At 43.2% G+C, this 115,343-nt stretch carries 94 protein-coding genes and 1 tRNA gene (1 of these 95 only partly in view); 35 read left to right on the top strand and 60 right to left on the bottom strand.

The annotated features are described in order from the left end of the window. Positions 1-1,747, top strand: partial view of a GAF domain-containing protein gene (locus RBB12_RS00940; RefSeq protein ID WP_306012437.1) — the 3' portion only. The gene continues 629 nt to the left of window position 1, outside the view; the window shows 1,747 of its 2,376 coding nt (coding positions 630-2,376); its start codon lies off the left edge, out of view; it ends in the stop codon at positions 1,745-1,747. Between the two features lies 1 nt (position 1,748). On the opposite strand, the gene RBB12_RS00935 is transcribed toward RBB12_RS00940, so the two are convergent. Then, positions 1,749-2,939 (bottom strand): Pycsar system effector family protein, encoded by a 1,191-nt coding sequence (locus RBB12_RS00935; protein ID WP_306012436.1) that lies wholly within the window; start codon positions 2,937-2,939, stop codon positions 1,749-1,751. Positions 2,940-2,992: 53 nt separating this feature from the next. Between RBB12_RS00935 and RBB12_RS00930 the strand changes: the two genes are divergently transcribed. Then, positions 2,993-6,700, top strand: coding sequence for a metallophosphoesterase (locus RBB12_RS00930; protein ID WP_306012435.1), 3,708 nt, complete (start codon positions 2,993-2,995; stop codon positions 6,698-6,700). Here RBB12_RS00930 and RBB12_RS00925 read toward each other — a convergent pair. The 8 genes from RBB12_RS00925 to RBB12_RS00890 form a co-directional block, all read right to left on the bottom strand. Continuing rightward, positions 6,697-7,554, bottom strand: coding sequence for a hypothetical protein (locus tag RBB12_RS00925; RefSeq protein WP_306012434.1), 858 nt, complete (start codon positions 7,552-7,554; stop codon positions 6,697-6,699). The two genes, RBB12_RS00930 and RBB12_RS00925, sit on opposite strands and share 4 nt — an antisense overlap. Next, positions 7,547-8,446 carry an AraC family transcriptional regulator gene (locus RBB12_RS00920; protein WP_293280548.1) on the bottom strand — a complete coding sequence of 300 codons (900 nt, stop codon included), beginning with the start codon at positions 8,444-8,446 and terminating at the stop codon, positions 7,547-7,549. Before RBB12_RS00920 ends, RBB12_RS00925 begins: the two co-directional genes overlap by 8 nt. Positions 8,447-8,468: 22 nt before the next feature. After that, a complete protein-coding gene (locus RBB12_RS00915; RefSeq protein WP_306012433.1) occupies positions 8,469-9,803 on the bottom strand; it encodes a vanadium-dependent haloperoxidase in 1,335 nt (444 codons plus the stop codon). Positions 9,804-9,813: 10 nt separating this feature from the next. Then, positions 9,814-13,053, bottom strand: a complete 3,240-nt coding sequence (locus RBB12_RS00910; RefSeq protein ID WP_306012432.1) for a VCBS repeat-containing protein — start codon at positions 13,051-13,053, stop codon at positions 9,814-9,816. After that, a complete protein-coding gene (locus tag RBB12_RS00905; protein WP_306012431.1) occupies positions 13,046-16,393 on the bottom strand; it encodes a CRTAC1 family protein in 3,348 nt (1,115 codons plus the stop codon). Before RBB12_RS00905 ends, RBB12_RS00910 begins: the two co-directional genes overlap by 8 nt. Next, entirely contained in the window at positions 16,390-19,701 is a 3,312-nt protein-coding gene (locus RBB12_RS00900; protein WP_313882839.1) for a VCBS repeat-containing protein, read from the bottom strand. Before RBB12_RS00900 ends, RBB12_RS00905 begins: the two co-directional genes overlap by 4 nt. A 162-nt stretch (positions 19,702-19,863) precedes the next feature. After that, positions 19,864-21,495, bottom strand: coding sequence for a RagB/SusD family nutrient uptake outer membrane protein (locus tag RBB12_RS00895; RefSeq protein ID WP_293280537.1), 1,632 nt, complete (start codon positions 21,493-21,495; stop codon positions 19,864-19,866). A gap of 12 nt (positions 21,496-21,507) precedes the next feature. After that, positions 21,508-24,591, bottom strand: coding sequence for a SusC/RagA family TonB-linked outer membrane protein (locus RBB12_RS00890; protein ID WP_306012430.1), 3,084 nt, complete (start codon positions 24,589-24,591; stop codon positions 21,508-21,510). A 375-nt stretch (positions 24,592-24,966) separates the two neighbouring features. Between RBB12_RS00890 and RBB12_RS00885 the strand changes: the two genes are divergently transcribed. The 4 genes from RBB12_RS00885 (at position 24,967) to RBB12_RS00870 (ending at position 29,997) form a co-directional block, all read left to right on the top strand. Beyond that, positions 24,967-25,986: a LacI family DNA-binding transcriptional regulator gene (locus tag RBB12_RS00885; RefSeq protein WP_306012429.1), complete on the top strand. Its 1,020-nt coding sequence runs from the start codon at positions 24,967-24,969 to the stop codon at positions 25,984-25,986. A gap of 25 nt (positions 25,987-26,011) precedes the next feature. Beyond that, on the top strand, positions 26,012-27,880 hold the full coding sequence (locus tag RBB12_RS00880; protein ID WP_306012428.1) for an alpha-amylase family protein: 1,869 nt from the start codon (positions 26,012-26,014) through the stop codon (positions 27,878-27,880). A gap of 102 nt (positions 27,881-27,982) precedes the next feature. Continuing rightward, a complete protein-coding gene (locus RBB12_RS00875) occupies positions 27,983-28,732 on the top strand; it encodes a glycerophosphodiester phosphodiesterase (protein WP_306012427.1) in 750 nt (249 codons plus the stop codon). Further along, positions 28,732-29,997: an NAD(P)/FAD-dependent oxidoreductase gene (locus tag RBB12_RS00870; RefSeq protein WP_306026742.1), complete on the top strand. Its 1,266-nt coding sequence runs from the start codon at positions 28,732-28,734 to the stop codon at positions 29,995-29,997. The genes RBB12_RS00875 and RBB12_RS00870 overlap by 1 nt, the downstream gene beginning before the upstream one ends. A 2-nt stretch (positions 29,998-29,999) precedes the next feature. Here the strand turns inward: RBB12_RS00870 and RBB12_RS00865 are convergent, their stop codons facing one another. Continuing rightward, a complete protein-coding gene (locus RBB12_RS00865; protein ID WP_179382923.1) occupies positions 30,000-30,728 on the bottom strand; it encodes an MIP/aquaporin family protein in 729 nt (242 codons plus the stop codon). A gap of 38 nt (positions 30,729-30,766) precedes the next feature. Continuing rightward, entirely contained in the window at positions 30,767-32,263 is a 1,497-nt protein-coding gene (gene glpK, locus RBB12_RS00860) for a glycerol kinase GlpK (protein ID WP_306012425.1), read from the bottom strand. 61 nt (positions 32,264-32,324) lie between these two features. Here glpK and RBB12_RS00855 point away from each other — a divergent pair, with 61 nt between their 5' ends. Then, positions 32,325-32,864 carry a DUF1697 domain-containing protein gene (locus RBB12_RS00855; RefSeq protein ID WP_306012424.1) on the top strand — a complete coding sequence of 180 codons (540 nt, stop codon included), beginning with the start codon at positions 32,325-32,327 and terminating at the stop codon, positions 32,862-32,864. Here the strand turns inward: RBB12_RS00855 and RBB12_RS00850 are convergent. After that, entirely contained in the window at positions 32,861-33,334 is a 474-nt protein-coding gene (locus RBB12_RS00850; protein ID WP_306012423.1) for a TspO/MBR family protein, read from the bottom strand. The two genes, RBB12_RS00855 and RBB12_RS00850, sit on opposite strands and share 4 nt — an antisense overlap. 91 nt (positions 33,335-33,425) lie before the next feature. Here RBB12_RS00850 and mvaD point away from each other — a divergent pair, with 91 nt between their 5' ends. The 4 genes from mvaD (at position 33,426) to RBB12_RS00830 (ending at position 37,444) form a co-directional block, all read left to right on the top strand. Further along, positions 33,426-34,511, top strand: a complete 1,086-nt coding sequence (mvaD, locus tag RBB12_RS00845) for a diphosphomevalonate decarboxylase (protein WP_306012422.1) — start codon at positions 33,426-33,428, stop codon at positions 34,509-34,511. A gap of 141 nt (positions 34,512-34,652) precedes the next feature. After that, a complete protein-coding gene (locus tag RBB12_RS00840; protein WP_179382918.1) occupies positions 34,653-35,591 on the top strand; it encodes a mevalonate kinase in 939 nt (312 codons plus the stop codon). A gap of 10 nt (positions 35,592-35,601) precedes the next feature. Beyond that, a complete protein-coding gene (locus RBB12_RS00835) occupies positions 35,602-36,507 on the top strand; it encodes a geranylgeranylglycerol-phosphate geranylgeranyltransferase (protein ID WP_293288462.1) in 906 nt (301 codons plus the stop codon). A gap of 94 nt (positions 36,508-36,601) precedes the next feature. Further along, a complete protein-coding gene (locus RBB12_RS00830; protein WP_306012421.1) occupies positions 36,602-37,444 on the top strand; it encodes a pseudouridine synthase in 843 nt (280 codons plus the stop codon). Between the two features lie 155 nt (positions 37,445-37,599). Here RBB12_RS00830 and RBB12_RS00825 read toward each other — a convergent pair whose 3' ends face one another. From RBB12_RS00825 to RBB12_RS00690, 28 genes are all read right to left on the bottom strand, one after another. Next, positions 37,600-38,166: a hypothetical protein gene (locus RBB12_RS00825; protein ID WP_306012420.1), complete on the bottom strand. Its 567-nt coding sequence runs from the start codon at positions 38,164-38,166 to the stop codon at positions 37,600-37,602. A gap of 508 nt (positions 38,167-38,674) precedes the next feature. Continuing rightward, positions 38,675-39,883 carry a hypothetical protein gene (locus RBB12_RS00820; protein ID WP_306012419.1) on the bottom strand — a complete coding sequence of 403 codons (1,209 nt, stop codon included), beginning with the start codon at positions 39,881-39,883 and terminating at the stop codon, positions 38,675-38,677. A 403-nt stretch (positions 39,884-40,286) separates the two neighbouring features. Further along, a complete protein-coding gene (locus tag RBB12_RS00815) occupies positions 40,287-40,679 on the bottom strand; it encodes a helix-turn-helix transcriptional regulator (protein WP_306012418.1) in 393 nt (130 codons plus the stop codon). A gap of 4 nt (positions 40,680-40,683) precedes the next feature. Then, positions 40,684-40,872 (bottom strand): type II toxin-antitoxin system HicA family toxin, encoded by a 189-nt coding sequence (locus RBB12_RS00810; protein ID WP_293280509.1) that lies wholly within the window; start codon positions 40,870-40,872, stop codon positions 40,684-40,686. Positions 40,873-41,180: 308 nt separating this feature from the next. Continuing rightward, positions 41,181-42,056 (bottom strand): hypothetical protein, encoded by an 876-nt coding sequence (locus tag RBB12_RS00805; RefSeq protein ID WP_306012417.1) that lies wholly within the window; start codon positions 42,054-42,056, stop codon positions 41,181-41,183. 145 nt (positions 42,057-42,201) lie between these two features. Further along, positions 42,202-42,627, bottom strand: coding sequence for a hypothetical protein (locus RBB12_RS00800; RefSeq protein ID WP_306012416.1), 426 nt, complete (start codon positions 42,625-42,627; stop codon positions 42,202-42,204). Positions 42,628-42,764: 137 nt separating this feature from the next. Beyond that, positions 42,765-43,298 (bottom strand): dihydrofolate reductase family protein, encoded by a 534-nt coding sequence (locus tag RBB12_RS00795; RefSeq protein WP_306012415.1) that lies wholly within the window; start codon positions 43,296-43,298, stop codon positions 42,765-42,767. A gap of 371 nt (positions 43,299-43,669) precedes the next feature. Beyond that, positions 43,670-45,010 carry a hypothetical protein gene (locus RBB12_RS00790; RefSeq protein ID WP_306012414.1) on the bottom strand — a complete coding sequence of 447 codons (1,341 nt, stop codon included), beginning with the start codon at positions 45,008-45,010 and terminating at the stop codon, positions 43,670-43,672. 99 nt (positions 45,011-45,109) lie between these two features. Continuing rightward, on the bottom strand, positions 45,110-47,299 hold the full coding sequence (locus tag RBB12_RS00785; RefSeq protein ID WP_306029981.1) for a DUF5916 domain-containing protein: 2,190 nt from the start codon (positions 47,297-47,299) through the stop codon (positions 45,110-45,112). Positions 47,300-47,347: 48 nt separating this feature from the next. After that, the gene (locus RBB12_RS00780) at positions 47,348-47,524 is read right to left on the bottom strand and encodes a hypothetical protein (RefSeq protein WP_306012412.1); all 177 of its coding nucleotides are present in this window, start codon (positions 47,522-47,524) and stop codon (positions 47,348-47,350) included. A 34-nt stretch (positions 47,525-47,558) separates the two neighbouring features. Continuing rightward, positions 47,559-49,241, bottom strand: a complete 1,683-nt coding sequence (locus RBB12_RS00775) for an AlwI family type II restriction endonuclease (protein WP_306012411.1) — start codon at positions 49,239-49,241, stop codon at positions 47,559-47,561. 1 nt (position 49,242) lies between these two features. After that, a complete protein-coding gene (locus RBB12_RS00770) occupies positions 49,243-50,202 on the bottom strand; it encodes a DNA-methyltransferase (protein ID WP_306012410.1) in 960 nt (319 codons plus the stop codon). Between the two features lie 211 nt (positions 50,203-50,413). Further along, entirely contained in the window at positions 50,414-52,006 is a 1,593-nt protein-coding gene (locus tag RBB12_RS00765) for a M1 family metallopeptidase (RefSeq protein WP_306012409.1), read from the bottom strand. A 50-nt stretch (positions 52,007-52,056) separates the two neighbouring features. After that, positions 52,057-53,340, bottom strand: a complete 1,284-nt coding sequence (argH, locus tag RBB12_RS00760) for an argininosuccinate lyase (RefSeq protein ID WP_306012408.1) — start codon at positions 53,338-53,340, stop codon at positions 52,057-52,059. A 93-nt stretch (positions 53,341-53,433) separates the two neighbouring features. Further along, complete coding sequence (locus RBB12_RS00755) at positions 53,434-54,504, bottom strand: M20 family metallo-hydrolase (protein ID WP_306012407.1); 1,071 nt, start codon at positions 54,502-54,504, stop codon at positions 53,434-53,436. Continuing rightward, entirely contained in the window at positions 54,501-55,280 is a 780-nt protein-coding gene (gene argB / locus RBB12_RS00750) for an acetylglutamate kinase (protein WP_306012406.1), read from the bottom strand. The genes RBB12_RS00755 and argB overlap by 4 nt, the downstream gene beginning before the upstream one ends. 1 nt (position 55,281) lies before the next feature. Continuing rightward, positions 55,282-56,028: an SDR family NAD(P)-dependent oxidoreductase gene (locus RBB12_RS00745; protein ID WP_293280495.1), complete on the bottom strand. Its 747-nt coding sequence runs from the start codon at positions 56,026-56,028 to the stop codon at positions 55,282-55,284. Then, positions 56,025-56,963, bottom strand: coding sequence for an acetylornithine carbamoyltransferase (locus tag RBB12_RS00740; RefSeq protein ID WP_306012405.1), 939 nt, complete (start codon positions 56,961-56,963; stop codon positions 56,025-56,027). Before RBB12_RS00740 ends, RBB12_RS00745 begins: the two co-directional genes overlap by 4 nt. After that, a complete protein-coding gene (locus RBB12_RS00735; protein WP_306012404.1) occupies positions 56,960-58,108 on the bottom strand; it encodes an aspartate aminotransferase family protein in 1,149 nt (382 codons plus the stop codon). Before RBB12_RS00735 ends, RBB12_RS00740 begins: the two co-directional genes overlap by 4 nt. Before the next feature lie 128 nt (positions 58,109-58,236). Beyond that, positions 58,237-59,031 carry a pyrroline-5-carboxylate reductase gene (gene proC, locus RBB12_RS00730; RefSeq protein WP_306012403.1) on the bottom strand — a complete coding sequence of 265 codons (795 nt, stop codon included), beginning with the start codon at positions 59,029-59,031 and terminating at the stop codon, positions 58,237-58,239. 78 nt (positions 59,032-59,109) lie between these two features. After that, positions 59,110-60,084: an N-acetyl-gamma-glutamyl-phosphate reductase gene (gene argC / locus RBB12_RS00725; protein WP_306012402.1), complete on the bottom strand. Its 975-nt coding sequence runs from the start codon at positions 60,082-60,084 to the stop codon at positions 59,110-59,112. Positions 60,085-60,167: 83 nt separating this feature from the next. After that, positions 60,168-61,355, bottom strand: a complete 1,188-nt coding sequence (gene argG / locus RBB12_RS00720; protein WP_306012401.1) for an argininosuccinate synthase — start codon at positions 61,353-61,355, stop codon at positions 60,168-60,170. 121 nt (positions 61,356-61,476) lie between these two features. After that, on the bottom strand, positions 61,477-62,091 hold the full coding sequence (locus RBB12_RS00715; protein ID WP_293280484.1) for a GNAT family N-acetyltransferase: 615 nt from the start codon (positions 62,089-62,091) through the stop codon (positions 61,477-61,479). A 220-nt stretch (positions 62,092-62,311) separates the two neighbouring features. Continuing rightward, positions 62,312-63,664 (bottom strand): polyprenol phosphomannose-dependent alpha 1,6 mannosyltransferase MptB, encoded by a 1,353-nt coding sequence (gene mptB, locus RBB12_RS00710; protein ID WP_306012400.1) that lies wholly within the window; start codon positions 63,662-63,664, stop codon positions 62,312-62,314. A 9-nt stretch (positions 63,665-63,673) separates the two neighbouring features. After that, positions 63,674-65,158, bottom strand: coding sequence for a cellulose synthase family protein (locus tag RBB12_RS00705; RefSeq protein ID WP_179382899.1), 1,485 nt, complete (start codon positions 65,156-65,158; stop codon positions 63,674-63,676). Next, positions 65,158-65,847 carry a glycosyltransferase family 2 protein gene (locus tag RBB12_RS00700; RefSeq protein ID WP_306012399.1) on the bottom strand — a complete coding sequence of 230 codons (690 nt, stop codon included), beginning with the start codon at positions 65,845-65,847 and terminating at the stop codon, positions 65,158-65,160. The genes RBB12_RS00705 and RBB12_RS00700 overlap by 1 nt, the downstream gene beginning before the upstream one ends. A gap of 91 nt (positions 65,848-65,938) precedes the next feature. Next, positions 65,939-67,549: a 4Fe-4S dicluster domain-containing protein gene (locus RBB12_RS00695; protein WP_306012398.1), complete on the bottom strand. Its 1,611-nt coding sequence runs from the start codon at positions 67,547-67,549 to the stop codon at positions 65,939-65,941. Between the two features lie 48 nt (positions 67,550-67,597). Next, on the bottom strand, positions 67,598-68,947 hold the full coding sequence (locus RBB12_RS00690) for an NAD(P)/FAD-dependent oxidoreductase (RefSeq protein WP_306012397.1): 1,350 nt from the start codon (positions 68,945-68,947) through the stop codon (positions 67,598-67,600). A 127-nt stretch (positions 68,948-69,074) separates the two neighbouring features. Here RBB12_RS00690 and RBB12_RS00685 point away from each other — a divergent pair, with 127 nt between their 5' ends. Both RBB12_RS00685 and RBB12_RS00680 read left to right on the top strand, forming a co-directional pair. Further along, a complete protein-coding gene (locus tag RBB12_RS00685) occupies positions 69,075-70,094 on the top strand; it encodes a glycoside hydrolase family 113 (RefSeq protein ID WP_179382895.1) in 1,020 nt (339 codons plus the stop codon). Positions 70,095-70,187: 93 nt separating this feature from the next. After that, complete coding sequence (locus RBB12_RS00680) at positions 70,188-71,102, top strand: hypothetical protein (protein ID WP_306012396.1); 915 nt, start codon at positions 70,188-70,190, stop codon at positions 71,100-71,102. A 52-nt stretch (positions 71,103-71,154) separates the two neighbouring features. Here RBB12_RS00680 and RBB12_RS00675 read toward each other — a convergent pair whose 3' ends face one another. The 4 genes from RBB12_RS00675 to RBB12_RS00660 form a co-directional block, all read right to left on the bottom strand. Further along, positions 71,155-71,970: a hypothetical protein gene (locus tag RBB12_RS00675; RefSeq protein WP_306012395.1), complete on the bottom strand. Its 816-nt coding sequence runs from the start codon at positions 71,968-71,970 to the stop codon at positions 71,155-71,157. Positions 71,971-72,067: 97 nt separating this feature from the next. After that, positions 72,068-73,033: an arsenosugar biosynthesis arsenite methyltransferase ArsM gene (arsM, locus tag RBB12_RS00670; RefSeq protein ID WP_306012394.1), complete on the bottom strand. Its 966-nt coding sequence runs from the start codon at positions 73,031-73,033 to the stop codon at positions 72,068-72,070. Continuing rightward, positions 73,030-73,845: a purine-nucleoside phosphorylase gene (locus tag RBB12_RS00665; RefSeq protein ID WP_306012393.1), complete on the bottom strand. Its 816-nt coding sequence runs from the start codon at positions 73,843-73,845 to the stop codon at positions 73,030-73,032. The genes arsM and RBB12_RS00665 overlap by 4 nt, the downstream gene beginning before the upstream one ends. Further along, a complete protein-coding gene (locus tag RBB12_RS00660; protein WP_306012392.1) occupies positions 73,842-74,456 on the bottom strand; it encodes a TIGR04282 family arsenosugar biosynthesis glycosyltransferase in 615 nt (204 codons plus the stop codon). The genes RBB12_RS00665 and RBB12_RS00660 overlap by 4 nt, the downstream gene beginning before the upstream one ends. 198 nt (positions 74,457-74,654) lie before the next feature. Between RBB12_RS00660 and RBB12_RS00655 the strand changes: the two genes are divergently transcribed. Beyond that, positions 74,655-76,202 (top strand): glycoside hydrolase family 32 protein, encoded by a 1,548-nt coding sequence (locus tag RBB12_RS00655; RefSeq protein ID WP_306012390.1) that lies wholly within the window; start codon positions 74,655-74,657, stop codon positions 76,200-76,202. Positions 76,203-76,269: 67 nt separating this feature from the next. Continuing rightward, entirely contained in the window at positions 76,270-77,790 is a 1,521-nt protein-coding gene (locus RBB12_RS00650) for a pyruvate kinase (RefSeq protein ID WP_306012389.1), read from the top strand. 483 nt (positions 77,791-78,273) lie between these two features. Here RBB12_RS00650 and RBB12_RS00645 read toward each other — a convergent pair whose 3' ends face one another. After that, on the bottom strand, positions 78,274-78,501 hold the full coding sequence (locus RBB12_RS00645; protein WP_179382887.1) for a hypothetical protein: 228 nt from the start codon (positions 78,499-78,501) through the stop codon (positions 78,274-78,276). Positions 78,502-78,794: 293 nt separating this feature from the next. On the opposite strand from RBB12_RS00645, the gene RBB12_RS00640 reads away from it, so the two are divergent. Together RBB12_RS00640 and RBB12_RS00635 are read left to right on the top strand one after the other, a co-directional pair. Continuing rightward, positions 78,795-79,091, top strand: a complete 297-nt coding sequence (locus RBB12_RS00640) for a hypothetical protein (RefSeq protein WP_306012388.1) — start codon at positions 78,795-78,797, stop codon at positions 79,089-79,091. Between the two features lie 82 nt (positions 79,092-79,173). Continuing rightward, positions 79,174-80,697: a GH3 auxin-responsive promoter family protein gene (locus RBB12_RS00635; RefSeq protein ID WP_306012387.1), complete on the top strand. Its 1,524-nt coding sequence runs from the start codon at positions 79,174-79,176 to the stop codon at positions 80,695-80,697. Here the strand turns inward: RBB12_RS00635 and RBB12_RS00630 are convergent. The 6 genes from RBB12_RS00630 to RBB12_RS00605 form a co-directional block, all read right to left on the bottom strand. After that, a complete protein-coding gene (locus tag RBB12_RS00630) occupies positions 80,692-81,324 on the bottom strand; it encodes a hypothetical protein (RefSeq protein WP_306012386.1) in 633 nt (210 codons plus the stop codon). The genes RBB12_RS00635 and RBB12_RS00630 overlap by 6 nt on opposite strands. A gap of 171 nt (positions 81,325-81,495) precedes the next feature. Beyond that, positions 81,496-81,960 carry a hypothetical protein gene (locus tag RBB12_RS00625; protein ID WP_179382882.1) on the bottom strand — a complete coding sequence of 155 codons (465 nt, stop codon included), beginning with the start codon at positions 81,958-81,960 and terminating at the stop codon, positions 81,496-81,498. A gap of 90 nt (positions 81,961-82,050) precedes the next feature. Further along, positions 82,051-83,472 (bottom strand): cardiolipin synthase, encoded by a 1,422-nt coding sequence (cls, locus tag RBB12_RS00620; protein ID WP_306012385.1) that lies wholly within the window; start codon positions 83,470-83,472, stop codon positions 82,051-82,053. A 136-nt stretch (positions 83,473-83,608) separates the two neighbouring features. Further along, complete coding sequence (locus tag RBB12_RS00615; RefSeq protein WP_179382880.1) at positions 83,609-83,848, bottom strand: hypothetical protein; 240 nt, start codon at positions 83,846-83,848, stop codon at positions 83,609-83,611. Between the two features lie 39 nt (positions 83,849-83,887). Further along, positions 83,888-84,049: a DUF1328 family protein gene (locus RBB12_RS00610; RefSeq protein WP_179382879.1), complete on the bottom strand. Its 162-nt coding sequence runs from the start codon at positions 84,047-84,049 to the stop codon at positions 83,888-83,890. 172 nt (positions 84,050-84,221) lie between these two features. Then, entirely contained in the window at positions 84,222-84,917 is a 696-nt protein-coding gene (locus RBB12_RS00605; protein ID WP_306012384.1) for an SOS response-associated peptidase family protein, read from the bottom strand. A 191-nt stretch (positions 84,918-85,108) separates the two neighbouring features. On the opposite strand from RBB12_RS00605, the gene RBB12_RS00600 reads away from it, so the two are divergent. Further along, positions 85,109-86,146: an AraC family transcriptional regulator gene (locus tag RBB12_RS00600; RefSeq protein ID WP_306012383.1), complete on the top strand. Its 1,038-nt coding sequence runs from the start codon at positions 85,109-85,111 to the stop codon at positions 86,144-86,146. Between the two features lie 18 nt (positions 86,147-86,164). Here the strand turns inward: RBB12_RS00600 and RBB12_RS00595 are convergent, their stop codons facing one another. Continuing rightward, a complete protein-coding gene (locus RBB12_RS00595; protein WP_306012382.1) occupies positions 86,165-87,073 on the bottom strand; it encodes an AraC family transcriptional regulator in 909 nt (302 codons plus the stop codon). Positions 87,074-87,111: 38 nt separating this feature from the next. On the opposite strand from RBB12_RS00595, the gene RBB12_RS00590 reads away from it, so the two are divergent. Both RBB12_RS00590 and RBB12_RS00585 read left to right on the top strand, forming a co-directional pair. After that, complete coding sequence (locus RBB12_RS00590; protein ID WP_306012381.1) at positions 87,112-89,442, top strand: DUF5916 domain-containing protein; 2,331 nt, start codon at positions 87,112-87,114, stop codon at positions 89,440-89,442. Positions 89,443-89,496: 54 nt separating this feature from the next. Beyond that, entirely contained in the window at positions 89,497-89,946 is a 450-nt protein-coding gene (locus RBB12_RS00585) for a cupin domain-containing protein (protein WP_306012380.1), read from the top strand. Here the strand turns inward: RBB12_RS00585 and RBB12_RS00580 are convergent, their stop codons facing one another. Next, a complete protein-coding gene (locus RBB12_RS00580; RefSeq protein WP_306012379.1) occupies positions 89,947-90,432 on the bottom strand; it encodes a hypothetical protein in 486 nt (161 codons plus the stop codon). 62 nt (positions 90,433-90,494) lie between these two features. Here RBB12_RS00580 and RBB12_RS00575 point away from each other — a divergent pair, with 62 nt between their 5' ends. The 8 genes from RBB12_RS00575 (at position 90,495) to RBB12_RS00540 (ending at position 95,150) form a co-directional block, all read left to right on the top strand. Then, positions 90,495-90,731 (top strand): helix-turn-helix domain-containing protein, encoded by a 237-nt coding sequence (locus RBB12_RS00575; protein WP_306012378.1) that lies wholly within the window; start codon positions 90,495-90,497, stop codon positions 90,729-90,731. A 111-nt stretch (positions 90,732-90,842) separates the two neighbouring features. Further along, positions 90,843-92,234, top strand: coding sequence for a serine/threonine-protein kinase (locus RBB12_RS00570; RefSeq protein WP_306012377.1), 1,392 nt, complete (start codon positions 90,843-90,845; stop codon positions 92,232-92,234). 177 nt (positions 92,235-92,411) lie between these two features. Beyond that, positions 92,412-92,963 (top strand): SRPBCC domain-containing protein, encoded by a 552-nt coding sequence (locus RBB12_RS00565; RefSeq protein ID WP_306012376.1) that lies wholly within the window; start codon positions 92,412-92,414, stop codon positions 92,961-92,963. Between the two features lie 208 nt (positions 92,964-93,171). Then, complete coding sequence (locus RBB12_RS00560) at positions 93,172-93,516, top strand: type II toxin-antitoxin system RelE/ParE family toxin (RefSeq protein WP_306012375.1); 345 nt, start codon at positions 93,172-93,174, stop codon at positions 93,514-93,516. A gap of 1 nt (position 93,517) precedes the next feature. Further along, the gene (locus RBB12_RS00555) at positions 93,518-93,808 is read left to right on the top strand and encodes a helix-turn-helix domain-containing protein (RefSeq protein WP_179385736.1); all 291 of its coding nucleotides are present in this window, start codon (positions 93,518-93,520) and stop codon (positions 93,806-93,808) included. Positions 93,809-93,957: 149 nt separating this feature from the next. Continuing rightward, positions 93,958-94,326: a hypothetical protein gene (locus RBB12_RS00550; RefSeq protein ID WP_306012374.1), complete on the top strand. Its 369-nt coding sequence runs from the start codon at positions 93,958-93,960 to the stop codon at positions 94,324-94,326. Positions 94,327-94,516: 190 nt separating this feature from the next. Further along, positions 94,517-94,858: a type II toxin-antitoxin system RelE/ParE family toxin gene (locus RBB12_RS00545; RefSeq protein WP_306012373.1), complete on the top strand. Its 342-nt coding sequence runs from the start codon at positions 94,517-94,519 to the stop codon at positions 94,856-94,858. Next, positions 94,842-95,150 carry a helix-turn-helix domain-containing protein gene (locus tag RBB12_RS00540; RefSeq protein WP_306012372.1) on the top strand — a complete coding sequence of 103 codons (309 nt, stop codon included), beginning with the start codon at positions 94,842-94,844 and terminating at the stop codon, positions 95,148-95,150. Before RBB12_RS00545 ends, RBB12_RS00540 begins: the two co-directional genes overlap by 17 nt. Before the next feature lie 178 nt (positions 95,151-95,328). On the opposite strand, the gene RBB12_RS00535 is transcribed toward RBB12_RS00540, so the two are convergent. After that, positions 95,329-95,401 (bottom strand) — tRNA-Phe (locus tag RBB12_RS00535). A gap of 102 nt (positions 95,402-95,503) precedes the next feature. Here RBB12_RS00535 and RBB12_RS00530 point away from each other — a divergent pair. The 7 genes from RBB12_RS00530 (at position 95,504) to RBB12_RS00500 (ending at position 103,276) form a co-directional block, all read left to right on the top strand. Then, positions 95,504-96,232, top strand: coding sequence for a type III pantothenate kinase (locus RBB12_RS00530; RefSeq protein ID WP_306012371.1), 729 nt, complete (start codon positions 95,504-95,506; stop codon positions 96,230-96,232). After that, positions 96,233-97,498 carry a hypothetical protein gene (locus RBB12_RS00525; RefSeq protein WP_306012370.1) on the top strand — a complete coding sequence of 422 codons (1,266 nt, stop codon included), beginning with the start codon at positions 96,233-96,235 and terminating at the stop codon, positions 97,496-97,498. A 103-nt stretch (positions 97,499-97,601) separates the two neighbouring features. Beyond that, complete coding sequence (locus tag RBB12_RS00520; RefSeq protein WP_293290405.1) at positions 97,602-98,972, top strand: hypothetical protein; 1,371 nt, start codon at positions 97,602-97,604, stop codon at positions 98,970-98,972. A gap of 26 nt (positions 98,973-98,998) precedes the next feature. Beyond that, positions 98,999-99,583 carry an LPS export ABC transporter periplasmic protein LptC gene (gene lptC, locus RBB12_RS00515; protein WP_306012369.1) on the top strand — a complete coding sequence of 195 codons (585 nt, stop codon included), beginning with the start codon at positions 98,999-99,001 and terminating at the stop codon, positions 99,581-99,583. Continuing rightward, the gene (locus RBB12_RS00510; protein WP_293280412.1) at positions 99,576-99,779 is read left to right on the top strand and encodes a hypothetical protein; all 204 of its coding nucleotides are present in this window, start codon (positions 99,576-99,578) and stop codon (positions 99,777-99,779) included. Before lptC ends, RBB12_RS00510 begins: the two co-directional genes overlap by 8 nt. A 2-nt stretch (positions 99,780-99,781) precedes the next feature. Next, positions 99,782-101,071, top strand: coding sequence for a hemolysin family protein (locus RBB12_RS00505; protein WP_306012368.1), 1,290 nt, complete (start codon positions 99,782-99,784; stop codon positions 101,069-101,071). An 84-nt stretch (positions 101,072-101,155) separates the two neighbouring features. After that, positions 101,156-103,276 carry a peptidylprolyl isomerase gene (locus RBB12_RS00500; protein ID WP_306012367.1) on the top strand — a complete coding sequence of 707 codons (2,121 nt, stop codon included), beginning with the start codon at positions 101,156-101,158 and terminating at the stop codon, positions 103,274-103,276. 49 nt (positions 103,277-103,325) lie between these two features. Here the strand turns inward: RBB12_RS00500 and RBB12_RS00495 are convergent, their stop codons facing one another. The 6 genes from RBB12_RS00495 to RBB12_RS00470 all read right to left on the bottom strand — a co-directional run bounded on the left by RBB12_RS00495 (position 103,326) and on the right by RBB12_RS00470 (position 115,196). Beyond that, a complete protein-coding gene (locus tag RBB12_RS00495; protein ID WP_306012366.1) occupies positions 103,326-103,883 on the bottom strand; it encodes a hypothetical protein in 558 nt (185 codons plus the stop codon). A gap of 297 nt (positions 103,884-104,180) precedes the next feature. Beyond that, entirely contained in the window at positions 104,181-105,164 is a 984-nt protein-coding gene (locus tag RBB12_RS00490; protein ID WP_306012365.1) for a hypothetical protein, read from the bottom strand. Between the two features lie 17 nt (positions 105,165-105,181). Next, entirely contained in the window at positions 105,182-106,885 is a 1,704-nt protein-coding gene (locus RBB12_RS00485; protein ID WP_306012364.1) for a SusD/RagB family nutrient-binding outer membrane lipoprotein, read from the bottom strand. A 26-nt stretch (positions 106,886-106,911) separates the two neighbouring features. Further along, positions 106,912-110,148 carry a SusC/RagA family TonB-linked outer membrane protein gene (locus RBB12_RS00480; protein WP_306012363.1) on the bottom strand — a complete coding sequence of 1,079 codons (3,237 nt, stop codon included), beginning with the start codon at positions 110,146-110,148 and terminating at the stop codon, positions 106,912-106,914. 642 nt (positions 110,149-110,790) lie between these two features. After that, positions 110,791-112,212: a RagB/SusD family nutrient uptake outer membrane protein gene (locus tag RBB12_RS00475; RefSeq protein ID WP_306012362.1), complete on the bottom strand. Its 1,422-nt coding sequence runs from the start codon at positions 112,210-112,212 to the stop codon at positions 110,791-110,793. 11 nt (positions 112,213-112,223) lie between these two features. Continuing rightward, positions 112,224-115,196, bottom strand: coding sequence for a TonB-dependent receptor (locus RBB12_RS00470; protein ID WP_306012361.1), 2,973 nt, complete (start codon positions 115,194-115,196; stop codon positions 112,224-112,226). Positions 115,197-115,343 lie beyond the last annotated feature (147 nt).

Here is a 115,343-nt window from a genome sequence, read left to right as displayed (position 1 = left end):
TTTTTTGGCGAGGGGTTTTGTTATATCCAATATGTTCGATGTTACCGCCGAGCATTCCGTTTCGGAAATCAAGTCGACCTTGATTGGAAAGACCCAACGTGGAAACGACTCCTTTATGGAAAATTTCGAGGATACCTTTAGATCTTTCTTTAGGTTGAACGATATTAAGGTCGGATTTGCGGGCTACGATTCCGGTGCAGACCGCTTTTTTAAGATTTATGGAAAGGGAATGGATAGTTATATCCTGAATGGGAAGGAAACCGAAGACTGTAATTCCACGTTTTGTAGTTATTCCCATGGAAAGCTTTTTAAGGAGAACAAGTATTTTGCCATTTCCAATGTGGAGAAGTATTACAATAAAACTGAAGGCAAAGTACAGCCCTATAAAAATTTGATGGACCAGGGCATTCGAAGTGCCATTTTGGCCCCTATTGCTGTTAACGGCGAGCTTTTGGGGGTTTTGGAACTGGTTTCCGGCAAAGTAAACGAACTCAACAGCGTTAATGCCAACAAGTTGGACGATGTGATGCCTTACATCGTGGCGGCAGTGATGCGCACCATCGAAGAAGAGGAGAATCTGATTGATGCAGTAATCCAGCACGAATGCACCTCGGTTCACCCATCTGTATATTGGAAGTTTCAAGAGGAGGCCAAGCGCTTTATGGCCGATGAACTTTCGGGCAACGAAGCCGTTTTTAAAGAAATCGTCTTTAAGGATGTTTACCCGCTATATGGTCAAATCGATATCAAGGATTCCGCGAAGGAACGCAATCTGGCCATCCAACGTGATTTGATGATTCAGCTGTCAGAAATCAATGATATCCTCCAAATTGCTTTCTCCAAATATGAACTTCCCATTTATGAGGAACTGATGTTCAGGGTCAATAATTACCTGAACGAAGTTAAGGAGGCCTTGTTTACCCACACCGAACAAGCGGTTTTCGATTTTGTAAAAGAGGAAGTAGACCCTGTATTTGACCATTTACAAAAAGAAGATGAAGAAATCGCAGGATTACTTGAAGCGTACAAACAAAAAATAGACAAGACCACCGAAAGCTACTACGACCATCGTAGAAACTACGATGATAGCGTGATGGAGGCCAACATGAAATTGGCGGCCCTATTGGATAAAAAGCAGGAAGAGGCCCAAAAAATGTTCCCGCACTATTTTGAACGGTACAAAACCGACGGTGTGGAACACAATATGTACATCGGCAGTTCCATTGCAAAGGACAGAGAGTTCAATGAACTGTTTTTGAGCAACTTGAGATTGTGGCAGTTGCAGGTAATGGTGGAGATGGAGAACAAGTATTACGCACTTAAACCTCATTTGCCCGTTAAGTTGGATGTAGCTTCATTGGTCTTGGTGTACAGTACGTCCTTGGCCATACGGTTTAGGATGGACGAAAAGCGGTTTGATGTTGATGGCACCTACAATGCCAGATACGAGGTCATTAAAAAGCGAATCGATAAATCCTTTGTGAAGGGAACCAATGAGCGCCTTACCCAAAAGGGGAAATTGGCCATTGTGTACTCCCAGCGCAAGGACGAAAAGGAATATTTGAGATACATCAGTTTCCTAAAAGCCAAAGGATACTTTACCAATAATATCGAAATCGTGGAACTTGAAGGTGTACAAGGAGTTTCGGGGTTGAAAGCCATTCGTGCTGAAATCCTTTATCAAAAGGATAAAAAATCCGAGCGTACCTATACCTACGATGATCTAATGGAGGAACTCAACAGCTAGATCAGAAAATCAACCGGTCTGGGCCAAAAAATCGGAAGGCAATCCCAAAAGAAATTACCGAAATGATCATCCCTATCATGAATATGTTATAGGTAATCCGAAGTATCTTGTACTTTCTGTTCAAAACAACACCTAAATAATAGAGGTCTTTGGTAAGGGAAGAATACACATAATCCTTGTCTTTCACCATTTCCTGCAGGGCCCATTCGTACTCTTTTAGGTCCATTTGATGGAAGTTTCCAAAAAAGAGAAGGTTTACCCGACGCTTTTCCACATCCTCTTTGGTGAATTTTCCCGTGGTGATGTTGGGTCTTGTTGCCAATACGGATAGCACCATGGAAACGACACTGAACATGATCAAGATCATGGTGGGATAGATCATATAGGTATTGGAAGGATTGTCCAGTTTGGTAAGCAAATTGGCCAATACCAACGAAATAACAATGGCATTCACCGATAACAGGATGTTCGCCTTGGTGTCGGCGATATCGCTCAGTTTCAAGTGGTTTTTTAGTGTTACCCGATACAGCGTTTGTACACTTCGGTCGGGACTTTCGCTCTTGTATTTGGCTTTGAGGGCTTCTTTTTTGGCAATCTTTTTTTCGGCCTTTTTCTCTTTGAGGAGCTGCTTCAAGTTTTTCTGCTTTCCATCTTCCCAGTTTTCCTTTGCGTAATCCGTGTAAAACTGGTGCTTGCGGAACATTTTGATGTTCTTGTCCCGCCACTTTCTGGAGGAATAGTCCGCAATCCCCAATTGCTTGAATTCTTCCTTTAAAAAATCGGTGGTTTCCCAATAACTCCTTTTGGCGAAATGGGACATATCGGCATCGCGGATAATTTCTTCCGGCAAGGTTTGGGGTTCGCTGTACATCTTGGTGGCCATGATGAGGGTGCACACCTGATGGATTGCCTTTTGGTCGTAGCCCTGTTCCCTAAGAAAATCGGAAGCAAGCTTACAACTACTTTCTTCATGGTCCTCATGTCCATTAATGTGACCTACATCATGAAACCAAGCTGCCAATAGCAGTTGTTCGTTCTCCGTATCGCCCAAGTTATAATAGTTGAGCAATTCTTTAGTACTTTTGACTACTCGTTCGGTATGTCGCAAGTTGTGGTACAAGAACTTGGGGTCAAGTTCCTCCGTTAAAAGTTTAGAAACGAAGTGTTTAGTTTTATCAACAATTTCCGACATATATTCTGATTGGAATTCCAAATTACGAAATTTTGGTATTAACGTCGTGCAATATGAAGAAACATTACTTGCTAGCCCTGCTCATTGGCGTATTGCATGGTTGCGCCACCTACCAAACCAAGTATGCGGATTCTTACCCGGGTACCACTGGCCAATTTCAAAAGGAAGTGGAGCATACCTTCTACCTGATTGGTGACGCGGGAAAATCTCCCATGGGAGAGCTCAACCCCACCTTAAAAAAGTTCAAGAAAGAACTGGAGAGCGCCCAGCCCAACAGTACCGCTATTTTTTTGGGAGATAATATTTATCCCGCCGGTTTTGTGGATAAAGATGACGACCCAGAGGCCTATCGGCAATCCAAACATTATTTGGATGCTCAGTTGGCCACCTTGGAAGACTTTAAAGGCAGACCACTATTTATACCGGGAAACCATGATTGGTATAGCGACGGTTTGAAAGGCCTGAAACGCGAAGAGGAGTATGTAGAGGATGTATTGGATGATAATGAGGCCTTTCAGCCCGAAAACGGCTGTCCCATTGAGGATATAGAGATCAGTGACAAAGTTATGGTCATTGCCATTGATACAGAGTGGTACTTGGTCAATTGGGACAAGCATCCCACCATGAACGATGAATGCGAAATCAAAAGTAGGGGACGGTTTTTTGAGGAACTGGAAAGTTTGATCAAAAAGAACAGGGACAAAACGGTGATCATTGCCATGCACCACCCCCTGTTGTCCTATGGAGTGCACGGAGGGCAATTCTCATTTAAGCAGGGGCTTTATCCCAGTGGCGGTAAGGTGCCCATGCCATTTTTGGGTGCAGCCATCAATCTGCTACGGAAGACATCGGGCGCATCCGCAGAAGACCTTTCCAATCAGTTGTACAACGAGTTAAAGAAGCGAATCCTGACACTATCACAATATTCTGACAAGATTATTTTCGCATCAGGACACGAACATACGCTCCAATATATTGAAGAATTTAGCAAGCCTCAGATCGTTAGTGGTTCTGGAGCTAAAACCGGAGCAACCCGATTGCTGAATGGCAGTAAATTTTCTACAGGGATGAATGGCTACGCGGTTTTGACCGTGTACAAAGATGGTTCTTCGGATGTGGTGTTCCACGGAACGGAAACAGATACCGTATTGTTCCATACACCGGTTCTTCCTCCCGATCGGCCAACCAAGAAAATCGAGATGGATGATGATTTTCCGGCGTATCAAATGGCTTCGGTCTACGCTCAAGAGGATATTGAAAAAAGCAAATTCCATAAATGGCTTTGGGGAGAGCGGTATCGAAAATATTACGGGACCCAAATCAAGGCACCTACGGTGCGATTGGATACACTTTTTGGGGGACTCACCGTGGTACGGAAAGGTGGCGGCAATCAATCCAATTCCCTGCGATTGGCAGATAAGCAAGGTCGGGAGTACGTTATGCGGGATTTAAGGAAGAGCGCTGAAAGATACCTGCAGGCCATTGCATTCCAAGAGCAATATATCATTGGGGAATTTCAGGACACCTATACCCAAGAATTGTTGCTGGACCTGTATACCGGAGCACATCCCTATGCCCCATTTACCATAGGTAAACTTTCCGATGCCTTAGGGATGTTCCACACCAATCCCAAATTATATTATGTGCCCAAACAATCGGTTTTGGGAGATTACAATAAAGATTTCGGAAACAGCCTTTATATGATCGAGGAGCATGTTTCCGATGATCATGATAATCTCAAGAGCTTCGGATATACCAAAAAAATCGAAAGCACCTACGACCTGATGGACAAGCTCCGGGAAGATGAAGAGTATAGCATTGACCAGAAGGAGTACGCCAAGGCCCGGCTTTTTGATATTATGATCGGGGATTGGGATAGACACGTGGATCAATGGAGATGGGCAGAGTTTGAAACCGAAGAGGGCAACAAAGTCTACAAACCGATTGCTCGGGACAGGGACCAAGTATTTTCCCGCTGGGGAGACGGATTGATCATTGGCTTTGGTTCCAGAACCGTACCTGGATTACGGATTTTTGAAGGTTTCCACGAAGAAATACGAAGTGTGGAAGGATTCACCTCTTCCCCCCGCACTTTTGCCTTGGATATGGCCCTGTTATCAGAAACCGATTTGGACACATGGGTAGAACAGGCCGAATTCATTCAGCAAAATCTGAACGAAGAAATCATCGATGAAGCATTTTTGGCATTTCCAGAAGAGGTCAGGGACGAAACTTTGACCGAAATCAAAAGGATACTATTGGCCAGAAAAGCTAATCTGGTTCAGACGGCGAAGGACTATTTCGCTGTTTTGAATCGCTACAGTGTGGTCACCGGAACGGATAAGGATGATTATTTCAATATCGTATCATTGCCCAACGGTCATGTTGAGGTTCGAGCATATCGCATCAAGGGAGGGGAAATGACCGATTTGTTCTTCAACAAGGTTTATGATCCAGCCTATACCAAGGAGATATGGGTGTACGGTCTGGACGATGATGATATATTCGATGCCCGCACCGAAACCTCACAAATAAAGGTTCGCATTGTGGGGGGGCAAAACAACGATGTGTACAAAATTTCCGAAGGCTCCAAGAAATTATCGGTCTACGATTTTAAAGACAAAAAAAATACGCTGGACGAAGCCTATGGTGGAAAGATTCGCCTTGTAAGGGATTATGACACCAACACTTATGAGTTTTTGAACATCAAGGCCAGTAACAACCAAATATTGCCTACCATTGGCTTTAATCCTGACGATGGCGTACGCATTGGGCTTACCGATACCTATACCTTCAACGGTTTTAGGAAAAACCCATTTACGCAGCAACATACCTTTAATGCGGCCTATTATTTCGCCACGGATGGGTTTGATTTGGGCTATCGTGGAGAGTTTGCCCATGTGTTTAACAAAGTGAACCTTGAGGTGTATGCCAAGTTTACGAGTCCCAACTTTACCCGTAACTTTTTTGGCTTTGGAAACGAAACGGTCAATAATGATGATACGGAACCCTTAGGATTGGATTACAATCGGGTACGCATCCGTACTTTACAGCTTGCACCGTCCTTGGTATGGCGTGGTTTTCTGGGGTCCAAAGTGCGATTTGGTCTAGCCTACGAAAACATCGAAATCGAAGAGACCGAAAACAGGTTTATCAATGAATTTTATGTGGCCAACGGCGAAGAAAACCACCTTAGCTTTTTTGGGTTGGATGGCGAATACAGCTATTCGAATACGGATAACGAAGCGTTCCCGACTGTGGGCATGGCCTTTTCTTTGGAAGGTGGATTTCGTAAAAATTTGGACGATGGTTCACGGTCTTTTGGCTATGTGATACCGTCATTTTCCATGGACCATAAACTTTCGGCGGACGGTAGGTTGGTTTTGGCCACGCAACTCAAGGGTCACTTTACCATTGGTAATGGATATGAATTTTATCAAGCGGCAAGCATAGGCGGCAACAATGGATTGCGCGGTTTTAGATTCCAACGGTTTACGGGTAAAACAGCTTATTTTCAAAATACGGATATCCGTTACAGTTTTCGAAGGACCAAAACGGGAATTCTTCCTGTAACACCCGGAATTTATGGAGGTTTTGACTATGGCAGGGTATGGTTCCCAGGAGATTCCTCACGAATCTGGCACAATTCGTACGGAGGTGGGTTTTTCGTGAACGGAGCAGATATACTCTCCGCCAATTTCGGACTTTTCAATAGCTCCGATGGGCTTCGATTCGCTTTCGGACTTGGTTTTGGATTTTAATCAATAGTGTATTTGTACAAATGCTGTCCACCAAACGGATTCTTTTCGTCGGCAATGATAAGGGTTTTGTCGTCTGCAAAACAAACCGATTCAATCTGCGTGTTGGTTTTTAAATCCACTATTTTAATGGTGGCTTGGGAGAAGTCCGGTGCTGTATAGTCGGTAAGCAAAAAAACGAGTCCATAGCTCAAAAGAGCAATGGTTTTCCCATCCGGTGAGATGTCGGCACTGGTCACCGAACAGCGATTTTGGTCCCCACAGAGGAAAAGAGAACCCAAAAATTCGGCTTCGTAAGACCCTTCTTCGTCAGGTACACGATACATCAATGTTTTTCCGGAGTAAGGCCGTGTTCGATTTTTGGTGAAAATGTAAAGATGCCCGTTCAGGTGAAAAAATCCCTCTGTGTCATAATAGAGACTGTCCTTTTTGGGTGGAAAATCGTTCTGTTGGGGATACCGAAACTTAATTTTGTCGGCGTTTGGCTTTTTTCTGTCCAGTTCGTCTTTTGGAACTTTATATATGACCAGATCATCCCGTTCGTTTTGATTGTTCCCGAAGTCTCCGATATACAGGTTGCCCTCCTTATCCTTGGCCAAATCCTCCCAATCCTCGTTTTTGGCATGGTCAATTTCCAAGGATTCCTTTAAGTTTCCCTTGTCGTCAATTTTATAAATTTCGTCTTGGTTGCCACTGTCTTCTATCACCCAATAATGGCCGTCATCCGCAAGCTCAAGACCCGATACTTCCTTTAGTTTGGAAGGAAGATCGCCCATGGGTTCCAATTCGCGCAGAAAATTTTGCTGAGCACAGGTTTGCGCAACCATGACGAGCAATAAAAGGGATAATTTATTCATCACTTTCCTTTATGGGCATAAAAACTTCCGTGGTCCACTCCAGTTCATTCCCTCCCATATTGGGGTTATTGTAGAAAACCTCTATCGGTGTGCGCTCAACAGGGATGTTCTTTTCCTCGGCATAATCCAACAATGCGAACCATGCTCTGTCAGACGTGATATAATTGCCATGATAGATGGCTTTAATTGCGTTTTGGGAGAATATCCGTTTGTATACGATATCTGGATGGTCTGGAAGTTTCTCCGAACGTATTATGGGATTACAGAAGTTATAGGACAGGCGGTTGTTCTTCAAATCCCAATCCACTACTTGAACAAAAGGAGGGCCGTTCAATTGCACTTGGTTTTGAAGCAGGATACCATTTAAAAAATTGTGGTTCTTCATCATGCCCAAAGCTTTGCCTTCCGTGGTGGTCGTAAGCGGTATACAGGCACAAAAGGATGAAAATATTTCCTCTTCACCTTCAATCGATACCGTAAAACGTTGGATATGATCGTTCAAAAAATCATTGAAATCCAAAAGTAACTTTCTGGAGCCTTTTTCAAAATCGGTATCGGAAAAAGGGACGGCCAAACGATTATTGAAGGAATGATCCAAGTCTGTTATGTTTACTTGAACTTCGCTCAATGAGTCATGCACTTTTTGGATGTCCCACTCAAATACCTGCAGGGAATCGTTTACCAAAATGGTTTGCCTAAAATGTCTAGGACTTTCGTAATCCAGCGGTATAACGGAATCAAAACCTTGGTTCCAAGCCTTTACCGATTCAAATATGGTCCCAGGAATGGCCTTGGCCTTAAAATTGACCTGATAATCCTGGGGTTTTAATACAAAGTACCATAAAATCACTCCTACCACAAGGGCAAGGATTATTGAACTGATCTTCCTCATAACTAAGGAGCAAAAATACGGATTAGCCTTTTGTCATGTCCAATTTATCGACCACAAATTTCCCTAGGTCCCTACCTTGCTTTATCCCAACATCGATAGCCGCCCTATAATGGATACCACCGTACATTCGGCTCAATGCCGCCTCGTCGGATGCTTGGTTGAACGAGGAAAAAGAACGTACCGGAAGGCCGTAGGCTACTTCTGTATCATCATCAAAGGCAAAGTTATCGCCAAAAATACTGGTCAGTGCAATAGCCGCAGCTCCTGAGACCACACTATGTCCGCTTGTGTATTCTGGGAATGGCGGGGTTTGCAACACTGGCTCCCAACTGTCGTCGATGTACTCGTTGATGACGGTTTCCGGGCGGATGAGATTGCTTCGGTACTTTTCGTCCCAACAGCTGATAAAGGCATCGGCAATGGCAATGGAGGTCTTGGTATAGGCATAAAGGGTTTTGGCAAAATCGGAATTTGTTTTCCGGGATGCAATTTTGGTAATGCCGATCCAATGCGCTCCAGGGGTAATCTTTTTGGTGGCGAACATCAAATGTCCACGTGTTACGGAAACGTAAGGATTACAGTCCCAAAATTGCGCAATGGCAATCTCTTCTGATTTATCGCCTTTACCGATCATGTTCTTGCGAACCTCGTAAACCTCCATCACTTCTTTGTAAAACTGGGAATCTTCTTCCATGGAAAATTCTGGCGGGGGTATGGGCTTGAATTGCTGAGCTGAATCGATGGCAAAAGGACGGATTTTTTCCCAGTGGGGCTCAATACCGTTCATATAGGCGGGGGGAGTAGGCTGCCAACGCGAAGGATCGTCCGAATTCACGGAGAACTTGGGCATGGTGCGGGTTTCCTTATAATTGTCCTTGTTCATCCATTCCCCTATAAAATCGGCCACTTCCAATCCATAAGCCTTGGAGGCATTAAACACGGGTTCATTTTTCTCCATCCAAATGGTGTACAAGCTGTCCCGGAAAGTCTCCATCCGCTCTTCCGAAAAAATGAGACGCTTGCTCAAATCCATGTGGGCCACCAAAGCGGCCATTTCAAAATTGATGTTTTCCTCATTTTTAGGAGCGGGAATGTTTCCTAAATCGGTTACTTGGCCCGCCAACGACTTGTATTTGTCATTTTTTAAGGCAACAATTTCGTAAGCGGCAATGTTGGGGTACGCAAAAATTCTGCTGGCTACGGGCGGGGAAAATATATCATGGATCATGATCTCAATGACTTTGTCCACCGAAGCGTGCAATTCCTCCGGAGAAATTTCAATGGGTTCCTCTTTTTTCTGGCAAGATGCCAAAACCAACAAAATGGCTGTGATCAGTAGTATTCCTTTTTTTATCATGGCCTAACGATTACTTATTGATTTTATATACTTGTGCTGCATCATCATTGAAGACGGCCAACACATATTTTTGATTTTGTACTGTAAAAGTTTGTAGATGACGAACCGATTTTTTGGTAAAATCCAACCCAAGTTGGTTTCCTAAAACGATATCATCTTCATTTTTGATCAGGGCGCCGGGAAACGAATCCAATCTGCCGTGGTAGGGTTTTACCCCAAAATAATTACCTCCCAAAAGTGCTTCTTTTTTGCCATCCCCATCGAAATCGTCCACTAGAATGGACATGATAGGAGATACCTGAAGCGCATTGTTGAACGGGACAAAGGTAAATGTGCCACCGTCGTTTCTGGCATAGCCCGATTGTAAGGTGTTTACTTCCAAAAGCGTCGATGCATCCAAAGCATCTTCCCCAAAAATTTCTTCGATGGTTTGTCCGGCAAAGGATTTGTAGGTGGTATATTTCTTTTTGAGATAGACCAATTGCGATGCCAGTCCGTCCAAAGTTTCCAAGGCATAGTAGTTCCCGTTCTTTTCCATGGCTGTGATGGTCTCGGTCTGACCATTTTCATCAAAATCGTTGAAATAAAGCCTCATGGGGTGTTCTTTGGATGCCTTAAACTTGGAATTGGTGCCCCAGTTGCCCAAAAGGTAGTCCATGTCCCCGTCACCATCCATATCAAAGGGTTCAATGGTCTGCCAAAGCCCGGTCAAATCGAATTGTGCCACTTCGGTGAAGGTTCCATTCTGGTATTTTAAGAATTTTGGGGCCATCCATTCCCCGACCAAAATAAGGTCGGTGATGGAATCCCCATCAAAATCGCTCCAAATGGCGTCGGTAACCATCCCTTTGCCCAAGGATTCAAACTCTTTTCTGGCCTTAAACTTGCCTCCTTGGTTCTCGAGCAAAACCGAGGTGGCCAGGGTTCCAAATTTACCGGTTAGTGTATGTCCACCAATAAACACGTCCAAATCACCATCATCATCAAAGTCGAAAGGCTTGACGACCGAGGAGTTTTGGTAGATTTCTGGTAGTGCAACGGCTTCAAATATAGTGTCCTTTTGTACGTAAAAAGCATCTAAAAGAGCCTCCGAAGTTCCATAAAAGTCACCACCACCAGAGCTGGTGATGATATCATTCTTGCCATCATTGTCAAAGTCTGCAATACTCGCGGAAACTATCTCTTTGATGGAGTCCTTTTGAAGGCTATCAAAACGTTTGGGCACAAAAATGGAATCCTGTTGCACAAAAATTCGGGAGGAAATGTACTTGGACCCTCCAAAAAAGACATCTTCTTTTCCATCGCCTGTTAAATCCCCAATGGCAAGGGCGGGACCTCTATCGGAAATCTGATAGGGAATCAGTTTTTCACGGTTAAAATCGGTATAATTGTCTTCCACATGCGTAAAGTCCAAGCCCAACCTATTGTTCACGGGAGTAAACATCGGTTGTTTCTTTGCACTAAGGCTGCCGTAATCAAACGGTCGGGTATTGGATGGACTTGTGGTCAATGTTTGGTTCAAGTTGACGTTCGTCAGCACTTGATAGGTTTTATTGGGCCAAATAATCTTTAAGGAATCCAAAGGTTGGTTCGAGGCATATCCAAAATGAACCATAGGTTCGGAAGAGGCCTGAAACCCGCGAGTGGTAAACAGTTCCTTAAACTGAAGTCCTTCCTTGTTGTAAGCATACACCTTGGTGCCAATACCGAATCTATTATTCTTGGTATAGTCGAACTTTACCTTTAGGTAATTGCCCTTTCCGTTGGTTTTGTTGATGTAGAGCGATGCAGGATGGTCGATATTGTTGGTAACCAAATCCAGATCACCGTCACCATCCAAATCGCCCATTGCGGTGGCACCGGAAATCAGGGTATCCTTGGTCACCCATGTTTCGGACATATCCTGAAATTGCAGGTCTTTGCTTCCTTTAAATACGTAGTTATGAACATTGCCCGAGGGCATCAGCTCCAGTACTTTTTGGTCCACCAGTTTGGTGTTGTCGATTTTCTGTTTGATTTGTTCCGTGGACACAAATTTGATAAAATCAAGGTCGTTCGGTCTTTTGGGAATCCCGTTCGAAATAAAGACGTCTTGTTGGCCATCCAGATCGTAATCACCAAAGAGAGCGCTCCAACTCCAATCCGTAGCAGCGATGCCGCTCATTAGGGCGGTTTCCATGAAGTTGCCGTCGGGTTGGTTCACAAAAAGCATGTTGCGGGTAAACTGATAGTGGTAACCAAAACGGTCGATGCGCATTTTTTGGGTTTGGACATTGTCGTCCCCTTCCGATGATTTTAACGCCACTTCGTCTTCGGGAAGCATATCCAAGGAAAGAAAATCTGGGCGGCCATCGTTGTTGATGTCAGCCACGTCGTTCCCCATGGAAAATCGGGAGGTGTGACCAAAATATTTTTTAAGGCTTTCGGTAAAGGTTCCGTCGCCATTGTTGAGGTAGTAGTAATCGTCCTCGTGGAAGTCGTTGCCCACATAGATATCGGGGTAGCCATCTTGATTAAAATCGGCAATGGCCAATCCAAGTCCGTATCCGTTGATTCCACCGTAGATGCCGGCTTCTTCACTTACATCGGTAAACTTTCCGTTGTCGTTGCGGAGCAGTTTGTCCCCAGTTTCGTACCGACGTTCGTACCGTAGGTCAAAACGTCCAAAGGAGTTTTGGGTATGTACGGCATGGTTGAGAAGATAGAGGTCCAAATCGCCATCAAGGTCATAATCGAAAAAAGAGGCGTTGGAACTATACGAGTCGAAATCCAGCCCATATTGCGCGGCACTTTCGGTAAAGGTATTGTCCCCATTGTTGATGTACAGCTCGTTGAAGCCATTAAAACCGTTTATGCCAACTACGGCACAAATGTAGATGTCCAATAAGCCATCCCCGTTAACATCGGCCATGGTGGTGCCGGTATTCCAACTGCTATTGCCTTCTATTCCTGCGGAGGTCGAGATGTCCTCAAACTGTAGGTTTCCCTTGTTGAGGTACAATTTGTTCTTGACTTGGTTTCCACTGAAGAAGATGTCCGGCAAGCCATCATTGTTGATGTCGCCGATGGATACGCCTCCTCCGTTGTAGAAGTACAGGTAATCCAATATGCTCAAATCATCAGTAGGGGTGAGGGTATTCGTAAACTCAACTCCTGTTTTTTGGGGTTCGGGGTTTTCAAAAAGACTCCCTTCCTTTTTGCAGGAGACAACACCAAGGGTAATCAATACTATGATGAGAAACCTATTCATTGATGGCAAAAATCTTTGGTTTGTTATTGTTTACGGCCGCAATAACGTAAGTTTTTCCGTTTTTGTCCTTGAATTGCTTCAGGTATTTTACTTCATCCCGAACTTTGAATCCACTGGTTTCATAATCTTGCCACGTAAAGCCAAGCTGCCCATCGCCCAGAAGGAGATTACCTTGGCTGGCATCCAATCGGGAAAATTGCGGTTTGAATTCGTAGTTGTTCCCGGCCATGATCAAATCCAAATTGCCATCGTTGTTGACATCGGTACAAGTGATATCACAAACGCAGGACAACTGTACCCGAGCGGGAAGATTTTTGATCGTAAACTTACCGTTACCTTCATTTATGGCGATTACCGATGCTGAGGTTTCCGCTTTTTTCACTATCGATTTGGCCATTACCTCCTCAGGGAATAGTTGGTGAATGGTCCGGTGGGCATAATCAGAAGCCTTGAGGTTTTGCTTTTTGAGGTTGGGCAATTGTTCGGTAAGTTCCCTTTTTTGGTGAATGGGATAATCCCCTCCATTTTCCTGAAGGGTCATAATCTGCTCTATGGTCCCGTTGTTGTCATAATCGTTGATGTAGAGTTTCATCGGGGCATATTCCGTGGGCTTGTAATGTAGGTTTAGACCTTGGTTGCCCAGAATCAAGTCTTGGTCACCATCACCATCCAAGTCTGCGGTCTCCACGGTATTCCACCATCCGTAGAGGCTGTCCAGGGAGCTGTCCATTTTGGTCAATCTCCTTCCCGTGTTTTTATAGATTTTTGGGGTGTCCCATTCTGCGGTGACGATCAAATCTTTTTTACCGTCCCCGTCCATATCCTGCCATTGGGAATCGGTCACCATTCCGGCATCTTTTAAATCGTACCCCAAACGTTCGGTAACATCGGTAAAGGTACCATCACCCATATTTTCCAATAAGAGGTGGTCTGGAGAGATCCCGTACACGCCAACTACGCTTCGGGAGCCTATAAATAAATCTATGTCGCCGTCATCGTCATAGTCATGCGGTGCTATGGTCGCGATGTTTTTATAGGTGGATGGCAGTTCATTCCCTGATTTTGAAAAGTTCCCATTGCCATCATTGAGGTAAAGTCGGGCAACGTATGTACGCTCCATGCCCACATTGTTGCCTCCGGAGCCAACGACCAAATCGAGGTCCCCATCGCCATCAGCATCAAAAAATGCTGCGGCCACGTCCTCAAAATTCTTGTCCGCTTCAAGGGAAGCACTGTTTTTTGCAGATATTCTACCATTACCTCGATGCAGGTATACGATTCCAGGTTGACCTTTGGCGCCTCCAATAAAGAAGTCTTCGTTGCCATCGCCGTCAACATCGGCAACCGCAAGGGAGGGTCCCTCTTGGGAAAGTTTGTGGGAAATCAGTCCTTCGTAATCAAAATCATTATAGCTATCCTCCTGATGTGTAGCCGCAAAATTGGCATCCATTTCCTTGAGATAGGATTTTTTCACCTCTTTTTTTGGAAGGACGTAGGTTTCGGTTGCATTGGCATGTTCTACATTCAGGACTTGATTGGCTTGTACGTTTTCAAATTTCTGGGTGCGTTCATCGGGCCAAACGACGCGGATGGAATCCAATTGAGGGGTTTTTCCCAGTCCAATGGTCATATCGTACTGGATGGAGGATTGAAATCCTCTTGAGGGAATCAATTCTTGGTTGACAATATTTCCATCGAAATAAAGCTTGGCCAAAGTGCCCACGCCAAAAGGGTTGCCTTGAGGTCCTTTGAACTTGAGCTGTATGTAGTTATTGTTCAACTGGGATTCCGTATTGTTTTTATAAATGTAAGCGGGAGTGTTCACGTTATTGATGACTAGGTCCAAATCCCCATCGTTATCCAAATCGCCATAGGCGGCACCATTGGAGCGGGAGGGGAGCTCAAAACCCCATTCCTCATTTGCATTGGTAAAGGAAATATCGCCGTTGTTCTTGTACGCATAGTTGGGCTGTGGCTTTATGGGCATTTTGTTGATGATGGAGTCTATGGACTCCTTTTTTCCGGTCAGCGCCATTTTTTGCACAATCTCGTTGGCGAAGAAATCCACAAAATCCAGATCCGTCAGGTCGTGGTTGATACCGTTGGTGATAAAAATGTCCTTAAGACCATCATTGTCCATATCGAACATAAGGCCGGCCCAGCTCCAATCGGTGGCGTGTATGCCGCTGTAGTAGGCAACTTCGGAAAAAGTGCCGTTGCCATTGTTGAGCTGTAAGGTGTTTTGAATGTACTGCTGTCCGAAATCCTTATTCTGTTTCAGGTTAAATACGTTGTACCCTTCAAACTCCATCACCGATTTAACCCGATGCTCTTTCTCCGGAAGCATATCGGTGATAAAAATATCGTTATGTCCATCATTGTTGATGTCGGCCACGTCGATTCCCATGGCGGATAGGCTCAAATGGGAGGTCCAGTCGTTGATTTCCTCACTAAAAGTGCCATCTTTTTGGTTGATATAGAGGTAGTCCCTTTCATAAAAATCATTGGACACGTAGATGTCTGGGTAAAGGTCTCCATTAAAATCGGTGACCAAAACACCAAGACCAAATCCGATAAGGCTTCCGTAAATGCCGGCTTCTTCGCTGACATCCACAAATTTGCCGTTGTCATTGCGCAGCAGCATATCGCCCACACCCTTAAAAATATCTGGAACACCTTCCCAGTCTTGCGCCCTTACGTCTCGTTGTTCCGCATAACCAAGGCTGCTAACGGGGATGTTGCTATTGTTGAGGATATAGGCGTCCAAATCCCCATCCTTGTCATAATCAAAAAAGGAGGCATGTGTGGTAAAGCCTGTTTTGGCCAAGTTGTATTCTTCGGCTTTTTCGGTAAATGTCAAATCCCCATTGTTGATGTAGAGGTCGTTATCGTGGTTATTGCCTTCCATGTTTCCGGCATTGCAGACATAGATATCCAATAGGCCATCGTGGTTGATGTCCACCATAACCACCCCGGTGGACCATGGTTTGTTCCCAAGTACCCCGGCCTGCTCGGAAATATCCTCGAACTTCATGTTACCCTTGTTGAGATAAAGTCTGTTGGGTTCCATGTTTCCGGTAAGGTAAATATCCTGAAGCCCATCGTTGTTCACGTCGCCGATGGCCACGCCACCTCCGTTGTAAAAGTTTCGGTATTTAAAAATGTTGAAATCCTTTCTGTTCTCTACTTTGTTGATGAAGGTAACGCCACTTTCCTCAGGTGAGAGCAAGGTAAAAAGGGTCTCTTTTTTCACTTCTTGTGCGGTTTGGTCTTCTTTTTTGCTGTTGCAGGCAGATAGACCTAGGAATACAAGCGATAGGGTGATATATTTCAGTTTCATCTAACGTTCTTTTTTTTAACCAAAAAAATGGGAGCAGCATTGTTCATCGTAATGATGAATTCTTCGTTCCCATTGTTGTTTATTTTTGCAATTTTTCTGGCTGCACCGGAAATGCCCAGACTTCGCTCCCAGCTAATGTTTCCGCTGTCGTCATTCTGCAACAAAAATCCGTGTGAAGCATCCAATCTACCAAGTTGAGTGCTTATCTCAAAATTATTGCCCACCATTAATATTTCATTAATCTTTCCTTGATCGTTTTTTACCAACTGTATATCGTTTACCGAAGATGACTGTACCAAATGGGGCAATGTTCTTAGGGTAAAGTTGTTATTGCCATCGTTCTCAAAATAGGAAGTGCCTAGCAGATATACTTTTCTTTGGGTGGCTTCATTCAATTTGTCTTTTCCAAAAAGTTCATCCAAGGATGCTTTGGCAAAGTCTTCGTAAAACAGGAATTTTTTGTTCAAAAAGGGCATTTGTTTGGCCAACTCATCCTTTGAGGCAAAGGCAGTCTCCCGGTCGCCATGAAAATGGGTCACAATAGTTTCAATAGACCCATTGTCATCAAAATCGTTGATGTACAAGGTAATCGGTTTTTCAACGGAAGCTTCAAATTTGGTGTTTAGGCCCCAGTTTCCGGCCAGTATGTCCAGATCGCCATCGTTGTCCAAATCTGCAAGCTCTAAAGTGTTCCACCAACCATGGGTGTTGTCGAGTCCATTGTTTTTTTGGAGGGATAGTGTTTTGCCATCGTTCAAAAAGATGGATATAGGATTCCAATGTCCTGCGGCAATAAGATCTACATAGCCATTTCCGTCCAAATCTTGCCAAACAAAGTCTTTTATGTTGCCCAAGTGTTGAAATTCCGGAGCGAATGAAGCGATGATGTTTTGGAATTTGCCCTTACCGTCATTTTCGAGAAGGTATTGTTGGCTTTTCTCTCCAAATTTGGTCGAAACCGCATTGGATGAAATCATGAGGTCCATGTCGCCATCATTGTCTATATCCACAGCATCGACCTTAGCGGCGTTGATTTCTATTTGATGGAAGGCGTTGTTGTCTTTCTCCAGTATCCCTTCATTGTTGCGATACAATCTCGGCTGTAATGGGTTGCCGCTTGTAAACTCGTTTCCGCCGCTTACCACCACAAGATCGAGGTCCATATCGTTGTCTACGTCCACAAATACTTGGTCAACGTCCTCTGCTATGGCATCTTCTTCAAAGAGTGCTGGTTGATGGTCGTTGTAGTTTCCCTGTTGATCCTGAAGATAGAGTTTAGAACCCTGTTTTTTGCCTCCAGAAATAAAGACGTCGTCCAATCCGTCATTATTGATATCGGCTACGCTTACCGAAGGTCCCTCATTGGAATGGGCAAATGGAACCAATGGATTCCGATCAAAGTCCAAGGTGGGGTATTCCTTGTGCACAAAATTGAGGTTGCGTGAGGACGGATTATAATGTAGTTGCTCTTTTTTAACGGGTTTTTCATAATAATTGCCGCTGGCATTGGAATGGTCAACTTTTAAAAGTTGATTGGCTTTTACGTTTTTGAGCGTTTCAAACTTTCCTGATGGCCAAACCACATGGAGCGAATCAATTATGGAATCGTTGCCAACACCAAAGGTTAAGGTATTGTCCTTGGTGGACATAAAGCCGCGTGTGGGGATGTTTTCTTGAACCGATATTCCCTGCTGTCGAAACATAATAACCTTGGTGCCGATACCAAAGGTATTTTTTTCACTTCCTTTAAAGGCCATTTTGATGAAATTCCCCTCGCTTAGGGTGTTTTCCATTACAAAAGCTTCTTGGTTGACATTGTTCACTACAATATCAAGGTCCCCATCATTGTCCAGATCTGTATATACGCATCCATTGCTATAGGAATCTATCTGAGGTCCCCATGTTTTCGTGACATTATCGAAATGAGCCCCGCCGTTGTTCTTGTAAAAGTAGTTCTGTACTTTCTTTTTGGGCAACCGGTCAATCAGTTCCATGTCCTTGTCCGATAGCCCTGTTTCAATATTTCGTTGGATTTCTTCATTGGATATATAGTTGATATAATCCATGTTATTGGTTACACCCTGTATGCCGTTGGAAATGAATAGGTCCTTGAACCCGTCGTTGTCGTAATCGGCAAATAGGGCGCCCCAGGACCATTCCGTGGCATCGATACCGCTCAGATTGGCAATTTCCCCAAAATTTTCCCCATCCAGATTCAAGTGAAGGGTATTTTGCATGTACTGGGGAGCGAAACCATTCTTTAGGAACTGCTGGTACACTGGATAGGCGTATTCCAACCCAGATGTTTTATAGGTTTCCAGGTCTTCGGGAAGCATATCCAACGAAAGAATATCGGAAAGGCCATCGTTGTTGATATCGGCAATATCGTTCCCCATGGAAAAGTGGGTGGTATGTCCTAGCTTCTGGTCGTTCTCGGAGATGGTTTCCCTAAAGGTGCCATCCTTTTGGTTGATATAGAGGTAGTCATTTTCAAAAAAGTCGTTACCAATATAAATGTCGGGATAACCGTCGTTATTGATGTCGCTTATGGCAAGCCCAAGTCCATACCCAATGGTTCCTTGGAAGATACCGGCTTTTTTGGATACATCGGTAAAAGTTCCATTTTGGTTTTCAAAAAGGATATCGCCCGACATGGAATCGACGATTTTTCTTTTAGCCCCTTTTCCGTAGGAACGATTGGGGTTTACGGAGTGGTTAAGGAGGTACATGTCCAGATCACCGTCCAAGTCGTAATCGAAAAAGGCAGCTTGGGTAGCATAGCCTATAAAGTCCAGACCATATTTTTGGGCTTCTTCCTTAAATGTTGGGATACCTTTTGCATTGTTCCCTTGATTGATGTATAGTAGGTTTTGCCCACGAATAATGCCATGGTCTCCAACTTTGCAGACGTAAATATCCAGCAGACCATCATTGTTGACATCGGCATGGGTTACCCCAGTGGTCCATCCATCATTATTCATTAGGTTGGATTCCTTGGTAACATCCTTGAACTTAAAATTACCTTGATTGAGGTATAGTTTGTCTTCCCCTTGATTGGAGGTGAAGTATAGGTCGGGCAGTCCATCGCTATTGAAATCGCCAGAAGCGACCCCAGCGCCATTATAAAAATAAAGGTAGTTGAGAATATTAAGTTCAGGAGTTTGTTTTAGGCTATTGCTGAAAGTGATACCTGTTTGCTTGGCTTCTTTCAGCACAAAAAGAGTCTCCTGTTGTTGGGTACCGCAGCTTATTAAGGTCGTCAAGACTCCAAAAAGTATCCAGAACTGTCCTTTCATTTCTTTCTTCAATAGCAGGGGGTAATATAAATAATTCCTTTGCATGGCGAACATCAAATACATTAATGTTTTTCTAAGAAAGAATTAATAATTGACTAATGATGTACAATGCAAAAAGAAAAGACCACCAATCGGTGGTCTCTTCCTATATTAAACAGCTTAAACTTTGAATTACTAGTATCCTGGGTTCTGCACCAAGTTAGGATTAAGAATAAGTTGTGCAGATGGAATTGGGAACAATTGACGATCTGGGTTGCCCACAGCGTCAGCTTCTTTGAAGTCCCAATCTTTGGTGTACTGCCCAAAGCGAATCAAATCGTTTCTTCTCCAACCTTCAGTATACAGCTCACGGGCTCTTTCATCCAAAAGATCTTGCTCTGTAACTGTTCCAAGAGGAGCAGCTCCCCTAAGGGTTCTCAACTCATTGATCATAGCGGTTGGGTCACCACCACTTCTCATCATAGCTTCTGCTTTCATCAAATACGCATCTGAATATCTGAAGAAGATGATATGGTTAGCGAAAGCACCATCCCTTGGGTTGTACTTGATCACACGGATACCCGTTACTTCGTTGTTGTCAACCAAGCTTGGTTGTCCGTCTACAGCACTGAAGAAATCTCTGGTGAAGCTCAATGGGCTACCATTTCTATCTTCTAGGGCTGCACCGTTTGGACCATATTGTTGTCCAATCAAGAATCCGAATCCAACGTTGGAACCGTCAACGATGCCATCGCTGTTTTCGTCAGTACCGTAAGATCCATCAAAGGCAATTCCGCTTGGAGGAACAAATCCTCTACGGGTTTCTTGACCATCTTGCAAGGTGCCATCGTTAAGGCCTCTGTTGCTGTTGGCATCTCCTTCGAACAAGTCGTAAAACTCTGCCAAGGTGCTGAATCCATTCCAACCACCACCACCTAACTCGGTAGAGTTATAGTGCAAAGTGTTGAAAATTCTAGCACCTGCGGAAGCCTGTACGTAAAAAATAGTTTCAGTGTCACCTCCTGGTACGAAGATGTCGAAGTAATTGTCAGCCAACTCGTAGCCATCACCTTCAATACCATCTACCAAAGAGATGATTTCGGTCATATCAGCCGAATCAGGAGTTCCTGATCCATTGTAGATATGTCTGTTCAAAAGTACTTTTGCTTTTAAGTATCTAGCGGCAGCCTTGGTAGCTCTTGAATTGTCGTCACCAGCAGATGATGTTGGCAGATTGGAGATAGCAGTATCCAAATCACTCAAAATAAAGGATACAGCGTCCTCACCGGTCAAAACATCTGGATCTCCTAATGGGTCGGCAGACTCAGTGTCCCTGTAAGGTACTTGTCCAAAGTTGTCCAAGATAATGAACATGGACAGTCCTCTGATGAAGGCAGCATGACCAACCGCTTCGGTTGAGGAAGCTGATCTGGAATCCAAAACTTCGCTGGCCTGCAATTGCAACCCGTTCCATTCGTTCCAAACACCTAAAATATATTGGTGCTCGGGAGTCCAGGAATGCTGGTGCAACTGTCTCCAAATTCCATTATCACCCCAGTCGGAACCTCTGGTGGGTACCAAAAGGGCGTCTGTGGTTACTTCGTTCAAGGCATACAGGTTAGCCTGCGTGCCAAAATAGCCATACAAATCGTTGTACATTGCAGTCACCTGGCTGGATGCGGCCTCAGCGGTTTCAATTCCCGTGAAACCCTCCGCCAGTAATGAATCAGTTGGCTCTACTTCCAAATCGGTACAGGAAGTCAGCATGACACCTGCTAGCAAGGGAAGTGCCAAATATCTGTTCGTTTGTTTTAAAATATTTCTCATTGCTCTTTTTTTTTAAAATTTAGCGTTGATTCCCAAAGTTACTGTTCTTGGTCGTGGGAACGCAGTGTAATCTATACTTGCACTGGGGATACCAGTACCGAAGTCTCCTGTGTTGGAGGATACTTCTGGATCCAATCCGCTATAATCGGTAATCAAAAACAAGTTTTGTCCGGTTAGTGAAAATCTAAGGCTTTTCAAGGCTCCTTCTCCGCTCAATGGTACGTTGTATCCGATATTGGCGTTCTGCAATCTCACAAAATCACCTTTTTCCAAATACAGGGTAGAAACCTCTTGGCTTACATTAACGTTCAAACCTCTTGGGTCAACGTTTCTTGTAGTTTCAAAGGTAGGTCTGTTTAAGAAGGCGTTGGCAGTGTTGTTGTACACAGAGAATCCAAACTGACCTGTGAAGAAAGCTGAAGCATCCCAGTTTTTAACCCTAAGGTTAAGGGATAGACCAGCATTTACATCAGGAAGACCATCTTCTCCCACGAAATCTTTTTGATCAGGGTTGAAGTTTGGATTTCCGCTGCTATCTTCAGAATACTCGGCCATGTAGAAGGAGAACAAAGATCTACCTTCTCCCAAACGTTGCGCGAATGCATCGGTAAGACCAGGTCCGTTCAATGCACCGAAGTTAGCGGTAATACCATTCAAACCTTCCACGGTGTTCTTGTTGTAAGCTACGTTGAAGGAAGTGGAGAATGTTACATCCTGTGTTTGAACGAAGTCATAGTTCAACGCGACTTCAACACCTTGGTTGATTACGGTACCGTCCTCTAGGTTTTTAAACACGAATGGGTCGGCAGCAGGGGCTGCAGCACCTTGTCTGAACAATAGGTCTCTTGTTTCTTTACGGTACAAGTCAACAGATCCGCTGAATCTATCCATGTTTATACCGAAATCCAAACCAACGTTCAGATCCAAAGTAGACTCCCATTTCAAATCTGGGTTTTGTACAGCTACGGTCTGTGCACCTGGTCTTATGATGTCACCACTGTCAGTGATGCCAGGTCCTCCAAAACGTACCCTTCTTAAGAAGTTGGCATAACCCAAACCTTCTTGGTTACCAGTGATACCAGCACCCAATCTCAATTTCAAGGTGGAGAAAGCATCACCAATAAAGTCTTCCTCGTTCAATTTCCAAGCAAAAGCACCGGATGGGAAGTAACCATATTGATTGTTTCCACCAAATCTTGAAGAACCGTCCGCTCTTACGGTAGCCGTAAATAAGAATTTGTCCATCAAGCTATAATTCGCCCTTGCAAAATAAGATTGCAATTCGTCTGTATTATCGAAAGTGTCAATCCAAACAGAGGTGTAGTTGCCGGAAGTAATATCCAAAGTTGCTGTATCCTCAAAAGGATTGATACTGTTTACGAAAGTACCGTTAGGAGCAAACCCAGCTTGCTGGTATGGTCCAGTGATGCTGTTACGGATACTGTTCACATCGTCGATTAAAAGCTCACCCATAGCATTCAAGTCTTGGGTAGGTGCTTGCCATCCTTGAGAGTTGAATCCTCTTCTGCGGAAATCCTGGAAGGAATAACCTACAATAACATCCAAAGAAGAATTATCGAAATCTTTTTTGTAGTTAAGGGTGGCCTCCAAGAGTTGGCTGGTGGCGTTCAAGTTGTTGAAAGCGGTTTGGCCATTTCCAGTAACACGGTTAAAGTTGTTGGCTCTTGCGGAAATGGAAGTAATCGCATCCGCATCCGAATCATCGTAACCTACACTTACCTTGGCAGTCAACTCGTCGAGAATATCATATTCTGCAGAAACGTTGATCAATGCACGGTTGGTGTTGGTTACAGATTGCCAGCTAGCTAAATAGTTGGCCGGGTTCAATTGGTTTCCTTCCAAGAAAAAGCCTGGATTTGAAGGCCAAGTTGGGTTAGCCGAGTAGGCAGCACCGATCAAGTTACCACTAGCTCCAGAACCACCACTAATAGGTGGAGCATCATCGTTCACACGGGAAAGCGAAGCTTGAAGGGTCAAACGCAACTTATCGTCCAAGAATCTTTGGCTTGCATTGATTCTTCCTGTGATACGCTCTTGTGCTGATTTTTCAATCACACCAAATTGCTTACTGTAAGAAAAAGTAGCTCTTACGTTACCACTACCGTAATTTCTGGAATAAGAAAGGTTTTGGTTTTGAGAAGCAACAGTTCTTGTGATGATATCTTGCCAATCTGTATTGAAACCGAAGTCGGCAGCGTCGGCAATTTCCTGACTTCTTTCAGTGGCAGTGGCAGACAAGAACTCATCTCTATTGAACAAATCATACTCATTGGCAGGTGTGGAAATACTCAAGTTGGAGTTGAATTCCCAAACCCCACCTGAACCAGCTCTACCACTTTTAGTGGTAATGATTACAACACCGTTTGCACCACGGGAACCGTAAATGGCCGTAGCGGAAGCATCTTTCAAAATGGACATGCTCTCGATATCGTTCGGGTTGATAAAGTTCAATGGGTTTCTTGTAGCGTTGCTACCGTTGATTACGTCACCACCTGAAGGAGTTGTTGACTCCCCTGAAAGTGGAATACCGTCCACTACGAAAAGCGGATTGTTGTTAGAACGAATAGAGTTGGAACCCCTAATCCTAAGATTAACCCCGGCACCAGGTTCACCACTGGCCTGTGTAATCTGAACACCCGCGGTTTTACCTTGAATCAACTGTTCTGGGGATGCGATCACACCTCCGTTGAATTCTTCGGAAGTTACCGCAGCAACCGCACCGGTCGCATCCTTGACCGTGGTTTGGCCGTAACCAATGATTACCACTTCGTCCAAAGCTTGCGCATCTTCGGTCAAGGTCACATTAATGGTAGATTGACCATTTACGGCAATCTCTTGGGTTTGGAAACCAATGTAGCTAAACACTATCGTGGCATCCTCTCCCACATCGTTAAGGGTGTAATTACCGTCAAAATCGGTCTGCGTACCATTGGTAGTCCCTTTTACCAATACGCTTGCCCCTGGCAACGGTCCGTTTGCATCAGAAACGGTACCTGATACTGTTTGAGCCTTCACCAACCCAAAGCATAAAAATGCCCCGAGCATCAAAAAGCTTCGTAGTAGCGTAATCTTCATAAATAATTAGATTTAAGTTTAGTTAATTTTAATTCAAGTGTTAAACATATATAAAAAAAAGGTTAATGTAAATTTAAGCATATCGTAAAAGACAACGAAAACGGTTTCGTGTTCATAACTTTATAATGTGTTAAATCGACAAATTTAAATCAACCTGTTTGCTGCATTCCCAATTAAAGCAGTGGGGATTGTGAATATAGCAATATTGGCCCTAATATAACAATTTTATCCTTTGGTAAGGATTTTAAATGGAATTGAGGTCCTTATTGAATTGTGTCCGTTGTGTTAAAAAAGTACCATTTCTGTACGCTCTTGAAGCATAAATGAGTAATTTTCACGCGCGGATTGTCAAGCACCGTTTAAATAATTAGGTCATTGAAAGCAAAGATTACCCTTAAAGATATAGCCAGAGAACTCGAGGTGTCCATTTCCACGGTGTCCAAAGCATTGAAGAACAGCGAGGAAATCAGCAGGGATACCAAGGAAAAGGTACAGGCCTTTGCCAAACTCTACAATTACAAGCCCAATAACATAGCCATAAGTCTTAAAAACAAGCGTACCAAAAACATTGGTGTGGTTATCCCCGATATTGTGCATCATTTCTTTACCACAGTTATTCGTGGAATCGAAAAATATGCCAATGCACGGGGCTACAACGTGATTGTTTGTTTGTCCGAAGAATCTTTTGATAAGGAGGTCATCAATATGGAAATGTTGGCCAATGGCAGTATCGATGGCTTTATCATGTCGCTCTCTTCCCAAACACAGCAAAAAGGGGATTACAATCACTTAAAGGAAGTCACCGAGCAAGGTATTCCCGTGGTGTTGTTTGATAGGATTACTCACGAAGTGGAATGTGATAAGGTTATTATCGACGATGAGCTAGGGGCTTACCAAGCCACCAACAAATTTATATCCCAAGGCAAAAAACGTATTGCCCTGATTACTACCGACGACTACTTGAGCGTAAGCAAGGCAAGGACCAAAGGCTATTGGAAGGCCTTGCAGGACAGTGAGTTGGAGGCGGATGAATCCATGATCCTAAAAATGCCCTCCATGGAAATGGATGAACAGGCCATCAAAAACTTTTTAAATACCAAAAACCCGGATGCCGTGCTCTGTGTAAACGAGATATTTGCCGTTTACAGTATGCGATTGGTGCAGCAAAAAGGATTGCGTATTCCCGAGGATATCGCCTTTATCGGGTTTACCGATGGCGTTTTGTCCAAATATGCCAACCCTAGCCTAACTGTGGTGGCTCAGCATGGTGAAAAAATGGGAGAGGTTTCTGCCCAAATGTTGATAGATAAGGTAGAAAGCGAAGCGGAGGAAGAGACCTATCAGACCAAAATATTGGAACCCACCTTGGTAATCCGTGATTCCATTGCACATTAAGTTGCACAATTTAGCTTCAGATGGTATGAATGCAAAACAGACCCTTATTTTTCTGACTATCCTGACCATCCTATCTGCCTGCAAAGAAGAACCCAGTCAAAAACCAACAGTCCCGCCCATGAAGAAGAAAGAAGTAGTCTACCAAGTATTTACCCGATTGTTTGGCAATACCAATACCAACAACAAGCCTTGGGGAACCATTGAAGAAAACGGTGTGGGCAAGTTTGCCGACTTTACCACCGAAGCCCTGACCGAAATAAAGGATTTGGGGATTACCCATATCTGGTATACCGGCGTGCCCCATCATGCCGTTATCCGTGATTATACCGCCTACGGCATTTCCAATGATGATCCCGATGTGGTCAAGGGAAGGGCAGGATCCCCTTATGCGGTGAAAGACTATTATAATGTAAATCCCGATCTGGCTATTGATCCTTCAAAAAGACTGGAAGAGTTCAAGGCGCTGGTTCAGCGTACGCACAATGCGGGGATGAAAGTGATCATCGATATCGTGCCCAACCATGTAGCCAGAAACTACGAAGGGTTGACCAATCCCGAAGGTGTGGAAGATTTTGGTGCTTCGGACGATACCTCCAAAGCCTACGATAAAAACAACAATTTTTACTATATCCCTGGCGAAGCTTTCCAAGTGCCCGAATGGCAAGATGGGTACCTGCCATTGGGCGGTGATGCACATCGGTTGGCCGATGCCAAATTTGAAGAGGTTCCTGCCAAATGGACCGGAAACGGCTCGCGCTTGGCCCGGCCCCATTTTAATGATTGGTACGAAACTGTAAAAATCAATTATGGCGTGCGTCCGGACGGAACCAAAGATTTTGAGGAACTGCCCGAAGAATACCGTCAAAAAGAGTATAATGAACATTACGAATTTTGGAAGGATAAGGCCCTGCCCGATTCGTGGTACAAGTTCAATGACATCACCCAATATTGGTTGGATTTTGGTGTAGACGGGTTCCGGTTTGATATGGCCGAGATGGTGCCCGTGGAATTTTGGAGCTATCTGAATTCCAACATCAAAATGAAAAATCCTGATGCCTTTCTCTTGGCCGAAGTCTACAATCCCCAATTGTACCGAGATTATATTCATAAGGGCAAAATGGATTATCTCTACGACAAGGTAGAACTCTACGATAGCATCAAACATATTATGAAAGGCTACGGCTGGACCGACCATATTCCCGTGGTCCAAAAAGGAATGGCAGACATAGAGCACCACATGCTTCATTTTTTGGAAAACCATGATGAGCAACGCATTGCTAGCCCTGAATTTGCGGGGAACGCCCAATTGGGCAAACCTGCCATGGTGGTTTCCGCTACCATCAGTACATCTCCTACCATGATCTATTTTGGTCAGGAAGTGGGAGAGCCCGGGGCGGAAGATGCAGGTTTTGGAAAACCATCACGGACTTCGATATTCGATTATATTGGAGTGCCTCATCACCAACGTTGGGTTAATGATAAAAAGTTTGATGGTGGCCAATTATCCGAAGAAGAAAAAAATTTGCGCGATTTTTATAAGCGACTCTTAAACTTTACCATCAAAAGTGAAGCCCTAATGGGCAACTATCAAGAGATCCATTTTTTCAATAAGGACCATACCGAAGGTTATGATCATCGAGTACTATCTTATGTACGATGGTCCGATAGCGAAAAGCTGATTGTGCTGTCCAATTTTGACGCAGATAAAAGCTATTCCCTAAACTTGAAAATACCGGAAGATGTGATTGCCCAATGGCAATTGACCAATGGAACGTATCCTTTAACAGAAATGCTGTATCAACAAACACAACCGCAATTGGAAGTGAAGAATGGTCAAGGTCAGGTTCAAGTGCAGCTCGAACCCTTGGCATCCTTTATTTTTCAGTTGCCTTGATGCTATTCAAACAAATGATATGCATACAGTAATGTCAAGGGGTCCACTATCAAACAAATTTCCGAAGCAAATTGTATTTTTATCAACCAAAACGAACCAAAAATGAAGAAAACCTGTATTGCAGCTCTCGGAGCTATGTTGCTTTTAACCAGTTGTGAAATGAAGAAAAAACCATTGGTGATAGGTCACCGAGGAGCCATGGGGCATGAGACCGAGAATACATTGGCATCCGTACAAAAAGCCTTGGATTTGGGCGTGGATATGATCGAAATCGACGTCTTCAAAATAAGTAGTGGGGAAGTCGTTGTTTTTCACGATGAAAGAGTGGATAGACTTGCCAATGCCGGGGGAAATATCGAGGAATACAATATTGCCGACCTTCGACGGCTCATTTTGGATGGTGGACACAAGATTCCCATGTTACAGGAGGTTTTGAGATTGATCAACAACCAAGTAGTGCTAAATATCGAATTAAAAGGGGATGACACTGCCGACAAGGTGAACCATATCGTCAACTATTATATCGAAAAAGAAGGATGGAGCCCGGAAAATTTTGTGATTTCCAGCTTCAAGTGGGATGAGCTCCGTACGATGAGGGAAAAGAACAAAGACATTCAAATCGCGGTTTTGACCGAAGATGATCCTATGGAGGCGATGCAAGTCGCCAAGGAACTGAACGCCGTGGCCATAAATCCCTACTTTAAACAATTGACCCAAGAGAATACGGCGGCAATACAAGCTGCGGGATTCAAAGTGTATACTTGGACAGTAAACGAACCTGCGGACATCCAAAAAATGATGGAGTTTGGGGTGGACGGTATTATCACCAACTTCCCGGAACGAGTGAACTGATGTTCGATGTAATCATAGTAGGGGGCGGAGCAGCCGGATTTTATGCCGCAATTCACATTGCGGAACAGGCACCGAACCTGAACATTGCCATTTTTGAACGGGGCAAGACTGTACTTTCCAAAGTAAAGGTGTCAGGCGGCGGGCGTTGCAACGTAACCCATGGCGAATTTTCTCCAAAAGAGCTAACAGCCAATTACCCAAGGGGCGAAAAGGAACTGTTGGGTCCCTTTCATACCTATGCCCCCATGGATGTGATGGCCTTTTTTGAGGAGCGTGGCGTTCCGCTCAAGATCGAGGAAGACGGACGCGTTTTTCCGAAAAGTGATTCTTCCCAAAGTATCATTGATTGTTTGGTGGGGCAAGCGGACCGTTTGGGGGTGCACATCCTCAAAAATAGCTCTGTAAAATCCATCGCTAAAATAGATGATGGTTGGCAGGTCACGACGATGAACAAATCGTACTCTACCAAAAAATTACTATTGGCCACAGGGAGCAACCCAAAAATCTGGAAACTGCTGGAGGACTTGGGACATCATATCGTGGCTCCCGTGCCTTCTTTGTTTACCTTCAATATCAATGATGAACGAATTAAAGGCATACAAGGATTGAGTACCTACGCAACTGTTGAGGTATTGCCCAAAAAAACGTTTCATACCGACACAAAATCGCTCAACCTCAAAAGCGTGGCCAGGGAGGATGCCGTATTGTATGCCGATGGTCCACTATTGATTACCCACTGGGGGATGAGCGGGCCGGCCATTTTAAAACTGTCGGCTTGGGGAGCCAATATCTTGAACGAATACAACTACGCCTTTAGAATTCGGGTCAATTGGTTGCCCGATTACAGCACCGCATCCATGGAAGCGTATTTAAAGGAATTAAAAGGCGTAGAAGCCAAAAAGACCGTGATGCGAACCACCCTCACCGAGTTGCCCAAACGCTTGTGGCAACGTTTGGTAGCTGCCGCCCAAATTTCACCAGAGGAACGTTGGGGCGACATTACGAAGGTGCAGCTTCAGACCTTGGCGGAGCAATTGACTGCATCATCGTTCAAAGTGGAAGGAAAAAGCACCTTCAAAGAAGAGTTCGTGACCGCAGGCGGAGTCGATTTAAAAGAAATCAACTTTAAAACCTTTGAAAGCAAACTACATCCTAACCTCTATTTTGCAGGAGAAATCATCAATGTCGATGCCATAACTGGCGGTTTTAACTTTCAGAACGCATGGACGGGTGCCTACATCGCTGCACAAGGAATATCCTCATGAGATTATTGCAAGAGCATGGCTACCCAAGCGGCTATCACCCCTCCCAGAATAGGTCCCGCTACGGGAATCCATGCATAGCCCCAGCCATTGGAACCTTTATTTTTTAACGGCAAGAGCGCATGTACAATGCGCGGACCCAAATCACGTGCCGGGTTGATGGCATAGCCAGTAGTGCCCCCCAACGACAATCCAATGCCCCATACAATGAGGGATACAGGCAAAGCTCCCAAGGAACCGAGTCCGATGATTTCATTGTTGGTGGAGATGACCGCATCCGTAAAATAGAGAACGGAAAAAACGAGCACAAAGGTGCCCAAGATTTCCGAAAACAGATTGATGCCCGTGTTGGGAATGGCAGGAGCGGTACAAAATACGCCTCTTTTGGTACCGCCATCCTCAGTGGCATCAAAATGGTCCTTGTTGACGAGCCACACGCAAAATGCCGCAAACATGGCACCAATAAATTGGGCCAGGATATAGCTGGGTACTTCGCTCCATGGGAATTCACCGGCTGCAGCAAGTCCAAAACTTACCGCTGGGTTAATGTGCGCTCCGCTGTATGGTCCTGCGACCACAACGCCAGTATACACAGCAAAGGCCCATCCAGTGGTGATTACGATCCAACCGGAGCCATTACCGTAGGTTTTTTGTAGGGAAACGTTGGCATTTACGCCCAATCCCAGTACCATCAATAAAAAAGTACCTACGATCTCAGAAATAAAAGGAGTCATATGCTAGGAATGTTAGTGTTTGTTTGGTTTTGACAAGATTACGGATTTTCTGTCCAATATTCGAGCGCTTTTATGGCCCTGTACCATCCTTTGATGCCTTCATCAATGGCTTTTCGCTCTTTGGTGGGGTTGAAATGTACATCGGTTTCCCAGATATTTTGGATTTGTTCGGGACTTTCCCAATACCCAACAGCCAATCCGGCCAAATAAGCGGCCCCCATTACCGTAGTCTCCACAATTTTGGGACGAACCGTAACCGTATTCAATACATCGGCCTGAAACTGCATCAACATATCGTTTACGGTGGCCCCACCATCCACTCGGAGTTCCTGTATCGAAATGCCGGAATCCGCCTCCATGGCCTTTAGGATATCCATGGTCTGGTAGGCGATGGACTCCAATGCTGCTCTGGCAATATGGGCATCGGTACTACCGCGGGTGAGCCCAAAAATGGTTCCTTGTGCCTTTTGGTTCCAATGGGGAGCTCCCAAACCTGCAAAGGCGGGAACAAAGATGACGCCATCCGAACTTTCCACGGAGCTTGCCAATTTTTCCACCTCCGAAGAGGTTTTGATAATGTTCAAACTATCCCGCAACCACTGCACAACGGCTCCGGCGATAAATATGCTACCTTCAAGCGCGTAGGTGGTTTTCCCATTTATTTTCCATGCGACCGTGGTCAAAAGATTGTTTTCGGAGACAATGGGTTGGTCCCCAATGTTCATCAACATAAAACAACCCGTGCCATATGTGTTTTTGACCATGCCCTGCTGGGTACACATTTGCCCAAAAAGTGCAGCCTGTTGGTCACCGGCAATCCCTGCAATCGGTATTTTAGTAGCGAAAAGGCTGCCACTGGTATGCCCGTACACCTCGCTGGACTGTTTTACTTCGGGAAGCATGCTTTTAGGAATCGTCAACAGTTCCAACAATTCATCGTCCCAGTCCATCGTATTGATATTGAAGAGCATGGAACGACAAGCATTGGTTACATCGGTGATATGTAGTTCGCCATCCGTCATTTTCCAAATGAGCCAAGTGTCGATGGTACCCAAAACCAAGTCCCCAGCTTCGGCTTTTTCCCTGGCTCCTTCCACATTATCCAAAATCCATTTGACCTTGGTGCCCGAAAAATAGGAATCGATCACGAGTCCCGTTTTTTCACGGATGAGTTGTGATTTCCCTGCTTTCTTGAGCTCATCGCAATAATCGGCCGTGCGTTTGTCCTGCCAAACAATGGCATTGTACACCGGCTCTCCGGTAGTTTTGTCCCACACCACCACGGTTTCCCGCTGATTGGTAATGCCAATGGCAGCCAATTGCGAGGCTTTGATGCCCTTTTTGCTCACGGCTTCTGCCGCCATTCCGGCTTGGGTGGACCAAATTTCATCGGGGTCGTGTTCCACCCACCCAGGTTTGGGGAATAGTTGTGTGAATTCTTTTTGTGCTACGGAGATGATGGTTCCCTTTTTATCGAAGACTACGGCACGGGAACTGGTGGTGCCTTGGTCCAAAGCCAGGATATATTGATTCATTTTGTTAATTTAAGTGCGTTTCAATTTACTAAAATAAATTTGGCTATCACATCGGTTTAACATGGCGGACACATTCATAGCATTGCTCAGGGGTATCAACGTAAGCGGTCAAAAAAAGATAAAAATGGCCGAGCTGAGGGCTGTTTTGGAGGATGCGGGACTTCAAAACGTAACAACCTACATCCAAAGCGGGAATCTTGTTTTTGATAGCGAAGAGTCACAAACAAAGACACTTCAAGAGCTTATCAATTCAACAATTTTGAAGCATTTTGGTTTTGAGGTGCCTACGTTAGTGGTTCAGAGAGCTGAAATCCAGCAATTTCTGGAGGACAATCCTTTTTTGGATACGACCGAGAGCAACAAATTGTACTATGTGCTGCTTCAACAACGCCCGAAGGAGGAATTCATAAAGAGATTCCATCAACTCAATTTTGAGCACGAGGATTTCCATATTACCGATAACTGTGTTTATTTGCAATGTAAAAAAGGCTATGGCAAGGCCAAACTCAACAATAATTTGATCGAACGAAAATTGCAGGTGCAGGCCACCACAAGAAATGACCGTACCTTACGAAAGCTGTTGGAGCTCTCCGCTAGTTAATTCAGTTCCCAGATTTTATAGTTCAATGCAGAGGCAAAAGCCACCCACAAGACGTACGGGACGAGCAAGTAGGCCGCTGGTTTGCTGATGACCCTGAACCATTTAATGGTAAGAATGATCATGGTGAGCAGGGCGAGAATCACGATCATGCCCCCAAGCGGATTTTTAAGCCCGAAGAATACAATACTCCACAGGGCATTCAACAAAAGCTGAAACACAAAATGATACAATGCCGTTTTTACCCAGATATGATGATACCCCTTGGACCAAACAATACCCGCAGCTACCCCCATCATAATGTACAATGCGGTCCAAACCGGGGCAAACAGATAATTGGGTGGGGTAAAGGAAGGCTTGTCCAGCGTAAGGTACCAATCGTTTACCGAGCTTTGGGTAGCAATACTCGAAAGGAATCCTATGGCTAGGCAAACCAGAACGCTTATGGTGATATAAAGGACTCTTTTTTTCATGATTGGAGCAACTTCGACTAAAATAAGAATTTATTTCAATCCGATTTACAGTAAGTTTGTGACAATATTGTACATTTAACAAGCATTTCCCATGACGGAACAAGACTTTTTGCCCCATCCGTACCAACAATTCCCGGAAAAGGGCAAAGTAACCTGGAAAGCTCCCAGTAACATTGCCCTAGTGAAATATTGGGGCAAAAAACCGGTGCAATTGCCGGCCAATCCTTCCATAAGTTTTACGTTGGACAACTGCGCTACCACTACCTCGCTCTCGTTTACAAAAAAGGAAAAGGAGGATGCCATTTCCTTTGACCTCTTTTTTGAGGGCAAGCCAAAAGAAGATTTTAAACCCAAAATCCAAACATTTTTAGAGCGAATTGAGAAGTATGTTCCATTTGTAAATGAATATCATTTTACCATAGAAACCTCCAATTCCTTTCCGCACAGTAGTGGTATAGCCTCTTCTGCCAGTGGTATGGCCGCCCTATCGCTCTGCTTGACGGATGTGGAAAAACAATTAAATCCAGATTTGGATGAGGCTGTGTTTTATCAAAAAGCGTCCTATTTGGCCCGTCTGGGCTCAGGGAGTGCTTGTCGCAGCATAAAAGGACATTTGGTGCAATGGGGGGCGCATGCCAACATACCCAATAGTTCCGATTTGTTTGGGGTGGAATATCCGTTTGAGGTACATCCCGATTTTAAAGGGTATTGTGATACCATTTTGTTGGTGCACAAAGGACAAAAACAGGTGAGCAGCACCGTGGGGCATCAATTAATGCACGGTCACCCTTACGCCACAAACCGATTTCAACAGGCATTTGATCATCTGGACCAACTACAACCTATTTTGAAAAATGGGGATGTGGACGATTTCATCAAACTAGTGGAAAGCGAGGCACTCACCTTGCATGCCATGATGATGACCAGTATGCCCTACTTTATGTTGATGAAACCGGATACGTTGGAAATCATCCAGAAAATCTGGCACTACCGCGAAGAGACAAAAACCCCAGTATGCTTCACACTTGATGCTGGGGCCAATGTGCATTTGCTCTACCCTTCATCCGAAAAGGACAAGGTACAGACGTTTATCAAAGACAATTTGGCCCAACATTGTGAAAACGGACAGTACATCCACGATCAAGTGGGCGCGGGGGCCATCAAAATAAACGGTTAAAAATGAACAGCTAAGGCGTTTTTTTACGTTATTTGCCAAAGTTTTAGACCAACGGGAACATGGTTTTATGGATAAAATCGATTTGTTTATCGATATTTATTAAACATTAAACAAAAAATGTTTGTATCTTAGTCGTAGTATATGAAAGGTCCACTATTTTATTCCAAGATACTATTGTTCGGGGAGTACGGCATTATCAAAGACTCCAAAGGACTATCCATACCCTATAATTTTTTTAAGGGTGCCTTAAAATGGGACAAGAACAATTCCCAAATGGCCCAAGAATCGAACAAAAGCCTGAAGGCTTACGCAGAATATCTTAAGGTGTTGGAGATGAAGGAGGAAGGTTTGGTATCGTTCGATATTGAAGCCTTGGAGAAGGATGTGGCCGAAGGGATGTACTTTGACAGTTCCATTCCGCAAGGCTACGGCATTGGAAGTAGTGGTGCTTTAGTGGCTGCCATTTACGACCGCTACGCTACAGACAAAATCACCGTCTTGGAGAACTTGACCCGTGAAAAATTGCTTCAGTTGAAGAAAATTTTTGGGAAGATGGAATCTTTCTTCCACGGCAAATCATCAGGATTGGACCCATTGAACAGTTATTTGAGCCTGCCTATTCTTATTAATTCCAAGGATAACATCGAATCCACCAGTATTCCTTCGCAAAACACCGAGGGAAAAGGTGCAGTGTTCTTGTTGGATAGCGGTATGACTGGCGAAACCGCACCCATGGTGCAACTCTTTATGGAAAACATGAAGCAGGAAGGTTTCCGTAATATGATCAAAAATCAGTTCATCAAACATACTGATGCCTGTGTGGAGGACTTCTTGAACGGCAACATTAAATCGCTGTTCGGAAACCTAAAACAATTGTCGCACGTGGTGTTCGACAACTTCAAACCCATGATTCCCGCCAAGTTCCATCAACTTTGGCAAAAGGGCATCGAAACCAATGATTATTACCTCAAACTCTGTGGTTCTGGCGGTGGTGGTTACATTTTGGGCTTTACCCAAGATCTGGAAAAGGCAAAAAAAGCCCTTGAAGGCCATACTTTGGAAGTAGTGTACAACTTCTAACAGCAAAACCATGCTTAGTAGAAAAAACAAACTCCTGCTTTTTAAGCTGTTGAGTCTGTTTTCCGTGGTCCGAGGCTACAACATCTTGGTGATTACCTTGGCGCAGTACTTGGCTTCCATATATATTCTGGCGCCCGATATTCCGTTGCGGGATGTGGTCCTCGACCTAAATCTGTTCCTTATTGTCACCGCTTCGGCACTCACCATAGCCAGTGGGTACATCATCAATAATTTTTATGATGCGGAAAAGGACCTGATCAACAAGCCTACCAAAAGTATGTTGGACCGTTTGGTGAGCCAGCGTTTTAAACTATCCACCTATTTTGTGCTCAACTTTATGGCCGTTTTTGCGGCCAGTTACATTTCGTTCAAGGCGGTACTGTTTTTTTCTGCCTATATTTTTGGTATTTGGATTTATTCGCACAAGCTCAAGCGGATACCGCTGATCGGTAATTTGGTGTCTTCCACCTTGGCCATAGCTCCGTTTTTTGTTGTGTTTGTGTACTATCAGAACTTTCAGACCGTGATTTTTGTGCACGCGCTTTTCTTGTTTTTACTGATTTTGGCCCGGGAAATGATCAAGGACCTCGAAAATATGGCGGGAGACTTGGCCCAGAACTACAGGACCATTCCCATTATTTACGGACCCAAGGTTTCCAAAGCCATTATCTCCTTTTTGATTGTACTGACCTTGGTGCCTTCGCTACTTTTGATCAATACGTTCGATGTGGGCTATATGTACTTCTATTTTTCAGCCTGTGTAGTGCTGTTGATCTTGTTTTTGGCTTTGCTGTGGAAGGCCAATGGCAAAAAGCATTATGTATGGCTGCACAACATCATCAAGTTGATTATTGTGGTAGGCGTTTTCAGTATTCTGTTGATCGATGTGGATGTGGTGCTGAACCGAATTTTGTAACAAGATTTCAAGTTGGTACGAAAGGTTTCAGAATTGTAACCATAAACCAACTTTGGGCATGTAAAAAGACTACCTTTGCCAAAAATTACGACTGATGGCGAAATCAGACAGCAACAGGGGCAAAAGACCCTCGAAAAACTATAAGGGCGGGGACAACAAGAGACCGCAGGGGAAACCTTTTACGCCCAAACAACGTGCAAGCGCACCTCAGAAAAAATCCAATCCCGACGAGATTCGATTGAACCGATACATTGCCAACGCGGGCATCTGTTCCCGAAGGGAGGCGGACACCTATATCGCGGCCGGAAATGTGACTGTAAATGGCAAACCAGTAACCGAGATGGGGTATAAGGTAAAGCGCTCGGACGATGTTCGTTTTGACGGTAAACGCCTAAGCCTGGAAAAGAAAGAGTACATATTATTGAACAAGCCCAAGAACTTTATCACCACGACCAGTGATGAAAAGGGCCGCCGTACGGTAATGGAACTGATTTCGAGTGCCTCGAACAACCGTTTGTTGCCCGTGGGCCGTTTGGACCGAAATACCACAGGACTGTTGCTCTTTACCAACGATGGTGACCTTACCAAAAAATTGACGCACCCCAAGCACAACGTGCGCAAAATTTACCATGTACATCTGGATAACAACCTGAATTTGGGCGATTTGCACAAAATTGAAGCGGGCTTGGAGTTGGAGGATGGCCCCATCACTGTGGATAGTGTGAGCTACATCCAAGGTGCACCAAAACGCGAAGTGGGGGTGGAGATCCATAGTGGGCGCAACCGCATTGTGCGACGTATTTTTGAACACTTGGGCTACACTGTGACCAAATTGGACCGGGTGGTCTTTGCTGGACTCACCAAAAAGGACTTACCTCGTGGCCATTGGCGTTACCTGACCGAACAGGAGGTGATTAATTTGAAGAATATTAAATAATTGGTTTTTTGAGATTAGGTTTATTATGCTTTTCAGTTTTGGTGTAATATGTCATAGCTAGCCCCGTAGTGAAGCTAGCTATGTACTGTAATCATTGTTCTTGATTCGTTTTGTTCAACACTCCTTGAATGCTAAAACCCAAGGATTGACTTAAATTATCTTGTTGACCCGACAATTCCTGTGGTACCTGACGTTTTATTTGTCCACTGAACCTGAAGAGGTGAAACCTCCTTCACGGTAAACTCTCCCGTAGCTGGATTTACCTCTCCACTAACATCTCCACCGGACACGGTTATATTGTAACCATCTGGCCCCCAGAGAGCAGGTACAGTTGCAGGGTGGACTATAAAGTCATTTATAGTCAATAAAACCTCTGTCTCAAGAGCAGTTACACTTGCAGCAGTAGCAGCAACAGAAGCAACCAATAGAGGAGTTGCACCACCAGCTGTTACTACAGTTAAGGCAGTTGATGCTATAGTACCAAGTGCACCGGCAATGAATACGCCGAAGCCAAGGGCTTTCGACCAATCTTGGGCGTGGCTTATTTCATTGTCTTTAAAACCTGTAACGACCATTAAATCTTGCCAACCAAAATCCGCAGATGGAAGGTCAATAGTAGCCCCAGGCAGGATATTATTTTTAAATTCTTGTACGATGTGATTCCACTGCGTGCCAGCATGGATTGGTAGTTTTGTATTATTGGTAATAGTGATTGTAGACATAATAGTTCTTTTTGATTAATTATTAAGGGTTTAAAATTTCATGATTTCTGAAAATGTTCTCTTTGTTAATGAAAACATGATTTTTTATTAAAAATATTCTGATTTCATACTTCTGTTTTTAAAGACTGTCAATAGTCGGTTAAACATTGTTTTATGGTTTTTAATGCACGTTAAAGTGAAGCTAGTTTTTTTACGGTAGAAATTTCACACCAATTGACGAATGCCCCTTCTGAGTTGATCAATGCCCTGTTTGGATCAACGGATGCAAAAAACAGGGTTTAAAAAATGGAGTAAAATTGGGTTGAAGTTGGATGTTTTTGACACATCATTAGATGGAAGTGAATCATTTTAAATTCAGCTGTACCCCCTCCAGCAAAAAAATAAATTACCAGATAGCTAGGCTTAGGCCGAACCGACAAAATCTGGGCGCACGCAAAGTTCATTGATGGCACAAAATTCATGTGTTGAATCTTGGAACAGGGCTAATTACACACCTTGTAAGCTATTGTTATTTAACTTTTTTGTCGAACTTTAGGGATTCTTTTCCATTGGTCAGCACAATGGTATAATTCCCTTTTGGTAATCCCATAAAGCAGCTTTTGGTTTCGTCCAATACCTCATAAATATCAACGGGTACTGCATGGTTTATATCTTCTCCTTTCTTAAATGCCATGGTCAGTATAGGATACGACATTTTAATTTCAGATAAGTCAATTTTCGTTTTTTGATTATCGTTGCTGAAAATCCACTCAGGTCTATTGTCGATATATTGAGTTGTTGGGTGCAATATGGCAATGTCGGACCATGCTTGCCCTCTTTGATATCTAAAAGGCTCATTTTCATGATTGACCAAAACAGTGGATTCCTTTGGGTTGATGGCTTTCAAAAATGGGTCGTTGAATTGAGGTTCGCTTTTTTCGCTATAAAATACCTGATTGATTGTCAGTGGGTCAATTCCTGTGTATTCCTTTAGTCTACCTGCCATGGCCTTTTCCCAAGAGCCATGAATTCCTTCCAGTGCATGGTCAAATCCGCAATAAATCAAAAATTTCTCGGTTGGCTTTTGGTTAATTATGTTCGAAATGTTTTTGGCTTGCTCAATTTCTCTTGGCTTGCCATTAGAACCAGTAGTTTGTTCGTATGGAAAAACATTAAAACCGATTTCAAGAGCTTCCCTGACCATATTTCCAAACTGTGGATCAATGATATACCAACCTGTTTCTTGATTGGGGTATTTTCTTTTCACAAGAAGAGAGTCCAAATATTCGCCATTGCCTAGTGCCTCAAGTCCCAAATTTTTATACCCGAGATCAAACAATTCCTTCAGCAATGATCGTGTGAAAAACCGATGGAGTGAGCTATGGTGGGCTTCGTTTATTATAATGACCCTTTCATTTTTGGCTTTTTTCAGAATATATTCTTTTGCAGATATTTTTTTGTACAAGGAATTGATTGAATCTGTTTCGGATTCGCTATAAGTTTTCTCAAAAGTTCCCATTCCTAAATCCCAATGGCGCAAGGCATTTTTATAATCACCTTTCGAGGCGAAATCCGCCGCAGAAATTTGATATTTCCATGGGGTGGTATCTTTGGCGACCCTATCTTCAATTTCGGAGGTAAACTTATATTTTGTGGAGAAGTCGATTTGTTCTATCACTTGTTTCTCCTTTCCGCAAGAGATTAGGAGAAGGGTTGTAAGAGCGATCAGTTTTTTCATAAGTCATGAATAGCGTAAAAAATTACGGTTCGTTTTAAGGAACTACAGGCATCTCTATGTGAAATTAGGTTTTTATCTTCAAACTTCCGCTTTCAATTAACGAATGCCCCTTTTGGGTTGATCAATGCCCCGTTTGGATCAACGGATGCAAAAAAGAGGGTTTAAAAATGGAGTAAAATTTGAAGTTTTGGCACATCGTCACACGGAGGTGAATCATTTTAAATTCAGCTGTACGGCCTCCAGCAAAAAAATAAATTACTAGGTAGCTAGGCGTTGCCTCACCGAGCAAGAAGTGATTGATTTGAGGTATATTAGGTAAGTGTTTTTTTTGGGAAGGATATTTTTGTTACACTTATCTCGTTACAAACTATATAGGTGTTGTAGCTAGTGCTTCAACTTTCTGCTATGCAGATTGCAGTAAATTAATACCTGACAATTCCTGTCCTATTTGGTGAATTCCGTTTAATATTTTCTGAGTTTGTTTTGGTGATGGTTTTTTCGTTCCGGAAACATATTGAGAAAGCAATGTAGCGTTCATTCCGATTTTCTCAGCGAGAAATTTTGCATTGATTACTTTATAATATTTAAAAAACTGCTTAAAATCTATTTCGAATCGGATATCAGTCGGATCAACTTTTACCATTTCTTCTTCAAAATAAAATTCGGTCGCTTCATACGCACTATTTATCAGGTCAGGAATTGATTTTCCAGTCGTAAAAATTGGATAATCTACTGCATAAGCAGAAAAGCCGGTATCGGTTTTCTCAACAGTCATTATGATTTTCTTTTTTGCCATCATCTTATAATTTTATTCCAGCATCTTTAAGAATTTTCTTTTCCAATCCTTTACCCATTTCCTGGCTCCCGTGATTCGGAAATATTATTGTTCCTTTTTTCGTTTGGTGATGCATTTTCACGTGTGAACCTTTTTGAGAAACTGGATACCAACCATCCTTGGTCAAAATTTTATAAAGTTTGGAACATTTCATCCAGTTTTCCTTTTCAAGGACAGTTCAAAGGTAAATTATTATTTACTTTTTAGCAAGAGATATTACTTTGAAAACGGCTTTTTTCAGCACTTGCTACAACGTTAGATCATAGGAATCTATATTAATCGATATCAAAACGAGTTCGGCAGGGGCAAGTGAAGCTAGTTTTTTTTACAACAGAAATTTCACACAAATTGACGAAGGCCCTTCCGAGTTGATCAATGCCTCGTTTGGATGGTCAGTAGTACCAGAGTTGTTCTCTTAATCAGGTTCATATTTTGTTTAGACAATGCAAACAAACGATAATTCTAGCTACCACATGCGATATAATAGGTAGGAAGTCCGTTTATTATTTTAGGAACTGTATCGGTCCCCTCAAAAAACACATGGTCGCCAAGCTCTTTATTAGCTTGCTGGTTGTGGGCCTTCATCAAAAACTCCAGGGCCGAAAAGTTCTTGGCATTATCGGCTTTTAGCTTTGCTAGAATTTCTACTTGGTACTCTTCCTCGTCTGGATATTCTTCAAAAACTGATTTGTCTTCATCTATTAGGGTTTCGTTTTCGAGCAAATCGGACGGTTTGGATACCCATGCCATATATTGTATTTGTAGTTCTGGAAAATCGGATACAATTTCCTCTGGTTTCCATTTTTCATCAGTGCCAAAAATGTCTTCTTGATAGGCTTTTACCTCTCGATTAAAAGCTTCGGCGTTTGAGTAGTGCTCGGTAGAAAACTTCCAACCAATTTCGTTCAAGGTGATGTCAGCTTGTTTTATCTCTTCAGGGTGTTCTTTATCATTGGCATGCTGTACGCTTTGGGATTGTCGTTTCCGCTTTTCTTCAATATATTCCATACAATCTTCTATAAATGCTTGAGCATCGTCCTCACCCAATTCCAAACTTCTTTGAAAATAAGGCAAAGCCTTTTCTTCTTCGTCTTTATAATATAAGGCATATCCAACCCTTAAATTCCATAGGGAATCATGAGCTCCCTGGTCGTTTTCTTTCAATAGAATTTCAAGGGCCTTATCATACGCGTTTATATTATTGTAGGCGCGAGCCAATATATTTTTTAGTTCGTAGTCGATTTCATTTGCTGGAAGCTCTTCGATGATTTGGATGATTTCATGATGTTCGTAAGAATCATGCAAATGATTCAACTTTTCAATCAGGTTTTTGTTCATGGGTTTACTTTTAAATAATACTCTGCCAACTGGGTTTAACAATGGGAAGTTGGGATTTTTTCAGGAAAAATTTTAGGCCGATTGACGAATGACCCTTTTGAGTTGATCAATACCCTGTTTGAATTGACGGATGTGTTTTTCACTGCTAATAATACTTGATTTTAATACTGCTATAACCGCCCAAACTATCGTAGCCCGACCAAATGCAGCCCCAATCGAACTCACGTTCGTTCCCGACCTGTTTCTGTAACCAAGCGTTGCACTGCTCTAAGTGTTGAATTTCCGCTTCAAAGCTCCAGTCCTCCCAATCGCTTGTAATTGGAATGGGAAGCGGACTCACCAAAAGTTCCAAAACCAACAGTCGGTTGTAACTAAACCGCATCCGGAAGGTGAAAAAGGAGCGTTCCACTCTCACATTTCTAAAATGTACTTGCTGATTTTCCGCATCCACAAAGCCAATCACCTCGGGTTTGTTGCCCAAGTTCAGTTCTGTCGTTGCCGTAAAATCGATATGGGGGCCAATCTCGATACCTTCGTAAAGACGCAGGGCACCCGTTGTTTTGTCCAACATGATATTCAACTATTACCAATGGAATTTCGGAGGTCTAAAAAAAGTTGCTAGCCCAAGGCGACCAATTGATGAACGCCTGTTTTCAACTTGCGGATGAGTTTGACCAAGAAAAAGCAAAAATTTTATTAAAAGCATCCTTAGTCTTTTCGGTCATACGTTAAAATTTGCATCCCATCCGAAAATGAAAGTTGGGAAGTAGACTCCCAATGCTCACTAGTGGTTGAGGAACCAAATAATTTGGTGCCGCTTCCCAACACAATAGGGTTGACTTTGAGTTTCAATTGGTCAATCAACCGATGGTCCAATAGCCAACCTGCAAACTCACCGCCTCCGCATAGGTAGATATCCGTATCGGCGGTTTCTTTAATTTCCATAATCCTCGCTACACTTGAATTTTCAATGGAAACCCATTCAGAAAGGTTGTCGATTTTCAATGAATTGGAGAAAATATAGTGTTTCATGTTTGGGTAGGCAGGCTGACCTGGCTCCAGGCCATATTGAAATCCGAAATCGTATGTTTTCCGGCCCATGATAACCGTTCCAAAATCTGCAAGATTGGATTGATAGTGGTCCACACCCTCTCCTTGCATAATAAATTGGCTAATATCATTATTGGCTCCGGAAATATATCCATCCAAAGAAACGGCTACGTAATAAATTATTTTTCTCATACATTTTTGATTTTGACGCTTTAGGCCAGTTATTGACGGGTTAATACCACATCAATAGTCACTTGATTTACATTCTTCAAAGTAAATCTCGTAAAAACGAGTGGAAAAATAGTGGCCCAATTGACGGATGCCCCTTTTGAATTGACGGATGGGGGTTTTGAATTGACGAATGATGGAAACGATACTAAAAAGGGGTGGGTCAGGAGAAAATTAGAAATAAAGAATAGGGTTAATCCAAATAATGCGCAAGCTGTTTTTATACTTCTAAGGGTACAATTCAAACAAAGTATAGAATTGATTCAGTAAAGCACCAAAATCATCCAAGGCTTACCAAACAAAGATTAATGAATACCCATGTTTGTATTGAATGATTATTCCGAATCTATCCTATAAAAAAAGTCATTACGAATCAAATCAGGATTTGGTTCCACGAATATGGCATCTATAAATTGTGAATAATCATATTCGTTTACATGGAAAACACTGTTCTGATAGTTTAAACCATCTACATCCATTTGCGGGTAAGTGGTCAAAATCTCCTCGGGTAATTTAAAATTGAAAGTGTAATAGAATTTTCCTTGATGTATTGACCAAGAAGTTTCAACATAGTCAACGTTTCGGGTACCCGAGCTAGCTTTCCAATAATGGAGCTGTCTTGTGAAAAGATTTGGAGATACTCCACTGTAAATAAAATTATCGACAGAATCGTCAGAAATCTCAACATTCCAATCTCCCATGCTTCCCATAGGAATGCCTAGGGGAGGATTACCATATTTTTTGTAGCTAAAGTTAAATCTGTCTTTAGAGTATTTAAAAGTGGTAATATATTTATCGAAAGCATCCAAGTATCCTAGGGTAATGTTATTGGTAACTATTTTATCGTTATAAAATGGATCATAAGCAGCCAAGATATAGCCTCCGCCCTCTTTAAAATCTTGATTTTCTTCAAATCCATATACGAATGCAAAGTATTCGCCTCCTTCGGGTACTGGGGCTAAAATGGTTTTATCGAAATGCTTTAGGTCTGTTCTGTCAAATGTGACATTGCCGCCTTGTTCTAGGTTATCCATAAATAGATATCGAACTTCACCATAGATGTCATAAGTAGAAAATAGATATCGATTCTCTTCAAACAATGGAATATTTTCAAAGAAAATACTGGTCAAATTGTTTCGGGTAACGGTACTTGAACCACCTGAAAGGGTTGCCCCATGTTTGTTGGATATTGACCATGATACAGGAAAAGCCAAATCGTTGGCGTTTATGGTAATTTCGCCAATGATATCACCCCTTGGATTAATATAGTTTTGATGCGTACTTTCAAGTTGCCAAACGACATCTGGTCGCACAAATACAAAACTGGTAATTTGATGATATGTATTTCCGTTATAGTTGGATATTTTTATCAAACTGATATGGTGTTCTGCCATCGTAGAAGATGTTGGCTTTTTAAAGGTTGTTTTAGATCCATTTTCCAAACGGGAATAGTTCAAAATATTCCCATTATTAACATCGTGGCTCACAATCCAGCCTTCACTTTCTGAATTAAAGTAATCTTCGGCAACATTTATGGTAAAATAAACATTTTCTTCTGCTGTGGGTTCTTCGTTATCAGGTTTTTCCGATTCAGTTTCTGGGTTTTCTGTGGAGCTTTTGGAACAAGAAAAAAGAATAAATACAATTGAAATGGAAAAGAGTGTAATTTTTTTCATGGTAGTCTTTATGAGGGCAAAATACATTAAAACCTAAAAAGGTAAGAAAATTCTTAGATTAATGGTTTGTTTAACACGTTGAGAGGAAACTATCTTCAATCACCGATTAAACCAATAGGTAAACTTGAGCGTCAAGGACCACAAATTGCCTTCCAGTGGGGCGAGTTGTTCATTGTTATTGAATACCAAAAAGAGGTCCGAAGCTGGAGCGTATCGCCACTGCAGTCGCGAATTGATGCCAAAATTGTTGTTCTGCTCGTTGTACTGCACTAGGGTAGACCAGAACAATTTATTGGTAAAGGTGATATCTGCCTCCGTGCCCACCAACCAGAAATCCGTGGTGTACCAAGGTGCAGGTAAATCGAGGTTGTTGTAGCTGAGGTTGGCCCCCAAACTCACATAAGGCTGAAACCGATAGCCTAGTCTGGCATTTAAATTGGTGCGGTAACCACTCGCAAAATAGCGGCCCAATCGGGTCGTCATATTATAGGTGAACAAACTTTTTGGACGCGAATTGTATTGCAAATACACCCCATTCCAGTGGTGCCGCGTATTCGTGGCCAACTGCTCTTGGCCGGTGTTGGTGGGGTCAAAGGGGGCCAATAACCGGACATATTCGTTAAAAACATCGGCACTCAGGGAACTACGATCCATAAAATCGACTCGGTAGCCTACGATGGACACATAATCCGTGGCGTTAAAATTGGGGTTGAAATAATAAAAACCGGTGTATTGCGGACCATGGCTCACCACCTTGTCGCTTGCGGGCAAAAATTGATATCCTACGGAACCTTCAAATTTGAGGTAGTTGTTTCGGGGCACAAAACCCACTTCCGAGGTAAAATCCTCCGAAATATATTCCTGCTGTACCCGCCAGTTCCAGTTACGGCTGCTATATTCCAAATGGGCGCCCTGGGCAATACCGTTGTAAGATGCATCGGGACCGAACGATTTCAGCATAAACACCTTTCCATTGTATTTGTTATCGGCCGAGGCCAGATTGTATTCCAGACCCAAATTCCGGTTGAACTTGGTGTACTGCGTCTGCAAGCTATCTGCCAGGGTATTGTAGTCCAAGGATTCCTTGTTCACGAACAATAGACCGATGTTGGAACGGGAGAACACCTTTTGCTGCATGGAAAGCACTGCAAAATTCTGACTTGGCAACCCTGTCTCTTCCAATTTGTCCGTTTGCATGTTCAAAACACCCAAACGGAGGTTCCGGTTGAGGTTGCCGCTGACACGAGCCCCTGCGATAATGGGGACGCCCAATCCAATCCTACGCGAAAAGAAGGGGCGGATTTCATCATACCCAAAGCTGGCAAAGAGGTCGGCGTTTTCAAGGAAAAATTGGCGTCTTTCAGGGAAAAAGAGTTCAAAACGGGTCAAGTTGGCCACTTGGCGGTCCACTTCCACTTGCGAAAAATCAGGGTTGATGGTGAGGTCGAGGTTTAAGGATGACGTCAGCCCCAATTTGATATCGCCCCCAACCTTGAACTCGTTGTCGTAGGTCAGGTTTTCGATACTCGAATTGCCGGTTGTGCCCAGCACGTAGGGGATAATGGAATAGTTGAGGCCCTGTTTGGGTGGCGGATTGTCCCAGACCATGGTGCCCGTGTAGGCCAGCGAGGCGGTAGGGAACTGCCGTGGAATGGGCGTCCAGCTAGATTTTTCGTTGGTGCTCAAATCCAATCGGGAAAAGTTGACCCCCCATTCGGTCACATCCTTTTCGTAACGGATGGATTTAAAGGGAATGGCCATTTCCACGATCCATTTGTCTTCATAACTCTGCACTTCCGAAATCCATTTACTGTCCCAATTCAGGTCGATGCTACCACCGTTGGACATGGTGCCGTCCCACTGTGCGCCATAGGCATTTGCTCCAAAACTAAACCCTGTGGTCTGGTTGTTAAATGGGTCCATGAACAATAAAAAATTGTCGTTTCCCCCAAAGGAGAAGTCCCTGCGAAGTGATTCCACTACGTAGGTATTACCGGGTGTTTTGTAAAAGGTGGCCAATAGGTAGAGTTGCCGGTTATCGTACGCCATTTTCACCTCCGAAGGCTGGGTGGCCTTGCGATCGTCCATCGGTAACACCATAAAAAAGTCCTCGGCGGCCTCTGCTTTTTGCCAAGTAGCTTCATCTCCAATACCGTCAATAGTAATGGTTTCGTCCGTTTGGTACAGATGGATTTTATAGTCGGCATTCTTCTTTTGCGCAAAGGTGAGCGCACAAAAAAGCATAGCAAACGCTATGAAAACGGGGGAGGTTAGGCGGAGGTTGTTCATTGTTTGTTTAGTGCCGCAAAGGTAAGCATTTACTTTTTTCTATAAACCTTATTGACCTTTCAACTCCTCGAACAAAGCCATTCGTTGAGGCGCAAAACTATGGTATTGGGACGTTCTGGATTTTCTTGCGGAAATGAAAAATAGCCTTAACTGAGTGTAAAGTTCCGAGTGGGTTTTGGAGTTGTACTTATCGGTTTTGGCTATGCACAGTATTCCGAAGGGCATTCGTACAGGTTTTGTCAGGCTCAGTATTTATTTTTTAGGCAGCCCATGATTTTATATTTTTTTCAATTCTTTCATTCCACTTTGCTTCATCACCAATAGTCTGATTAATAGTCCATTGCTCTTCAAGCCAAGCCTTTAATTTATTGGGGTCAGAGAATTTATGTTCAACACCAACATTTACGAACTCTATAAATTTTTCAAGCGTCAAAGGGATAATTTTAGTTGCACCTCCATATCGCTTTGTAAATCCTTTGTTTAAATTGAAGAAGAATGCCTTTGTTCCCTCGTCAACTTTTGGTGCAATAAACAGGCAGTAAGATTCTTTATTTGTTCTTTCCTTAAAGTCGCCATAGTGTCTGGGAACAGAATCACCTTCCATCTTAAATTGAGTAGCTCCTGAAGAAAGGGTTACTTCTCCAATAATTCCAAAATCGTCAAATTCAATTTCCAAATCAGGCTTGTTTCCTGGTGCTGTATTCAAAGGCATACCATCAATATCCATTATGAAATTTCCATCAATACGTTTGGCATAGTTGAGCATGACAAATGATCTCCAAACATTCCATTCTAAAAAAAGAGGTGCATCAGGAACGTCTTTTGATTTTATTTGCTCAAATACTTCAAGAATTTCATCAACTTCTTTATAGTCTTTAAGCTCCTTTTTCTTTTCTTCTATGTTTTTTGCTTTGACTTCAATTTGTAACGAATCTAAAATGTCTTTTAACTCTTCCGTTTCAAGTGAACTGTCGACTGCGGTGTTACCAAGTTTTTTGATTTTTCCAACCAATAGATTTTTGTCGTCAGTTAGTAGCTTGATTGAGAAAGGGTTGAACAAATAATCTTTGAATTCTCGTTTACTCTTAAATTCAATAGGTTCTCTAGAAATGGTTTTCAGTAGAAAATCAACTTCTTCTACTTTCTGGGGAGAAATAATTAATCTGAATGTTCTCTTTTGAAAAGTTATAAGCTCGGTGGCACGAATATAGCGAACGAAAGCATCTGCATAGTCTTTCATATTCGCCCTTTTTGTTTTCAAGAACTTCTTCAACGAAGTATCATTGCTTTCTCTTGTTTTTAGGTTTTTACTTTGTACTTCTTCATTAAAAATCTCGAGTATTTCTTTTTCAAAGCATTCATTTACATACATTTTACGACTTCCCGTGTATTTTTTCGAACCTTCCCTAAAGTCCTTTATTTTCTTCACAATTCGGTCATATTCGAAATAGTGAATCAGCTGAGAAAAAAACAACGCAATCTCTGTTTTAGAAAGGCTGCCTAAGTCGTTTATTAACCTTATGAGTTCGAGGTAGGGTTTGACACCAAATTCAACTTTTCGCGATTGTGTGTGATAGGGAGAGGGCAATTGAAACTTAAGCAGTTGTCTTGTAAAGGTCTCATCCAATCTTTTTTCTGATAAAAGCAGCTCCCCTGCCTTGGTCAAACTAATTTTTGGGTCTAAGTCCACAAAGCCAAAAGCTTTAGGGGCTCTGGTTATTCTATCCCGTGCAGCCAATGCAGGGTCAGACGGAAAAGTCTCGCCTTCATAATGTTCAGAATCATAAAGTGTTTGAAAGAAACTTTCTTGTATTTCTTGATTTCCTGACCATACTTCATCGCTAAAATAATCGGTCAGAATCTGTATTTCAGGAATAATCTTTTCAATAGTTCTTGGTGAAGTGAACCCAAAAAGGGCCTTTGATTTACTTAAGTTAGCCATGTTATTCCCAAAAATTATTTTCTTCGACCGCCATTGATTTCTTTTGAAGAATGTCTTTTGAGTTATTAAGAAATTCTTGAATTCGATTGGTAGAAGTTTCAATTGATTTATCAGAAATATCGCAACCAACGAAACGACAATTATTTTTAATTGCAGCAATGGCGCTTGAACCACTTCCTAAAAATGGGTCACATACTGTAAACCCATCTTCAGCACTGGCATGAATCATTGCTTGAAAAACTTCTACAGGTTTCTGCGTAGGATAGGCTGAATTGTGGATTCTTTTAAATCTCCAAACATCAGGGAACTTGCGGTTCCTGATTTTTCTTGTGTTTTCATTTGTAGCGAATATTATGTATTCATGTCTTCTGCGGAAATAGTGTCCCATACCAATATTCACCTTATCCCAAGTGATAAGATTCTTAACGTCAAAGTGATCTCTCACTATGTTACCTAGACTTAGAAGTGAGTAAGAGTCAAACATTATGTAAATGTGTCCTGTCGATTTCTTTAATACGCGTTTGCACTCGCTTAAGAACTTGGTATAGTTCTCTTCACTATCCTCAAATTCGAAAAACCATTTTCCATTTTCTTTTCCTTTGTCTGAATATTTACCTACAATTCTCCCTTTTCCGAGTTGTAATTTATTATTCATGCCCGAATATGCGGGGTCCGTTGCAATAATATCTACGCTATTTGAAGGCAGCTTCTCTAAAAATGAGATTGCGTCATCTTGATATATGGTAATCCTGTTGCCATTATTTTCAAAGTCGGCAACTTCACCTCTCAGCTTATTTTGAATTCTATCTTCTTGGTTTTCTATGAATGAGAGAACGGATTGAAAATATTTTTCTGATATTTCTCCTTCATTAACCATTGGGATAGAATTGTCTCTTAGATAGCGGCTTAAATCATCCTTGGCTATTCCGTATTCTGCAACTATTTCTTCGGCTTTATACATTTATTTTATTTTCTCCAAATTTACTTTATCAGTATGTTTTTTGTGTCCAACGTTAATAGATATGAATCGCTTCCATGAGTTTATATCGACCGATACCGAAACGAGTTCTCCACAAGTAAGTGAAGTTCGGGAAATTATAGGTCTAAATCAAGTATCAATTGATGAATGCCCCTTTTCAATTGACGGATGACCATTTTGCCCTAAAAAACTGCTATTTCACCACCTCCTCGAACAAGGTCCATTCGTTGGGGTCCAGTACTATGGCATCGGGCCGTTCCCTACTTTCCAACGAGAAGCTTTGGTTTTGTTGGGTTATCTCAATGGTTTTTATCGTCATCTTCCCATCCTTTACCACCCCTATTTCCAAAGGAAATTGGAATACATGATGGTCTTGGGTTTGCATGATGTTCAGGTCAATGTTTCCGTTGCTGTACTCCCAGTTCCATTGGATTTGCGGATGACCCTTTACAAATAACCACTGCTCAAAAAAGGGTTCCAAATACTCGCCCGAAACCTCTTCCATCACAGTACGAAAATCGTCCGTAAGCACGTTGCCATTTTGGTAAAGCGCATAATAGGTTCGGATGCCTTCCCAAAAAACACCATCACCCAAGCTATGGCGAAGCATGTTCAATATCCAGCCTCCTTTTTGGTACGTATTGGTGCTCAGTACCTTCATGGGGTCTTTAATGCTGAGGTCCACAATGGGAGATGGATTTTTCTGGTAATACTCAAAAATCTGTTGCTTGTCTATCGCCAATTCTTCCTTACGGCGTTCATCGCCGTACTCACTTTCCAAATACAAAATGGCGAAGTAGGTGGCAAACCCTTCGCTCAGCCAAACATGGTTCCAGCTTTTCTCAGTGGCCGAATTTCCGAACCATTGATGGGCGATTTCATGGGCAATCAATGGCTCCACAGTTTGGTTGCCCGTGACCGAATTCTCAAAATAGGCAATGGTACCCGCATTTTCCAGACCGCCCCACTGCGTTTTGGCCTGCATATTGGCCAATTTGGCATACGAATACGGTCCAATGGTACCGATAAAATAATCGAGTACTTTGCTGGCCACCGCATAATCGGCAAACCCCTCCAAGCGGTTTTGAGGGTACACCCAGGCCGAAACCTCAATACCATCCACCATGTCCAACAATCGCGAAGCGAACTCAGTGACCCCAATGGTCATCACTTTAGTAGCTACGGGAGCCGGTTCGTGATAAATGGTGAGCTTATAGCCATTTTCCAAGTTGCTTTGCTCCACTTTTAGTCCGGTAGCCACCACATCGTACTGGTCGGGCGCAGTAATTTGAAATTCCACGCTGGCCTTGTCGTACGGATGGTCTACCGAAGGCAACCAATGCCTTGCCAAGTTGGGCCAGTTATCCCCAAAAAAGGAACGCTTGCCATATTTGGTGGTGTCGATGACCAAGCCTCTTTCTGGAATACCATGGTAAGAGATGGTGTAGGTTTGAATTGAATTCTCGGTATTTTTTGGAACGATATTGATTTTATCGTTAGCAAAGGTATAGTTGGCTTGTGACCCATGGTCCATGACTTCGGAAACCTGCATGCCGAACTGACCAGATTTTTGGATGAGGTCCAACGAAAATGGAACTGGCTTGTCCTTGAACAGCACGGTGACTTGGGTTTCCCCTTTGATTTCGTTGGAAGTATCGTTCAAGTAAAGCGCAAAAACATAGTTTTGGATATCGACCGATTCATTCTTTTGATAAACATCCTGCGCTAGAGTGGATTGTAACATCCCAATACAGAGAAAAAGGCAAAGTATATTTTTGACGGACATAGGTTTGATTTGAAAGCCGAGGGCTAAATTTTCAACCTAATGTATCCATTTTAAGCCAAAACTTTTTCCATTTTCTCTTTTATCTGCTCCAAACATAGATTGCCCAAACTACCTTCGTGGGTGTGCTCGATGTCCCGTTTGGGTTTAAAGTTCCCGTTTTCTATGGCCTTGCCCATGGTTTTGTAGGCATCCCGAAAGGGCATGCCGCTTTTAACGAGTTCGTTCAAGGTGTCCACACTAAATAGGTAATCATACTTGGGGTCGTTCAGGATACTTTTGTTCACCTTGATTTCTTTCAAGCTGAAGGTCATCATTTCCAGACAGGCATGCATGTCCTGCAAAGCAGGTACAATCACTTCCTTTACCAATTGAAGGTCGCGATGATAGCCACTAGGCAAGTTGTTCATGATCATGATCAATTGATTGGGTACTGCCTGAATCTTGTTGCACTTCGCACGAATCAATTCAAAAACATCCGGATTTTTCTTGTGGGGCATGATACTGCTTCCCGTGGTCAGCTCATTTGGAAAGGAGATAAAATCAAAATTTTGGCTCATGTACAGGCAAATGTCCATCGCCATTTTGGAAAGCGTAGCGGCAACGCTCGATATGCCAAAGGCGGTTGCTTTTTCCACTTTTCCACGTCCCATTTGGGCAGCCACCACATTATATTTTTGCGTGGCAAAGTCCATTTCGGCCGTGGTGAAACTTCTATCAATAGGAAAGGAGCTTCCATAACCTGCTGCACTGCCCAGCGGATTTTGGTCAGCGACTTTGTAAGCCGCTTGTACAAAGTACAAATCGTCTATCAAGCTCTCCGCATAGGCGGAAAACCAAAGTCCAAAAGAGGAGGGCATGGCAATCTGCAAATGGGTGTAACCCGGCAGCAATACTTTTTGATGCTTGTCCGCTAGCTTCATCAACAAATCGAACAGGGTTTTTACTTGCTGTTTGATTTCGGTCAACTCATCTTTCAAGAACAATTGCATGGCCACGAGTACTTGATCGTTTCGGGAACGGGCGGAATGGATTTTTTTACCGGTATCCCCCAATTTTTCGGTCAACATAAACTCGATTTTGGAGTGCATGTCCTCAAAATCATTCTCAATACTGAACTTGCCCTTTTCAATATCCTTAGAGATGGTATCCAATGCTTTTACCAAATCTTTGGCCTCGTCTTGGGTAATCAACCCCACCTTGCCCAACATTTTGGCGTGGGCTTTGGAAGCGATGACATCGTATTTGGCCAAGACCAAATCCAGTTCACGGTCGTTGCCCACCGTAAAGTGGTCTATTTTTTTATCAGTGCTGAATCCTTTGTCCCAGAGTTTCATAGTTTTTCTTTTGTCATTCCCACGAAGGTGGGAATCTTATAATTTCCATATATATGGCCCTTCGACTTCGCTCAGGGCCCAAGTTTCGTTTTTTTACTGTAAAAATCCCGTCAGGATTTTAATGTAAAGATCTATGCCCTCCTCAATTTCCCGAACAAAAATATATTCATTGGCCGAGTGCGAACGGGTACTATCCCCAGGGCCCAATTTCACTGATTGGCAGGTCAATGCCGCTTGGTCTGAAAGTGTGGGCGAACCGTAGGTTTTTCGGCCCAGGGCCAATCCACTCTTTACCAAGTCGTGTTCAGGGTCAATGCAGGAGGAGTTCAATCGCAAAGAACGAGGTGTTAATTTGCAAGGCGCTTCCTTTTGCAGGATATCGGCTATTTCCTGATTGCTGTAACAATCGTTCACACGCACATCAATGACCAAATCCACCTGTGCGGGCACTACATTATGCTGTTTGCCCGCATTGATCTGGGTAACGGTCAGTTTGACTTCTCCCAATGCCTCCGATACCTTTTCAAAGGAGTAATCCCTGAACCATTGCAAGGTTTTAATCGCGTTGTAAATACAGTTGTTATCGTTGGGGTGAGCTGCATGTGATGGGGTTCCTTCCACAACACCGTCAAAAACCACCAATCCCTTTTCTGCAATGGCCAAATCCATTAAAGTGGGCTCGCCCACAATGGCAACATCAATGGTGGGAAGAATGGGGAGCAATGCCCTGATACTTTTTTCGCCTGCATCCTCCTCTTCCGCAGTCGCTGCCATGATGATATTGTGGCTCAAGTTTTCTTTCTCGTAAAAATGAACGAAAGTGGCCAAGAGCGAAACCAGACATCCGCCAGCATCGTTACTGCCAAGCCCATACAATTTTCCGTCTTCGATATGAGCATCAAAAGGGTCCTTGGTATAGGCGCTGTTCGGCTTTACCGTATCGTGATGTGAATTGAGTAATAGGGTTGGTTTACTTTCATCAAAATGCTTGTTGAACGCATAAATATTATTGTATTGGCGATGGGTTTTCACTCCAAAACCCTGTAAAAAACCCTCAATAGCATCACCTGTTTTATCCTCTTCACCTGAGAAGGATGGTGTGCTGATGAGTTTTTTCAGCAGGTCAATGGCTTTTTCCGTTACTATTTCTTGATTGATGTTCATAAGGTCAATGTGGTGTAATCTGAGTTATTGGCTTCCAACATATTGGTGTTGCCTACGCACACCTTGGATACATGGTTGCGAAGGGCGTAAAAGCAGTTGTGCAACTTGGGAAGCATACCATCCGCAATGATGCCGTAGGCCAAGAGTTCGTCATACCCCTTGGAATCGATGTGATGAATCACGGAGTTTTCGTCCTCCACATCTTGCAGTACTCCTTTTTTCTCAAAACAATAGTAAAGGGTGGTCTCAAACTGGTCGGACATGGCAATGGCCAATTCAGCGGCAATGGTATCCGCATTGGTATTGAACAGTTGCCCTTTTCCGTCGTGGGTAAGTGCACAAAAAATAGGGGTGAACCCTGCTTGCAACAATTTAAAGATTCCGTAGGTATTCACCATATCTACATCGCCGACAAAACCGAAATCCACATTTTTTTTAGGCCTTTTGTGGGCGCGAATGGCATTGGCATCTGCACCGCTCATTCCGATGGCGTCAGTTCCAAGGGCTTGTAATTTGGCTACGATTTTTTTACTAACCAATCCGCCATAAACCATAAGGGCAATATCCAAGGTTTCGGCATTGGTAATACGTCTTCCATTGACCATTTTGGATTCTACCCCCAATTGATTGGCCAACTCGGTGGCCTTGTTACCACCCCCGTGAACCAAAATTTTATTGCCGTCCATTTTGGCGAACAGGTCCAATACCTGTTTGCATCCTTCGGCATCTTCTATCAGGTTTCCGCCAATTTTTACTACGGATAATTTTTGTTTCATTTTATGTGTTTATAATCCCTCCATCAATGGTTACTGTGGTTCCAGTGATCCACGAACTGTCATCCGAAACCAAAAAAAGCACAAGTTTAGTAATATCTTGAGGGGTACCCAACCTTTTTAACAATGTAGTCCTTTTCGCATGTTCTACAGCAGTTTCAGGATGTTCAAAAGCCTTGGCCGATTCCCACAGCAAGGGCGTATCCACTGGCCCAGGACAAATGGCGTTTACACGGATGTTTGGAGCGTAGTCCACCGCCATTTGCTTCATTAGCGCTACGGCTCCCGCTTTGGAAGCACAATAGGCGGGATGATTTGGGAAACTTTTGAAGGCCGCTATCGAGGCGTTGATCAAAATATTGCCTTGAGGTTGTTGCTGTAAGATGGGCAGTGCGTACTTACAAAGATAAAAGAGAGCACTCAAATTGGTGTTGATGGCGTTTTGCCACGTTTCGATAGGTAGTTCCATCACATTGCCCAATCCCAGAACACCTGCGTTCAGTGAAAGGATATCCAATTGACCGTAGGTTTCCAAAGCCGTATCCACCAGCTTTTTGTTGTAGGAAGGCTCCGTAACATCGCCTGGAACAAATACAGCATGTTCCAAGCTGTTTTCCAAAGCTTGGCCACTTTCCTTATTCCTACCCGAAAGCACCAAACGCGCTCCTTCGGACGAGAGTCCTTGGGCAATGGCTTTGCCCATTCCACTTGTTGCACCGGTTACAATACAGACCTTGTCCTTTAATTTCATAAGTTCTCCAATATTTTTTTCAAGACTAGCTGTGCTGAAAAGACTCGGTTTTTGGCCTGTTGCACCACTAAGGATTGTTCACCATCCAAAACGGCATCTTCCACAATCATGTTCCGGCGAACGGGTAGGCAGTGCATAAATTTGGCATGACCCAATTTTTGTTGGGTCATGGTCCAGTTGGTGTCCCAGCTGAGTACTTTGCCGTACTCGGAATAACTGCTCCAGTTTTTCACGTAAACGAAATCGGCATCTTCCAATGCTTTATCTTGATCGTATTCGATTTGGCAGCCTTGTATCAATTCCGGATTGAGTTCATACCCCTCGGGATGGGTAATCACAAAATCGGTATCCTGCAATTTCATCATCTGTACAAACGAATTGGCTACGGCATGTGGCAAGGCCTTGGGATGTGGTGCCCACGAAAGGACTACTTTGGGCCTTTTCTTAGTTTCGTTTTCTTTCAAGGTAATGGCATCGGCCAACGCTTGGAGCGGATGTCCCACCGAACTTTCCATATTGACCACGGGGATGGTGGCATATTTGGCAAATCCGGAAATGACTTCTTCGGCTTCGTCTTTTTGTCTGTCCACTAGCCCTGCAAATGCCCTAATGGCCACAATATCGGCATATTGGGAAACCACTTGGGCCGCTTCCTTGATGTGTTCGGAAGTACCTTTATCCATCACGGTACCATCACCATATTCCAAAGCCCAGCCTTCGTTGCCAAAATTCATGATCATCACTTCCATGCCCAAATGCATGGCCGCTTTTTGCGTACTCAAGCGTGTTCTAAGGCTATTGTTGAAAAACAACAGACAAATGGTTTTCCGCTTGCCCAAGGATTCAAATAGGTACGGGTCTTTTTTAAGGGTAATGGCTTCGTCCACCCAGTCGGGGAGGGAATCAATATCGTTAATGGATAAATAGTGCTTCATGATAATGCTTTTTTGAGGGCTTCAAAAAATAAGTCCATATCTTCTTTGGTGATGTTCAACGCAGGCAGGAATCGCAACAATTTCTTGTTTTTGGCACTTCCTGTGAACATGTGTTGCTCCAAAATCATTTTCTTGCGGAGGTCCGCCACCTCAAAATCAAACTCTAATCCAATCATAAGTCCTCTGCCTTTTACTTTTTTGATTTCTGGTATCTCCGCTGCTTTTTCTTTGAAATACGAACCAAGCTTTGCCGCATTGGCCATCAAATTTTCATCTTCTAGCACTTCCAACACGGCCAAGCTCGCCGCACACGCCAAATGGTTGCCACCAAAGGTGGTTCCCAAAAGTCCATAGGAGGGTTTAAAGGATTCTTGGATTAAAATACCACCAACTGGAAAACCATTGCCCATACCCTTGGCAATCGAAATAATGTCGGGTTGTACACTTCGACTCCGCTCAATGTCCAAATGGTGCTGAAAAGCGAAGAACTTACCACTTCGTCCGTAACCGGACTGTACTTCATCGGCAATCAATACGATGTTGTGCTCTTTACATTTTTTGGCAATGAACCGGAAAAATTCGGTAGTCGGTTCATCCAAACCACCAACGCCTTGAATAGCTTCTATGATAACGGCACAGTATGAATCACTTTCAATAGCTTTTTCAAAGGCATCAACATCGTTCAAGGGCAAAAAAGTGACCTCTTGCTGTTTGTTGATGGGCGCATTGATGCTCGGATTGTCCGTTGCAGCAACGGCAGCCGAGGTCCTTCCGTGAAAACTATTGGTAAAGGCGATCACTTTTGACTTTCCAGTGTGGAACGAGGCCATTTTCAGTGCGTTTTCGTTGGCTTCGGCCCCAGAATTGCACATAAAAAGGTCGTAGTCTTCGCATCCTGACATTTGGCCCAACTTTTCGGCCAATGCCTGCTGAAGTGGATTTTGGACCGAATTGCTGTAGAACGCCATCTGTTCCAGTTGCTCCTTGATTCGCTTTACGTAATGTGGATGGGTGTGTCCGATTGAAATTACGGCGTGACCGCCATAAAAATCCAAATATTTTTCCCCTTTGTCGTCCCAGACTTCTATGCCCTTGGCCTTCACTGGAGTGACGTTGTACAGTGGGTATACGTCGAATAGTTTCATAATCTTTTACTTGTCACCCCAAGCGCCCACCTTCAGCAGGCAGGCAGTCGAGAGGTGTTTTTTATGTTTTTCTTTAATAAAGGTCTCGCATCTCGACTCCGCTCAATATGACAGCTCGACCTTTCGTTTTATCCTTTTCTGATTTCACTTATTTTCTCAAACGAGGATACAATTCCCCTGATCAAGGATGAACTCAAACCTTGATGCTCCATTTCGTTCAAACCTTCAATGGTGCATCCCTTTGGTGTGGTCACCCGATCGATTTCTTCTTCAGGATGGCTACCGGATTCAATCAACAAACTGGCAGCCCCATTGCAGGTGTGCATGGCCAGCTCTTGGGCTTCTTTTGCATCAAAACCTAATTGAATGGCTCCTTGTGTTGTGGCTCGAATCAAACGCATCCAAAAAGCGATGCCACTGGCACAGATGACCGTTGCCGCTTGCATTTGGTCTTCCGGAATTTCCATGGTGTGGCCCATTCGGTTAAAAATGGCCTTTGCCAAATCAATCCGTTTTTTGCCCAGTTCGTTGCTGCAAATACAGGTCATGGATTTACCTACTGAAATAGCGGTATTGGGCATGCTTCGGATGATAAATTTATCCGAACCGATGATTTCCTCTATTTTGGGAATACGGAAACCTGTAATGGTGCTTATGATTACGTGTTTTTCGGTCAGAAGGTCCTTGGTCTCATTCAAAATGGAAACAAATTGACCGGGTTGCACCGCAAAAATCAGGATATCTGAATTTTTTACGGCTTCTTGGTTGTCCGAGGTTACGGTTACGATTCCATACTTTTCAAATTCCTGAATGGATTTCGTATTCCGTTTGGTGAGGAACATGGTGGTGGCCCCATTGCTATGCAAAATGCCCTTGGCAATGGCCAATCCCAAATTCCCTGCTCCTATGATGGCTATTTTCATAATTATCCTTTTTACCATTTCCGTGTAGACGGAAATCTAATTTGATTGTGCCCTTCGACTCCGCTCAGGGCACCCATATTAAAATACTCCTGCCTTCAACAACAAACCTGTCGTCTCAGGAAATCCAAACATCAAATTCATGTTTTGTACTGCTTGTCCTGATGCTCCCTTCAATAAATTGTCGATGGCCGATGTCACCAAAAGCAAGTCATCGTGCTTATGCAAGTGGATGTGGCACTGGTTGGTGTTCACGACTTGCTTCAAATGCAATTCTTCATTCGATAGATGTGTAAAAGCAGCATCCTTATAAAAATCGCTGTACAATTGTTTCGCTTCCTCCAAGGTGCCATCAAAATAGGTATAGGCAGTGGCCAAAATCCCTCGGGTGAAGTTGCCGCGATTTGGCAAGAACATCAATTTGCCCACAGACTTCCCGTAGGAATTCAAGCTTTCTCCAATTTCTCCCAAATGTTGATGCGTAAAAGGTTTGTACCACGATACGTTATTGTTCCTCCAGCTAAAATGGGAAGTGTCCGAAAGCCCGACCCCAGCGCCGGTGCTGCCCGTAACAGCGTTGATATGAACATCATTGCCCAACAACCCTGCTTTCGCCAAAGGCAATAGGGCCAATTGAATGGCGGTGGCAAAACAACCGGGATTGGCAATGGCTTCTGCAGCTTGGATCGCGGACTTGTTCAATTCGGGAAGTCCGTAAATGAACCGTTGCCCATTGAACATGGAATCTCCCTGCAATCTAAAATCATTGCTGAGGTCGATGATTTTTGTTGATGCCGAAAATTTGTTCTCGTTCAAAAATGAGGTCGAATTGCCGTGTCCCAAACAAAGAAAGACTACATCCACATCTGGATTTACCTCCCCGGAAAATGTCAGATCTGTTTGTCCCAATAAATCTTGATGTGCAACGGTTATTGGTTTGCCCGCTCGGGTGGTGCTGTACACAAAGTCAATTTCTGCCTCAGGATGGTTGAGCAACAATCTGATCAGTTCCCCGCCGGTGTACCCCGACCCTCCTATGATTCCTACTTTTATCATAATTTTAATTTTGTCATTCCCGCGAAGGCGGGAATCTTATCCAATTAGGTCTCTCCCTTCGACTCCGCTCAAGTTAACGGCTTTTAAATTTCATTGTTTACGTGGTTTGCAATTTTCCCGGAGTTGGACAAAATTTTGATGAAGCCCTTGGCATCGTCGGCGGTCCAGCCCTTGTTCATTTCACCATAGCTTCCAAAGGAAGCGTTCATCAAATCGTGGGGGGAAGTGATGCCGTTCAATTCAAATCGATAGGGATGCAAGGTCACGAAAACATCTCCCGAAACGTGTTTCTGGGTGTCGGTCAAAAAGGCTTCGATGTTTCGCATTACTTCATCCAAGTAATTTCCTTCGTGCAATAGCATTCCATAAAAGTTGCCCATTTGTTCTTTCTGGTATTGCTGCCATTTGCTCAAAGTGTGTTTTTCCAGTAGATGGTGCGCTTTAATGATGATCAATGGTGCGGCTGCTTCAAACCCGACCCTTCCTTTGATCCCAATAATGGTGTCGCCAACGTGGATGTCCCTGCCAACGGCGTATTTGGAGGCGATGGCAGACAATTTCTCGATATTGGCCACAGGAGTGTCTTCCTCCCCATCCAAGGCAACAAGCTCCCCTTTTTTAAAGGTCAGTTTTAGTCCTTTTGGCAGTTCCTTTTCCAATGGGCTCGGATAGGCACTTTCCGGCAGGGATAAGTGGGAGGTAAGGGTTTCATCGCCTCCAACGGATGTCCCCCACAAACCTCGGTTCACGGAGTACTTGGCCTTTTCCCAAGAGTAGTCGATACCATTTTGTTGTAGATAGTTGATTTCTTCCTCTCGTGCCAATTTTTTGTCCCTGATCGGGGTAATGATCTTGATTTCCGGCGCCAGGATTTGAAAGATCATATCAAATCTAACTTGATCATTTCCTGCACCGGTACTTCCATGGGCAATGTATTTGGCACCAAGCTTTTTGGCATGGTTTACAATTTCTATGGCCTGTACGATACGCTCCGCACTCACGGAAAGGGGATAGGTATTGTTTCGGAGTACGTTACCGAAGATAAGGTATTTGACTACTTTTTCGTAGAACGTGGTAACGGCATCTATGGAAGTGTAGCTGGTTGCTCCCAAAGCCAGGGCTTTTTCTTCGATTTCCTTAATTTCTGCTTCACTGAAACCTCCAGTGTTCACGCTTACGGCATGTACTTCAAAGCCTTCTTCTTGCGATAGGTACTTGGCACAGTATGAAGTGTCCAATCCTCCACTGTAGGCTAAAACTAATTTTTCCATTGTTCTTTTAGTTTGTCATTCCTGCGAAGGCAGGAATCCATTTTATGTCTTAGTTCTTGTATTCCTGATGGTTCGACCCCTCACTCAATTCAAGTTCAGTATGGTAGCTCGAACAGACAGTTTAATTATCTTTCTTTTTTAAAAAGAGGTGCTCCTTGATGCTTTTTAATCGCTGGAACGCTTTTTTATTGATTTTTTCAGGTTCTTGTTTTTTTGATTTGGGGTCGTACAACATACCTGTGCAGAGACACATTTTCTTTTCGGTACGGGTCAAAATATCAAAGTTCTTACAGGTTTGGCAACCCTTCCAGAATTCGGGATCATCCGTAAGTTCGGAAAAGGTTACGGGTTTGTAGCCTAGCTCGTAGTTCATTTTCATCACGGCCAGCCCGGTGGTAATACCAAAAATTTTGGCATCGGGAAATTTTTTCCGTGATAGGTCAAAAACGGCTTTTTTAATCTGCTTGGCAAGTCCTTGATTTCTGTAATCGGGATGAACGATTAAACCGGAGTTGGCTACAAAGTCTTTATTTCCCCAGACTTCGATATAGCAAAAGCCGGCAAATTTATCCCCGTCCAAAGCAATGATGGCATTTCCGTTCTGCAAACGCTTTATGATGTACTCGGGCGTACGTCTGGCGATACCCGTTCCGCGAACCTTGGCGGATTCGGTAATGGTATCACTAATGATTTGTGCGTATTTAAAATGTGATTCGTTAGCAACAATAATTTCCATTGCAAGCGATTGATCTATAAAAATTGAAAAAAGTATTTTGGAAGTTGTGCGGAAATGGACTCACCTATTTCCAATAGATATAATTCACCCTTACGGGCGACGACGGCGGGGTGTAAATGGACTAATGGGAGCAGCGATGCTCAACGAAGTTAATATGTACTCTTGTCCTTTCATTACGGGACTAAAGTACAAATTAATTCGAACTGTGCTAGAATTGATGTTATTTTTTAAAGAAATATAACTTTTTAGGGCGACTACCTATCATTTCGTAAATAAAAAAGCCGATTACCAATAGGTATTCAATCGCCAACAACCCTAAATTTTCGGTATAATCTGGGTTGGAGTAGGTGTAATAACTAAGAATTATGGTAAAGGACCAGAGCAGGGGGAATCGATAATCGGTGAAAATGGAGAAGCCCAACAGGAACACCACATACCAAGGGTGTACGGTGGTGGATAGAAAATAATAGCAGGCCAAGGCAAATACCATTGAGGTAATGAGGCTTTCCATTTTATGATTCTTCCGAAGGAAAGCGAGCAACAATACGATAACAATGACCAGTTTTTGAATGAAAGAGCCATAAGCATCGATGAGTTCCCAAGGTTTGGCTTCAAAATAGGTGACTCCTATTTTTTTGACCACATTGTATATGCTGGCATTGAACTCGAAGTTACTGAACCAAAGCCCAACGGTTTCGGAATAATTATCAATAAATACAGAGGAGTAAAACGGAAACAACAATGCAGTACATCCTAAAAGGACTAAGGTGTAAAAGGCGATACTTTTTTTGAATCCGAAGTATTTGATAAATAGTGGCAAAAACAATATCGGCATTAGTTTTACCATAATGGAAATGGCATATACAGGGGTTGCCCATAACCATTTGTTGATGGATATGAGGTAAAGCGCCCATACAAAGAAAAACAGCATTACACCTTCAAAATGCAGATTTCCAGTTAATTCAATAATGACCAAGGGATTCAAAAAGTACCAAAAGGCCAAGTTGTTGGCCTTGTTCAGTTGTTGCAATAGCTTTCTGCCGAAATAAAGTGCGCCCAGGTCAGCAAGTATTATTATCAATCGCATGGCAATGGTTGACCCCAAAATGCTTCCTCCGCCCAAAACCGATGCCAATGCGAACAGTACTTGGTTGACAGGTGGGTAATTGCTGTAGTGCCTTGCGTTGAGGTCGGTCATCCCTTCGCGCAGCTCCTTCATGTTGGCAAAGGTGACATGCCCTTGTTCCATAATTTGGTCGGGGGTGTACAAATAGGGGTTGATGCCATTTTTAATCAGTTCCCCATCCCAGAGGAACCGGTAGAAATCCTGTGAAAGATTCGGTTCGGCCATCAAAAACACCAACCGAAAAAGTATGCCGATAATCAAAAGGAACTTAAAGTTCCATTTTTCGAACTGGATGATTTTATAGGTGAGGTAAAAAAGTGCACCAAAGAGCATAAAGAGCTTTACAAAATCGGTGCGTACCAGTTGGTAAGCAAAGCTCCAGTAAAACAAAACACAGGCGACGGCAAATAGTATCGGATATCTATGCAGTCGCCAATAAGCTTGCATGGTGCAGGATTATGCCTTGGACGTCAAGGATTTAAAGAACACGAATCCAAATCCTAGGAACAACATGAGGTGGAAAGGGAACAATCCGTAGTCGTTCAACGGTATGGCGCTGTACATTCCAAAAAGGAAATAGATCATCAAAGCAAACTCCAAAATCATATTGGGCGACAATTTGTTGGTCAAATATTTGTTGCCCTTCCAGGTGTCGGTTAGGTTGTTGATATTGAATTTAGGAGTTCTCACAAATTCACTTCGTTTCCCCAAATGTCCCTCTAGAACCGCTACGGTGTTGTGCAAAGAGAAGCCCAATGCCACAGAGAAGAACGTAAAAAAGAGTTTGATGTAATCCACGAAATTGTCGAAACTGCTTCCTTGTATGCTTTTATACGTAAACCAATAACATACAAATAGGATGATGGTGCTCAAAATAAAGAAGCTGGTTACCTCAAACACCCAACCCAAATGACCATAAGTGTTTTTGATGTACAGCATGGGAATGCTCAATAGCGCCACAATGAAAACACAAAGGAACATGGAGCTGTTCAACAGGTGCATTACGCCATGGAACTTGGTTTTGAACGGGATGTTTTTGGCTGTGATAACGCTAAGCACCGTTTTTCTAAAGTTTTCGGCCCCTCCTTTGTTCCAACGGAACTGCTGGGAACGGGCGGCACTGATCACTACGGGAAGCTCTGCGGGTGTTTCCACATCTTCCAAATATTTAAACTTCCAGTTTTTCAACTGTGCACGGTAGCTCAAATCCAAATCTTCGGTCAAGGTATCGCCTTCCCAGTTTCCGGCGTCGAGGATACATTGTTTTCTCCAAATACCAGCGGTACCGTTAAAGTTGATAAAGTGTCCTTTGGAATTTCGTCCTACCTGCTCCAAGGTAAAGTGGGCATCCAAAGCAAAGGCTTGGATACGGGTTAGGGTAGAGTAGTCTCTGTTGATGTGTCCCCAACGGGTCTGCACCACACCGATTTCCTCATCCTTAAAGTAAGGAACGGTTTTTTTCAACCAATCGGATTCTGGGAGAAAGTCGGCATCAAAAATGGCGATAAAATCACCTTTTGCGATTTCCAATCCTTCCTTAAGTGCACCGGCCTTAAAACCTTTTCTGTTTTCGCGGCGGATATGCTGTATGTCGAGACCAGTTTCCTGAAGCTCTTGTACCCTTCGGGCTGTTTCGGCCACAGAATCGTCGGTGGAGTCGTCCAAGACCTGGATTTCCAGTTTACTTTTAGGGTATTCTATTTTGGCGATGTTGTCCAACAAACGCTCCATTACATATTCTTCGTTGTAAATAGGAAGCTGAATGGTAACGAATGGAATTTCCTTGGGGTCGAGAAGGTTGAATTTTGGGGCTTCCTCGTTTCGCTTTTTATAGCCGAGATAGTTGATCAAAAGATTCAACTGGGCAAGACTGTAGAAGAAAATCAAAAGTAAGGCCGTACTATAAATAGCAATGATGATGTAAGTAATAGCGAGTCCCATTATTTTAAACTGTATTTAAAGATCCAACCCAAAATTTTTATGCCAGCAAATATAGTACCTTTTACCGTACCAGAAACTTTTGATACGCCAATTCTTCGTTTGTAACGCACTGGTACTTCGATATATGACATTTTTTTTCTTAAAATTTTTAACTGCATTTCCACTGTCCATCCATAAGTGGTGTCCTGCATGTTCAATTCTTTGAGCTTTTCGTACTTTATCGCCCTAAAAGGTCCTAAATCCGTAAATTTTGACCTAAAAAACAAACGCATTAAAAATGTGGCCAATTGGTTCCCAAAAACCTGTTGTGGAGTCATGGAACCCGGTTCGCGAAGTGATTTTTTTCGCGCCCCGACCACAAAATCGATGTCATTTTCCAAAATTGGGGCGACAATCTTATCCAATTCCGCTGGATAATCTGAATAGTCTCCGTCGATAAATACGATAATGTCGGGTGTTTTGGATTGTTCGGAGATATAATTTAATCCCTTTAAACAGGCAAAGCCATATCCCTTGCGGCTTTCGGTGATCACCGTTGCTCCGGCTTTTATGGCATTTGCCATGGTATCGTCTTCGGAACCATTGTCAACCACCACGATTTCCGCTACGTGGTCAGGGATTTCCGAGACCACCAAACCAATGGAATCTCCTTCGTTGATTGCTGGGATAATGACTTTGATATCCGCCATTGGCTGGGAACAATTTAGTTAGTGTTAGCAGTTGCCAAAACTAAAATTTTCCATGGATAACTGATGCGAAACTTTGAAAAAGAAAGTAATCTTACTTTTTGTTTACCAAGGTCATGAGGTCTACATCGTTGCCCAACAACACCTGATTGCTGTCGATTCTTCCCTCCAATGGACCATTCTCCAATTTAAGCACGCCACGTGGACAAACTGCCGAACAGATTCCGCATCCCACACAGCTTGATCGGACGATGTTCTCCCCTTTTTGGGCATAGGCCCGCACATCGATTCCCATTTCACAGTACACCGAACAATTGCCGCAGGAGATGCACTGACCGCCATTGGTGGTAATCCTAAACCGGGAAAACAACCTTTGCTGAAAGCCCAAAATGGCTGCCATGGGACATCCAAACCTGCACCAAACCCTACTGCCAAAAATGGGATAAAAACCCGTTCCGATAACACCAGAGAAAATACTGCCGATCAAAAAAGAGTAGGATTTACGTAGGGTACCTGATTTGAACAAAAACACTTCCCCTTCACCACTGAAAAAGTGGAACCCAATCAATGCCAAGATAATCACGAAGTAACCGATAGCCCCATATTGGGCATCTTTTTGAAGTTGGTCCCGTTTAAAAATCATGGCCCAACCGAAAACCAAGGTCAGCAACACAGCTACGCCAATCAAAAAAGTACTTTTGGTCAACCAATATTTGCTGGTGTCCGTTCCCAAATAGGAGTAGATAACGGCGGTGGTCATCAAGGTTACAAAAACCACGACGCTGTGCACCACCCATCGCTCTACTTTCCAGGCAAAGGTGGATTTATCGCTCAACTGCCTAAAGGAATCGCCAGCTGTTTCGGCCAATCCACCACAGCCACAAACCCAGGAGCAATACCATCTTTTTCCATATTTGTAGGTTAGGATAGGGGTAATCACAAAAATGGAAAGAATACCAAAAATCAATAGTGCAAAACCGATTTCGCCCGAGCTCAAAAACATTTTGATGCGATATCCTTCAAAATTGTAATAGTTCAGTGGCCAAATATTTTTTAAGTCGTAATAAGGTAGGCTTCCTCCGTTCAGAATCTTGTCCCCGTTCAAACGTGCCATCAATTCTGGGATAATGAACGCAAAGGCGGTTTGAAAGAACATCACGCTAATAGTACGCAGCCTTTCATACCGGTTATGGCGGTATTTCCAAAGGAACTTAATGCCAAAGGCCAAAATGGCCACGGTGTAAAGGGTCCCGTACACAAACCATTGACTCGCCGGGTTGCCGTTCAATAATTGGCTGAGTGGATCAAAAAGGGCGATAACACCCTTGTTTTCACCATCGCTCACTAAACCGAGATATTGCGGATAAAAATAGAGTACAATATAAAAGCCTGTCAAAGCCAAGCCAGCAATCCATCCCCAAAGCCCACGACTGGAAATGGATTTGAACCAGACCCCGTCATTTTTAATGCCAGGGAGTTTTTTTGAGTAGGCATCCCATGAAAACCAGATAACCCCGATGGTGATGGCCAAAAGGGATATCGTGAGCCAAAGGGTCTTATTTGGAAAGCTCACATTGAAAACGGCCAACAGTAAAATGCCCAATCCCGATGTTCCTAGAAAAACAGCCATCTTTTGGTTGAGGCTCAAGCTTTTTGGTGGTTCCCCGGTCAGGGCCATGCTCGGACTATGTGTTTGGTTGCTCATTGTTTGTTGTTTCTTTGTTTTAACATTTTCCAATCAGGTATAAACCCATCAACCCAATTGGAAGATGCGTTTTAGGTTTCTCTTTTTCAGGCTGATGGATTTTCCGAAATCAGCATTGTATTTTGACACTATTTGCGATTCGAAGTTTTTGTAGAATTCAGGATCAAAATTGGCATCCACCAAATGCTCCATTACAAAATCAATAGATCGTTGCTCGCTGAGCCATTGATCGAATACGTGATGCCGTAGACGAATTCCAAAGGTGTTGATGCCCAATAGTGTTTCGGACTCCTTATCAAACGCTATGGTGATACAGATTTTTTCGTTGGGATGTCTCCAATGAAAATGGACTTCGTTTTCTTTTTTGTTTCTTTCCGAAAACACCCAACCATAGGTTTGGTATTCAATATCCAAGAATTTGGCGGAGTTGAACCAATGTCCGGGGTTGTATGCCATCCGATTGCCGCAAATGGTTTGGGCAAGGGCTTCGCCCATCATCCGTCCCGTGTACCATACTGCCTCAATGGGTCTGCGATTGCCAATGGCCTCATGCTGTTCGGCACAGTCGCCAATGGCGTACACATCTTTCACGTTGGTTTCCAAAAAGCGATTGACTTTTACGCCTCGCCCCAATGCAATCCCAGAATCTTTCAGAAAATCTATGTTTGGAGTAACTCCGGCTGTTAATCCCACCAAGTTGCATTCAATTTCTTCACCCGTTTCTGCAAGGGTGACGGATTTTACCCTTCCATTTTCATCGGGGTGGATTTCTTGAAGTGATGTGCCCAATCGCAAATCTATGTGGTGCTCCCGAATATGTTCGTTGATCATTTCAGATTCCCCAGAGGGCAAAACACTGTTCCAAAAGCTTTTTTCGCGCACCAAAAAGGTAACGGGAATATCTCGCGTTCGTAACATCTCGGCCAATTCGATTCCAATAAGGCCGCCGCCTACGATTACAGCTCGTTTACAAACCTTGTTGTTGGGTGCGTTTTCTTCCAAGAGTTCCAAATCCTGTTTGGAGTAAAGCCCCTGCACACCATCCAAATCCTGCCCGGGCCATCCAAATTTGTTGGGTTTGGATCCCGTGGCAATAACCAACTTATCGTAATGGAGCGACGATTTGTCCGCCAGATAAAGCAGCTTTTGTTCGGTATCTACTTTGGCAACATATCCATGCACCAATTCGATGTTGTTCTTTTTCCAGAAGTGGTTTTCGTAGGGTTGGGTATGCTCAAACTTCATATGACCCATGTACACGTACATCAAGGCTGTCCTCGAAAAAAAGTATTCGGCCTCGGCCGAAATGATAGTGATTTTTTTATCGGAAAGTTTGCGGATATGCCTGGCAGCAGTAACGCCTGCTATTCCATTTCCAATAATGACAACGTGCTCCATGGGTTAGGTTTGATTGTTTGATGTGTCGCTTTTTTTGTTAAGAACTTAACAACAAGATGAAATTTAATAAGAATAATGGAGCTGAATGCTGTTTTAAAATGATTATTTTAGAGGGTTGGCTATCATTATGAAAAAACTGATTTTTTTAGGGGTCCTAGTCCTTTCCTCTTGCGCCAGTAGCAAGTTTCAAAAGGTGAACGGTGTAAGTTTTGTGGCTTCCCGTGAGGAGGTTTCGGAACGGCATATCGCCCCTGTTTTGGATGTCCATGCCAACTATGCGGCCATTATGCCCTTTGGTTTTATCAATGGCGAAAAATCAGCTGAATTGTTTTTTAATTCGGACCGACAATGGTTTGGTGAACGAAGGGATGGTGCAAAACAGTATATCGAACAACTGCACCGGAATGGGGTAATGGTGATGGTGAAGCCCCAAATTTGGATTACCAATGGTGCTTTTACCGGAAACTTGGATATGAAGAGCGAAGCGGATTGGGAAACGTTTGAGGCTTCCTATGAAAAATTTATACTGCTGTTCGCCGAAATGGCCGAAGAAACCCAAAGCGATATTTTTTGCGTGGGCACGGAATTGAAGACCTTCATTGATGAACGTCCCGAGTTTTGGGGTCAACTCATCCAAAAAATCAAAGAGGTATATCATGGAAAGCTCACTTATGCAGCCAATTGGGATGAATATGCCAAAACACCTTTTTGGTCGGAACTGGATTATATAGGGGTGAATGCTTATTTTCCATTATGTGAAAGGCAAAATCCTACAAGAGAAACACTTACCGAAGGTTGGAAGCCTTGGAAGGATAAGATGAAGGCATTGGCCCAAGAACAGGACCGTCCTATTTTGTTTACGGAATTTGGCTATCGGAGCATGGATTTTACCGGTAAAAAGCCCTGGTTGGTGGACCGAAACCAAGAGAATGTGAACTTGGAGGCCCAAGCAAGGGCGACCCAAGTGCTTTTTGACGAATTTTGGAACGAGGACTGGTTTGCTGGTGGCTTTGTGTGGAAATGGTTTATGGAACACGAAAAGGTGGGTGGAGCCGATGACAATCGCTTTACACCCCAGAACAAACCTGCAGAGTCCGTGATACGGGAACAATACGCACAAGTAAAAACATCGCGAAGTCGGGATTAGAAAATGAAGCCCCAAAATTTTTAATGGGATAACGACATGTTGTCTCATAATTTTCGCCATATTTGTAGCACATCCCACCCAAAACATGTTATAATGAAATTAAGATTATCCCTTCTTTTTTGGGTCGGGGCCTGTACACTCATTTTTGCTCAAGACAATAATTTTTACCAAGTGGTAGCGGAGCAGGGCGACGGTATTTTTTCCTTGCTACGGAAACAGGGCTTAGATCCCGCCAAGCACTATGGCACATTTCTGGAACTGAATTCCGATAAAATCAAAGAAGGGAGCGCCTTGAAATTAGGTGAAGAATATAAGGTGCCCTATGCCAGTGATTCCTTTAAAAAGAAAGGTGTTTTGGTCGAAGCGGTCGCCGATGCCGAAGCCCCTATTTTTGATTCCGAACTTTCCCAGATGTCGGTCAAAAGTGACAAATTGAAGGATGCCGTGTACTATCTGATCGTTGAAAATAAGGTTGAAAGCGATGGCAGCTTTACCAAAGATATCGCCAAACGTCTCGCTGCTGAATTGATGGAAAATGGTGCACAGGTATATGTAATGGGGGAGCCCAGCAATGCAAATGCTTCCAAAGGAATCATGGGGGAGTATGTGAAAGTCATCAACAAGCGATACCTTCAAAACATGGGCAAATACCAACGTGTCCTCTTATTGCGTGCCGGCGAACTTTCCCAAGGAAGCGCGCTGGATGTAGCCGTTTACCATTACAACAAAAGTGAGCAAGGGCAACGGTTTGCACACCATATTCAAAATGTATTCAAGCAGCACAGCATCTCCAATACCAATGTGGACGAGGCCAGTTTGATTTTTGAAGATGAAAACAGTCTTTATCTTGCAAGAAACATACTACCTGCCATAAGCCTGTTGTCCTTGGAAAGTTCCTCCAAAACAGCCCAAAGTAAAATTTCGCTCAAAACCAATAAAACAAAGTTCGCCAATATGATCAGCAACGGTATCATGAACGACTACGCGGACCTTGAATTTGAGAATTGAAGCAATATATTTTTAAATTAGGATGTTACCGGCCTTTATGTAAACATCCTAGCTATTCCGCGAAAGTATAGGGATTACCTTGAAGCATTGGAATACTGTGTTTGGTAAAATCCCAGCATTTGTTCAGTGAGAGTTCTTCAGCACTGCATAAATAAGGGTTTCCTAAAGCTTTTTTTAAAAGAGAATCTATTGTTTTTGTTCTATTCGATTGGCTATCAAACTCACCATAAATTTCATTTCGGCAAATTGCATTTCCCCAACAGAATGAATTTTGGAATTTTTCGGAAGGATTTCTTTCCATAAGACATTTGGAGGTGATTTGATCAATTGGTGAAAGAACAGCCATTTTATCGATGGTTTTGTGTAACCAAGTATGGAAAGTAAATGCCATTTCTTTTCCTGTTGAAGATTCAAATTTATTTTTTTTGTTTTTGAACATCCCGGTTTCCAAGACATTATAGCACCAATTTGATAGGTCATGAAAATGATCATATCCAATCATCCCCTCTATGATCTTCCTAAAATGATACTGGACACTAAAGAAGGCCTTGCTTGGAGGCGAATCCCATAAAGGGTCGGAAGGTTTGGGCCAATGTTCGAGTTGGAAAGGAGCCAGATAAGATGGGTGGACGGAGCACACCCATATTGCTTCTACCAAGGGCTCACTTTCAAAACCATGATGTTTATCAATACGCCAGATTACCCACTCCGACATGGCAGCGGCCAGGGCGATTAAACCTCTTGGTGATAACTTCATTAGTTTTTCGCCAAAAACGGGATCAATCGGTAATCTTCTTAGGGGGAGGTCCTTAAAGTGAAGGGGGAGTTCAGCTAGATTTAATTTTTTGATACGGTCAGGAACTATCATACAATCAATTTTTAAAAATAATTTTTAAAGTATTGAGGTATGATTTTCTGTCACCCTGGTTTAGGGTAGCATCAAATGTAATATAAATTCCCGGTATTTAACAACAACCCCCACCATTGTAGTGGTAGGTGCTCTCACTGATAAAAATTTCATCCGATGCATCGGCCAAGGCCGCTGCCGTTTTATCGCAAACCGCTAAAGGCTGGTTCTGTTGCAATACGTGTCCCTTTTGGTCATCAAAATAGGGTTCGTTGCCAAAATAAATAGCTGTTTTTCCGGTAAACACGCAAGGTCCGTCCTCGGGCATTGGGTCTTTTATGGCCGCTATTTCTATGGATTCGATATGGATTAGCTCATCAGTGGGATAGTGGTTGGGCGATAAAACCCTGTACGAACGTTTACCCCGGATTTCGATGGTACCAAAGCCTGCATCGGTCAATACTTTTATGTAATCCTTTAAGGGGATGCTTCCGCTGAGACATTGTGCTCTCAATCGGTCATCGTTGCGGAGTTCATCGCTCATGGGTTGCTCGCAAATGGGGTCGCTCATCACCAAACGGCCATGCGGTTTCAAGACACGGTACATTTCGGAAACGGCTTTTTTCAAATCTTCGATTTTAAAGATATTGAACAAGCAATTCTGTGCGGCCACGTCCATACTTGCATCTTCAACGGGCAAATGTAGGGCGTCTCCTTTGACCAAGTTGACATAGTCGCTTTTGAACCAATCGTTTTCCGCTTCGGCCAATTTGAAATTTTTCCGGGAAGCTTCCAGCATTTCATCCACGGAATCCACTCCGGTAACCCCTCCTTTTTGCCTAGAAAAGTAAGCGAATTGCAGCAGTTCCATACCACCGCCAACCCCCACATAAAGAATTTTGGGTTCGTTCACCAAATCCTGCGCGGAAACGGTACTTCCGCAACCATAGTTCATTTCTTGCATGATCTTGGGAATGGAAAGTCCGGGAAATTGCCAAATGGGGTTGGTGGTGCAACAGAGTCCAACATCTGGTGTCAGGGCTGCTTCCTTATATAAATCCTGGGTGGCATCTAAATAGCTCATAGTTCTTTGATAAGTTCTTTGAATAGTTTGATCATTTTGGGTTCCGTTTGCCCCGCGACCCTCAAAATTTCCTGTACTTCAACAGGTTGCAAATTATCAGGGTCACATTCATCCGTTAAAACGGAAACCGCTACAATGGGTAGTCGTAAATGATTGGCAACAATTACTTCGGGAACCGTACTCATTCCAACCGCATCTGCACCCAAGGTTTTGAGCATGCGATATTCGGCTTTGGTTTCCAGTTGCGGGCCCACCACCGATGCATATACCCCTTTTTGCAACGAAATGTTTTCGCGCTTGGCTATGGCCTCCACTTTTCGGCGCATATCCAAATCGTAAGGTTCGCTCATGTCCACAAAACGGTTCCCGAATTCTGATACGTTCTTAAAGGCCAATGGAGAACCTCCCTGAAGGTTGATATGATCTTCGATGAGCATGATATCCCCTTTCTTAAAGTTGAGGTTGATGGCTCCCGCGGCATTGGACACAAACAATTGCTGAATACCCAGACTGTGCATTACCCGGATAGGGTAGGTAATATCCAAAAAATCGTATCCTTCATACAAATGGAAACGGCCTTGCATCACCACTGCTTTTTTGCCCTCGATAGTGCCATAGATGAGTTTCCCAGTATGAAATTCCACCGTTGCCAACGGAAAATAGGGGATATGGTTGTAATGGGCCTCGATGGGATGCTCGATGCTCTCAATGAGCTGACCAAGTCCCGTTCCCAGTACAATCCCAATTTCTGGGGTTTCGAAACCACGTTTTTTCAAGTAATCAACGGATTCGTCAATCTGTTTCTGTGTCATTCTTGTATATGTTTTAAAAATGGCGCAAAGGCCTCAATATCTTTAATGTCTTCGTAATAATCGACATCGTTTTTTTCCTGTAAAAGATGTACGTCGGCGTCTTTGATATCGGAAAGCGTATCGGACAACACCGTATTTGTGCCCCACGCCTTGTTTTGGAACAGCTCCCTTTGTAAGGATTTCATGCCCAATAGGTAATAGCCGCCATCCTCTGCCGGGCCCACGACAAAATCATGTTGGTCAAGTTTGGAAAATGCTTCTTCCAGATCTTTTTGGTTTAAATGGAACATATCACTTCCAATAATGATGATGTTCTCAAACCCGGCTCGGAATCCCTCTTCAAAGGCATGCATCATGCGTTCGCCCAAATCCTTTCCAACTTGGAGTTTTTTTTGGTAGATGGAACTGTCCCAGATATCATGTTCCAAAATCTGTTCGGAATAGTACACCCATTTCTCTACATTTAGATTCTTGGTGAAGGCGACCGTTTGGTCCAATAAAAATTTGTAGATATCCAAAGCCGCTTTATCACCCACCTTCGCTGCCAATCGGGTCTTGCACTTGCCAAGTTCGGGGTTTCGGGTAAGGGTCAAAAGAAGGTTTTTGCTCAACTTTTATGGATTTAGTTGGGGTTTGCAAAACGCTGTTTAAAGATAGGTAGATTTTTGCGTTCGTTCCTTTCGGAAAAAGGGAAATATTTTTTGGTTACAGTTGGTTTTCCGTCCAATTGCTCTGCCTCAATGTAGATAAAACCCATACAGTGAGCGCTAAAATTTGTTTAACTTGAGCGGGTTAATTTATTTGAGAAAATGCACAGACAAGTCATAAGTTGCTTTTTGGTACTCGCCCTGGTGGCATGCAAGCAGGAACAAAAGAAGGCATCGACCTCGACAGATAAGGATGCGAAATATCAAGAAGCATATCGACCACAATTTCATTTTTCACCACCGGAAAAATGGATGAATGACCCTAACGGCTTGGTATACAATGACGGTTGGTACCATCTATTCTACCAATACTACCCAGATGATATCGTCTGGGGACCCATGCATTGGGGGCATGCGATGAGCAGGGACTTGGTGCATTGGGAGCATAAACCGATTGCGCTATATCCCGATGAGCATGGACTTATTTTTTCGGGTAGCGCTGTGGTGGACAAAAATAACACGACGGGTTTCGGTAAAAATGGGGAAACACCTTTGGTGGCCATATTCACCTACCATTCCATGGAGGGTGAAAAAGAGGGTAGAACAGACTACCAAACACAGGGCATTGCCTACAGTTTGGATAATGGTGTCACTTGGACCAAGTATGAAGGCAATCCGGTAATACTGAATCAAGGCATCAAGGATTTTAGGGATCCCAAGGTGTTTTGGCACGAAGCTTCTTCATCTTGGATTATGGCATTGGTGGCGGGCGACCATGCGCAATTCTATACTTCCAAAGACCTGAAGGATTGGAAGTACATGAGCGATTTTGGAAAAACACAGGGCGCCCATGGAGGTGTTTGGGAATGCCCCGATCTTTTTCCCTTACCAGTACAGGGTTCAGAGGAAGAAAAATGGGTGTTGTTGATCAGCATCAATCCCGGAGCTCCGAATGGTGGTAGCGGAACCCAATATTTTGTTGGGGATTTTGACGGAACAACCTTTACTTCCCATCAGCAAGAGCCTAAATGGCTGGATTATGGAACCGATAATTATGCTGGGGTCACCTACAACAATGTGCCAAGCGAGGACCGAATTTTTATCGGTTGGATGAGCAATTGGGACTATGCACGGGATACCCCTACCCAGAAATGGCGAAGTGCCATGACCGTCCCACGCAAACTTAGCTTACATCAGGTTGAAGACGACTATGTTTTGGCAAATTATCCCATTGCGTCCGTTGGAAAATTAACTTCCGATATGTTGCTGTCCTCAACGGAAGTCCCAGCGGCCACTTCGGACACTTTAGATGTTGATGGGCTGCATCAATCCGAAATACAATTGAAAACAGCTTCAAAAAATATGAAACTTCTGTTCAAAAACGATAGGGATGAAGCGCTTCAGGTCCAGATGGGTCTGGATACCTTACAAGTGGATAGGAGATTTTCGGGTCAAGTTGATTTTCAAAAGGATTTTGGGGCAAGGGTCCATAAAGCCCCTATAGTGCTTCCGAAGGGGGAGCTCAGGAATTTGAGGGTTTTGATGGATTGGTCGTCTATGGAGCTGTTTGTGAATGAAGGGTTATTGGCCATTACCGAGCAAATATTTCCCGCCAAACCTTACGATACATTGATTATTGTGAATGAGGATAGCCAACATCCCATCATTATCGAATCCATCAAAAAGATGGAATCCGTTTGGCAAAACTAGGATTGTCTGACCGATATCAGCTTTTTTGACAAGTTTCTCGATCATCTTTGTGGTCAATCATGGCGTTATGGGCATTACTCGGGAACTACTGGAAAAAATGGCAGAGCAAATTGATGCCGTCATTGACAGGATCCATCAGCATGAAATGGATGGCCATGGATTGACCAAGGGTGTATGCGATATGTATAGCTCCAGTGCCAGAAATCTGCTCCATTATACTTCCTTTCGGAGTTTTGATGCGCGAAAAATGCAAAAGGGCCTCAAACAACTGGGCCTGACCCGGCTTGCCAATGCAGAGGGCAATATACTGGGCAGTCTTCTCAACTTAAAAATCATTGTGAATAGCTTGTTGGGCAGGAGCCCCGACCTTACCAAAAATGAGTTTTTGAACATTGGCGATGGGGCCTTGTTGCTACAGAAGCATACGGAAGCACTATTCGGGCTGAACACTAGGGAACGCAGGGTGCGTATTATGGTGACACAACCAACCGAAGCGGCAACAGACTATGATTTGGTGCTCCAAATGGTGAAAAATGGGATGGATTGTGCCCGCATCAATTGCGCCCACGATGGCCCCGACGTATGGAAAGCCATAATTGACCACGTCCGAAGGGCTGCCAATGAGAATTCCAGCCATGTAACGATAGCCATGGATTTGGCCGGTCCAAAAATAAGGACTGGGCCGATGGTTATTCGCGACCATAAACAGGGCAATATCCCGAAAGAACCCTATATCCGGGTGCACTCTGGCGATGAACTCATCGTGACCGGAAACGAAAAAGAGGTTGCCCTACCCACCTTCGATGGAAATGGAAAACAGCTTCAACCTGCCAGCATCGGATGCATCCCCGCCATAATCGTAGATCGGGTAGAAACTGGAGCCCCCATTTTATTCGATGACGGAAAAATTGAAGGAGAAGTTATCCAAAAACATGTGGATTCCTTTGTGGTAAAAATTACGCGTACCAAGCCAGGTGGAGCAAAACTGAAAGGGGAGAAAGGAATCAATTTGCCCACATTGGATTTGGGGATTTCGGGACTCACGGAAAAAGATCGTGAAGATTTAAGGTTTGTGACACAATATGCGGATATGGTCAACTATTCCTTTGTAAACGACGAAAAAGATGTGAATGATCTGCTTTTGGAACTCAAAAAGTTGGGTGCAAATGATGAGTTGGGACTTATTTTGAAAATAGAGACCCATTTGGCCTATAAAAACCTGATCAATATCCTTATTGCCGCAATGCAGCGCAAACGTTTGGGCATTATGATAGCTCGTGGCGACCTGGCCCTTGAAGTAGGATGGAAAAATATGGGTGCCGTACAGGAAGGTATTTTATCGTTCTGCGGCGCGGCACATATTCCTGTGGTATGGGCCACACAAGTATTGGAGGGTTTGGCCAAAAAAGGAATGCCGTCGAGATCTGAGATTACCGATTTAGCTTCTTCCGTACAAGCCGAATGTGTTATGTTGAACAAAGGCCCGCATATTATTGAGGCCATCTCTTTTTTGGATGAGGTGATGCAGACCATGGAGAGCTCCCATGATAAGAAAGAGGTTATGCTGCCCAAAATGGAGTGGAAATAAAAAAAGGGCACCTGGACAGGAGCCCCAAGACACATTACTAACTAACTGCAGATGAATTTTAAGGGATGCGTTAGTGTTTAGTATAGTTAACTAATGTAAAAGTAGATACTTCTTAAAAGGGAGTAGACGGATAGTGCAATTACGGCGTACCAAAAAAGGTATCCCAACTTTGCTTCTATAGTGTTCATTTTTCAGCGTGTTTGTTTATTTAGTTGAGTTAAAACTACACCTCTAAATTATTCAAAACTAAGCCAATTCCCATGTAGAATTATATCGGTTGCCCTAATATCACCATAACTGGTGGTAAAAGTTATGTAAATGGAAAAGTGATGGATTTTGACATGAAGATAGTTGGGCGAAAGCTGGATTTTTCCGCTGAAAAACAAACTGTTATGTCAATTGGAAGAAGAAGGTTGGAATCTTGGGAAGGATGTTTATCGCAGGATGGAGAAACATCCTTCCGTATACTTTTGAAAGTAGATGTTAAGCCAAGGGCGAACCTTTAAGTCGTTTTTCGATTTTACGCTTCTTGGCCGTAATATTCTTCATGATTTCCATTAATTTGGAATCCTTAGTCTTTTTGTAGATCTCGTTAATGGAAAGAATCAAGCTTTTTGCTTCCCTTGAGGCCTTAACCCTATCGCTGGTGGACATGTGGCTCATGGGCCTTTTCTCAAATTCTTCCGCCTGTTGTAATAAATCCTGGGTCATTTTTTGTTTTTAAAATTATTCGCAATCGGCTAAATATAAGAGTTAGTTTTATACTTTTTGCCTATGCAACCATTTGATTTCCATATTTATGAAAACATTAAGAAGATGGGTGGGGGAAGTGTTGAAAAATTCTAAAAATGGTCTGGAAGCGACCTGTTTTCCTGATACTGGAGATAAAGGAGGATGTGTAAAAAATCAGGTTTTCTCCACTAAAGCCCCGTTGTATGTTAATTTAACGTTTCGTAATTGTAAACTACATATTATTTGGGCTATTTTTGCATCAAAAGAAGTAATTGGAAATTATCTGGAAACATACGGAAAACAAAACTTTCCTCAACCACGAAAGTAGGATCAATTTGGAATATGCGGTCCGCCTTCAGGTGGTAAAGATACTCATCAAAGAGGCAGAACACCTGATGAATTACCTTTCTTTGGTCGGGATTCAAATTGATGCTTCCAATGGAAAGGTTTCCGTTCACCCAGAAACTCCCGAACCGCTCTATTCCAAAATTTCGGATAAGCTCGTTCAGCCCAAAGCGCCAAATGTGCAAGAACCTTTGCCATCCCTTTTGGCGACAGCTCATTTCTAAGATCTTTCCAGTCAATCAAAAAACGGATTGAGAACACCCCAATGCAGGTATATCGGTAATTTTACATAAAGAAATTACCCATATGGCAATCATAGGAAACATTATCAAAGGTGTTATTGAGGCAAAGGATGCCCTCAGTAGGGAAACAGACCCTGTTGAAGACCAAAAAAAAGTACTCCGGGATTTGCTGGAAAAAGCTAAGGATACCGATTTTGGAAGGCAGTACGATTTTGCAACCATCCTTACCTCCGATGACATCCAAAAGACCTTTTCAGAGAAAATTCCTTACCACGACTACAACAAAATTACTAAGGAATGGTGGAGCAAGACCATTGAGGGCGAGCCCAATGTGACTTGGCCCGGAAGTCCCGATTTTTTTGCGCTGTCTTCGGGCACCACAGGTAAGACTTCCAAGCGAATTCCAGTAACCAAAGATATGTTGGACTCCATTACACGGGCAGGACGGCAACAGGTTTTCGCCATGAGCAATTTTGATATGCCAGCGGATTTTTTCGAGAAGGAAATCATGATGTTGGGCAGCTCCACCAACCTGCAGGAACGCAATGGTAAAAAAGAAGGGGAAATTAGCGGCATAAGTGCCAGCAACATTCCATTTTGGTTTAAAAAATACTACAAGCCCGGGGACAAGATTGCCCAAATTGATGATTGGGACGAACGGGTGCTTTCCATTGCCAAAAACGCGAAAAATTGGGACATTGGCGCCCTTAGTGGCATTCCCTCTTGGATGGAATTGATGCTCAAAAAAGTCATTGATTACCACAATGCGGAGCATATTCATGAGATTTGGCCCAATTTACAGGCCTATACTTCCGGAGGAGTGGCTTTTGAGCCCTACGAAAAAAGTTTCAACGCCCTATTGGGCCATCCTATTCAGATTATCGATACCTATTTGGCTTCCGAAGGGTTCTTTGCCTGCCAGAACCGTCCGGAGACTACGGCCATGAAATTGATTACTGACAATGGGGTCTATTTTGAATTTGTCCCATTTGAACCGGAATACGTTAATCAGGATGGATCATTGACCGATAATGCCCCTTCCATTACCCTTGATAAAGTGGTAAAGGAGGTAGATTATGTATTGATCATTTCCACGGTATCGGGCGCATGGAGGTACATTATTGGCGATACCATAGCCTTTACGGATGTGGAAAGAGCCGAAATCAAAATTACGGGTCGAACTAAATTCTTCCTGAATACCGTGGGTTCCCAGCTTTCGGTGAACAAGTTGAACGATGCTGTGAAACATTTGGAAGAGGAACTCAATATCAAGGTGCCAGAGTACACACTTTGCGCCAAACGCTTTGACGATGGATTTTACCATTCCTGGTATTTGGGGTCCAATAAAAATCTGGATGAGGAAAAAACTGCGGCCGTGTTGGACGCTTACTTAAAGGAAGCCAATAAAAACTACAAGGTAGCCCGAAGCAAAGCTTTGGAAGGCGTTAAGGTCACCTTTGTGCCCCAACAAATGTTTGCCGAATGGAACGGGGCCAACAAAAAGAAAGGTGGTCAGGTAAAAATGGAGCGCGTAATGGGAGAGGAGCGCTTTAAGGAATGGGAGGAATTTGTCGCTAATCAATCATAATAGGCCATTGTCGACAGAATCCTGTTGTTTGACCATTTCCATAATTTCATCCGGGGATAGATAATATTGTTTGATTCGGGTCTTGTACGTTTCATCGATGTCGGAATTGTTGAGTATAAAACGTTTCGTCTTGAGGATGTATTCGGACATTCCCCTAGCTACGGCAAAAGAATCTGCGGCACGCTCTGCTTGCTTCACAAACTCTTTTAAAAGCACATAGCGAATGCCAAAACCAATGAGGTTGAGATTGCCCCGCTCTTGATAATCCATCACATGGCCGAGCTCATGGCCCAACCAACCGATCAAAACATCTTTGGGCACATCCACTGTTTTATATTCTTCACCGGAAATCTTGAACCGTTCGCTGATCAGAATCACATAGCTTCGTTTGCTTCTCGGTTTTACAAGTCCGCTCCACGTAGGCTGTGCCTGCATCACCGATTTTTTGATGTTTTTTTTAAACTTAAAGGTTATGGGAATGCCTTCAAGCTCTGGAAAATGTTCCAAGGCGATGTTTACTTCATCTTTTATGTTGTCGGGTATACTGTTTTTGGGTTCCTTCAAAATAATGATTACAAAAAATAGTACGATGAATACAAGAAAAATGGAAAGGAATTTTCTCTTCAAAATGAACTGGGCTTAAAAAGATGCTGTCTAAAGAGCGGTAATATTTGAACTTTGTCAGGTTGAGCGCAGTCGAAACCTTATGACAATCCATGTCTGTTAAGTTCTCGACTGCGCTCGAACTGACAGGTAGCAGGCTCTTTAGACAGCTTTTTATTTAGATTCTTTTTTTACCTAAAACTGGTATCGCAGACCAAGGGCGATATCAAGGTCAAGGTCATCGGAATAATTGTCGTTGAATCCAAGTTCCGGTCTCATATCGAGTGAGATGAGCAGTGGTATTTCAAAATTATACTCTATACCGATGTCACCGGCCACAAGGGCAAAAGTTCCATCGTTCTCACCGGCATCAAAGGAACCAAGACCACCACCGGCACCTACGTACCAGTTAAAACCGCCATCTATGGGCATCACCCATTGATAGAGACCTACCAATTTAAAGGCTTCCACATTGTTGGAGTCTCTCCAACCGAGGTCAAATTCCAGTCTGTTGTTTGCTTTTAGGTAACGCTGATAGGAGATTTCACCTCCAAAACCGTCGTTATCGCCCAATCGGACACCCAAGGCGTTCTTTGAGATGCTCTGGGCACTCATGGCTGTTGTTCCTGCTAAAAATAAAAGTAAGATTAAATTTTTCATCATTGTTTATTTTGACACAAAGGTAGATTTGTCCCTGTTTTGGCTTGCCGTAAACCATTTAATGTTTGCTCCAAATACCTATTGGGCCTATTAAATGAGGGGTTTAAAGAACTTGAAGAGTCCTTCGAGGAACCTTAGCCATATGCCCCTGTTCTTGAAGCGCTCCAAGGTGACCAACTCAGCCTTATCGCAGAGTTTTTGGAACTCTTGGGTCATTTCGGCGTTGATGCGCTCGTCGTACAGGAGCACATTGGTTTCATAATTGAGCTCAAAGCTGCGTATGTCGAAATTTCCAGAACCGATGGATACCAAGTCGTCGTCTACGATCATGATCTTGCTATGCGAAAAGTCGTCCCGCAAATAAATATCGATGCCCACTTGCAGCAGTTCCTCAAAATGGGAGAACATCGCAAATTTTGCTGCCTGGGAATCGGATTTTTTGGGTACCAGCAAACGGATTTTTACACCTTCCAAGGCCACAATCTTCAAACTTTCCAAGAAAGCCTCTCCAGGAACAAAATAGGGATTGGCAATGCAAATGGATTTTTGGGCTTGGTTCATCATGCCGATGTACTGGTGCATGATGGTGGGATACATGGAATCCGGTCCTCCGGCCACCACTTGGGCATCCGCTCCGTCCATTTGTTCCTGTTCGAACAGATAATCGGAGATATGAAAATTTTCCTTGTTGCTGGCAAAAAAGTAGTCCTTTAGAAACACCATGTGCAGGTCGTTGACCACTGGCCCTTCCAATTGCAAGTGGACGTCCTTCCATTTGCCCAGTCCATCCTCCCGTTTGATGTATTTGTCTGATACATTCACGCCTCCCGTAAAGGCCACTTGGTTGTCGATGATGACAATTTTCCTATGGTTCCTAAAGTTGAGCGAGAACAGCAGGTTGGTTATTCGGATGGGCATGATGGGGTAGATCTTTACCCCGATATCCTGAAATTTTTTTCTGGGACGGCCCCGTAATTGATAGCTTCCCAAGGAATCGTAAATGATGCGTACCTCTACCCCCTGATCAATTTTCCGCTTCAACAAATCCAACATTTTGTCCAAGAGCTGGCCCTGTTCCAAAATATAATATTGAATGTGGATGAACCTTTTGGCCTTTTCCATGGCATTGAACAGCACATTAAAGGTTTCGCCGCCATCCTGCAACACGGAAACTTTGTTTCCAGAGGTCGCCGTGGTATTGCAACTGGAATGGATAAGCCGACTGAGGCGCTGTTTTCTGATGTCGTTCTCGAAATGGGTGCGATGGTCTTCTTTTAAGGGAGATTCCGGTAATCCATATTTTTTGCGTTTTTCAAATTCCTTGGGATTAAAAAAGCGGAACTTTCGGCGGTTCACACCAAAAAGGTAATAGAGGAGTGCCCCAAGAAAGGGCAAGGTAATAATGGCCAATGCCCAACTAATGGAACGCGAAGGCCTTCTTCCGTGGTAAATGATGGCGCCAATGGCCCAAACGGAAGTTACGATATAGAGGATGGTGAGGACAGTCTTCAAAAAAAATGGTAGTGTTTAGATGTTCTAAGGTAGCAACGTTTTATGGTAAAGCCATGCCATCCCTATAATAAAATAGGTGCCAACAAAAAACTCTGGCAAATCTTTGCCAGAGTTTGTACTTTTTAATTTGTGAAGTCTATTGGGAATCGTCAGTGGCGTCCTCAATGGAGTCTTCCACTTCTTCGGCAGCATCTTCAATGTCGTCTCCAACATCTTCCGCTGCGTCTTCCACCTCTTCGGCGGCATCCTCAACGCCTTCCTTCACATCTTCTACGGCCTCTTCGGCCTTATCTTCTTTTGTTTCCCTGCAGCTGGTCATACTCAAAGTAAGCACGGTAGCTAGCATCAGGGCAAATACACTTATCGTCTTTTTCATGGGTTCTCTGTTTTAAGGTTAATGATTATTGTGGGTGTTCTATAGTCTTTTTCTTCCGGTTATCAGTGAAATGATAAACAGGACAATAAAAATGAAAAATAATATTTTGGCGATGCTTGCAGCTCCGGCGGCGATTCCGCCAAATCCGAAAATACCCGCTATGATGGCCAAAATAACAAAAGTGACTGTCCAACGTAACATAATAATAGTAGTGTTTAAATTATAGCCTGATCAACTCTTAATCAGTACATTACAAATATCGCTTGCCTTTTGTCCGTAGCTTGTCGTTTTCGGTGTTTATGTTAACTCAAAAGCAAAATAGGAATCACATCATCTTTAAAAAAAGAGGTGGTAATGCTTTCAAATGACCGTGTTAGTCCTGCGAATTTGTGATAAGGGGTAGGTGTTGGGTGTCGGAAGTGATATGGTTCAAAAAAAACTCATTGGATAGCCGTTTGGCTTTCAGTTTCACATCTTTTGGCTTTTGGATGATTTCTTCCAGCTCCGATGGGGTAGCCTTTTGGTTTAGCCAGTCCATCGCCATGGCTTTGGGGATGATGACGGGGCACAGATTGCTAATGTTGTGGTATTTGGTGAGGAAGGTATCCGTTTTGTCCACCATAAGAGCGGTGCACAAAAAGCCATCGTTCAAGGTATTATAGGTGCCTGCAAGGTAGAAAGGCCTGTTGTTGGCTTGATGTATGTAAAAACTACAGGTATTTCCGTTTTCCAAAAGGTGGGTATAAAAACCCGTCACTATGATCAAGCAGCGGCGCTGTTCAAAGGATTCCTGCATCCAGTCGATGTCTTCCAGTTCGCTCACCTTTACGTTGAGGGTATTGGCATTGTCCTGAAATATATGCCAGTCTTCTTTGAAATCCTGAGGCATCAGCCCCCAAATGGCCAATGAGATGCGGTTGGGCTCCTCTATGGTCACCACACTGAGGTTGATTTCGTGAAATCCGTTAATAATGGGGTTTGGGGTGTATAGGTTTGGATATCGGAAAGGAATTCCAAACTCCTGTTCTATCTCCTCTTTTCCTGCGTCATTTGAAAGCTTGTAAATCATAGTCTCCAGTAATAGGTTATCAAGTAAATTTAAAAAGCAGGCAATGGTTAACTCAAATCAAATTATTTGTATTGCTTTTCATTTTTTTATTAAAACTATGATAAAGCCAAGCGGCCATGGCTGACCAACGGACAACAAACCCTATATTTATAGTCTTAGACCAAGAATAAACAAATTAGTAGGAGATTTTAATGATCAAAATCAAAGTGGATGCTCAGGACACCGCGGAATCGGTGGAGCAGATAAGAGATGTCATCGGAGGCGAAATCAAGGAGCGCTGGGGACAGTATGTTTTGGAGGTTTCCAACGATAAGGCCGAAGGGAGCATACGTTTTATTACCTTCGATTGGGGGGTAAGCCTGTTGGAACTGGACATTACCTTTGCCGAAGAGGTGATCATTGAGGTGGACACCTCCAACTTCAATCCCATCAGTTTTTACTATTGTTTGGAAGGTTATTGCGGACACAAATTCGGGTACCAGCCCGATGATGAGATCAAAATCATGGAGCAGTTCCAGTCCGTGATTTTGACCAACAGGGATGGTGGCATCACCGACAGGTACTTCCCGAAGGACATCAAAATTTCCCAAACCGTCATCCAAGTGCGCCGGAAGCCATTTTTGCGCAAAAGGCTCAACCAGGGCGAGGAGCTCAACCAACAGCTGTACAAGGTGTTTTTGGATAGCGACCAGGAAAAGGTGTTTGCCTACTACGGCTCGTACAACCTAAAAATGGCGGAGGTGGTCACCAAGATGCGCGCAATCAAGGCCAAGGGCATGATCCGCATTATGATGATCGAGGGCTACGTGTATCAGATATTGTCCATGCACATGATCCAGCACAACAAGGAGGTACTGAACAAACGACCGCAGACCAGTCTGCTAAAGCGGGAGCTGAAGACCATTCGCAACTACGTCAAAAAAATAGAGAAGAACATTTCCCAAGATTTTTCGTTGGAAGACATTTCTGCGGAAACGGGACTAACGCAGGCCAAACTGCAAGAAGGCTTTAAGTTGCTCTACAACAAAACGGTGACGGAGTATATTCGCCATGCGCGATTGGAACTGGCCCGCGACTACATTGCCACCACCGAAATGAACATCTCCGAAGTGGTCTACTCCATCGGGTTTACCAGTAGGAGCTATTTTTCCAAGATTTTTAAGGAAAAGTACGGCCTAAGCCCAAGCGAATTCAAAAATAGTAAAAAGAGCGCACAGACTGTAGGTTGATGCAGCTCTGAAGGTCTGTTAATTTAAGTTGCGGAACGCTTTGGGTGAATGCCCAACCTGCTGCTTGAACATGCGACTAAAATGTTGGGGGTATTTAAAGCCGAGCTCATACGCGATTTCGCTTACCGATTTGTTCGGGTCGAAGACCTTCTCTTTGGCTACATCGATAAGTTTGGTCTGGATGTATTCCTGGGCGGATTTTCCGGTCTCTTTTTTGATCAAGTCACCAAAATAATTGCTGGACAAATGCAATTGGTCGGCAAAGTACCCTACCGTGGGCAATCCGTATTTTAAAGGTTTTCCCGAAGTAAAATAGTCGCTCAACAAAGATTCAAACTTGTTTAGGGAATTTTGATGTGGAATTTCACGGGTCAAGAACTGGCGATCATAAAACCTGAGGCAATAATCCAACAGCAGCTCAATATTGGAAACAATGAGCTTTTTACTGTGTTTGTCCAGGTTTTGTTCCAGTTCAAATTGAATCTTATCCAACAGGCTCAAAATAATTCTACGCTCTTTAGTGGATAAATGGAGCGCCTCGTTTACGGCATAGGAAAAATAGGAGTAGGACGACATTTTGTTGGCAAGGTCCGAGCCCAGAAAAAGGTCGGGATGGAACACCAGCGCATACCCTTTGGGCACGTAATTGGCATCTTGGGTGAGCTGTACGGTTTGGTCGGCACCCACAAACACCAAGGTTCCCTCGTCATAGTCATAGTCCCTACCGCCATATTTGATCTTACAATGCTTGCTATCCTTTAAAAAAACGCCGTAGCAGCCCCAATGGATGCCCTCATAGCCCTTGTAGGAATACTGGTCCAGATTTAGCGTGGAATAATCCAAAATACTGACCAAGGGGTGCAATAATTCGGCATCGCGCCACTTGAAGTAATCGTTAACAGTCCGTATGTGTAAAATCTTTTCCATGGTTCTAACCCTATCAATTACGCATTAAATATAAGCTATTGATTACCAGTATTTCAAATGGGCGTGAACAATCTGTAATATTGGTAGGAACATCTGTAATTCTGGTACGATTTTTCACTGGGTCGGAGCGTATTTTTGGTCACATCAATGGAAAAACGATGATGATGAAGCACTGTCACCCCGTATTATGGTTGATTTTTGGCCTTTTTATGCTCGTTCCGTATTCGGGCTTTGCCCAAAATACCACCAAACAGATCGGCGCCAAATTCATCACCGAAGAAGTGGTGTTGGATGGCAAATTGGACGAAGCTTTTTGGGAAATGGCCGAAACCGGTTCCGATTTTGTGCAGTACTTCCCAACCGATTCGTTACCCGCTAAACACGCCACATCCTTTAAAGTGGTCTTTTCCGAAACTACCCTGTATTTGGGCGTTCGGGCCGAGGCAGCCAATGGCGACTACGTCGTATCGTCCCTTCGCCGGGATTTTGGAGGAACCACCAACGATAACATCTCCTTCCTCTTCGATACCTTCAGCGATGCGACCACGGCCTTCTTTTTTGGTGTGACCCCCTACGGTGTGCGCCGTGAGGGGCTAGTGGCCGAAGGTGGGGAAAATTTCAACAATACCTGGGACATCAAGTGGCAGGCCGAAGCCCAACGGTACAACGACCATTACACCGTGGAAATCGCGATACCTTTCACCTCCTTAAAATTTATCGAGGGTTCCACTTCTTGGCGTTTTCGGGCCTACCGCTGGAATATCCAAAGCAACGAACAGACCACATGGACCCAGATTCCGCAAAACCAGACCCTATCCAGTTTGGCCTACATGGGGCAGTTGAACTTTGAACGACCCTTGGGACGCTCGCGGAGCCCATTTTTCTTGATTCCCTACATCAATACGCTGGCGCAGCAGGATTATGCCGCCGATACCGAACAACAGGATTTTAAGACAGGGGTGGATGCGAAAGTGGCCGTTAGCGACGGGATGAATTTGGATGTCACCATTAACCCCGATTTTAGTAATGTGGAGGTCGATGATGTGTTTACCAACCTGACGCGCTTTGAAATACGATTGCCGGAACGGCGCCAGTTCTTTATCGACAATAACGACCTTTTTGCGAACTACGGGAACACCTTGGACAATATTCCTTTTTTCTCAAGACGTATCGGCTTGGTGCGCGATACCTTGGGCAATCTCATTGAAAACAGATTGCTGGGCGGGGTACGTTTGAGCGGAAAACTCAATTCCACATGGCGACTGGGCTTTTTGAACCTGCAATCGGCCGCAGATGATGCCAACAGGATTCCTTCATACAACAATATGATGTTGGCGTTTCAAAAGAAAGTGTTCTCCCGCTCCAATTTGGGCTTCTTTTGGGTGAACCGCCAAACGTTGGACACCGATGAATCCCTCAACCCGAACGAACGCTACAATCGGGTCATTGGGCTGGACTATGATTTGGCTTCGGCAGATAACATTTGGACCGGGAATTTCTTTGTGCACAAATCCTTTCAACCGGGGGACAGCGAAGGCAACTTTTCGGCTCAGGCCCGGGTGAACTACGACGATAGGGACTGGCGGTTTGTAACCGATTTTGTGTATGTGGATGAAGAGTACCGAGCCGATTTGGGCTTTGTGCCACGAACCGATATTTTTAAAAATGGCCTTTCGGCCACACGACGGTTTTATCCGAGGGATTCCAAGATCAGTAACCACAGTTTCCAACTGTTGGGCGTCAACTTTTGGAGGGTGAACCTCGATTTTAAGAACACCGATTATTTCTACCGCGCTACGTGGGAAGTCAATTTTACCAACCAGTCCACCTTTTCCAATAACGTACAGCACGATTATATTTTTCTTACCAACGACTTTGACCCGACCCGAACGCCGGGCGCTACCCCACTATCCGGAAACCGGGGGTACAGCTTTACGCAGTACAACGCCGAATACGCATCCAACCCGTCCAAACTGTTCACATTTTCGGGCAATACCTCGATCGGACAGTTTTTTAACGGGGAGCAGTACTCCTTTGGCGGACAAGTGGGCTATCGCTTTCAGCCGTGGGCCAACATTAGCGTGGGCGTCAATTACGATGGTATTCGACTGCCAGAACCCTATAACGATGCCGATATTTGGTTGGGCATTGCCCGTACCGAAATCACTTTTAGCAAGTCCATATTTTGGAACACTTTGATCCAATACAGCAATCAGCGGGACAATTTTGGCATCAATTCGCGCTTGCAATGGCGTTTTGCTCCCTTATCGGACCTGTTTTTGGTGTACAACGACAATTATTTTACGGGAACCTTTGCGCCCCGGTTCCGTTCCATTAACTTAAAGCTCACCTATTGGTTGAACCTATAAGTTGGGCCAAGGGTGGTTTGAATGAGATAAAACAACAACTAAAACACGATAGCAATGAAAAAAATGACCTTGATAGCGCTTTTGGGCGCACTGTGCTTCGCCACAACCGGAAACGCCCAAGATGCCATTTTCCCGAAGGGGCAAAAGGGCCCAGCTGAATTTTTTACCGGCAACGCCTATCCGTATGGTTTGGTACAGGCCGATTCTATCTACACCACCTTGGCGGGCAATGTGTATTTTGAAGCTGGGGCGAGGAGCCATTGGCATTCCCACCCGGCGGGGCAACTATTGATCGTGATCGATGGTACCGGCTATCATCAGATCGAGGGGCAGCCGAAGGAAATCATTACAAAGGGCGATGTGGTAAAATGTCCGCCAAATACCAAGCATTGGCACGGGGCATCCAAGGATGAGGGCATGTCGCACATTTATGTGATTCCCAACACCGAAAAAGGAATCGTGGAATGGATGGAGCCCGTTTCCGATGCCCAATACAACAACTAACTACACCTTAGTGGCATGCCCGCAAAGCGGGGTGCAAAACTTCTCCAGGCGGTGTATGCCTTGGTAGGTATGCGTAACCTGTATCCGGAGCTGCGGGTCGGGGGCATCTATCCTAAAGGATAGCACCAGTTTTTCTTCATCCACATATAGGCTGCCTTGGTCCAAGGGGCGGGGCAGGGAGAGCGGCCCCATATCGTTGAGGTTGGTGGTTTGGGGTATGTGGCACTGAACGGAAAACCGGAACACCAGACTGTCCATAATATCCAATTGGAGCAGCTGCGGGGACAATTTTTGAAACCCGATACGGCCCTGCCGGCTAGGCAGGCGCTGCAGCAGTTTTCCGTGTTGCGAATTGCAGATGTTGAGCGATGCAAAGGTAATCTGCAATTGGGTGTGGGTGCTGTGGTGGAGGAAATCCGTGATGGTTTGTGAGGGGTTGGGATTTGGTTTATCCACTTTATTTGATGTTGTAGGTGAATTTTTCATCGCTATACAGTTGACATATATGTTTACTCAATCTGTGAATATAGAAACTAATATTGACATAAATGTCAATCAACAACGAAATATTACTCACCTACCAAAAAAAGTTAGGTCACCGCATTAAGGAGGTCAGGGAGAGCAAAGAGTTATCCCAATTGGATGTTGCCTCTATATGCGATTACGATAAGACCACCATATCCAGAATCGAGAATGGAAGAACCAATATAACTTTAAAAACACTGGTCACTTTAGCTATGGCCATGGAAGTGAATATTTCCCAACTTTTTGATTTTAAGGATTGAGCTTTAAAAAGTAAAAACAACTGCCAATCATCTATTTTATGCTTAATTTGGTGTATATAGATGTATTTTACATCCATATAAACAAGTTGGCGGTAATATAAAACACACAAAATGAACGTTGGAGACAAAATAGACCACTACCTAATTGAAGATGAAATTGGAGAAGGTGGAATGGGATGTGTTCTAAGAGCAAGAGACACCACAACAGGTAATCTAGTCGCACTAAAATATTGTAAGGACACAAATGAAAAAGCTATTAAACGATTTAAACGTGAAGTAAGAATAGCCTCAGAAACTAAACACCAAAATGTTATTGAAATAATTGATACCAATCTTGAAAACCTCCCGCCTTACTTCGTGATGCCTTTAGCAAGGGCTAGCGTCCATGACGTAATTGGAAATATTCAAGGAGACTTCAGTAAAGTAATAAAGCTATTTGAGCCAATTTGCAAGGGAGTTTCGGCATTACACAATTCAGGTAAATTCCATAGAGATATTAAGCCTAGAAATGCGCTTATTATGTCTGACGGTAATATAAAAATTGCAGATTTTGGATTAGCAAAATTTGAGAAACGAGACAGCTCAACTCATACTTCTTCAAATGACTTTTTGGGAACTTTTGGATATCATGCTCCTGAACAATTTGAAGCCAAAAATTCAGATGCAAGAACGGACGTATTTCAACTCGGAAAGTGTTTTTATGAGATGTTCACTTCTGATTACCCTTATCTAATCAATTCTAAAAAGATCCCATCAGGTCTTGCCTATATAATTCAGAAAGCAACATCGCCAGATCCTGATGATAGATTTCAAACCGTAAGCGATTTTCTGCAAGCAATTAAAAGTTATGAAAAGTCACTCAACCCGAAACAGAACCCAAAGGATGCTCTGGAGAATAAGATTTTAGAAATAAAGAAACTACTCGACAGCGGTCTATATCGTGAAGACCTTTGTGCCGAGTTACTTGATTTACTTGGTAATAATAAGGAAGACACAGATTTATTCATTGACTACTTTGATAAAATCCCAAATCAAATCGTAAAAGTCTTATCCAAGGAATACTCGGAAAGGTTCGAACCAATACTTAATCTGTACACAGAAAAACTATCTGAATATTTCAAGAATAATTTTGTGGACTTCTCGTATGCCGAAACGGTAGCATCAAAAATGTCTGCTGTTTTTGAAAGTACTGAGAGAATTGACTTTATGGCAATCGCAATAAGAAATACCCTCCGTGCGGCTGTTTGGTGTAATAGGTTCAATGCCATGGATACCTTTAATCACCTATTAAGAAAAATCAAGAATGACGAAGTAGCTGGTCATATTGCACAAGTTTTGAATGAAGAAATTGAACTATACAGTGAAATAGCTGACCAGTCCGCTGACAATGACTTACATCCTACTCTTGTTGATGCAAAGAAAGCAGCACTTGACCATAAGCAAGCAGAAAAAGAACGGAGAGACAAAGAAAATGAAGACTGGTTGAATGACCTTTTAAAATAAAAATACTACCGCCAACAATGGGTATAAAACATAGGGCGGACAGTGGTTTCCGCAAGTTTTCGGCTCTTAACAAAGTCTTTCTCGGTGGACAAGTACGCAGCTCCGAAATGCCCTACGTTTCATACCCGTAACCGTTACCTGCAATTTGAAAAACACCTACTAAATAAATTGACTGATATGAAAAACGTGTTATTCATCCTTTGCTTGATATTTCTGACCACACTCACATTTGGACAAGAGAAAAGAGTTATATCGAAAATTGATTCAACAAAAACACCAGAATTGGTACTAATACAAGAATTGACGGTAAAGGCTTCTATTGATTCGGTGTGGAATGCATACACAACAAAAAGAGGATGGGAAAACTGGGCTGTACCTCTTGCAGAAGTTGACCTAAAAGTTGGCGGATACATTAAAACAAATTACAACGAACAAGGAAAAATTGGTGACAGCACGACCATTGTTACACACATTATCAATTACGTACCGAAAAGACTGTTGACCCTACAATCGGAAATAGCCGACAACTTCCCTGAATTTATGAAAGATGATGCGAAGGATTTTTACAATGTGATATATTTTGACGAGTTGGAAAATGGACATACCAATATTAAGTCATTCGGTATTGGATATAAAAACAACCCGAAATATCTGTCATTAATGGACTATTTCATTCCTGCTAATGAAAAGACCTTAATGAATTTAATTGCTTATTTGGAAAACGAATAAAAACAACGGAGCCAACAAAGAATTGACTTAAAAAGCAAGTCGGTTTACCCCATATTTCCCCATGGTTTGGGACTGGCTTCGGCCGCGCTAAACGAAGAAGAAAATGAGGTAACGAAATTATTTTCGAGGCCTTTTTAATCTATACCCTTGCAACCACCAAATCCGAAGAAAATTTTATAATATGTAACTTTTAAGTTACATTTGTTTTGTGGAAAAGGTCCGGGAGGTAATCCAGTACAAAAACTATTTCGAAGAGTTCCTTTTACAGCAGCCAACCAAGGTGCAGGACAAAATATTCAAGGTCATCGAAATAATTGAAACCTATGAGAGGGTTCCCTCCAATTACCTAAAGGCCATAACGGGCACTAAAGGACTGTACGAAGCCCGAATTAAACTCGGCTCGAATATTTGGAGAGTATTCTGCTTTTTTGACAAAGGAAAATTGGTAATCCTCTTAAACGGATTTGCCAAAAAGTCGCAGAAAACCCCGCAAAAGGAAATCGACAAAGCAGTAGGACTAATGCACTCATACTATGAAGACAAAAGAAAATAAAATGGATACAAAAAGTTGGAAGGATATTAAGGATACCGTGTACGGAGAAAGGGGAACTGAACGCAGGGATGAACTGGAAAGGGACTTTGAGTCCTTTAAAATCGGACTTTTGTTGCGTAAGGCACGTGAGGAAAAAAACCTTACCCAAGAACAATTGGGGGAACTTGTGGACAAAAAGCGGACCTACATTTCGCGTGTGGAAAACAACGGAAGCAATCTTACGCTAAAAACACTCTACGATATAGTGGAGAAAGGACTAGGGGGAAAGGTGAAAATATCAATTGAAATCTAAAAGAGCAGTTTTGTAATACGCTCCACAACCAATGATTCCTGCCTGCTGATAGGCAGGTTTAATCTTAGATGTGGATATTTCTGGCTTCAGCTAGGCTGAACGAAGAAGAAAGTGAGGCGACAAATTATATCTAGACCTTTTTACACACTATGAAAAAACTGATTACCATACTGGTATTGCTGATGATAAGTTCCTGCCATTTGGGTAAAAACGGAATACTTGTGGAAATCAAAAACACCTCTGGCGAAGCCATCCATAACGTAACTTTCTCTTCTGACGATAAAACGAAACTGGAAATCGAAAAAATCAAACCCAACGAATCCGTTGTAGAATTTCTTGATATGACGAACAACCAGAAAGGTGATGGTGCTTATGGATTAATTTTTGAGCGGGAAAATGGCAAAAAGGAACAGACAGGCGGCGGATATTATACCAACGGTGGTTCTTTAGACAGAAAGGTAATTTGTGAAATAAAGAAGGATACGGTTTTAATGCAGTTTACGGGGCCAGTGTATTAAGAAAACCATAGTAAAGAACTGAGTTAAAAAGCAAGTCGGGTTAACCCTCAACTCCCAATAGGACAATACTGGTTTCAGCTGCGCTTCGCGAAAATAAAATTCACTTAGGGAAATTAAGTTGGGCCACTGAACTGGTTCTTAAAAAATGCAAAAGTTGTCCAATTGGACAACTTTTTTGTACTTTTGTTGAATGAACAAAAAACGGGAACTGTATTTCTTCAAGGATTATTTTGAGGAATTTTATGAGAGCCAAACCTATAAGGTAAAAAAGAAAATAATTTGGACCTTAAAGGTTATTGAGGAACTGGACCGCATTCCCGAAGTTTATTTAAAACACCTAAAAAATACGACTGGACTTTACGAAATAAGAGTTCAAGTGGGAAATAATATTTTTAGGATTTTTTGCTTTTTCGACTTGGACAATCTAGTGGTCATCGGTAACGGATTCCAAAAGAAGACCCAAAAGACCCCTAAACAACAGATCGAAAAAGCCGAACAAATAAAAAAAGAGTACTATGAAAGCAAAGAATAAGAATCTTAAAAGTCTTGACCAATTTGTCGATGAAAAAATTGGCAAGAGAGGAACCGAAAAACGTGAGGAATTTGAAACGGAATATGACGCTTTCAAATTGGGAGTTTTAATTCAACAAGCAAGAGAGGACAAGGGGCTTACCCAAGAACAATTGGCTGAATTGGCTGGAACAAACAAGTCCTACATATCAAAATTGGAAAGAAATTTAAAGGACATCCGATTTTCGACATTACAACGAATAATCAACGATGGATTGGGAGGGCATTTGGACATTTCAATCCGGTTTGAATAAATCACTTTGCCAAAAAACAACCGGTTTAATAAACAAGTCGGGTTTAACCCTCAACTCCCAATAGAGCAGCATTTCGGGCAAAAACCGTTGTTTTTTGCTCAGTATAAACTTCGATTCCGTTTTGTGCCAAAACAAAAGCCCATCCAAATAGGACGGGCTTTTCGTAGCTTCCACTTTGTGGTACCTCCAGGAATCGAACCAGGGACACACGGATTTTCAGTCCGTTGCTCTACCAACTGAGCTAAGGTACCATGCTGTATTAAGCGGGTGCAAATATAATTTCAAAATTAGGATATACAAACAAAAACCCGAAAAAAAGGTGTTCATTTTTTCCAATTCCCGATCTTTGCAATATGAATTTGGTGATCGACATAGGCAACACCCTTATCAAATATGCTGTTTTTAAAAACGATAGCATCGTGCACGATCAGTCTTCCGAGTCGGGGCTGTTCCTTTCCAAGATCAAGGAATTGTTTGAGCAATATCCACAGATCAACAATGCCATACTTTCGTCGGTAGGCAAACTGGACCGTAAGGAGCGCGATGTGGTCGCCCTGTTCTGCAAGGTGCACGTGCTTACCAGTGCCTCAAAGGTTCCCTTTAAAAATAGCTACGCTACCCCACATACCTTGGGCGTGGACCGATTGGCCCTGGCCGCGGCCGCCTATCATCAAAACCCGCGCGGCAATACCTTGGTGATCGATGCCGGTACCTGCATCACCTACGATATGGTGAACAATGCCGGGGAATATGTGGGAGGTGCCATTTCGCCGGGAATCCGTATGCGCTACAACGCCATGCACAACCAAACTGCCGGCCTACCGCTGCTCCAGCCCGGGGAGCTGCTGGACTTTGTGGGCAATTCCACCGAATCTTGCATGCACAGCGGGGTGATCAATGGTGTGGCGCAGGAAGTGGATGGGGTGATCGGGCAATATCGGTCTCGTTTTCAAGATTTAACAGTTATTTTAACAGGCGGGGACTACCATTTTTTTGCCAAAAGGCTAAAAAACACCATATTTGCCAACTCCAAATTTCTCTTGGAGGGGCTCAACTGCCTACTGGAATACAATACAAACTGAATGATTAAAAGAATTCTGATCGCTTTTTTCTGCGTGGCTGCCCATGGTCTGTTCGCACAAAATGGAACCATTTCGCCCTATTCGTACTTCGGTATTGGCGACCAACGCGACAACGGGGCAGTGGATACCCAAATGATGGGTGGATTGAGCTTGTACGGGGACAGTATCCATATCAATCTGGGCAATCCCGCGGCCTATTCCAAATTGCGATTGACCGCCTACACCGCGGGACTTTCCCATAAAGAATACCGCCTAAAAACCTTTACGGAAGAACAGAACACCTCGGTGACCAATTTGGATTACCTATCCATAGGATTTCCCATAGCGCGGAATGCAGGCTTCGGTTTTGGAATTATGCCATACTCCTCTGTGGGCTACACCTTAAACTCCATAGCCCAGAACAGCAACGAAGCGGAAGTCACCAATTTTTATGAGGGCTCGGGCGGATTGAATCGTTTGTATGCCTCCATTGGTTTTGAGCCGATCAAAAATGTAAGCTTGGGCGCTACCATCAACTACAATTTCGGAACGCTGGAATACCAAAGGATCCAAAGCGTGGAAGGAGTACAGTTTGGCACCTTGGACGATCGGGAATCCAGAATAAACGGCTACGACTTTAAATACGCTCTTAATTATACCCCTACCATAAAGGATAAATACACCTTATATACTTCGGTTCTGGTCAATACCCAAGGGAACTTGGTGTCAAAGAATACGGAGACACTTGGCTCGTTTTCCATTGCCAACGGAAACAACGTAGAGGTTGTGGATGTCAACCTTGATGCATCCAACCTCAGAAATACCGAAATCAAGATACCTACTCGGACCACTTTGGGATTGGGGTATGGAGAAGATAAAAAATGGTTTGTGGGGGCAGAGTACAGCTTTCAGCAAATGAGCAAGTTCGAGAACGCTTTCTTGGGCTTGGACAACGTAACCTATAATGACGCGAGCAGCTACGCCTTGGGAGGTTACTGGGTGCCCGAATACAGGGCGCTCAACGGTTACTTTAATCGGGTGACCTACCGTGCTGGACTTCGGTACGATGTGACCGGGATGACCGTCAATAACAAAGAGATAAACAATTTTGGCATAACTTTTGGACTTGGTTTACCGTTGGGTGGAAGTTTCTCCAATTTGAACCTTGGGTTTGAGTTGGGAAGACGAGGCACCACGGATCAGAACTTGGTGGAAGAAAGTTATTTCAAAATCAATTTGGGCTTATCCTTAAATGATAGATGGTTCTTGAGAAGAAAAATAGATTGATAGGCCGTTTTTTTGAAAAATTAATAAATAACCACCCATAAAAGGTCCCATAAAAGGATTTTTTAATGAAAATTTGTACTTTAACAGCTTTAAAATTAGAAAGATGAAAAAGAGACACTACTTAACAATGATAGCGGTCACCATGTTGACGGGATTAAGTATGGCCCAAGCACAGAACCCCGAGTGTATGACCAATCTGTCGATTTACGCAGAACACGTAAAGGTTAAAAATTATGATGCAGCTTACGAACCATGGAAAATGGTGTATGAAAGCTGTCCAGATATCAACAAGGCAAACTTTTCCTATGGGGAAAGAATCCTAAAAGCCAAGATCGAAAGCTCTACTGGAGCCGAGAAGGATGCTTATATCAAAGATCTTTTAGCGTTGTACGATAACAGTCTTAAGTACTTCCCTACCAACTACACCAAGGCGGGAGTTGCTATTGATAAGGTATTGTTGATGTACGAAAACAAAATGGCTTCCGATGAAGAATTGTTCAATATGTTGGACAAGGCATTCCAAGAAGATCAAGCCAACTTTAAGAACCCAAGGGCATTGTACCTGTACTTCTCCAGTTTGGTAGACTTGCACGATGCAGGTAAAAAAGATCTTCAAGATGTATTCAACACCTATGATGATGTAACAGGAAAAATCGAGGAAGAAAATAAGCAGTTGACCGATGTTGTAACCAAGCTTCTTCCTAAGGATTCTTTGGGAACTTTGACCTCCAAAGAAAAGAGAATGCTGCGTGCAGCTACCGTGAACTCAGAATCTTACGGTAAAGTGGCCAGCAGTGTAGATTCCAAATTGGGTGCACTTGCAGATTGTGATAACCTAATTCCTCTTTACGAAAAAAGCTTTGATGAAAAGAAAGGCGATGTAAAGTGGGTTAAGCGTGCGGTAGGAAGAATGTTCTCCAAAGAATGTACGGACGACCCTATGTTTAGAAAATTGTTCGAGGCCCAGTTGGCTTTGGATCCTTCTGCAGATGCCTACATGTACGGTGGTGTATTGAAGCAGAAATCCGGTGATATGAACGGAGCCCTTGCCGACTTTAACAAGGCGGTAGAGTTGGAGACCGATTCATACAAAAAATCGGAAATCCTATACAAGATTGCAACTACGGTTAGAAGGAGCAGTTCTTCACAAGCCAGAAGCTATGCTTTAAAATCCATAGATGCCAATCCAGCAAACGGTAAAGCCTATTTGTTGATTGCCAACCTCTATGGAAACAGTGCCAACGATTGCGGAAGCACTCCGTTCGAGAAAAGAGCTATCTACTGGAAAGCTGCAAGCATGGCCAGAAAAGCGGCCACTGTGGATCCTGCATTGAGCGGACGCGCAAGCCAAGCAGCCGCAAGTTATGAGGCCAAGGCCCCATCCAAAGAGATGATCTTTAGCTCCGGTATGGCTGGTAAGACCATTTCCTTTAGCTGTTGGGTAGGCGGTAGTGTTACGGTACCGAATTTGTAGTGAAACGAACATTACAACATATATTAATGAGCTTTGCCACGGTTTTCACCGTGGCAATCCTTTTTATGTCCTGTGGTGACGATTACGAACGAGTGGGCGAGGAGGCCGTAAAACCCCTCTTTCCCCAAGGTGTTGCCCAAAACTTTACCTTGACCTATACCGAAACCGTAGAGGCCATGAGCACCCAGGATTCCGCAAATTCGCGGGTCATCGCCGTGCTCACCAGTCCTTTGTCCGAAGATTTCGATAATCAACGGTTTAAATTCCGTACTTTCCCAGAAGGGTTACGAGTGGATTTTTTCAATGAAAAGAATCAGAAAAGCGTCATCATAGCCGATTATGGCATCGTATATTCCCAAACCAATTTAATAGATTTGCGGGGCAATGTGGTGCTGGAAAGTCACGATGGCAAAAAGCTGGAAACCGACCAGTTGTATTTTGACAGAAAAAATAACTGGATCTTTACAGAAGCCTCATTTACATATACCAATCCGGAAGACAGAACTGTAATGGACGGTGAAGGGATGGATTTTAATAAGGATTTTACATTTTTCAAGGCCCATAAAACTTATGGGATGATGACGATTAAAGAAGAAGAACAGGATGATTAAGATTTTACGATACACCGAATACCTATACTTGGCCGTAGCTGCCATATCCATCTATAAGATTGCAACACTTTGGAGCGTGGACCCAAAGGAAACCTACATCTTTATCTTTTTCGCCGTAGTATCCGTTGCTATGTTTGTGTTTAGAAGAAGATATCGGAAACGTTTTGAACAGCGAAAAAAGGATAATCAACAATAACCTTGGACTCCTCCCTAATCATTATCATTGTTTCCCTGCTGTTATCGGCATTTTTCTCCGGCATGGAAATCGCCTTCGTTTCCGCCAATAAGATCCATATTGAAATAGAGAAAAAGCAAGAAGGCTTTTTGGCCAAGGTGCTAACCCTGCTCACCGACAAACCATCCAAATTTATAGCCACCATGCTTATAGGCAACAATATTGCCTTGGTGATCTATGGTCTTTTTATGGGGGATGTGCTCATGGAGTGGTTCCAAAGCTTGTTGCCTGCCAAATATGAGTTTGTCAATGTGCTATTGACGGATTTTAGTCTGCTTTCGCAGACCGTAATTTCAACCATACTTATCCTGTTGACGGCGGAGTTTTTGCCTAAGGTATTCTTTCAAATCTATGCCAATGTACTGATCAAGGTGTTCGCCGTGCCGGCCTATATGTTTTACCTGTTGTTTTCGGTGATCTCGACCTTTGTCATCAAGGTATCCGATTTTGTTCTGAGAACCCTTTTCAAGACCGAAGGAGACGAGGTGCAACTTACATTTACCAAATTGGAGCTGGGCGATTACATCAACGAGCAAATGGAAACCGTGGAAGAGGAGGACGATGTGGATTCCGAGATCCAGATATTCCAGAATGCCTTGGAATTTTCAACCGTAAAAGCAAGGGAAGTAATGGTGCCGCGTACCGAGATTACGGCAGTGGAAATTGGTGAAACACCAAAAAACCTGACCAAACTTTTTTCGGAAACCGGATATTCAAAAATATTGGTGTACAAGGACAGTATCGACGAGATTATTGGGTATGTGCATTCGTATGAGTTGTTCAAAAAGCCCAAAACCATAAAAAGTATCCTGCTACCGGTTGAATTTGTTCCGGAGACCATGCTCATCCAGGACATTCTGAACGTATTGACCAAAAAACGAAAGAGTATGGCCGTGGTTTTGGACGAATATGGGGGTACTTCGGGAATTTTGACTGTTGAGGACATTATTGAGGAGCTTTTTGGCGAAATAGAGGATGAGCACGATTCCACGGACCTGCACGAGGAGCAGATTAGCGAAAATGAATATAAGTTCTCCGCCCGCTTGGAGGTGGATTACATTAACGAAAACTACAAACTGGAACTGCCCGAAGGCGAAGAATACGAGACCTTGGGCGGATTGATCGTGCATCAGACCGGAGAAATACCCGAACAGGACAAGGAAGTCATATTAGGTCGATTTAGCTTCAAGATATTGGAGGTATCGAATACCAAAATCGATTTGGTAAAGGTCACCGTTCACACTGAAGATTAATAATTTCCGCACCTTTTTTAGCTTTCCTATTTGAAAAGAAAGTGGTATTTTCGCCCACTGAATTTAAAGAAAACAAGCAGTAAAATGGCAATATTAGAGAATATTAGAAAACGGACAACAGTTCTGATTCTTATCATTGGTTTGGCGTTGTTCGCATTCGTAATATCGGGAGTATTCAGCAGCGATAATTTTGCTGGTGGAAAGGTTGGCTCCACGGTCGCAGAAGTCAATGGAGAAAATATTCCCATCAATGAATTTAGGGCCCAAGTGGAGAATGCCTCCAGAAGATATGGACCTAGCGTTACAGGAACCCAGTTGGTGAACATGGTATACGACCAAGAGGTGCGTAGAACCATCCTGAACCAGCAGTTTGAGGATTTGGGAATTGAAGTGGAGAGCGACCAAATCGTTGACTTTGTGAGGACTTCGGGTTATGCCCAGATTCCAGATTTTCAAGATGAGAACGGTATTTTCAACGAGCAGGTATTCAAAAGCACCATTGCCGATTGGAAAGCCAACGACCCTTTGCGTTACGATGCGTGGTTGCAAGATGAAAAGTCCATTATCCAAGCTGCCAAAGAGCGTATGTACTTCAACTTGGTCAAAGGAGGGGTGACTGCTACCCTTGCCGAAGGAAAACTGGACTACACCATGGCCAACGACAAGGTGGATATCAAATATGTTCGTATTCCTTACACCACCATTCCAGACAGCACCATCACAGTTTCCAAAAGTGAGATCGAAGCATACATCAAAGATCACAAGGCCAAGTTTCAGCAAGAAAACGCCAGGGATATCCGATTTGTGTATTTCGAGGAAAAGCCGTCAGCGGAAGATGATGCCAGTGTAAAGGAGGCCATTACGGCACTATTGGATGATTCAGTAGAGTACTCGGAGGCCAAAGATGCCAACGATACCATTGCCGGATTTAGGAATACGACCGATATGGCTGCCTTTTTGGACAGACATTCAGATGAAAAATTTGACACCATTTACAAAGCCAAAAAAGACCTTCCTTCCGTTGTGGCCGATACCTTGATGGCCATGGAAGTAGGAGAGGTGTATGGTCCGTATAAGGATGGGGACTTCTATAAAGTCTCAAAAGTTATGGACCGAAAGGAAAATGGTACGGTAAAGGCGAGCCATATTCTTATTTCTTGGGAAGGTGCCGAAAGAGCCAATCCTGCGGTTACAAGGACCAAAGAAGAAGCTGAAGCAGAGGCCAAAAGATTATTGGCCGAAGCCAAAAAAGAGGATGTCATGTTCACCACTTTGGCCAGGGAAAATTCCGATGGACCTTCCGCACCACGTGGAGGAGATCTTGGTTATTTCCAAGAAGGTCTAATGGCGGATGAGTTCAACGATTTCTGTTTTGGCAACCCGGTAGGAACCATTGGATTGGTAGAAACCCAGTTTGGATACCATGTTATTAAAGTGGATGACAAGCAGGACGTTATCCAGGTGGCTACCTTGGCCCGTGAAGTGGAGCCTTCCGAGCAGACCATCAACACCTTGTTCACCGATGCGACCAAGTTTGAAATGGCGGTTATCGATGACGAGCCTGAAAACTTTGGGGACATTGCTAGGGAAAGTAGCTACACCGTTCGTCCCGTGAACAAGATAAAGGAAATGGAAGAAAACCTACCAGGTTTGGGTTCACAACGTAGTGTGGTGCAATGGGCGTTTAACGAGGATACCAAGGTAGGTGACGTGAGACGTTTTGATGTGAACAACGGATATGCCGTGGTACAGCTTACCAAAAAATATAGAAAAGGACTTATGGCTCCAGAGGATGCTTCGGCAACTGCACTGCCAGCCATCAGAAAAGAGCGCAAGGCACAGCAAATTATTGCCGCCAACCAAGGAAAAAGCTTGGATGCCATGGCGTCGGACAACAATGTGAGCATTAGTACAGCTTCTGCTTTGACGCTAAAGGCACCTACCTTGCCCGGTGCAGGAAGAGAGCCCATGGTTGTGGGTACGGCATTTGCTTTGGACAAAGACCAGACTTCCGAACTGATCGAGGGAGAGACAGGTGTTTACAAATTGACCGTGACCAACAAAACGGCAGCTCCTGATGTGGAAAACTACAGCACTTATGCCCAAAGCCTGCAGTCCAGTACAGCGGCCAGGGTCAACGGAGCAGTTTATAATGCCTTAAAGGATAAAGCTGAAATTGAAGATAAAAGAGCTACATTCTACTAAGAATTGCTCTTTAAAGGATAAAAAAAAAGCCTCCCGACTGGGAGGCTTTTTATTTGCTTTCCGTTTCGTCCCACTTCATTTTATAGCAGATATGGGTGATTTTGCCTTTAGGGTCAACGGTGATTTCAAACCCCTGTTTGGTTCGGAAGTAGGCATCCCGAAGAAAGTACCATTTCCCATTTGTAAAAAAGAATTCCCGTTTGTCCGGTTTCCATTCCGCAATAGGGTAGATGTAGTCCAAGAGTACCTGAAAATGGGGTGCAGATTCCTGGTTTAAAATAAAATCCTCACGGATATAGTTGGTCAATTTGGGTAATGGGGTGTTCATTTGGATTTTTTCGAAAGGTTGCACCTCTTGGCCATTGTCCACCACAATAAACTCGTGGATTTCGGTCTCTTTATCACCATAAATGTTTTTGGTTTCTTGGGTAATATGGTAAACATCGTGCTTTAAGATGCGTAGTACCGACTCGGAAGTAATTTTGTTGTAGTTGATGGTGCAACTTTGTTTGATGAAGTTTTCCAGTCGATGCGTTGTTTGTGGGTCTTCTTGGCTAAAAGCGTTTGGGATGCCCAAAAGTAAGGCGCTCGCCAAAACGTAGGTCATAGGTGTTTTAAAGATTGGGATCATAATACACTATACTTTGATAAATATATCCCAAACATAAGGGCTATGGATGGATTTTTAGGGTGCCAATTGACGGATGCCCCTTTTGATCTGACGGATGAGGGGTTTGGGTTGATTTGAAGGGTTTTGCTCTACAAAAATTTATTTTGATTTGAAGGGTAGGACAAAGCACATCATATAAATATTTCAACTGTCGAAGACACCATCACTATTTAAGTTTTAACAAAAAAACCCCAGTCTTTTGAGAACTGGGGTCTGAATACAATGTTTTTTTCTTTATAATTTGGTAAGTGTAATTGAAGTTTCATATTCATATTCTTCTCCACATCCACCATCAGGATTGAAGTCTTCGAATATAATGGTAAACTCTGAATCATCTGCCAAATCATATTCGATATTCATAATTCCTTTTTGTCCAATATTTTCATCTTTTTTACACCCAGCTTTACCTTCGGTTATTCTTCCTGAAAAATTCTGTATTTCTCCACAAATAAGATCGAATGTAAAAATATAAGATGCCTCATATTCTCCTCCTGGGTCATAAGTAAATTCAATAGATCTACTTCTCATCGAATTGGCATTTACCGATACAATAGGTTGGGAGAAAGCATCATCAATACCTAGGGGAGCTAAAGCACCGGTTTGAGCCATAGAATAATCACCTACAAAGTAATCATCGGGCACGAAACAAATTAGCTGTACTGTATAGAGGAAAGGAGACCTAAAAAAGGAACCTGTTAAAGTACTTGTGTTGTTATCAAACGAAAACCTTCTGCCATCAGTAAGTACGAGTTCAAATCGAACCGTGAATTCATCCCCACCAAAGAGCACATCATCCGAAACATTCACAGCAGTTTGTAACTCTTCGTATCCAACGGAATAGGTAAATCTAGGAAAACCAAACTCGCCAATAACACCAGCTGAACTTGGTATTGTTCCCAATAGAACTTCATCCTTACTATTTACACTTTTTTCTGTGGTGTTATCGCGAAAACCCGCATAAACCTCAATTTGCGAAACAAGATTGCCATCCTCAACATCCTGTACTTCCACAGTCGTAGAAAATCCCCCGTCAATAAGTGTCTTGTTGTCCAAATCCAACACAATTTGGTTTTGATCAATTGAAATAGTTCTAAGAATAGCTCCCCTTTCGGTTTCAGCAGTCACCTGATCAACGATAACTTCTCCTTCATCACAGGATGTGGCCAAGAGTAAAGTTCCTATAAAGAGAATCTTAATATGTTTTAAATAATTTTTCATACTGTCAGCTTTAATTTTTAGTTAGCAGGTGGGAAAGTGGGGCTTGCTGGGTTGGTATCCCAAAAAACCTGCTGTGTCATAGTTTGTTTTTGAGTCAATGAGGGGTTGGTCACCACTTCATTCTGTGGGTATAAGAAACTCCTTGGAAAAGGACCTGGGTTAGCTTCCCAGTTGGGCAATACCGTAGTGGGGTAGCCTGTCATTCGGTAATAATTGTATGCCTCAGTCGCACCTCCATAAAGGGTAACAAAGTATTGTTCTGCAAAGATGTTCTCTTTATTGTCCCCTGTAGCGTTGTTAAAATTGGTTACAACATCATTGATATAACTTTCTACCGTTGTTTGGTCCGGAGCAAAGGATAAATCTGCGGAAGGATCCAGTGACCCAAAGGACATTACTTTATCGATTGACATTTGGAGTGCACGGTTTAAGCGTAGTCCTCGTTCAGTGTCATTATCGGCCATAATCGCTCTCCAAAATTCAACATATGAAGAAAGAATAATAGGCTCAATACCTGCACCGCCACCACCTTTACCCAATCCAACTTTTCCATCGAATGCATCATCTTCTGGATCTACGGCAAAATCATCATCATCAAATTTGCCAGCTGCAGGATAAACACCTACGGCAGTACGCTCAAAGTTATCCGGAGGAGTACCCTCATCGTTACCGTGAGAGCGGCCCCAATAGCCATTAGGTACACTGCAATAGGTAAATCCGCCATCTATATAATGCTGGGGAGGAGTAGCTAAAGAGCAAGCTAAGGTTTCTTCATTAGGATCGTCATCTGCTCCAGGGGTCGCACCTACTTGTCTATAGAAATAATAGCGAATACGTGGATCGTTATTGTTTAGCATCAATTCCATTAGCCAATTGGACTGATAAATGTTCGCTCCCGAAGGGGTATAATCGTCGGCATAGTCAGGGTGACGGGTATCCGGCTGCAATTCGCTAGTACCGTACTGAAACTGAAAGTCATCGGCAGCAGAGGAAATAAAATTATCGGTTGCAATCACTGCTTTAAAACTGCCCACATCCCCTGTCATCATATAGGACTTCAATCTAATGGTATTTATCAGCTTCAGCCATTTGGTAGTATCTCCACCGTAGAACAAATCTGTAGCTCCTAAAGTTTCTGGGCTTCCCGCAAGCAATTCTTCTGCCTCATCCAAAATAGTCATTGCAGCTGCATAAATAGAGCCTCCATCATCTAATTTTGGTGCTGGAAAATCGTCCGGTTTACCAGCTTCTCCTAATGCGGCTTCACCAAGGTAATCCACCAAAAGCATAAGCATATGCGCTTGAAGGGTTTTTGCAACACCCTTATGGAATGAATAGTCTAGGATACTAATTTCATCTGCTTCTTCCAATTTAGCAATGTTAGGGAACATTCCAACTCGAATGTCGCCATTTCCCGCGTCATTAAAATCACTACTGTAGGTTCTGGCCCAGATATCATCAAAAGTATCCCCAGGGTAATTATTGAAATAATCCCTTCCAAACATATAATCAATTCGGGTCAACTCGGCACCTAGGTCACTTATTTCAGCCATGTTGGAGGCATAGGCCAATTGTATGGAGTTCAACAACAAGTTAGGGTCCGCCTGATCGGCAGCAAGGTCGTTTGGACTTATCCTTAAGTCCAGTTCTGTGGTTTCACAAGAGGAGAAGCTCACTCCTGCGATAAATACCATGGTAATATATTTTAGAAAATTTCTCATAATGCGTATATCATTAACAATTGTTATTAGAACGATGCTCTTACGGTTAGGCCGTATCGTCGCTGGGAAGGCCCGTTCATAAAGTCGAATCCACGACCGTTACCAATACCTACCCCTGCTACGTTGGGATCAAAGTTCGCGCCATCAGGGGTGTTGTAGGCATCATACCAAAGGTTGAAGCCTTGGGCGGTCAAGGTCAAAGATCCAAATGGAGTATTGTCCAAATACTTTTTGGGGAAAGAATACGATAGCGATACTTCCTGCAAACGGATTACCGAAGCATCATAAATCTTCATTTCCGCCGGTCCGAACAATAGGTTGTTGAAATAGTAGGTGGAATTGTTGATTTGTTTGTCGTTCACTTCACCTGTAGTTTGGTTCACACCTGGAAGAATATAACTGTTTTCCCTATCAATGGTTTCTGTGATCAAACCACGACCCAATAGGGTGGCTATGGTACTGGACATAATATCTCCACCTTTCACGTGCTGGACTTGGAAACCAAGGTTCCAGTTTTTATAGGAAAAGGTATTGAAGAAGTTCATGGTGTAGTCGGGAACGGCATCGCCAATAATTGGAACATTACCCTCATTATCTTGTTCGACAATAACATAATTGCCACCATCATTCACCAGGAAGTTTCCATTTTCATCACGTCCAACTGCTGTACCAACTATAGTACCCAAAGATTCACCTTTTATGGCAGCGTTCGCTCCAACAAAAAGGGCAGTACTACCTGCGTAGAAAATGATATCCTCCTCTTGCTCTTCAACGACTTCCTCGTTGGCAAAGAAGTTTACCCTTGAGTTCCAGTTGAAGCCATCTTTTCCACCTCTAAAAATGTCGATACCTAAGTCGGCCTCGATACCTTTATTGCTGATTTGACCAATATTGGATTGAGTCAGGGTGAATCCGGTGGAAGGAGGTAGTGGTTGATTTACAATCAGGTCATCTGTTCTTCTATCATAATAGGTAAAGTCCAATGAGACTCTATTCTGCCAGAAACGGGACTCCAATCCTATTTCAAACTCTTTTAAAAGCTCAGGTCTTAGGTCGAGATTCTCTTTGACGTTTCCGACTTGGTTGGTGGTAATCTCACCGCCATCACCATAAATTTGTGTGTTTTGCTCCACCACACCAGCAGTTGGATATCCTGTTGGGAAGTTGGCAGAGGTCGCATATCCTGCTCGAAGTTTAAGGTAATTTAATCCACCTTCACTTTGTAGTCCTTTGAAGGCGGTGGTAGGTAGGAAGGAAAGACTTACCCCTGGATATGTAAGTGCCCTATTTTCTCTAATCAAGTTGGATACCCAATCGGTTCTTGTATTCAAATTCAAGAATAGCATATTGTCGTAATCGAAGGATACTTGACCCAATAGACCAATAATATTCCGCTGTTGGGAGAACTGTATCGGCAATTGATTTTCGTAGTTAAAATGTCTCTTGATGCCATAAACAATCTGTCCGGTACTTGCTACCCCTTGTCGATCAAAGATGTCCGAACGAGCATTTGCACCAGCAATGAAGGTCATTCCAATTTTTTCAGAAAGATCATAATTGCCATTAAATGCGAAATAGTGATCCCAAATGGTATTGTTGTTGTCGAATGTATCCAAGAATCCAAAAATGGCATCGGTAAATTCAACCCCACCTTTGTTTGAGCCATTGATGTTTCGCTCGTTATAGAAATCGAGCCCAGTTCTCCAGGTCAATCCTAAATTTTGGTTGATTTCATAGCTCAGTGAGGCATTAAAATTAAATCTATTGGTTAGGTTATTGTAGGTAACATTCTTTGCCGTCCATCTCGGGTTGATGATATCATTTCCATTCCGATAGTAGATACTGGAACCGTCCTCTGGCTGTTCAAAAGGAAGTCCCATAAGGTCAACGCTGATAGGCGTGAATAGGACGTTTCCAAATACGGAAAGTCCCAAGGAACCATTACCCCTGCTTGCTGCAATCGGAGGACTTTTCACATCACTACGGGCATAATTGGCTGTGGCCTGTACGCTAAATTTATTGGACAGTTTAGATTTTCCACCTACCGAGAAGTTGAAACGGTTCAATGAGTTTCCTGGGGTAAAACCTTCTTCATCCAAATACCCAATATTGGCATTAAAGGTGGTATTCCCATCCTCTGATCCACCAGCAATATTTACAGAGGTGTTCAAGGTACGTCCGGGACGCATAAATTCTTCTACTGAATTATAGGGCTTCCAGTCATATCTTTGATTGGCAAATTGCTTTGCTAAGGCTCCCTGTCCCGTATTCCGCCCTCCTGGGTTTAGAAACGCAGAGGAAGCATAAGGATGCAACAAAGTACCTTGATCGTCTATGGCAGACTGGTTGCCCCACCCAGAAACTCCTGGACGGTCAAAGCTGGGCCCCCAGTTACTAAAGAACCAGCCAAAGGATTGGTCAAACCCATTCCCATATTGTTGTTGATAATCAGGTAAAGAGGCGAACTCATTCGCAAAGTAAGACTGACTTACCGTTATCTCCGTCTTTTTCGGCCCTTTTTGAGCTGCACCTGCTTTGGTGGTCACCAAAATTACGCCGTTACGCCCCAAAGTTCCATAAAGGGTGGTCGCTGCAAGTCCTTTTAATACCTCTACGCTTGCAATATTATTGGGGTCTAAGTCCAAGAAACGGGAAGGAGCAGGGTTACCGTCCAAGAAGTCTCCAGGCGCGTTGGTATCATTACTAAAGGGTACCCCGTCCACAATAAACAAGGCCTGGTTGCTCCCACTAAAGGAACTAAAACCTCTTACGGTAATGTTTGTACCTGACCCAGAGGTACCGCCTGCTGAAGTGATTTGCACCCCAGCCGCTTTACCATTGAGGACCCTAGCAACATCGCCTTCTGAGCGATTTTCTATTTGATCAGCCCCTACGGAAGTCACAGCATACCCGAGGGCTTTTTTCTCCCTCTTGATGCCTTGAGCGGTTACAACCACCTCCTCAAGAGCTTGGGCATCTTCTTCCATTTGTACGTTTATTAAGTTTGATGCTCCAATGGTGCGCCTAGTTGGTTTTTGCCCTATGTAGGTGAATAGAAGCGTTTGTCCCACCTTTGCGGAGATGGCATAGTTTCCATCGAAATCCGTCTGCGTACCTGTGGAACTCCCTTCAACAACAATGTTGACACCCGGCAGGGGCAGTCCATTTTGGTCGGTAACTGTACCGCTTACATTCTTTTCTTGAGCCAGTGCCGCTGTAATGGAACAGCATAAAAACACCAACATCATCCAATAATTTTTCATTATCATAAACATTAATTTTAGAGTTAGTTTTCCATTCCGTATCCATAGGGTGGGAGGTTGATTTGGTTTTAGGATCCGTTGAGAAGTATGTTGTTTTTGGATAGTTAAAACCAATTCCCTATTTATATAGAATGAGCCCAAAAAAACTAAAAGAATCCTAAGGAACTGTTAAGGTTTAAGAACCTTTACAGCTGCCGATGGAAGTTAACAGCAGCCTATAAATTGAAATTTGCCTTATAAACTATTACTTCACCAATACTTATTAAGACAATTTTGTATTAGCTCCAGTACTTTAAACTTAGGGTTTAAACTAAACGGCAGGTTATCTTCGATTTATTAAAAAGTAGATATCTTTTTATAGCTCTTTTCAAAAACTGTACAGTATGTTAAAGTAGATTTTTGATCTTAAATTCATTGTTAGATGAAGAGAAGAAAAACAAACATTTGGTGTTTGAACTTGATAAATTTAACTGAACATTGATTAAAAAAATAAGAAAGCTAAAGCTGAAGAAATGCTTTAGATGTTCTTAGCTCAATTGCAAAATTGAATCTTTGTTTCCTGACTTTAATGTGAAAGGTTTGAATAATAAAAAATCCCCTGTGATTGACAGGGGATTTTTTGTGTTTAAAGAGACTTTTTTGTTAGTACCCTGGGTTTTGTTCGATGTTAGGGTTGTTTTCCCTTTCCCTGGCAGGAACTGGAAAAATGGTTCTATTAGCACCAAAGGTAGCAGCGGAAAACTGCGGATTACCTGCGGGACGTAAATCTCTGGAATTTCTCAATAAATCCATTCTTCTGTGACCTTCAAGAAAGAATTCTTTTCTGCGCTCCTCCAAAATTTGGTCTAAGTCTACTGAAGCTAGAGGTGCTAGACCTGCCCTATCCCTAACCAAATTTATGTCGTTCAAGGGAGTATCGCCTATTGTTGTTCCACCTCTTAGGTTTGCCTCGGCCCTTATGTAGTACATTTCGGTGATTCTAATAACGGGCATGTCCGCATCACCTTGAGCACTTGGAACCTTGTTCGAGAAAGTTTTAGTAACAGCATTTGTGTTTTCTCCTTGAACAGCATTTTTGGTATCCGAGAGTCTTAAATCTCCTGGTTCTGCAGCAAATGAATCCAACAAATCCTGGGAAAGGAAGGCGTCACCTCTACCTGCAGGTGCGGCCACTGCAAAGTTATGAAGTCCTGTACCTCCAAAAGCCCCGTCAATCGCATTGTTATCAATAAAGAAAATGTGTTCGGTACTTTCAGAGTTCCAAAAGCTGTAGTCACTTGCAAAACCGTAGGTGCCAGATTCTATCACTTCATTAGCCAATGTGGCAGCTTGTTCCCATTCTCCTCTATATAGGTGTAATCTTGCTTTTAATGCCTTTGCAGCACCTTGAGAAGCCCTAGCATTATCCGCAGTATCAGGTAGTAGGTTTATTGCTTCCTGTAAATCATCAGCTATTAAGGCATGAACTTCGTTTACCGAAGATCTTGGCAACTGAAAATCCTCTATGACTGCATTATCATCAAAAGGCATTGTTACAATTGGAATTCCAGGATTTGAACCATTTGAAAAGGAAAATGGTTGCGCATATAAATTCACTAATCTGAAGTAAATTATGGCACGCATGAAACTAGCTTCCCCTACCAATTGATTCTTTTCTGCTTGTGTTATGGTTGTTTCATCCATTAAAGGCACCTTCTCAATTATAAAATTAGCCAAGTTGATAAGATCATATCCCTCCTGCCAAAATGCTCCTGTAGAACCATTTGTGGCCTGAATTTCATAAAGATTGATGTCTACAATGGTTGGAAAGGAACCGGTCCACTCCAATTCATCGGACATTACACCTTCATATACGTAACTATTACCGTTCAAAGCATCAACTTCACGTGCTTGTGCATATAGTCCGGTCACGGCACCTTGAGCCGCAAACTTCGAAGAAAAGACAACGTCAGATGTTAAAGAATCTTCTGGGGCCAAATCTAAACGATCATCACAACCGACCATTAAGGCAAAAACGGCCATAGTTGGGACTATAACTTTATTTAACTTATTTATTATTCTCATATTAATTTTTTTTAAAAAGTTATACGGGCACCTACTAAATAGGTCTTAGCTTGGGGTGCGGTAAAGAAAGTTTCCCCTTGAACCAGTGGATCGCTATCATCCGTAACTTCAGGGTCAAAACCATCCAATTCACTTGATTTGATTACAAAAACATTATTTGCGGTAGCATAAAGCCTTAAGCCCTTAAGGAAAGTATTCTCCAAGAATTTGCTCGGCAAAGTGTATCCAAGGGTAATGTTTCTCATTCTCAAAAAGGAACCGTCTTTCAACTGTAAAGTTGACGCTTGTCTAAAGGCATTGTTTGTGGAACTATCCAAAGCGGGGGCATAAGCATTATCTCCAGGCTGCTGCCAGTAATCCAATATTCGAACGCTCTGATTAAATGATCCTGCTAGCGACGGGGCATCCGTGAACCTCAATCCATCGAGGAAGATATCATTCCCTACACTATAGGTCATAAAGGCTCTTAAATCCCAATTTTTATATCTAAAAACGTTGGTAATACCACCAAAGTAATCAGGATTGGCATCTCCTACGATAACTCGGTCTGTGTCAAAATTAGGTGTGGTCGTGACTTCGCCATCTTTTGTCAACCACTCTGCATCACCTGTCTGAGGGTTAATTCCATTATATCGAACCAAATAGAAGTTGTTAGCTGAATAACCTTCAATTGCTCTTTGATTTGCACTACCAGCAATAAATTTACCCTCTTCAGAGTCTGAAGCTCCAGGCAATTCTTCAATCAAGTTATCGATGAAGGATATATTGAAATCAGTAGTCCATGAAAAATTATTGGTTACTATATTTTGGGTCTTCAAAGAAAATTCCCAACCTGTATTGTTCATTGTACCGGCATTTTGGGTAATACTTCCAAAACCGGACAACCATGTAACGGGAACATCCAGTAATAGTTCTGTAATATCTTTCTCAAAGTAATTAGCAGTAAAGCTCAATCTATTTTTAAACAGGCTGGCGCTTATGCCCAAATCCAAAGTAGAACTCTCCTCCCAACCAATATTAGGATTTGAAGCCTGTAATGGTCTTAACCCAGGTACATTAGCATAAGCGCTATTTTGAAATAATCCCAAAGATGGGAAATTTCCAATTCTATCGTTACCAGAGGTACCATAACTAGCGGTTAATTTTAAATTGTTAATCCAACTTGCATTTTTCAAGAAGTTCTCTTCCGACAATACCCAACCTCCAGCAACGGACCAGAAGTTCCCATATCTTTTATTGGAGCCAAAACGTGAAGATCCATCTCTACGGTAAGAACCTTCAATAATGTATTTGCTCATGTAATCGTAAGAGACCCTACCGAACAATCCAAACAAAGCCCACTGGGTTCTGTTTTGCTCCGTAGTTGTTGCTTCACCTCCAGATGAAACGTTTCTTAAGTCATCGGATAGAAAGTTCTGTGAAGCCGCCTGAACCGTGTTATCTAACGAAGTCTCATAAGAAAGACCCCCAACTGCCGAAACCGAATGATTTCCAAAAGTACCGCTATAATTCAATGTCTGGTTCGTCAACCATTTGTTATCGTTGGTCAATAAAACAAAGGCATTTCCACCTGGAGAACCATCTGGACGAGGATCAAATAATTCAACGCCCCTTCCAAACTCTTCACCTTGAACCCTATCGATGCCTACTTCCGACCGAAAGAACAAATTGTTAGTAAAATTGATATTTGCAAAGGCATTGGCGATTATCCTTGTATTATCAACCTGTCTTGTTTCCAGTTGCTCAATACCAATCGTATTTTGAACAAACCCCGTATTTCTAAAATTTCCATCCTCATCAAATGGTTCTTGCCATGGCATCATTAAATAAGCCGAAGTCAAGGGAGCAAATGTATTGTTTTCAACTCCGATTCTGTCGTTTCGGGTATTTGTTAAACCGATATTCATTCCTACTTTCAACCAATCATTTGCTTGGTGGTCCAAATTCAATCTTGCACTGAACCTAGTCAAATCGTTTCCAATTACAAAACCTTCTTGGTCACGGTACCCCGCACTCATAAAGAATGAAGTTTTTTGGCTTCCTCCTCTAATGGAAATATTAGCATTTTGGGAAATACCCGTTCTAGTAACACCATTTACCCAGTCAAAATTACCTTGCGGCAAATCATTGACACTGGGTGCAATCCCTCTTTCTACCAAATACTGACGGGTTTGATTTGCAGTTTGCATGGGTATCAAATCTGTAGCCTGACTAAACGAGGTGAATACGTTGACGTCAACTTCTGTTCTACCTTCCCTACCCTTTTTAGTGGTTATGATTATTACACCGTTTGCACCCCTAGAACCATAAATTGCCGAAGCAGCGGCATCTTTTAGGATAGAAAATGATTCTATATCCTCTGGATTTAAGTCCTGCAAAGGATTTAACCCTGTATTACCCCCGTTGTTAAAAGTATTGTCGTTGTCATTCAAGGGAACACCATCAACCACGAAAAGAGGTTGGGCCCCTGCTGTTAAAGACCCTACGCCTCGCACCCTAATAACGTTAGCTGCACCAAGCACCCCAGAACTCTGTACAAATTGAACACCAGAGGCCTGTCCTTGTAATAATTCCTGTGCTGTAACGGCTGGGATATCCTGTATGTCTTCATTACCAACTTGAGCAACATTCTGTACAAGCTTTTTGTCTTGAACCTCACCATAACCCACAACTACAACCTCCTCCAACGCCTGTGCATCTTCCTCCATTTGAACATTAATCGTGGACGATGCTCCAACAGCCTTTTGTACTGTTTTTTGACCGATATAGCTAAAACGGAGTGTTTGACCCGTAGAAGCCATGATGGAATAGTTTCCATCAAAATCCGTTTGGGTTCCTGTATTGGTACCCACGATGGTAATAGAAACACCTGGCAAGGGCAATCCATTTTGGTCGGTAACCGTACCGCTTACATTCTTTTCTTGAGCCAGTGCCGCTGTAATGGAACAGCATAAGAACACCAACATCATCCAATAATTTTTCATTATCATAAAATTGATTTAGAGTTAGTTTTTGCAATCGAGCAGGGGGAGGATGAATCTTTTTTGTAGGCTAATTCAAAAAATCTTCCGAAACAATGAAAACTAAAAAATCGGAAAGAGATAAGATTTAGAGCCTCCACCCTGTGGATT

The organism is Allomuricauda sp. MMSF_3307 (assembly GCF_030733585.1).
In the GTDB taxonomy this organism is placed as follows: domain Bacteria; phylum Bacteroidota; class Bacteroidia; order Flavobacteriales; family Flavobacteriaceae; genus Flagellimonas.
The sequence above is the reverse complement of the archived record's forward strand: the minus strand, read 5'-3'. Positions and strand labels throughout refer to the sequence as shown.

Excerpts from the sequence above, each read along its gene's own strand:
- RBB12_RS00770 (WP_306012410.1), bottom strand. The coding sequence starts at position 50,202 with ATGTATAAAGCCGAAGAAATAGTTGCAGAATACGGAATAGCCAAGGAT.
- RBB12_RS00565 (WP_306012376.1), top strand. The coding sequence starts at position 92,412 with ATGAAAAACGTGTTATTCATCCTTTGCTTGATATTTCTGACCACACTC.
- RBB12_RS00805 (WP_306012417.1), bottom strand. The coding sequence starts at position 42,056 with ATGAACAAAAACCTGATTGAAAAGTTGAATCATTTGCATGATTCTTAC.
- RBB12_RS00580 (WP_306012379.1), bottom strand. The coding sequence starts at position 90,432 with ATGAAAAATTCACCTACAACATCAAATAAAGTGGATAAACCAAATCCC.
- RBB12_RS00795 (WP_306012415.1), bottom strand. The coding sequence starts at position 43,298 with ATGAGAAAAATAATTTATTACGTAGCCGTTTCTTTGGATGGATATATT.
- RBB12_RS00875 (WP_306012427.1), top strand. The coding sequence starts at position 27,983 with ATGAAGAAAACCTGTATTGCAGCTCTCGGAGCTATGTTGCTTTTAACC.
- RBB12_RS00585 (WP_306012380.1), top strand. The coding sequence starts at position 89,497 with ATGAAAAAAATGACCTTGATAGCGCTTTTGGGCGCACTGTGCTTCGCC.
- RBB12_RS00575 (WP_306012378.1), top strand. The coding sequence starts at position 90,495 with ATGTCAATCAACAACGAAATATTACTCACCTACCAAAAAAAGTTAGGT.
- RBB12_RS00835 (WP_293288462.1), top strand. The coding sequence starts at position 35,602 with ATGCTTAGTAGAAAAAACAAACTCCTGCTTTTTAAGCTGTTGAGTCTG.
- RBB12_RS00840 (WP_179382918.1), top strand. The coding sequence starts at position 34,653 with ATGAAAGGTCCACTATTTTATTCCAAGATACTATTGTTCGGGGAGTAC.
- RBB12_RS00880 (WP_306012428.1), top strand. The coding sequence starts at position 26,012 with ATGAATGCAAAACAGACCCTTATTTTTCTGACTATCCTGACCATCCTA.
- RBB12_RS00480 (WP_306012363.1), bottom strand. The coding sequence starts at position 110,148 with ATGAAAAATTATTGGATGATGTTGGTGTTTTTATGCTGTTCCATTACA.
- RBB12_RS00705 (WP_179382899.1), bottom strand. The coding sequence starts at position 65,158 with ATGGGACTCGCTATTACTTACATCATCATTGCTATTTATAGTACGGCC.
- RBB12_RS00615 (WP_179382880.1), bottom strand. The coding sequence starts at position 83,848 with ATGAAAAAGACGATAAGTGTATTTGCCCTGATGCTAGCTACCGTGCTT.
- RBB12_RS00815 (WP_306012418.1), bottom strand. The coding sequence starts at position 40,679 with ATGGCAAAAAAGAAAATCATAATGACTGTTGAGAAAACCGATACCGGC.
- RBB12_RS00485 (WP_306012364.1), bottom strand. The coding sequence starts at position 106,885 with ATGAGAAATTTTCTAAAATATATTACCATGGTATTTATCGCAGGAGTG.
- RBB12_RS00850 (WP_306012423.1), bottom strand. The coding sequence starts at position 33,334 with ATGAAAAAAAGAGTCCTTTATATCACCATAAGCGTTCTGGTTTGCCTA.
- mptB (WP_306012400.1), bottom strand. The coding sequence starts at position 63,664 with ATGCAAGCTTATTGGCGACTGCATAGATATCCGATACTATTTGCCGTC.
- RBB12_RS00635 (WP_306012387.1), top strand. The coding sequence starts at position 79,174 with ATGGCAATCATAGGAAACATTATCAAAGGTGTTATTGAGGCAAAGGAT.
- RBB12_RS00695 (WP_306012398.1), bottom strand. The coding sequence starts at position 67,549 with ATGAGCAACCAAACACATAGTCCGAGCATGGCCCTGACCGGGGAACCA.
- RBB12_RS00605 (WP_306012384.1), bottom strand. The coding sequence starts at position 84,917 with ATGATTTACAAGCTTTCAAATGACGCAGGAAAAGAGGAGATAGAACAG.
- RBB12_RS00935 (WP_306012436.1), bottom strand. The coding sequence starts at position 2,939 with ATGTCGGAAATTGTTGATAAAACTAAACACTTCGTTTCTAAACTTTTA.
- proC (WP_306012403.1), bottom strand. The coding sequence starts at position 59,031 with ATGAAAATAGCCATCATAGGAGCAGGGAATTTGGGATTGGCCATTGCC.
- RBB12_RS00735 (WP_306012404.1), bottom strand. The coding sequence starts at position 58,108 with ATGAAACTATTCGACGTATACCCACTGTACAACGTCACTCCAGTGAAG.
- RBB12_RS00800 (WP_306012416.1), bottom strand. The coding sequence starts at position 42,627 with ATGTTGGACAAAACAACGGGTGCCCTGCGTCTTTACGAAGGTATCGAG.
- RBB12_RS00820 (WP_306012419.1), bottom strand. The coding sequence starts at position 39,883 with ATGAAAAAACTGATCGCTCTTACAACCCTTCTCCTAATCTCTTGCGGA.
- RBB12_RS00495 (WP_306012366.1), bottom strand. The coding sequence starts at position 103,883 with ATGACCTACGTTTTGGCGAGCGCCTTACTTTTGGGCATCCCAAACGCT.
- argC (WP_306012402.1), bottom strand. The coding sequence starts at position 60,084 with ATGATAAAAGTAGGAATCATAGGAGGGTCGGGGTACACCGGCGGGGAA.
- argH (WP_306012408.1), bottom strand. The coding sequence starts at position 53,340 with ATGAAACTCTGGGACAAAGGATTCAGCACTGATAAAAAAATAGACCAC.
- RBB12_RS00905 (WP_306012431.1), bottom strand. The coding sequence starts at position 16,393 with ATGAAACTGAAATATATCACCCTATCGCTTGTATTCCTAGGTCTATCT.
- RBB12_RS00785 (WP_306029981.1), bottom strand. The coding sequence starts at position 47,299 with ATGAACAACCTCCGCCTAACCTCCCCCGTTTTCATAGCGTTTGCTATG.
- RBB12_RS00680 (WP_306012396.1), top strand. The coding sequence starts at position 70,188 with ATGAAATTAAGATTATCCCTTCTTTTTTGGGTCGGGGCCTGTACACTC.
- RBB12_RS00930 (WP_306012435.1), top strand. The coding sequence starts at position 2,993 with ATGAAGAAACATTACTTGCTAGCCCTGCTCATTGGCGTATTGCATGGT.
- RBB12_RS00510 (WP_293280412.1), top strand. The coding sequence starts at position 99,576 with ATGATTAAGATTTTACGATACACCGAATACCTATACTTGGCCGTAGCT.
- RBB12_RS00525 (WP_306012370.1), top strand. The coding sequence starts at position 96,233 with ATGATTAAAAGAATTCTGATCGCTTTTTTCTGCGTGGCTGCCCATGGT.
- arsM (WP_306012394.1), bottom strand. The coding sequence starts at position 73,033 with ATGAGCTATTTAGATGCCACCCAGGATTTATATAAGGAAGCAGCCCTG.
- RBB12_RS00530 (WP_306012371.1), top strand. The coding sequence starts at position 95,504 with ATGAATTTGGTGATCGACATAGGCAACACCCTTATCAAATATGCTGTT.
- RBB12_RS00685 (WP_179382895.1), top strand. The coding sequence starts at position 69,075 with ATGAAAAAACTGATTTTTTTAGGGGTCCTAGTCCTTTCCTCTTGCGCC.
- RBB12_RS00475 (WP_306012362.1), bottom strand. The coding sequence starts at position 112,212 with ATGAGAATAATAAATAAGTTAAATAAAGTTATAGTCCCAACTATGGCC.
- RBB12_RS00550 (WP_306012374.1), top strand. The coding sequence starts at position 93,958 with ATGAAAAAACTGATTACCATACTGGTATTGCTGATGATAAGTTCCTGC.
- glpK (WP_306012425.1), bottom strand. The coding sequence starts at position 32,263 with ATGAATCAATATATCCTGGCTTTGGACCAAGGCACCACCAGTTCCCGT.
- RBB12_RS00870 (WP_306026742.1), top strand. The coding sequence starts at position 28,732 with ATGTTCGATGTAATCATAGTAGGGGGCGGAGCAGCCGGATTTTATGCC.
- RBB12_RS00545 (WP_306012373.1), top strand. The coding sequence starts at position 94,517 with ATGAACAAAAAACGGGAACTGTATTTCTTCAAGGATTATTTTGAGGAA.
- RBB12_RS00780 (WP_306012412.1), bottom strand. The coding sequence starts at position 47,524 with ATGCCCTTCGGAATACTGTGCATAGCCAAAACCGATAAGTACAACTCC.
- RBB12_RS00825 (WP_306012420.1), bottom strand. The coding sequence starts at position 38,166 with ATGTCTACAATCACTATTACCAATAATACAAAACTACCAATCCATGCT.
- RBB12_RS00715 (WP_293280484.1), bottom strand. The coding sequence starts at position 62,091 with ATGGAAATTATTGTTGCTAACGAATCACATTTTAAATACGCACAAATC.
- RBB12_RS00745 (WP_293280495.1), bottom strand. The coding sequence starts at position 56,028 with ATGAAATTAAAGGACAAGGTCTGTATTGTAACCGGTGCAACAAGTGGA.
- RBB12_RS00830 (WP_306012421.1), top strand. The coding sequence starts at position 36,602 with ATGGCGAAATCAGACAGCAACAGGGGCAAAAGACCCTCGAAAAACTAT.
- RBB12_RS00895 (WP_293280537.1), bottom strand. The coding sequence starts at position 21,495 with ATGAGAAATATTTTAAAACAAACGAACAGATATTTGGCACTTCCCTTG.
- RBB12_RS00675 (WP_306012395.1), bottom strand. The coding sequence starts at position 71,970 with ATGATAGTTCCTGACCGTATCAAAAAATTAAATCTAGCTGAACTCCCC.
- RBB12_RS00555 (WP_179385736.1), top strand. The coding sequence starts at position 93,518 with ATGGATACAAAAAGTTGGAAGGATATTAAGGATACCGTGTACGGAGAA.
- RBB12_RS00740 (WP_306012405.1), bottom strand. The coding sequence starts at position 56,963 with ATGAAGCACTATTTATCCATTAACGATATTGATTCCCTCCCCGACTGG.
- RBB12_RS00920 (WP_293280548.1), bottom strand. The coding sequence starts at position 8,446 with ATGAGGAAGATCAGTTCAATAATCCTTGCCCTTGTGGTAGGAGTGATT.
- RBB12_RS00855 (WP_306012424.1), top strand. The coding sequence starts at position 32,325 with ATGGCGGACACATTCATAGCATTGCTCAGGGGTATCAACGTAAGCGGT.
- argG (WP_306012401.1), bottom strand. The coding sequence starts at position 61,355 with ATGGAAAAATTAGTTTTAGCCTACAGTGGAGGATTGGACACTTCATAC.
- RBB12_RS00790 (WP_306012414.1), bottom strand. The coding sequence starts at position 45,010 with ATGAAAAAAATTACACTCTTTTCCATTTCAATTGTATTTATTCTTTTT.
- RBB12_RS00755 (WP_306012407.1), bottom strand. The coding sequence starts at position 54,504 with ATGAACATCAATCAAGAAATAGTAACGGAAAAAGCCATTGACCTGCTG.
- RBB12_RS00570 (WP_306012377.1), top strand. The coding sequence starts at position 90,843 with ATGAACGTTGGAGACAAAATAGACCACTACCTAATTGAAGATGAAATT.
- RBB12_RS00690 (WP_306012397.1), bottom strand. The coding sequence starts at position 68,947 with ATGGAGCACGTTGTCATTATTGGAAATGGAATAGCAGGCGTTACTGCT.
- RBB12_RS00470 (WP_306012361.1), bottom strand. The coding sequence starts at position 115,196 with ATGAAAAATTATTGGATGATGTTGGTGTTCTTATGCTGTTCCATTACA.
- RBB12_RS00595 (WP_306012382.1), bottom strand. The coding sequence starts at position 87,073 with ATGGAAAAGATTTTACACATACGGACTGTTAACGATTACTTCAAGTGG.
- argB (WP_306012406.1), bottom strand. The coding sequence starts at position 55,280 with ATGAAACAAAAATTATCCGTAGTAAAAATTGGCGGAAACCTGATAGAA.
- mvaD (WP_306012422.1), top strand. The coding sequence starts at position 33,426 with ATGACGGAACAAGACTTTTTGCCCCATCCGTACCAACAATTCCCGGAA.
- RBB12_RS00910 (WP_306012432.1), bottom strand. The coding sequence starts at position 13,053 with ATGAATAGGTTTCTCATCATAGTATTGATTACCCTTGGTGTTGTCTCC.
- RBB12_RS00650 (WP_306012389.1), top strand. The coding sequence starts at position 76,270 with ATGGGCATTACTCGGGAACTACTGGAAAAAATGGCAGAGCAAATTGAT.
- RBB12_RS00765 (WP_306012409.1), bottom strand. The coding sequence starts at position 52,006 with ATGTCCGTCAAAAATATACTTTGCCTTTTTCTCTGTATTGGGATGTTA.
- RBB12_RS00610 (WP_179382879.1), bottom strand. The coding sequence starts at position 84,049 with ATGTTACGTTGGACAGTCACTTTTGTTATTTTGGCCATCATAGCGGGT.
- RBB12_RS00520 (WP_293290405.1), top strand. The coding sequence starts at position 97,602 with ATGAAAAAGAGACACTACTTAACAATGATAGCGGTCACCATGTTGACG.
- RBB12_RS00655 (WP_306012390.1), top strand. The coding sequence starts at position 74,655 with ATGCACAGACAAGTCATAAGTTGCTTTTTGGTACTCGCCCTGGTGGCA.
- RBB12_RS00775 (WP_306012411.1), bottom strand. The coding sequence starts at position 49,241 with ATGGCTAACTTAAGTAAATCAAAGGCCCTTTTTGGGTTCACTTCACCA.
- RBB12_RS00915 (WP_306012433.1), bottom strand. The coding sequence starts at position 9,803 with ATGATAAAAAAAGGAATACTACTGATCACAGCCATTTTGTTGGTTTTG.
- RBB12_RS00645 (WP_179382887.1), bottom strand. The coding sequence starts at position 78,501 with ATGACCCAGGATTTATTACAACAGGCGGAAGAATTTGAGAAAAGGCCC.
- RBB12_RS00865 (WP_179382923.1), bottom strand. The coding sequence starts at position 30,728 with ATGACTCCTTTTATTTCTGAGATCGTAGGTACTTTTTTATTGATGGTA.
- RBB12_RS00665 (WP_306012393.1), bottom strand. The coding sequence starts at position 73,845 with ATGACACAGAAACAGATTGACGAATCCGTTGATTACTTGAAAAAACGT.
- RBB12_RS00810 (WP_293280509.1), bottom strand. The coding sequence starts at position 40,872 with ATGAAATGTTCCAAACTTTATAAAATTTTGACCAAGGATGGTTGGTAT.
- RBB12_RS00490 (WP_306012365.1), bottom strand. The coding sequence starts at position 105,164 with ATGAAAAATTATTTAAAACATATTAAGATTCTCTTTATAGGAACTTTA.
- lptC (WP_306012369.1), top strand. The coding sequence starts at position 98,999 with ATGAGCTTTGCCACGGTTTTCACCGTGGCAATCCTTTTTATGTCCTGT.
- RBB12_RS00890 (WP_306012430.1), bottom strand. The coding sequence starts at position 24,591 with ATGAAGATTACGCTACTACGAAGCTTTTTGATGCTCGGGGCATTTTTA.
- RBB12_RS00625 (WP_179382882.1), bottom strand. The coding sequence starts at position 81,960 with ATGAAAAATTTAATCTTACTTTTATTTTTAGCAGGAACAACAGCCATG.
- RBB12_RS00540 (WP_306012372.1), top strand. The coding sequence starts at position 94,842 with ATGAAAGCAAAGAATAAGAATCTTAAAAGTCTTGACCAATTTGTCGAT.
- RBB12_RS00925 (WP_306012434.1), bottom strand. The coding sequence starts at position 7,554 with ATGAATAAATTATCCCTTTTATTGCTCGTCATGGTTGCGCAAACCTGT.
- RBB12_RS00600 (WP_306012383.1), top strand. The coding sequence starts at position 85,109 with ATGATCAAAATCAAAGTGGATGCTCAGGACACCGCGGAATCGGTGGAG.
- RBB12_RS00700 (WP_306012399.1), bottom strand. The coding sequence starts at position 65,847 with ATGGCGGATATCAAAGTCATTATCCCAGCAATCAACGAAGGAGATTCC.
- RBB12_RS00500 (WP_306012367.1), top strand. The coding sequence starts at position 101,156 with ATGGCAATATTAGAGAATATTAGAAAACGGACAACAGTTCTGATTCTT.